118 protein-coding genes, 1 tRNA gene and 1 pseudogene (2 of these 120 only partly in view) are annotated in these 113569 nt (G+C 59.6%); 52 read left to right on the top strand and 68 right to left on the bottom strand.

All coding sequences use genetic code 11. The annotated features are described in order from the left end of the window. The 7 genes from FB593_RS13200 to FB593_RS13170 form a co-directional block, all read left to right on the top strand. On the top strand, positions 1–514 hold the 3' portion of the coding sequence (locus FB593_RS13200) for a circularly permuted type 2 ATP-grasp protein (protein ID WP_003513699.1). Its footprint begins 896 nt before the window's first position; 514 of the gene's 1410 nt are visible here — the last part of the coding sequence; the start codon falls outside the window, past its left edge; the stop codon is at positions 512–514. A 3-nt stretch (positions 515–517) separates the two neighbouring features. Beyond that, positions 518–1459, top strand: coding sequence for an alpha-E domain-containing protein (locus FB593_RS13195; protein WP_003513700.1), 942 nt, complete (start codon positions 518–520; stop codon positions 1457–1459). Between the two features lie 21 nt (positions 1460–1480). Continuing rightward, complete coding sequence (locus tag FB593_RS13190) at positions 1481–2296, top strand: transglutaminase family protein (RefSeq protein ID WP_003513702.1); 816 nt, start codon at positions 1481–1483, stop codon at positions 2294–2296. Positions 2297–2300: 4 nt separating this feature from the next. Then, a complete protein-coding gene (locus tag FB593_RS13185) occupies positions 2301–2897 on the top strand; it encodes a class I SAM-dependent methyltransferase (protein WP_145166664.1) in 597 nt (198 codons plus the stop codon). Between the two features lie 82 nt (positions 2898–2979). Then, positions 2980–3444: a GNAT family N-acetyltransferase gene (locus FB593_RS13180; RefSeq protein WP_145166663.1), complete on the top strand. Its 465-nt coding sequence runs from the start codon at positions 2980–2982 to the stop codon at positions 3442–3444. Positions 3445–3484: 40 nt separating this feature from the next. Continuing rightward, positions 3485–3895 carry a VOC family protein gene (locus FB593_RS13175; protein ID WP_019565146.1) on the top strand — a complete coding sequence of 137 codons (411 nt, stop codon included), beginning with the start codon at positions 3485–3487 and terminating at the stop codon, positions 3893–3895. Further along, on the top strand, positions 3880–4551 hold the full coding sequence (locus FB593_RS13170; protein WP_145166662.1) for a histidine phosphatase family protein: 672 nt from the start codon (positions 3880–3882) through the stop codon (positions 4549–4551). Before FB593_RS13175 ends, FB593_RS13170 begins: the two co-directional genes overlap by 16 nt. Positions 4552–4613: 62 nt before the next feature. Here the strand turns inward: FB593_RS13170 and araD1 are convergent, their stop codons facing one another. The 4 genes from araD1 to chvE form a co-directional block, all read right to left on the bottom strand. Beyond that, entirely contained in the window at positions 4614–5609 is a 996-nt protein-coding gene (araD1, locus tag FB593_RS13165) for a 2-keto-3-deoxy-L-arabinonate dehydratase AraD1 (protein ID WP_013636674.1), read from the bottom strand. 115 nt (positions 5610–5724) lie between these two features. Continuing rightward, positions 5725–6921: a sugar ABC transporter permease GguB gene (gguB, locus tag FB593_RS13160; protein ID WP_003513714.1), complete on the bottom strand. Its 1197-nt coding sequence runs from the start codon at positions 6919–6921 to the stop codon at positions 5725–5727. Further along, a complete protein-coding gene (gene gguA / locus FB593_RS13155) occupies positions 6918–8456 on the bottom strand; it encodes a sugar ABC transporter ATP-binding protein GguA (RefSeq protein WP_003513716.1) in 1539 nt (512 codons plus the stop codon). The genes gguB and gguA overlap by 4 nt, the downstream gene beginning before the upstream one ends. A gap of 90 nt (positions 8457–8546) precedes the next feature. Next, a complete protein-coding gene (gene chvE / locus FB593_RS13150; RefSeq protein ID WP_003513717.1) occupies positions 8547–9611 on the bottom strand; it encodes a sugar ABC transporter substrate-binding protein ChvE in 1065 nt (354 codons plus the stop codon). Between the two features lie 254 nt (positions 9612–9865). Here chvE and FB593_RS13140 point away from each other — a divergent pair, with 254 nt between their 5' ends. Together FB593_RS13140 and FB593_RS13135 are read left to right on the top strand one after the other, a co-directional pair. After that, entirely contained in the window at positions 9866–10870 is a 1005-nt protein-coding gene (locus FB593_RS13140) for a LysR family transcriptional regulator (RefSeq protein ID WP_003513718.1), read from the top strand. Positions 10871–10944: 74 nt separating this feature from the next. Next, a complete protein-coding gene (locus tag FB593_RS13135) occupies positions 10945–11421 on the top strand; it encodes a hypothetical protein (protein WP_065702267.1) in 477 nt (158 codons plus the stop codon). 35 nt (positions 11422–11456) lie between these two features. Here the strand turns inward: FB593_RS13135 and FB593_RS13130 are convergent, their stop codons facing one another. Then, entirely contained in the window at positions 11457–11735 is a 279-nt protein-coding gene (locus FB593_RS13130; RefSeq protein WP_013636677.1) for a hypothetical protein, read from the bottom strand. Positions 11736–11923: 188 nt separating this feature from the next. Then, positions 11924–12430: a MarR family winged helix-turn-helix transcriptional regulator gene (locus FB593_RS13125; protein WP_003513721.1), complete on the bottom strand. Its 507-nt coding sequence runs from the start codon at positions 12428–12430 to the stop codon at positions 11924–11926. A gap of 522 nt (positions 12431–12952) precedes the next feature. On the opposite strand from FB593_RS13125, the gene FB593_RS13120 reads away from it, so the two are divergent. Further along, positions 12953–13029: transfer RNA gene (locus FB593_RS13120), tRNA-Arg, on the top strand. A gap of 249 nt (positions 13030–13278) precedes the next feature. On the opposite strand, the gene FB593_RS13115 is transcribed toward FB593_RS13120, so the two are convergent. The 8 genes from FB593_RS13115 to uppW form a co-directional block, all read right to left on the bottom strand. Continuing rightward, complete coding sequence (locus FB593_RS13115) at positions 13279–14481, bottom strand: MFS transporter (protein ID WP_145166661.1); 1203 nt, start codon at positions 14479–14481, stop codon at positions 13279–13281. Between the two features lie 2 nt (positions 14482–14483). Next, positions 14484–15056: an NADPH-dependent FMN reductase gene (locus tag FB593_RS13110; protein ID WP_080797881.1), complete on the bottom strand. Its 573-nt coding sequence runs from the start codon at positions 15054–15056 to the stop codon at positions 14484–14486. A gap of 136 nt (positions 15057–15192) precedes the next feature. Beyond that, positions 15193–16107: a homocysteine S-methyltransferase family protein gene (locus FB593_RS13105; protein WP_080797879.1), complete on the bottom strand. Its 915-nt coding sequence runs from the start codon at positions 16105–16107 to the stop codon at positions 15193–15195. A gap of 20 nt (positions 16108–16127) precedes the next feature. Further along, the gene (locus FB593_RS13100; protein ID WP_013636681.1) at positions 16128–16817 is read right to left on the bottom strand and encodes an ABC transporter permease; all 690 of its coding nucleotides are present in this window, start codon (positions 16815–16817) and stop codon (positions 16128–16130) included. A 12-nt stretch (positions 16818–16829) separates the two neighbouring features. Beyond that, positions 16830–17552 (bottom strand): ABC transporter permease, encoded by a 723-nt coding sequence (locus FB593_RS13095; RefSeq protein ID WP_013636682.1) that lies wholly within the window; start codon positions 17550–17552, stop codon positions 16830–16832. Positions 17553–17574: 22 nt separating this feature from the next. Further along, positions 17575–18345, bottom strand: coding sequence for a transporter substrate-binding domain-containing protein (locus FB593_RS13090; protein ID WP_003513835.1), 771 nt, complete (start codon positions 18343–18345; stop codon positions 17575–17577). Between the two features lie 44 nt (positions 18346–18389). Next, a complete protein-coding gene (locus FB593_RS13085) occupies positions 18390–19166 on the bottom strand; it encodes an ABC transporter ATP-binding protein (protein ID WP_013636684.1) in 777 nt (258 codons plus the stop codon). A gap of 161 nt (positions 19167–19327) precedes the next feature. After that, positions 19328–20743: a Wzy-type polysaccharide biosynthesis protein UppW gene (gene uppW, locus FB593_RS13080; RefSeq protein WP_145166660.1), complete on the bottom strand. Its 1416-nt coding sequence runs from the start codon at positions 20741–20743 to the stop codon at positions 19328–19330. A gap of 500 nt (positions 20744–21243) precedes the next feature. On the opposite strand from uppW, the gene FB593_RS13075 reads away from it, so the two are divergent. Beyond that, a complete protein-coding gene (locus FB593_RS13075; RefSeq protein WP_186447924.1) occupies positions 21244–22314 on the top strand; it encodes a GNAT family N-acetyltransferase in 1071 nt (356 codons plus the stop codon). Positions 22315–22351: 37 nt separating this feature from the next. On the opposite strand, the gene uppG is transcribed toward FB593_RS13075, so the two are convergent. Both uppG and uppI read right to left on the bottom strand, forming a co-directional pair. Beyond that, entirely contained in the window at positions 22352–23431 is a 1080-nt protein-coding gene (uppG, locus tag FB593_RS13070; protein ID WP_013636687.1) for a polysaccharide biosynthesis glycosyltransferase UppG, read from the bottom strand. Positions 23432–23433: 2 nt separating this feature from the next. Continuing rightward, the gene (uppI, locus tag FB593_RS13065; RefSeq protein WP_003513843.1) at positions 23434–24504 is read right to left on the bottom strand and encodes a polysaccharide biosynthesis UDP-hexose transferase UppI; all 1071 of its coding nucleotides are present in this window, start codon (positions 24502–24504) and stop codon (positions 23434–23436) included. 280 nt (positions 24505–24784) lie between these two features. Here uppI and uppH point away from each other — a divergent pair, with 280 nt between their 5' ends. Further along, positions 24785–25696, top strand: coding sequence for a polysaccharide biosynthesis endo-1,4-beta-xylanase UppH (uppH, locus tag FB593_RS13060; protein ID WP_013636689.1), 912 nt, complete (start codon positions 24785–24787; stop codon positions 25694–25696). 8 nt (positions 25697–25704) lie between these two features. Continuing rightward, a complete protein-coding gene (gene uppJ, locus FB593_RS13055; RefSeq protein WP_111798643.1) occupies positions 25705–26649 on the top strand; it encodes a polysaccharide biosynthesis UDP-hexose transferase UppJ in 945 nt (314 codons plus the stop codon). A gap of 530 nt (positions 26650–27179) precedes the next feature. On the opposite strand, the gene uppL is transcribed toward uppJ, so the two are convergent. Beyond that, entirely contained in the window at positions 27180–27995 is an 816-nt protein-coding gene (uppL, locus tag FB593_RS13045) for a polysaccharide biosynthesis UDP-hexose transferase UppL (protein WP_034502051.1), read from the bottom strand. Positions 27996–28235: 240 nt separating this feature from the next. On the opposite strand from uppL, the gene FB593_RS27535 reads away from it, so the two are divergent. Continuing rightward, entirely contained in the window at positions 28236–28445 is a 210-nt protein-coding gene (locus FB593_RS27535; protein ID WP_003513853.1) for a hypothetical protein, read from the top strand. A gap of 19 nt (positions 28446–28464) precedes the next feature. On the opposite strand, the gene uppM is transcribed toward FB593_RS27535, so the two are convergent. Next, the gene (uppM, locus tag FB593_RS13035) at positions 28465–30084 is read right to left on the bottom strand and encodes a polysaccharide biosynthesis protein UppM (RefSeq protein WP_038491979.1); all 1620 of its coding nucleotides are present in this window, start codon (positions 30082–30084) and stop codon (positions 28465–28467) included. A 259-nt stretch (positions 30085–30343) separates the two neighbouring features. Between uppM and uppO the strand changes: the two genes are divergently transcribed. The 3 genes from uppO (at position 30344) to FB593_RS13015 (ending at position 32658) form a co-directional block, all read left to right on the top strand. Then, on the top strand, positions 30344–31759 hold the full coding sequence (gene uppO, locus FB593_RS13025; RefSeq protein ID WP_145166659.1) for a polysaccharide biosynthesis phosphomannomutase UppO: 1416 nt from the start codon (positions 30344–30346) through the stop codon (positions 31757–31759). A gap of 135 nt (positions 31760–31894) precedes the next feature. Next, on the top strand, positions 31895–32296 hold the full coding sequence (locus FB593_RS13020; protein ID WP_013636696.1) for a group II truncated hemoglobin: 402 nt from the start codon (positions 31895–31897) through the stop codon (positions 32294–32296). Further along, a complete protein-coding gene (locus FB593_RS13015) occupies positions 32293–32658 on the top strand; it encodes a DUF423 domain-containing protein (protein WP_019565130.1) in 366 nt (121 codons plus the stop codon). The genes FB593_RS13020 and FB593_RS13015 overlap by 4 nt, the downstream gene beginning before the upstream one ends. Positions 32659–32665: 7 nt before the next feature. Here the strand turns inward: FB593_RS13015 and FB593_RS13010 are convergent, their stop codons facing one another. From FB593_RS13010 to FB593_RS13000, 3 genes and pseudogenes are all read right to left on the bottom strand, one after another. Next, positions 32666–32953, bottom strand: coding sequence for a hypothetical protein (locus FB593_RS13010; RefSeq protein ID WP_111798644.1), 288 nt, complete (start codon positions 32951–32953; stop codon positions 32666–32668). After that, positions 32934–33257 (bottom strand): annotated as a pseudogene (locus FB593_RS13005) (DUF2325 domain-containing protein); the annotation flags it as partial. The pseudogene FB593_RS13005 and the gene FB593_RS13010, both read right to left, overlap by 20 nt. A 254-nt stretch (positions 33258–33511) precedes the next feature. Then, positions 33512–34153: a TetR family transcriptional regulator C-terminal domain-containing protein gene (locus tag FB593_RS13000; RefSeq protein WP_003513869.1), complete on the bottom strand. Its 642-nt coding sequence runs from the start codon at positions 34151–34153 to the stop codon at positions 33512–33514. Between the two features lie 262 nt (positions 34154–34415). Between FB593_RS13000 and FB593_RS12995 the strand changes: the two genes are divergently transcribed. From FB593_RS12995 to FB593_RS12950, 10 genes are all read left to right on the top strand, one after another. Continuing rightward, positions 34416–35663, top strand: a complete 1248-nt coding sequence (locus FB593_RS12995; protein ID WP_112497133.1) for a Zn-dependent hydrolase — start codon at positions 34416–34418, stop codon at positions 35661–35663. Next, the gene (gene hydA, locus FB593_RS12990) at positions 35660–37117 is read left to right on the top strand and encodes a dihydropyrimidinase (protein WP_145166658.1); all 1458 of its coding nucleotides are present in this window, start codon (positions 35660–35662) and stop codon (positions 37115–37117) included. Before FB593_RS12995 ends, hydA begins: the two co-directional genes overlap by 4 nt. Further along, positions 37114–37557, top strand: coding sequence for an NUDIX hydrolase (locus FB593_RS12985; RefSeq protein WP_162760780.1), 444 nt, complete (start codon positions 37114–37116; stop codon positions 37555–37557). The genes hydA and FB593_RS12985 overlap by 4 nt, the downstream gene beginning before the upstream one ends. Next, positions 37554–38348, top strand: coding sequence for an ABC transporter ATP-binding protein (locus FB593_RS12980; RefSeq protein ID WP_113472916.1), 795 nt, complete (start codon positions 37554–37556; stop codon positions 38346–38348). The genes FB593_RS12985 and FB593_RS12980 overlap by 4 nt, the downstream gene beginning before the upstream one ends. A gap of 42 nt (positions 38349–38390) precedes the next feature. Beyond that, positions 38391–39266, top strand: a complete 876-nt coding sequence (locus tag FB593_RS12975; protein ID WP_038491990.1) for an ABC transporter permease — start codon at positions 38391–38393, stop codon at positions 39264–39266. Further along, positions 39263–40135 (top strand): ABC transporter permease, encoded by an 873-nt coding sequence (locus FB593_RS12970; RefSeq protein WP_113472915.1) that lies wholly within the window; start codon positions 39263–39265, stop codon positions 40133–40135. Before FB593_RS12975 ends, FB593_RS12970 begins: the two co-directional genes overlap by 4 nt. 21 nt (positions 40136–40156) lie before the next feature. Further along, positions 40157–41149: an ABC transporter substrate-binding protein gene (locus tag FB593_RS12965; RefSeq protein ID WP_003513879.1), complete on the top strand. Its 993-nt coding sequence runs from the start codon at positions 40157–40159 to the stop codon at positions 41147–41149. Between the two features lie 365 nt (positions 41150–41514). After that, positions 41515–42708: an efflux RND transporter periplasmic adaptor subunit gene (locus tag FB593_RS12960; RefSeq protein WP_113472914.1), complete on the top strand. Its 1194-nt coding sequence runs from the start codon at positions 41515–41517 to the stop codon at positions 42706–42708. A 13-nt stretch (positions 42709–42721) separates the two neighbouring features. Next, positions 42722–46042 carry an efflux RND transporter permease subunit gene (locus FB593_RS12955; RefSeq protein WP_111784097.1) on the top strand — a complete coding sequence of 1107 codons (3321 nt, stop codon included), beginning with the start codon at positions 42722–42724 and terminating at the stop codon, positions 46040–46042. 334 nt (positions 46043–46376) lie between these two features. Next, positions 46377–47066, top strand: coding sequence for a Crp/Fnr family transcriptional regulator (locus FB593_RS12950; RefSeq protein ID WP_019565122.1), 690 nt, complete (start codon positions 46377–46379; stop codon positions 47064–47066). Between the two features lie 74 nt (positions 47067–47140). On the opposite strand, the gene aidB is transcribed toward FB593_RS12950, so the two are convergent. The 21 genes from aidB to FB593_RS12835 form a co-directional block, all read right to left on the bottom strand. Further along, positions 47141–47965: an AidB family quorum-quenching N-acyl homoserine lactonase gene (gene aidB / locus FB593_RS12945; RefSeq protein WP_145166657.1), complete on the bottom strand. Its 825-nt coding sequence runs from the start codon at positions 47963–47965 to the stop codon at positions 47141–47143. Between the two features lie 3 nt (positions 47966–47968). After that, a complete protein-coding gene (gene ureG, locus FB593_RS12940) occupies positions 47969–48580 on the bottom strand; it encodes an urease accessory protein UreG (protein ID WP_013636707.1) in 612 nt (203 codons plus the stop codon). A 106-nt stretch (positions 48581–48686) separates the two neighbouring features. After that, entirely contained in the window at positions 48687–49358 is a 672-nt protein-coding gene (locus FB593_RS12935; RefSeq protein ID WP_186447918.1) for an urease accessory protein UreF, read from the bottom strand. A 3-nt stretch (positions 49359–49361) separates the two neighbouring features. Then, complete coding sequence (gene ureE, locus FB593_RS12930) at positions 49362–49856, bottom strand: urease accessory protein UreE (protein ID WP_003513892.1); 495 nt, start codon at positions 49854–49856, stop codon at positions 49362–49364. Positions 49857–50006: 150 nt separating this feature from the next. Then, complete coding sequence (locus tag FB593_RS12925; RefSeq protein WP_145166655.1) at positions 50007–50543, bottom strand: peroxiredoxin; 537 nt, start codon at positions 50541–50543, stop codon at positions 50007–50009. 168 nt (positions 50544–50711) lie between these two features. Further along, positions 50712–51380, bottom strand: coding sequence for a TIGR02117 family protein (locus FB593_RS12920; protein ID WP_162696504.1), 669 nt, complete (start codon positions 51378–51380; stop codon positions 50712–50714). A 9-nt stretch (positions 51381–51389) separates the two neighbouring features. Next, the gene (gene ureC / locus FB593_RS12915; protein ID WP_013636712.1) at positions 51390–53099 is read right to left on the bottom strand and encodes an urease subunit alpha; all 1710 of its coding nucleotides are present in this window, start codon (positions 53097–53099) and stop codon (positions 51390–51392) included. A 4-nt stretch (positions 53100–53103) separates the two neighbouring features. Then, entirely contained in the window at positions 53104–53748 is a 645-nt protein-coding gene (locus FB593_RS12910; protein ID WP_162705249.1) for a Urease operon accessory protein, read from the bottom strand. 5 nt (positions 53749–53753) lie between these two features. Next, positions 53754–54164 (bottom strand): lysozyme inhibitor LprI family protein, encoded by a 411-nt coding sequence (locus tag FB593_RS12905; RefSeq protein ID WP_025594323.1) that lies wholly within the window; start codon positions 54162–54164, stop codon positions 53754–53756. A 9-nt stretch (positions 54165–54173) separates the two neighbouring features. Further along, positions 54174–54530: a GFA family protein gene (locus FB593_RS12900; protein ID WP_003513905.1), complete on the bottom strand. Its 357-nt coding sequence runs from the start codon at positions 54528–54530 to the stop codon at positions 54174–54176. Between the two features lies 1 nt (position 54531). Then, entirely contained in the window at positions 54532–54837 is a 306-nt protein-coding gene (locus FB593_RS12895; protein WP_003491734.1) for an urease subunit beta, read from the bottom strand. A gap of 20 nt (positions 54838–54857) precedes the next feature. Beyond that, on the bottom strand, positions 54858–55115 hold the full coding sequence (locus tag FB593_RS12890) for a DUF1272 domain-containing protein (protein WP_112497129.1): 258 nt from the start codon (positions 55113–55115) through the stop codon (positions 54858–54860). 10 nt (positions 55116–55125) lie between these two features. Continuing rightward, entirely contained in the window at positions 55126–55428 is a 303-nt protein-coding gene (locus FB593_RS12885) for an urease subunit gamma (RefSeq protein WP_003513909.1), read from the bottom strand. A gap of 109 nt (positions 55429–55537) precedes the next feature. Continuing rightward, positions 55538–56389: an urease accessory protein UreD gene (locus FB593_RS12880; protein ID WP_003513912.1), complete on the bottom strand. Its 852-nt coding sequence runs from the start codon at positions 56387–56389 to the stop codon at positions 55538–55540. Beyond that, a complete protein-coding gene (locus FB593_RS12875; RefSeq protein ID WP_019565111.1) occupies positions 56296–57549 on the bottom strand; it encodes an alpha/beta hydrolase family esterase in 1254 nt (417 codons plus the stop codon). The genes FB593_RS12880 and FB593_RS12875 overlap by 94 nt, the downstream gene beginning before the upstream one ends. 255 nt (positions 57550–57804) lie before the next feature. Further along, the gene (gene urtE, locus FB593_RS12870; protein WP_038492022.1) at positions 57805–58500 is read right to left on the bottom strand and encodes an urea ABC transporter ATP-binding subunit UrtE; all 696 of its coding nucleotides are present in this window, start codon (positions 58498–58500) and stop codon (positions 57805–57807) included. A 208-nt stretch (positions 58501–58708) separates the two neighbouring features. Next, a complete protein-coding gene (gene urtD, locus FB593_RS12860) occupies positions 58709–59470 on the bottom strand; it encodes an urea ABC transporter ATP-binding protein UrtD (RefSeq protein WP_003513917.1) in 762 nt (253 codons plus the stop codon). Positions 59471–59477: 7 nt separating this feature from the next. Next, positions 59478–60656, bottom strand: coding sequence for an urea ABC transporter permease subunit UrtC (urtC, locus tag FB593_RS12855; RefSeq protein ID WP_145166654.1), 1179 nt, complete (start codon positions 60654–60656; stop codon positions 59478–59480). Further along, positions 60653–62266, bottom strand: coding sequence for an urea ABC transporter permease subunit UrtB (gene urtB, locus FB593_RS12850; RefSeq protein WP_112290314.1), 1614 nt, complete (start codon positions 62264–62266; stop codon positions 60653–60655). Before urtB ends, urtC begins: the two co-directional genes overlap by 4 nt. Before the next feature lie 273 nt (positions 62267–62539). After that, the gene (gene urtA, locus FB593_RS12840) at positions 62540–63829 is read right to left on the bottom strand and encodes an urea ABC transporter substrate-binding protein (RefSeq protein WP_003513924.1); all 1290 of its coding nucleotides are present in this window, start codon (positions 63827–63829) and stop codon (positions 62540–62542) included. Positions 63830–64172: 343 nt separating this feature from the next. Beyond that, positions 64173–64379 carry a DUF2735 domain-containing protein gene (locus FB593_RS12835; RefSeq protein WP_186447917.1) on the bottom strand — a complete coding sequence of 69 codons (207 nt, stop codon included), beginning with the start codon at positions 64377–64379 and terminating at the stop codon, positions 64173–64175. A 481-nt stretch (positions 64380–64860) separates the two neighbouring features. Here FB593_RS12835 and FB593_RS12830 point away from each other — a divergent pair, with 481 nt between their 5' ends. The 5 genes from FB593_RS12830 (at position 64861) to FB593_RS12810 (ending at position 71982) form a co-directional block, all read left to right on the top strand. After that, on the top strand, positions 64861–65895 hold the full coding sequence (locus FB593_RS12830) for a glutamine synthetase beta-grasp domain-containing protein (protein ID WP_003510168.1): 1035 nt from the start codon (positions 64861–64863) through the stop codon (positions 65893–65895). A gap of 218 nt (positions 65896–66113) precedes the next feature. Beyond that, positions 66114–66884, top strand: a complete 771-nt coding sequence (locus FB593_RS12825; protein WP_003510171.1) for an SDR family oxidoreductase — start codon at positions 66114–66116, stop codon at positions 66882–66884. A 43-nt stretch (positions 66885–66927) separates the two neighbouring features. Then, positions 66928–70323: an ATP-binding protein gene (locus FB593_RS12820; protein WP_065658671.1), complete on the top strand. Its 3396-nt coding sequence runs from the start codon at positions 66928–66930 to the stop codon at positions 70321–70323. After that, complete coding sequence (locus tag FB593_RS12815) at positions 70320–71249, top strand: response regulator (protein WP_013636721.1); 930 nt, start codon at positions 70320–70322, stop codon at positions 71247–71249. Before FB593_RS12820 ends, FB593_RS12815 begins: the two co-directional genes overlap by 4 nt. 196 nt (positions 71250–71445) lie before the next feature. After that, complete coding sequence (locus FB593_RS12810; RefSeq protein ID WP_065702615.1) at positions 71446–71982, top strand: AAA family ATPase; 537 nt, start codon at positions 71446–71448, stop codon at positions 71980–71982. A gap of 204 nt (positions 71983–72186) precedes the next feature. Here FB593_RS12810 and FB593_RS12805 read toward each other — a convergent pair whose 3' ends face one another. From FB593_RS12805 to FB593_RS12780, 6 genes are all read right to left on the bottom strand, one after another. Then, on the bottom strand, positions 72187–73305 hold the full coding sequence (locus FB593_RS12805; RefSeq protein WP_003513936.1) for a branched-chain amino acid ABC transporter substrate-binding protein: 1119 nt from the start codon (positions 73303–73305) through the stop codon (positions 72187–72189). A 118-nt stretch (positions 73306–73423) separates the two neighbouring features. Then, positions 73424–73777 carry a DUF6867 family protein gene (locus FB593_RS12800; protein WP_003513938.1) on the bottom strand — a complete coding sequence of 118 codons (354 nt, stop codon included), beginning with the start codon at positions 73775–73777 and terminating at the stop codon, positions 73424–73426. Positions 73778–73948: 171 nt separating this feature from the next. Beyond that, entirely contained in the window at positions 73949–74677 is a 729-nt protein-coding gene (locus tag FB593_RS12795; protein ID WP_013636723.1) for an ABC transporter ATP-binding protein, read from the bottom strand. Beyond that, positions 74677–75555 (bottom strand): ABC transporter ATP-binding protein, encoded by an 879-nt coding sequence (locus FB593_RS12790; protein ID WP_019565106.1) that lies wholly within the window; start codon positions 75553–75555, stop codon positions 74677–74679. The genes FB593_RS12795 and FB593_RS12790 overlap by 1 nt, the downstream gene beginning before the upstream one ends. After that, positions 75555–76907 carry a high-affinity branched-chain amino acid ABC transporter permease LivM gene (livM, locus tag FB593_RS12785; protein ID WP_370647612.1) on the bottom strand — a complete coding sequence of 451 codons (1353 nt, stop codon included), beginning with the start codon at positions 76905–76907 and terminating at the stop codon, positions 75555–75557. Before livM ends, FB593_RS12790 begins: the two co-directional genes overlap by 1 nt. A 49-nt stretch (positions 76908–76956) precedes the next feature. Then, positions 76957–77859, bottom strand: coding sequence for a branched-chain amino acid ABC transporter permease (locus FB593_RS12780; protein ID WP_003513958.1), 903 nt, complete (start codon positions 77857–77859; stop codon positions 76957–76959). A 335-nt stretch (positions 77860–78194) separates the two neighbouring features. On the opposite strand from FB593_RS12780, the gene cysQ reads away from it, so the two are divergent. From cysQ to FB593_RS12760, 4 genes are all read left to right on the top strand, one after another. After that, positions 78195–78989: a 3'(2'),5'-bisphosphate nucleotidase CysQ gene (gene cysQ / locus FB593_RS12775; RefSeq protein ID WP_145166652.1), complete on the top strand. Its 795-nt coding sequence runs from the start codon at positions 78195–78197 to the stop codon at positions 78987–78989. A 424-nt stretch (positions 78990–79413) separates the two neighbouring features. Continuing rightward, complete coding sequence (locus FB593_RS12770; RefSeq protein ID WP_145166651.1) at positions 79414–80457, top strand: DUF2793 domain-containing protein; 1044 nt, start codon at positions 79414–79416, stop codon at positions 80455–80457. A 191-nt stretch (positions 80458–80648) separates the two neighbouring features. After that, a complete protein-coding gene (locus FB593_RS12765) occupies positions 80649–80924 on the top strand; it encodes a DUF1153 domain-containing protein (RefSeq protein ID WP_003513963.1) in 276 nt (91 codons plus the stop codon). 220 nt (positions 80925–81144) lie between these two features. Further along, the gene (locus FB593_RS12760) at positions 81145–81426 is read left to right on the top strand and encodes a GNAT family N-acetyltransferase (RefSeq protein ID WP_145166650.1); all 282 of its coding nucleotides are present in this window, start codon (positions 81145–81147) and stop codon (positions 81424–81426) included. Between the two features lie 210 nt (positions 81427–81636). Here the strand turns inward: FB593_RS12760 and FB593_RS12755 are convergent, their stop codons facing one another. Beyond that, entirely contained in the window at positions 81637–81840 is a 204-nt protein-coding gene (locus FB593_RS12755) for a DUF1059 domain-containing protein (RefSeq protein WP_003513967.1), read from the bottom strand. Between the two features lie 312 nt (positions 81841–82152). Further along, complete coding sequence (locus FB593_RS12750) at positions 82153–82503, bottom strand: flagellar export protein FliJ (RefSeq protein ID WP_013636730.1); 351 nt, start codon at positions 82501–82503, stop codon at positions 82153–82155. 481 nt (positions 82504–82984) lie between these two features. Between FB593_RS12750 and ctrA the strand changes: the two genes are divergently transcribed. Next, entirely contained in the window at positions 82985–83689 is a 705-nt protein-coding gene (gene ctrA / locus FB593_RS12745; RefSeq protein WP_003491823.1) for a response regulator transcription factor CtrA, read from the top strand. 82 nt (positions 83690–83771) lie between these two features. Next, the gene (locus FB593_RS12740) at positions 83772–84287 is read left to right on the top strand and encodes a GNAT family N-acetyltransferase (RefSeq protein ID WP_019565101.1); all 516 of its coding nucleotides are present in this window, start codon (positions 83772–83774) and stop codon (positions 84285–84287) included. Between the two features lie 50 nt (positions 84288–84337). Here FB593_RS12740 and FB593_RS12735 read toward each other — a convergent pair whose 3' ends face one another. From FB593_RS12735 to chpT, 3 genes are all read right to left on the bottom strand, one after another. Next, entirely contained in the window at positions 84338–85384 is a 1047-nt protein-coding gene (locus tag FB593_RS12735) for an alpha/beta hydrolase family protein (protein ID WP_186447916.1), read from the bottom strand. A 122-nt stretch (positions 85385–85506) separates the two neighbouring features. Continuing rightward, positions 85507–86034, bottom strand: a complete 528-nt coding sequence (locus tag FB593_RS12730; protein ID WP_003513972.1) for a GNAT family N-acetyltransferase — start codon at positions 86032–86034, stop codon at positions 85507–85509. A gap of 86 nt (positions 86035–86120) precedes the next feature. Next, positions 86121–86768, bottom strand: coding sequence for a histidine phosphotransferase ChpT (gene chpT / locus FB593_RS12725; protein ID WP_003513974.1), 648 nt, complete (start codon positions 86766–86768; stop codon positions 86121–86123). A 250-nt stretch (positions 86769–87018) separates the two neighbouring features. Here chpT and FB593_RS12720 point away from each other — a divergent pair, with 250 nt between their 5' ends. Continuing rightward, complete coding sequence (locus FB593_RS12720) at positions 87019–87615, top strand: DUF1134 domain-containing protein (protein ID WP_003513975.1); 597 nt, start codon at positions 87019–87021, stop codon at positions 87613–87615. 143 nt (positions 87616–87758) lie between these two features. Further along, positions 87759–88958 carry a hypothetical protein gene (locus tag FB593_RS12715; RefSeq protein WP_145166649.1) on the top strand — a complete coding sequence of 400 codons (1200 nt, stop codon included), beginning with the start codon at positions 87759–87761 and terminating at the stop codon, positions 88956–88958. Positions 88959–89165: 207 nt separating this feature from the next. Here the strand turns inward: FB593_RS12715 and FB593_RS12705 are convergent, their stop codons facing one another. Both FB593_RS12705 and FB593_RS12700 read right to left on the bottom strand, forming a co-directional pair. Next, positions 89166–90038, bottom strand: a complete 873-nt coding sequence (locus FB593_RS12705) for a TrmH family RNA methyltransferase (protein WP_113472906.1) — start codon at positions 90036–90038, stop codon at positions 89166–89168. Continuing rightward, a complete protein-coding gene (locus FB593_RS12700) occupies positions 90028–90420 on the bottom strand; it encodes a hypothetical protein (RefSeq protein ID WP_003513978.1) in 393 nt (130 codons plus the stop codon). The genes FB593_RS12705 and FB593_RS12700 overlap by 11 nt, the downstream gene beginning before the upstream one ends. A gap of 38 nt (positions 90421–90458) precedes the next feature. Here FB593_RS12700 and FB593_RS12695 point away from each other — a divergent pair, with 38 nt between their 5' ends. From FB593_RS12695 to rpoH, 4 genes are all read left to right on the top strand, one after another. Further along, positions 90459–91481: an RluA family pseudouridine synthase gene (locus FB593_RS12695; protein ID WP_080797816.1), complete on the top strand. Its 1023-nt coding sequence runs from the start codon at positions 90459–90461 to the stop codon at positions 91479–91481. 2 nt (positions 91482–91483) lie between these two features. Continuing rightward, positions 91484–91732: a hypothetical protein gene (locus FB593_RS12690; protein ID WP_003513980.1), complete on the top strand. Its 249-nt coding sequence runs from the start codon at positions 91484–91486 to the stop codon at positions 91730–91732. 33 nt (positions 91733–91765) lie between these two features. Further along, the gene (locus tag FB593_RS12685; protein ID WP_112402913.1) at positions 91766–92590 is read left to right on the top strand and encodes a class I SAM-dependent methyltransferase; all 825 of its coding nucleotides are present in this window, start codon (positions 91766–91768) and stop codon (positions 92588–92590) included. A gap of 165 nt (positions 92591–92755) precedes the next feature. Further along, positions 92756–93658 (top strand): RNA polymerase sigma factor RpoH, encoded by a 903-nt coding sequence (rpoH, locus tag FB593_RS12680; RefSeq protein WP_003491840.1) that lies wholly within the window; start codon positions 92756–92758, stop codon positions 93656–93658. A 251-nt stretch (positions 93659–93909) separates the two neighbouring features. Here rpoH and FB593_RS12675 read toward each other — a convergent pair whose 3' ends face one another. Both FB593_RS12675 and FB593_RS12670 read right to left on the bottom strand, forming a co-directional pair. Continuing rightward, complete coding sequence (locus FB593_RS12675) at positions 93910–96213, bottom strand: hypothetical protein (protein WP_186447915.1); 2304 nt, start codon at positions 96211–96213, stop codon at positions 93910–93912. Between the two features lie 70 nt (positions 96214–96283). Further along, entirely contained in the window at positions 96284–97582 is a 1299-nt protein-coding gene (locus tag FB593_RS12670) for an adenylosuccinate synthase (RefSeq protein ID WP_003513983.1), read from the bottom strand. A 240-nt stretch (positions 97583–97822) separates the two neighbouring features. Between FB593_RS12670 and FB593_RS12665 the strand changes: the two genes are divergently transcribed. Continuing rightward, positions 97823–98710, top strand: coding sequence for a DMT family transporter (locus FB593_RS12665; RefSeq protein ID WP_186447923.1), 888 nt, complete (start codon positions 97823–97825; stop codon positions 98708–98710). A 53-nt stretch (positions 98711–98763) separates the two neighbouring features. Here the strand turns inward: FB593_RS12665 and FB593_RS12660 are convergent, their stop codons facing one another. After that, the gene (locus FB593_RS12660; protein ID WP_013636741.1) at positions 98764–99297 is read right to left on the bottom strand and encodes a transglutaminase-like cysteine peptidase; all 534 of its coding nucleotides are present in this window, start codon (positions 99295–99297) and stop codon (positions 98764–98766) included. Positions 99298–99979: 682 nt separating this feature from the next. Between FB593_RS12660 and FB593_RS12650 the strand changes: the two genes are divergently transcribed. Then, positions 99980–100564, top strand: a complete 585-nt coding sequence (locus FB593_RS12650) for a transglycosylase SLT domain-containing protein (RefSeq protein WP_013636743.1) — start codon at positions 99980–99982, stop codon at positions 100562–100564. Positions 100565–100681: 117 nt separating this feature from the next. Here the strand turns inward: FB593_RS12650 and FB593_RS12645 are convergent, their stop codons facing one another. From FB593_RS12645 to FB593_RS12625, 5 genes are all read right to left on the bottom strand, one after another. Next, positions 100682–101296: an alpha/beta hydrolase gene (locus tag FB593_RS12645; RefSeq protein ID WP_065658661.1), complete on the bottom strand. Its 615-nt coding sequence runs from the start codon at positions 101294–101296 to the stop codon at positions 100682–100684. 169 nt (positions 101297–101465) lie between these two features. After that, positions 101466–102410, bottom strand: a complete 945-nt coding sequence (locus tag FB593_RS12640; protein ID WP_003513996.1) for a VOC family protein — start codon at positions 102408–102410, stop codon at positions 101466–101468. A 165-nt stretch (positions 102411–102575) separates the two neighbouring features. Further along, complete coding sequence (locus FB593_RS12635) at positions 102576–103652, bottom strand: siderophore-interacting protein (protein ID WP_145166647.1); 1077 nt, start codon at positions 103650–103652, stop codon at positions 102576–102578. A 121-nt stretch (positions 103653–103773) separates the two neighbouring features. Then, positions 103774–104466: a uracil-DNA glycosylase gene (ung, locus tag FB593_RS12630; protein ID WP_025594362.1), complete on the bottom strand. Its 693-nt coding sequence runs from the start codon at positions 104464–104466 to the stop codon at positions 103774–103776. Between the two features lie 14 nt (positions 104467–104480). After that, complete coding sequence (locus FB593_RS12625; protein ID WP_003514001.1) at positions 104481–104876, bottom strand: VOC family protein; 396 nt, start codon at positions 104874–104876, stop codon at positions 104481–104483. A gap of 259 nt (positions 104877–105135) precedes the next feature. Here FB593_RS12625 and FB593_RS12620 point away from each other — a divergent pair, with 259 nt between their 5' ends. Continuing rightward, a complete protein-coding gene (locus tag FB593_RS12620) occupies positions 105136–105492 on the top strand; it encodes a YbaN family protein (RefSeq protein WP_003514002.1) in 357 nt (118 codons plus the stop codon). Between the two features lie 71 nt (positions 105493–105563). On the opposite strand, the gene FB593_RS12615 is transcribed toward FB593_RS12620, so the two are convergent. The 3 genes from FB593_RS12615 to FB593_RS12605 are packed head-to-tail and all read right to left on the bottom strand — an operon-like array spanning position 105564 to position 108321. Then, positions 105564–106346 (bottom strand): heme ABC transporter ATP-binding protein, encoded by a 783-nt coding sequence (locus tag FB593_RS12615; protein ID WP_019565087.1) that lies wholly within the window; start codon positions 106344–106346, stop codon positions 105564–105566. Next, positions 106343–107431 (bottom strand): FecCD family ABC transporter permease, encoded by a 1089-nt coding sequence (locus tag FB593_RS12610; RefSeq protein WP_112290296.1) that lies wholly within the window; start codon positions 107429–107431, stop codon positions 106343–106345. The genes FB593_RS12615 and FB593_RS12610 overlap by 4 nt, the downstream gene beginning before the upstream one ends. Further along, on the bottom strand, positions 107428–108321 hold the full coding sequence (locus FB593_RS12605; protein ID WP_038492086.1) for a heme/hemin ABC transporter substrate-binding protein: 894 nt from the start codon (positions 108319–108321) through the stop codon (positions 107428–107430). The genes FB593_RS12610 and FB593_RS12605 overlap by 4 nt, the downstream gene beginning before the upstream one ends. Before the next feature lie 196 nt (positions 108322–108517). On the opposite strand from FB593_RS12605, the gene FB593_RS12600 reads away from it, so the two are divergent. The 5 genes from FB593_RS12600 (at position 108518) to FB593_RS12580 (ending at position 111835) form a co-directional block, all read left to right on the top strand. Beyond that, positions 108518–108865 (top strand): antibiotic biosynthesis monooxygenase family protein, encoded by a 348-nt coding sequence (locus tag FB593_RS12600; RefSeq protein ID WP_003514016.1) that lies wholly within the window; start codon positions 108518–108520, stop codon positions 108863–108865. Positions 108866–108874: 9 nt separating this feature from the next. Further along, positions 108875–109396 (top strand): heme utilization cystosolic carrier protein HutX, encoded by a 522-nt coding sequence (gene hutX / locus FB593_RS12595; RefSeq protein ID WP_013636749.1) that lies wholly within the window; start codon positions 108875–108877, stop codon positions 109394–109396. Positions 109397–109551: 155 nt separating this feature from the next. Then, positions 109552–110328, top strand: coding sequence for a YbaY family lipoprotein (locus tag FB593_RS12590; protein WP_145166646.1), 777 nt, complete (start codon positions 109552–109554; stop codon positions 110326–110328). Positions 110329–110522: 194 nt separating this feature from the next. Then, entirely contained in the window at positions 110523–111407 is an 885-nt protein-coding gene (gene purU / locus FB593_RS12585; RefSeq protein ID WP_003514019.1) for a formyltetrahydrofolate deformylase, read from the top strand. Positions 111408–111505: 98 nt separating this feature from the next. Beyond that, positions 111506–111835, top strand: coding sequence for a hypothetical protein (locus FB593_RS12580; RefSeq protein WP_003514020.1), 330 nt, complete (start codon positions 111506–111508; stop codon positions 111833–111835). A gap of 42 nt (positions 111836–111877) precedes the next feature. Here FB593_RS12580 and FB593_RS12575 read toward each other — a convergent pair whose 3' ends face one another. Then, positions 111878–113254 (bottom strand): sensor histidine kinase, encoded by a 1377-nt coding sequence (locus FB593_RS12575; protein WP_065702599.1) that lies wholly within the window; start codon positions 113252–113254, stop codon positions 111878–111880. Further along, positions 113251–113569: the final stretch of a response regulator transcription factor gene (locus FB593_RS12570; protein ID WP_025594373.1), read on the bottom strand. 362 nt of this gene lie beyond the right edge of the window; 319 of the gene's 681 nt are visible here — the last part of the coding sequence; the start codon falls outside the window, past its right edge — the gene reads right to left on this strand; it ends in the stop codon at positions 113251–113253. Before FB593_RS12570 ends, FB593_RS12575 begins: the two co-directional genes overlap by 4 nt.

Raw genomic sequence — 113569 nt, 5'->3', positions numbered from 1 at the left:
CGGCAACATCACCATCGCCAATGCGCCGGGCACCGGCATTTCCGACGACAAGGCAATCTATTCCTACATGCCTGAGATCGTCGAGTTCTACACCGGCCGCAAGCCGCTTCTGGAAAACGTGCCGACATGGCGCTGTTCGGAGCCGGACAGCCTGAAATACGTTCTCGACAACCTTGCCGAACTGGTTGTCAAGGAAGTTCACGGTTCGGGCGGTTACGGCATGCTGGTCGGCCCCACCGCGTCGAAAAAGGAACGGGCGCTTTTTGCCGAAAAGCTGAAAGCCCGCCCCTCCAATTACATCGCGCAGCCCACGCTGTCGCTTTCCACCGTGCCGATCATGGTGAAAAACGGCATCGCGCCGCGCCATGTCGATCTGCGTCCTTATGTGCTGGTTTCAGACAAGGTGAAGATCATTCCCGGCGGACTGACCCGTGTTGCCCTCAAGCAGGGCTCCCTGGTGGTCAATTCCAGCCAGGGCGGCGGCACCAAGGATACATGGGTACTGGAGGACTAAGCCATGCTGGGCAGAACGGCAAACGGGCTCTACTGGATGTTCCGGTATATTGAGCGCGCTGAAAACATCGCCCGGCTTATCGATGCGGGCCTGCGCGTTTCCCTGACGCGCAGCGGCAGCGGCGATGAGGACTGGGACGGCGTGTTGCAGAGTGCCGGCGTGCACGAAGCCTTTCTCGAAACGCGCGAGAAGGTGACGGCGGCCAATGCGATCGATTATCTCCTGCGGGACAAGGCAAACCCTTCCAGCGTCATGTCCTGCATCGAGGCAGGCCGCAATAATGCCCGCATGGTGCGCACCGCGCTGACGCGCGAGACATGGGAAGCCACCAACGAATTCTGGATCGAGCTGAAGAACATCCTCGGCCGCAAGCTCAGCCATGCCGAACTGCCGCAGACCATCGATGTCATCAAGCATCGCGCCGGTCTGGTGCGCGGCGCCTTCCACGGCTCGATGCTGCGCAACGATCTCTATAATTTCTCCCGCATCGGCACCTTCATCGAGCGCGCCGACAACACCGCCCGCATTCTCGACGTAAAATATTACGTGCTGCTGCCGGCCGTGGCGCATGTCGGCTCCTCGCTCGACAATGCCCAATGGGAATCCATCCTGCGCTCGGTCTCGGCGCACCGCTCCTATGGCTGGGTCTACGATGCGGAATACAAGCCCGCCAACATTGCCGACTTCCTCATTCTCAACGGCCGCATGCCGCGCTCGCTCGCCTATTGCTATGAGAAGATCACCAGCAACCTCAATTACATAGCTGAGGATTACGGCGAAAAGCACAAGGCGCATGAAACGGCGGAAAGCATTCGCGACAGTCTGCGCAAGACGACGATCGATCGCGTCATGGATGAAGGCCTGCACGAGTTTCTGGAGAGATTTGTCAACCGGAACGGGCAGCTGGGGCAGGAAATCATGGAAGGCTACCGCTTTTATCTGTAAGCGCGTGGACGGGGACAGCTTATGCGTCTGAAAATCACCCATACGACCGAATATGTCTATGACGAGCCGATGCCCTATGCATTGCAGCGGCTGCGCCTGACGCCACAGACCGGCCCGTGCCAGACGGTGGAGGACTGGGATGTATCGGTCGACGGCGCCACCGTCGAAGTGAGCTATGACGACCATTTCGGCAACCGTGTCGCATTGGTCGAGACCGAAGGCCCGCAACGCAGGGTCAAGGTCGTGGCTGGTGGCCTCGTCATAACCGAAGACAGGGCCGGCATGGTCGGCCCCCACACCGGCAGTGCGCCGCTATGGCTGTTCCTGCGCGAGACGCCGCTGACGAAGCCCGGCAAACTCGTGCGCGAACTGGCGAAGGCCAGCACCGGCAACAGCGAGCTAGAGCGCCTGCACGACCTGATGGAGAAGATCAACAGCAAGGTGGAATATGTGCCGGGTTCGACCGACACCGAAACCACCGCCGAACTCGCACTCGAAGCCGGCAAGGGCGTCTGCCAGGACCATGCCCATATCCTCATTTCCGCCGCCCGGCTGATGGGCCTGCCCGCCCGCTATGTTTCCGGTTATCTGATGATGGAAGACGTGGCGGAGCAGACGGCAACCCATGCCTGGGCCGAGGTGCATCTGCAGGGGCTCGGCTGGGTTGGCTTTGACGCCGCCAACAATATCTGCCCTGACGATCGCTACGTGCGCATTGCCCTTGGCCTCTGCTACCGCGACTGCGCGCCGATATCGGGCATGCGGATCGGCCCGGCCGGCGAAACGCTGAACGTTTCGGTGACCGTGCAGCAATCGCAGAGCCAATCGCAAAGCTGAGACAATGGCCGGCAAAGACGACGAAACGATCGGCTTTTATACGGATAATGCCGGAGCCTATACGTCGAGAGGGCAGACGGCGGACCTTCCCCATCTGGAAAAATTCCTCACGCGCCTGCCCAAAGGCGCGACCATCCTCGAACTGGGGTGTGGTGGCGGGCAGGACAGTGAATTCATGCTCGCTGCAGGCTTCGACGTGCGCCCGACGGACGGCACACCCGAAATCGCCAAGGCGGCCGAAACGCGGCTCGGCATTCCCGTCGCAACATTGCTGTTCGAAGATATCGGCGACGTGGAGACTTATGACGGCGTGTGGGCCAATGCCTGCCTGTTGCATGTCCCCCGCCCCGCTCTTTCCGGCATCATCCGCCGCATCCATACGGCGCTGAAACAGGGCGGTGTTTTTTACGCCAGCTTCAAGGCCGGGGAAGCGGAAGGCCGCGACACGTTCGGCCGCTATTACAACTATCCTTCGAAAACCTGGCTTGAGGACCTGTACGGGCATTTCGCCTGGGCAGGGGTGGAAATAGAAGCACGGCAAGGCAGCGGTTACGACAAGCTGCCAACCGACTGGCTGCATGTGACGGCAACGAAACCCTGATCCGCTTTCAACAACCTGTGGGTTGCGAAAGCCCGCCGTGACCGGTTAAATCGCCGCAGCAACCGATCAGGGAGAGGGCTTTTTGTACAGTATTTCCGACTATCGCGACTGCCAGTCCCATGGACCCATCATTGCGGAACGGGTCTGGACGGCATGGTGGCAGGATAGTGGCCTCCAGGTCGGCGATGTGGCTGAACATCTGAAGGATATGGTGAACCCCCATGCCCTGCCGACCGGCTTCGTCGCCCATGACGACAAGGGTTACGTCGGCTCCGCCTTTCTTATCCATTGCGATCTGGAGGAGCGGCCACAATATCTGCCATGGGTTGCCGCACTCTGGGTGGAGGAAAACAGCAGACGTTCAGGTGTCGCCCGGGCGCTCATGCAGGCCGCAACACAACGGGCCGCCGAACTTGGTCACGACACCAGCTACCTGTGCTGCCGGCGCCGTCTCGAAATCTATTATACGAACTGCGGCTGGACCGTTCTGGAACGTGGTGTTGGCAAGCACGACCTGACGGTGCTGACCTACAGCACGAAAACATAGACTGTCCGCTATATCCGTTGCCAGACATCGGGGAGGAACCATGAAACCGCCAGCCGCCCTTATGGAAACGGCGATCTACGCCAACGATCTCGACGCCGCCGAGGCCTTTTATCGCGATGTCTTCGGGCTGGAGGTGGTGCGCAGGCTGCCGGGCCAGTTCGTGTTCTTCAAATGTGGCCGGCAGATGCTGCTGGTCTTCGATCCGCAACAATCGCGCACGGCCACCCCCGACAATCCGATCCCGCGCCACGGCGCCACCGGACAAGGCCATTTCTGTTTTTATGCGAAAGACAAGTCGGAAGTGGACGACTGGAAAGCACGCTTCGAGGAGCTTGGAATTCCCATCGAACACTATCACCGCTGGCCGAACGACAGCTATTCCGTCTACATCCGCGACCCGGCCGGCAATTCCGTGGAGGTGGGCGAAGGCAGGCTGTGGGGGTTCGAGTAAGCCCCAGCTACCCGGAAGAACACTATGAGAACATTTTTGTCGTCACGCACACCCAGTCCGTCCATCATGTCGAGAACAAGGTTGGTGGCTGGTATGATACCGAACTGACACCCAAGGGAAAAGCCGATGCGCAGGCGACGGCCGAGAAACTTGTGGCCTTGATCGGCAACGCATCAGTCGAAATCTTCAGTTCCGATCTTCTGCGGGCCTCCCAGACTGCGGCAATCATTGCTGAACACCTCAAGTGCCCTTTTGAAACCACGGATGGCCTGCGGGAAATCAGCTACGGTTCGGCGGGTGGTATGCCGCAGGAATGGCTCGACGCCCGTCAGATACCGGCCCCCCATCACGACCGGATGGATCATCGTGGCGGAATTGCTGATGGCGAAACAAGACGAGAGTTGGCCGAAAGAGTGTACCGCGCTGTGGACACGATTATATCGCGTCCTTGCCCCACGCAGATCATCGTTACCCATGGCTTCGCTCTTACCTTCGTCATCGCGGCATGGATCAAAATGCCGATCGACAGCGTCGGTTATGTCAGCTTTCCCGCGTCTTCCGGCAGCATTACGTACCTAAGACAAGACGATTACTGGCAAAACCGCGGCGTTATCGCTTTGGCGGATGTGTCCCACCTGAAGACAAGCCGGGGATGACGTCGAGAGGGGGACGCTGAGCGACCCCCTCCCTCAACCGTTTAACGTGCAGCCCCGGTAGATCAGATCTGCCGAACCGTGATTTCTTCTTCCGCATTAACCGCAAGCGGGTTCCTCAGCGGCAGGCCGAAACCAGCGGCCTCGATCTCGAACACGTCACCCGCTTCCGGCTTGATGCCCTCCGCAAAGGAGAGCGTCGCGGTACCGAACATGTGCACATGGACGTCACCAGGTGCGCGGAACAGGCCGTATTTGAAGTGGTGATATTCGAGGTTCGCGAAGGTGTGGGACATGTTGTCCTCACCCGAAACAAACGGCTTTTCGAAGATGACCTTGTCGCCACGACGGATGCGCGAGGTGCCGCGAATATCCGACGGCGCAACGCCGACGCGGATTTCCGGGCCGAAGCTTGCCGGGCGCAACTTCGAATGGGCGAGGTAGAGATAGTTGATCCGCTCGGTGACGTGATCGGAAAATTCGTTCGACACGGCAAAGCCGATGCGCACGGGTTCGCCCTTGTCGGAGATCACGTAGATGCCGGCCATTTCCGGCTCTTCGCCGCCATCAAGCGCGAAGGACGGAGAGGTGAGAGCAGCACCGGGTGCCGCTGCGACATAGCCGTTGCCCTTGTAGAACCACTCGGGTTGAACGCCCTTTTCGCCAGCCTTCGGCTTGCCATTTTCCAGACCCATGCGGAACATCTTCATGGAATCCGTCAGGCTTTCCTCGGCGGCTTCCGTGGTCTTCTTGTGCATGCTGTCGCGGGTAGCAGCAGAGCCGAGATGGGTCAGGCCCGTGCCTGTCAGATGCAGATGCGCCGGATCGGGATGGGTGATCGGCGGCAGAAAGCGACCTTCAGCGTAAGCCTTTTCAAGATCGACGGCATCGCCGAGACCATGGGCGGACACAACATCGGCAAGGCTCTTGCCACCATTGGCAGCTTCCATGGCCAGCGCGTAAACCGATTGAGCGCCGTTGACGGCGTGCGCCTGTCCGCCTTCTTCGCGAACGGCGACGGTGATTTTGCCACTGGCATCCTTGATCTGTGAAATGAGCACGGGATTTCCTTCCTGCGGCGCAACGCGCCTTATCTTCTTCGGCGCGTTGCGCCTTCACCTTATGAAAGTGGCCGGAAACCGGCCACTTTTTTGACTTGCTATATTGGCTGGGCAATCAGCCCTTGTTCTTGTTGTAGACGTCGAAGAACACGGCAGCGAGCAGCACGAGGCCCTTGACCATCTGCTGGAAGTCGATGCCGAGGCCGACGATCGACATGCCGTTGTTCATGACGCCCATGATGAAGGCACCGATAACAGCACCGGTGATCTTGCCAACGCCGCCGGAGGCCGAAGCACCGCCAATGAAGCAGGCCGCGATCACATCAAGCTCGAAGCCAACGCCTGCCTTCGGCGTTGCCGAGTTGAGGCGTGTCGCGATGATCATGCCGGCCAGACCGGCCAGTACGCCCATGTTGACGAAGGTTAGGAAGCTCAGGCGTTCGGTGTTGATACCGGAAAGCTTGGTCGCCTTCTCGTTGCCGCCCATGGCGTAAACGCGGCGGCCAATGGTCGTGCGGCGCGTCACGAAGCTGTAAAGCGCAATCAGAACCAGCATCACGATCAGGACGTTAGGCAGGCCACGATAGGTGGACAGCTGATAGCCAAGGAACAGAATAGCGCCTGAGATGAGCAGGTTCTGCACAATGAAGAAACCGAACGGCTCCACGTCGATGCCGTGCTTCACGTTCACCACGCGACGGCGCCACGCCAGATAGAACAGCACGACCGTAATCACCAATGTCAGGATCATCGACGTCGTGTTCAGACCTTCGATGCCACCGATATCAGGCAGGAAGCCGGTGCTGATGATCTGGAAATCCGTCGGGAACGGGCCGATGTTCTTGCCGCCGAGCACAAAAAGCGTGAGGCCGCGGAACACAAGCATGCCCGCCAGCGTCACGATGAACGACGGGATGCGATGATAGGCGATCCAGTAACCCTGGGCAGCACCGATGATGCCGCCGATGACAAGACAAATCAGCGCCGCGAGAAACGGGTTCATGCCCCACTGCACGGTCAATATGGCCGCAATCGCGCCGACGAAGGCGACGATGGAACCGACCGAAAGGTCGATATGTCCGGCCACGATGACCAGCAGCATGCCAAGCGCCATGATGACGATGAACGAGTTCTGCAGGATGAGGTTGGTCAGGTTCACGGGCCGGAACAGAATGCCGCCGGTATAGAACTGGAAGAAAACCATGATAGCGACGAGCGCGATCAGCATGCCATATTCGCGGATATTGGAGCGAATATACGACCCGACCGAGATGACGTTGCTTTCTTCGTTTGTGGTGTTTGCCGAACTCATGAGTTCTTCTCCCCTGAGCGCATGATAGCGCGCATGATGCTTTCCTGGCTCGCCTCTCCCTTCGGCAATTCAGCGACGATGCGGCCTTCGTTCATGACGTAGATGCGGTCGCAATTGCCGAGCAATTCAGGCATTTCCGATGAGATCATCAGAACGCCTTTGCCGTCGGCAGCGAGCTGGTTGATGATGGTGTAGATTTCGTATTTCGCGCCAACGTCGATACCGCGTGTCGGCTCGTCGAGGATCAGGACATCAGGATTGGAGAATAGCCACTTGGAAAGCACGACCTTCTGCTGGTTGCCGCCCGAAAGATTGACCGTTTCCTGAAAGATGCCTGAAGAGCGGATGCGAAGGCGTGTGCGGAAATCGCTCGCCACCTTCATTTCCTTGATGTCGTCGATGACGCTGGCCTTCGACACGCCGGCCAGATTGGCAAGCGTGGTGTTGTGCAGAATGTTGTCGTTGAGCACCAGACCGAGATGTTTGCGGTCTTCGGTCACATAGGCAAGACCGGCATCGATTGCCTTGCGCACGGTGCTGACATCCACGGGCTTGCCGTCGATCAGAACGTCGCCGGTGATCTTGTGGCCGTAGGACTTGCCGAACACGCTCATGGCGAATTCCGTGCGCCCTGCCCCCATCAGCCCGGCAATGCCGACGACTTCGCCCTTGCGCACAGTGACGTTGATGTCGTGCAGGACCTTCCGGTCGCGGTGCTGCTGGTGATAGGCGTTCCAGTTCTTCACTTCGAGAATGGTCTCGCCGATCGGCACGTCGCGCGGCGGATAACGATCTTCTAGATCGCGTCCCACCATGTTGCGAATGATGACGTCCTCGCTGATTTCTTCCTGATGACAGTCGAGCGTCTTCACCGTCATGCCGTCGCGCAGCACGGTGATCTGGTCGGCCACCTTGCGCACTTCGTTGAGCTTGTGGGTGATGATGATCGACGTCATGCCCTGCTTGCGGAACTCGATCAAAAGGTTGAGCAGAGCCTCGGAATCGCTCTCGTTGAGCGAGGCGGTCGGCTCATCAAGGATGAGAAGCTTCACGCTCTTCGACAACGCCTTGGCGATTTCGACCAGCTGCTGCTTGCCGACGCCGATATCCGTAATCAGCGTCTCCGGCGATTCCTTCAGGCCCACCTTCTTCAGAAGTTCGCGGGTACGGTTGAAGGTCTGCTGCCAGTTGATGACGCCGCCCGAAGCGACCTCGTTGCCAAGGAAAATATTTTCGGCAATCGACAGGAGCGGCACAAGCGCAAGCTCCTGGTGAATGATGATGATACCAATATCTTCGCTGTCGTTGATGGCGCGAAAATTTCGCACAGCACCTTCATAGTGGATCTCGCCCTCATAGGTGCCAGCGGGATAAACACCGGAAAGGACCTTCATCAAGGTCGACTTTCCAGCGCCGTTCTCGCCAACGAGCGCGTGGATCTCACCTTCCTTTACCTTAAGGTTGACGTTCTCAAGCGCTTTTACGCCCGGAAACGTCTTGGTGATGTTCCGCATTTCGAGAATGGTATTGGCCATATCGCAATCCAGCGCCCGATTAATTCAGGCGTTTTTATTTTTATGGAAAAACGGGGACGGCGCCAAGCCATCCCCGCATGTGTTGCAGGCTTATTTCAGCTGGTCTGCGGTGTAGTAACCACCGTCGACGAGAACCTGCTTGTAGTTGTCCTTGGTCACGGCAACCGGCTTGAGCAGGTAGGACGGAACAACCTTGACGCCATTTTCATAGGTCTTGGTGTCGTTCACCTCAGGCTCTTTGCCCTGCAGAACGGCGTTGACCATGCCAACAGTAACCTTCGCGAGTTCGCGAGTGTCCTTGAAGATGGTCGAATACTGTTCGCCAGCAATGATCGACTTGACCGACGGAACTTCAGCGTCCTGACCGGAAACGACCGGCAGCGGCTGGTCCTTCGTGCCATAACCAACGCCCTTCAGCGAGGAGATGATGCCGATGGACAGACCGTCATAGGGCGACAGAACAGCGTCAACCTTTGCGTCCGTGTAATAAGCCGACAAGAGGTTATCCATGCGAGCCTGGGCCGTTGCCGGATCCCAACGCAGCGTACCGACCTTGTCCATTCCCATCTGGCCCGACTTTACGACCAGCTTGCCGCTGTCGATGTAGGGCTTCAGAACCGACATCGCGCCATCGTAGAAGAAGAAGGCGTTGTTGTCGTCAGGAGAACCGCCGAACAGCTCGATGTTGAACGGACCCTTGCCGTCCTTCAGGCCAAGCTTGTCGACGATCGAAGTTGCCTGCAGAACGCCAACCTGGAAGTTGTCGAAAGTGGCGTAGTAGCTGACGTCGCCGCTGTTGCGGATGAGACGGTCATAAGCGATGACCTTGATGCCCTGCTGACCAGCCTGCTTCAGAACGTCCGACAGGGTCGTGCCGTCGATCGAAGCAATCACGAGGACCTTAACGCCCTTGGTGACCATGTTTTCGATCTGGGAAAGCTGATTCGGAATATCGTCGTCGGCGTATTGCAGATCGGTCGTGTAACCGGCTTCCTGCAGCTGCTTGACGATATTGTTGCCGTCATCGATCCAGCGCGCGGAAGACTTTGTCGGCATGGCGATACCGACAGAACCCTTGTCCTGCGCGAAAGCCGGCGCTGCAAAGGAAGCAGCACCGATGGCACAAGCCGCCATCAGCGAAATAATGGACTTCATTAACTCTCTCCCTTGAACCCTCTTTGGTACCCGCTTGTTGCGTTGCACCATAAAATTCATGCCATCAGAGGAAGAAGCCGCATTGCGCCCGTTCCGATCTCGCAACTGCGAAATGGAACAGATGCCGCTCCTCCCCGGCATTCCGCAAATTGTTCTGAATCCATATAACTGTCAAATAGAATAAATCAGTTTACGTATATCAATTATGATATATTAAATCGATACAATAACCATTGAGGGGTATAAACCGGCGAATGAGCAACCAAAAAGTGTATGAGCAGACGCAAACAGCGGATGCGCTCTTCGTCTTCGAAGACAACCCTTTGCTGCGCGCCGGCTTGAAGATGAGCCACCTGCGCATGCTGGTCATGATCGAGGAGCACGGGCAGGTCAGCGCCGCCGCCGCCGCCATGAACATGACGCAGCCGGCGGCATCGCGCATGCTCTCGGAAATGGAAGCAATCGTCAAAAGCCCGCTCTGTCAGAGAGCGTCGCGCGGTGTGGTGCTGACCAAGTTCGGCGAGGCGCTGGCGCGGCGCGCCCGCACCATATTGCTGGAGCTGCGTGAGGCGAGCCGCGAACTCAACCAGATGAAATCCGGCAGCGGCGGATCGGTTTATATCGGCGCCGTCACCGCACCGGCCATCAGCCTGGTCGTGCCCGCCATAAGACGGGCGATGGACACCTATCCCGGTATCGAGATCAACGTGCAGGTGGAAAGTAGCAACGTGCTGGCGCGGGAACTTCTGGCCGCACGTCACGATTTCATCATCGGCCGCATCCCCGATGATTTCGACCCCGGCCTGTTCTCCATCCATGAAATTGGCATCGAGCGCGCCTGTCTGGTGGTTCGCGAGGGCCATCCCCTGCTCCACGGCGAGCCCGTGACATTGCAGGATCTGTCCGGTTACGACTGGGTCTTCCAGCCGCCCGGCGCGCTTTTGCGCAGAACGATGGAAGACGTGTTCCTCACTCACGGCGTCGCCATGCCGCGCAACGTCATCAACACGCCATCCGTGGTGCTGACGCTTGCCCTTATCTGCAACACGGATGCAATTGCGCCAATCGCGCAGGACATGGCCGAGTTCGTGGCCGGCCAGCAGGCCGATATCGGCCGCACCCGCATCCTGCCGACGGATTTCGAGCTTGTCGTCAAGCCATACAGCATCATCACCACCAAAGGCCGCGTTTTGCCGCCCAGCGCCCGGCTGCTCTACGATCTGGTTCTGGATGAAAGCCGCAAACTGACGGGCTTTTGAGGAAGGCAAGCCAGACGCCAACTTCATTGTATATAGAGGCCGGATTTATCGGGACCTGCCCAGGGAATAGCCGCATGCTTTTCGGACAATCCGTCTTCGAGTCGGTCGTTGAAAGACTGAGACAGGAAAAAGAAGACGAAAGCGCCGAGCCGACGCCGCCCACCGGTCATCGTATTGTGGGTTTCAGTTCTGGCTTCGTCGTGGATACCTATCCGGATGCACCGCAACCGGGTAACGCCAGTCTCGACGCCTATCTGGCCTTTCTGCCGGAGCCCGTTGCGCTTGCCGAGCCCCAGCCGGAACCCCAACCCGAACCTATGCCGGCCCATCTCGAAAAGACCTCGCTCGCGGATGTTTCAGCAGAGCTGGCCATCCATGAAACCGACACCGCCGTAACGCTTGCGGAAAAGCGCCGCGCCTTCGCAAGGCTCAATCATCCCGACGGAGTGAGACCGGAATTCCGGCACAATGCGACGCTGCGCATGACAGCGGCAAATCTCCTGATTGACCAGGCGATCCGGATGCTGCGAACCCGTGAACATTTCCAGTAGAGGCAGGTAGCGGTTTTACGCCCGGAAAGCTCGCCTCAGCCGGCGTCGTTTCTATCCGTGGGTGCGCTTTCCACTGGCTCGTCTGAATCGTCCCTGGTCGCGTCAGCCTTGCCTGCAGCGTTCTCCTCGCTGGCGGGCTTGAACTTCAGCAACAACTCATAGGCCGCATAGACCGCCACGCCGCCGACAACCGTGCCCCAGAAAAATTCGCGATTGACGAATTCGATGACGGACCAGGCGGCGCAAAAGCCGACGATGAGCAATCTGACCCACAAGCGGCGATAAAGCGGATGGCTCGTGTCGATAATCAGCATGGCGTTCCCGTTTCGGGCCTTTCCAGAACATTGCGCAGTTGCGGCATGACGAGCGCCAAAGGCGTACGCACGTCCACGGCGTCTTGGCCGTTTCGCAGGAAAATTGCAACGCAAATCGACCCGCTACCAATCAGACCCTCGTGAAAGGGAGAGGCAGGGGGATTGCCGACGGGCTTGACCGATACCGCTCAGTCCCGCAGGCGTCCAAGCAGGGCCAGCAGCTGGTCACGGGCTTTTTTGCCGCCGATCCGGTCGATCAGCTTTTCCTCGCGGTCACGCCATGCATCGGAAAGGCGCTCAAGAAGGCTGCTGCCCTCATCCGTCATGTCGAGGAAATGAACGCGCCTGTCCTCTTCCGACCTGCGGCGGACAAGCAATCCCTTGCTTTCCATGCTATCGACGATCGCGACGAAATTGGCACGCTGTATGCCAAGTGCCTCGGCCACATCGCTCTGCTTGAGGCCCGGATTGCCGCCGACTATGACGAGAACGGAAAAATCGGCCGGCCGCAATCCCATCTCCGCCAGCACGTCGGAAAAGCCGTTTGCCACGGCAAGTTGCGAGTGCCTCAAATGATAACCGATCGCGGTCGTCAACAATCCATAGTCGATAGCGTTTAAATGTTCCGCCTGCGTGCCCCCGCTTTCGGCCTTTTCCGCACGTGGCCCGTTGCTATGTGCCAATTGCAAAGCCATCCGATCCCCCGCCTGATTCGTTCCTTAACCCTGCCGGAATGATAACCGACAACAGGACTAAACTGTATCCCAAATAAATGTAGATGATACTAATATTGTATAATAATTTGACAGTTAATACCCATTGCGACAACCCCTGTCTCGTAATCACCATCGGGCGCAAAAGAAAAGTATGATTATTTACCCACCGATTTTTAGGGTCAAAAACCATCTCCCCCGCCTAGTTTGAAAGGCAATACGACAATCAACCCGCCTGTGTACAAAAGTGCCAGGACAGCCGCTGGATGCAGACGTAAAATACTACTTAAAAGGGAAACGTCTTATCAGGAAGAAACGCAATACCGCAAACAACATACCGCCCTGCTATCGCAAACATGCAGACAGCAGCCCTCACAGCAACCCACGCTCTCCCCCTCACCGGAAAACAGGCCCCATTTCGTAAATCTTTGATTTTTAGACATTGATGCGGAAAGAAAGCTGGGGTATGAACCAACCGCTGCACGCGATTCAAGCGTGACCGCTGCACCCGTAGCTCAGCTGGATAGAGTGTTGGATTCCGATTCCAAAGGTCACAGGTTCGAATCCTGTCGGGTGCGCCATTTTACGCATTTAACGCGCAAATGCACACAGGTCACCATTATGCGGGCGGCACACGTCCGCCAGCAAGCGGAAACCCCGGGCCACATTTCGAGGGAAAAGAACGGAAAACGGCTGATCGTCTCACAGCCGCGCTTCGTTGGTTTTCTTACAATATTCATGCCGGCTACAGGAAATGTCAGTGGGCAAAACATTGACGAGGGCTGTTGCCCCCGTCCCCATCGATCAGTGACAACGTCAAAGAGAGCGTTTCATCCACCCCGGGCAAAAGACCGTGGCTTTCGCACCGCCGCCCATCGCTGAATTATGGAAGCCATGACGGCAAGACCGGCCATGACGGTGAACGCCGTGGAAATATCGCGATAGGTCACGGCAAAACCGAACCGGGCGATCCAAGGCTGGCTTGCCAGCGGCGATATGAAATGCCCGAGAAACATCGATGCCGTAACGACGCCGGCAATACGCCCGCGCAACCGCAGCGGCGCAAGCATGATCGTCGTGGACATGATAGCCGGCATCACAGCACCGAGGCCAAGGCCCACCACCGCAAGCGCCGAAAGCATGGAAACCAACCCGTCTGCCGCGGCAAGCAGCGCAAAACCCGTTGCCATCAACACCAGCCCGACCGCCAGAATAACGGTCACGCCAATCCGCGCCCCCAACCGACCGAAGTTGAGCGCCATCAGCGCGCCCGCCAGATTGAAGATGCCGATGGCGTATCCGGCAACGCTGCCGGAAAACAGCCCAAGCTCCCGCAGGAAAAACGGCAATTGCGAGGGGATGGTGTAAAACAGGGCGTTGACGAGAAATGCCGCCAGTGCCAGCACGGCCACCAGAAACCAGTTGACCGCAAAAGCCTGTTCGCCGCCGTTTTTAACGTGGCTATTGTTTCTTGCCGGCTCCCGCAAAAACAACAGTGCCGCCGGCAGAATGAGCAGCGCCACGGCATAGACCGCGAAGGGCGCGCGCCAGTGAACATCCGCAAGCAAGCAGCCCGCCACCACGAAAACGACACCGCCAAGCTGGGTGAAGGCCTGTTGCAGGCCGAGATAACGCTCCCGCGCCGGGCCTTCGAAATAATCGCCCACCAGCGCCGTGCCGATCGTCATGATGCCGCCGATCGCAAACCCCAGAAAGGCCCGGCCAACGAGCAGGCCCGCAAGACTATCGGCAAAAAGCCCGGACATGCCGGAAAGGCTGTAAAGCAGGATCGCGCCGAGCAGCAGCCGCTTGCGGCCGAACCGATCCGCCAGCACGCCGGCGACCGGCGCGCAAAGAGCCACGAAAACCGATGGTAACGTCAGCACCATGCGGCTCATGATCTCGACATTCGGCGTCGACAGGAAGCTCTGTTCGATGGCGGGCAGCGAGGGCGCAACCGTGGTTCCGGCCATGATGGTGAGTGTGGCGACGAACAGAAGCGTGAGTTTCAGCGCCGGGGAATTGTCAGTCATTCTCAAGCCCCTTTGTAGGGCGTTGCGGAACGCGCCTTATTCAACGCATGCGCCCACCAGCCCAGCTTGCCCATCATCGTTTCCAGCGCGCTTGCCGCTGGCGCTCCGGGGTCGAACTGCCCGGCGGCATCGACACGGTCCCAGGGATTTGCAAAGCTGACGACATCGCGGATCGTCGTGGCATGCAGTTCCGCAAACACGGGGCGAAGCTGCTCGACAGCGCGCAGGCCGCCGGAAATCCCGCCATAGGAAACGAAGGCCACCGGCTTGGCGCCCCATTCGTCATAGGCGGAATCGATCAGGACCTTCAGCGCGCCGGGGTAGCTGCGATTATATTCCGGTGTGACGACGATGAAGGCATCGGCGGCATCAAGGCTTTCACGAAGTTGCCGCACGGAGGCGCGGTCGGGCGTGTGGCTCTGCGGCAGATCAAGTTCGCGCGGGTCGAGCACCGCAAACTCGATCCCCGGCAATGCGCCGAGCCGGTCCTGCAGCCATTTGCCGATGACATCGCAGAACCGCGGATTGCGGGCACTGCCAAAAATGATCCGGATGGAGAGTGTATTATCGCTCATGGAACGTCCTTCAGTAATGTTCCACTCCCTGATAATTCCTCAACTATAGTTGAGGTCAATGGCCGCAACGAAAAAAAGCGGCAGGCGTTGAGCCTGCCGCTTTCAACTCAATGTCGCTGGGAGCCTGTCGAAGACTTCAGGCGGCTGCGCGCCGCAATGCCGTTGCAACCGTGTGGATATGGGCAGCGCCAATGCCGCAGCAGCCGCCGATCATGGTTGCGCCGGCATCCGCCCAGGAGCAGGCGAACCGCGAATAGACATCGTCGGTCAGGTCGGTGCGCGTGCCGTGCAGACCTTCATTGGCGGCGGAATCGCCCTGTTCACCTTCGAAGGCATTGGCATAAACGCCGATCTCAAGCGAAACGCCCTTTTCCGCGAAGACGGCGGACGCCGTTTCCACGGCGGCTTTCATGATTTCCGGCTTGCTGCAATTGAACAGCAGGGCGGCAGCGCCAGATTGCGCGGCCCATTCGGCCGCCGCCTTTACCGTTTCACCAGAGCGCAGCGCAGGCTCGCCACCGCCTGTCGCAGCCGCATCGTCGTTCAACGTGAAGGAAATCCAGAACGGTTTGCCGGTTGCGGCCACGGCTTCCCGCACCGCTTCGCCTTCGGCGATCAGGCTCAGCGTCTCACCCAGCCAGACATCTACAGAAGGAGCGAGATTGTCGACCAGCACCTTCAGATAGTCCTGTACCCGCGTTGCATCGAAATTCTGCGGCTCATAGGAGCCGAAGATCGGCGGCAGCGAACCGGCCACCAGCACGTCGCGGCCGGAGGCATCCGCAGCCTCTCGTGCCAGCCTGCCGGAAAGGGCGATCAGCGATGCGCCATCCTTCTGGAAACGCTCCTCGCCGATATGGAACGGCACCAGCGCATAGGAATTGGTGGTGACGACATCGGCACCGGCCTCGATGAATTCCTGATGCACCTGCCGCACGATATCAGGTGAATTGATGAGCGCCAGCGCCGACCATTCCGGTTGTTTCAGCTCGGCGCCGAGCCGCTGCAATTCGCGGCTCATGCCGCCGTCGAGAATACGGATAGTGCCCATGTTCATGCTCCTTGAACGGTTTACCGCCGGACCGGCACCTGCTGTTCGATGAGACCGAAACAGCGGGCAATTATGGCGGTGAGAATGAGATAAAAGACGGTGACGACGATCAGCGGCTCATAGACGAGCAGCGTGTCCTGCCGCACCTTGTAGGCGACGGCGTAGAGGTCCATCACCGTCACGGTAAAGGCAAGCGGCGTGGCTTTGAGCTGCATCACCACCTCGCCCGCAATTGTCGGCAGCGCGATGCGGATGGCGCGCGGCAGCCAGATGCGGCGAATAAGGGTGAAACGGCCCATGCCGAAAGCCCGGCCCGCCTCCAGCTCACCCTTTGGCACAGCCAGCAACGCGCCGCGCAGAACCTCGGCCTCATAGGCCGCGTAATTCAGTGTGAAGCTGACGGCGGCGAAAAAGAAGCCCTCGCGCAGCACCGGCCACATGAAACTCTGACGCAAGCCGGGGATCATCGGCAGAAACGAGCCGACGCCATAATAGAGCAACCAGAGCTGGATCAGAAGCGGTGTGCCGCGAAAGAAGGTGCAATAGGCGCGCGCCAGAATTTTTGTCACCCGCCCGCCGCTGACCTGCGCGAAGGCAAGCCCTATAGCGAGAAGAAAACCAATGCTGACGGAGATCACGAGCAGCGCCAGCGTTTGCCAGGCACCGGACAGAAGCAGCGGCCAATATTTGGCGATCCATGAAAAATCCATGCCGCTTGCCCTTTATGCCAACGCCGGCTGGCCGCGCCGCACGCGGCGCTCCAGCAGCGAAAAGACGAGGTTGGAAACCAGCGTAATGGCAAGGTAAAGCAGGGCTGCGGCAAGAAAGAACAGGAAATATTGCTTGGTGCTGGCGCCCGCCAGCCGTGTCGCAAGCGCCAGCTCCTGATAACCGACAACCGCCACCAGCGCGCTATCCTTCGTTACCGCAAGCCAGAGATTGGCAAGGCCCGGCAGGGCGTTCGGCAACAGTGCCGGCAAGACCACACGGCGGAAACGCAAGGCCGGCGACATGCCGAAGGCGCGCGCCGCCTCGATCTGCCCGTTCGGAATGGCAAGGATCGCACCGCGCAGCACCTCGGTCATATAGGCACCCTGGACGAAACCCAGAACCGCAACAGCGGCAACGAAACCGTTGACTTCCAGAGGCGGCAGGCCTGCCAGTTGTAGCAGCCGGTTCAGGCCATCAGTGCCGGCGTAATAAAGCCCGACGATGAGGATCAGTTCGGGAACGGCGCGGATTGCCGTCGTGTAGAGATTGAGCAGAAGGCCAAGCGGCCTGTTGCCGGAGAGCTTGCCAAGTGCACCGGCAAGCCCGATGACGATGCCGATCAGATAGGCACCGGCGGAAATGGCAAGCGTCGACGCCGCACCCTTCAAAAGGGTGCCGCCCCATCCCGGAGGATAGGGTGACAGCAGTTGCAGCGTGGTTTCAAGGCTTGCCATTTATGTGACCGGTCAGGAGAAATTACTTACCGTAGATATCGAAGCTGAAGTATTTCTTGGTGATCTCGTCATACTTCCCGCTGGCGCGAACGGCGGCGAGAGCAGCGTTCAGCTTGTTCTTGAGTTCGGTGTCGTCCTTGCGCAGGCCGCCGGAAACGCCAAGGCCGAGGATTTCCTTGTCATCCGCAACGTTGCCCATGTCGGCGCAGCAATCCTTGCCGGCATCGCTCTTCACGAAGGCATCGAGAACGAGCGAGTCGCCGAACACGTAGTCGATACGGCCGGCTGCGAGATCCTGAAACGCCTCGTCCAGCGTCTGATAGGTCTTTTCGTCTGCGACAGCAGCGAAATATTTCTTGTAATATTCGGACTGGATGGTCGCGACCTGAATACCGATGGTCTTGCCCTTGACGTCTTCCGGCGCCGCACCCGGCTTGCCATCCTTGGCGCCGATCAGCTTGCTCGGCGTGTTGTAATATTTGTTGGTGAAATCGATGACCTTCTCGCGTTCTTCCGTGTTGGACATGGACGACCAGATAACATCGAACTTCTTCGTCTGCAGCGCCGGGATGAGGCCATCCCAGGAAAGCTCGACGATCGAGCATTTTTCCTTCATTTCCGCGCAGACGGCGTCCATGAGATCGATTTCCCAGCCCTGCCACTTGCCGCTGGCATCCTTGGCGAAGAAAGGTGGGTAGGATTCGTTCATGATGCCGAACCGGACATCGGCGCTGGCGGTGAAGGCGGAAACCGCAAATGCCGTTCCGGCAAGCAGCGTGGCGAAGAATTTCATTTAAAGTCTCTCCTGTTAAAACAAACGGCTAAGCGAAACGGCCATCACGCCAGCGCGCCGGTAAATTCCCTGCAACGGGCGCTTACGGGATTGCCGAACACCTGCGCCGGTGGCCCCGCTTCCTCCACACGGCCCTGATGCAGAAACATCACCTCGGTGGAAACATCGCGCGCAAAGCGCATCTCGTGAGTAACGAGCAACATTGTGCGGCCTTCCTCGGCCAGATCGCGGATGACCTTCAGCACCTCGCCCACAAGTTCCGGATCGAGCGCCGAGGTGGGTTCGTCGAACAGCATCACCGCCGGCTCCACGCAGAGCGCGCGCGCAATCGCGGCGCGCTGCTGCTGCCCGCCGGAGAGGAACGCCGGATAGGCATTTTTCTTGTCGTAAAGGCCAACCTTGTTCAGCAGGGCTTCGGCCTTTTCCACCGCCTCCTGCCGCTTGACGCCGAGAACGTGAACAGGCGCTTCGATGACATTTTCCAGAACGGTGCGGTGGGCCCAGAGATTGAAATTCTGGAACACCATGCCAAGCCCTGTCCGCAGCTTTTCCACTTGCCGCCAGCTTTTCGGCACAGCCTTGCCGTCCCTGCCAATCTTCATGGCGATCTCCTCGCCATTGACGATGACCCGGCCGCGATCCGGCGTTTCGAGAAAGTTGATGCAGCGCAGGAAGGTACTCTTGCCGGAACCGGACGAGCCGATGATCGATATGACATCGCCTTTGTGGGCCTTCAGCGAAACGCCCTTCAAAACTTCGTGTGTGCCGAAGCTCTTGTGGATGTCATCCGCTTCGAGCGCACAGGCGCCTGTATCTGCCATTTATTGACCTTGCCGATCCGGTTCATTGCGTGTCGAGCAAAATGCGGAGCGGTTTTGCGACAGGACATGCATAACAACAAAGACTTAAGCCACGCATGTTTAGCAAAACCCGCTGCAAACGCGCGCAATATCAGGCTCTTTTACACATTTGAAACGAAAAATCATTTCAAAATATCATCTGCGAGCAACGATCTGCGCGATTTGCCCCTGATGTGCCTCGCCACGCTGGCCGCGTTACTGCCAGTCAGGGCCAATTGCGGTTCCGCCTGCGCCTCATCCTCGACAAGGCTGGCATTCGCCTGCAAACGCAGGCCCATCACGGCAACGACGAGGAAAAACCAGACGAAACCGGTACTGAGGAAGAACATCGTTTCGAGAAAGCCGTAGAGCAGGACATAAAGCCAGACGCCGACATAGAGCTTCGTCAGCGGGCTTTTGCGCGTGGCCTCATCCATCTTGCCGAGATCGCGAAGCGGCATCAGACAAATCCACGTCAGCACCAGAATAAGACCTGGCACGCCGCCGCCAAGCACAAGGTCGAAATAGCCATTGTGGGAATCCGGCGCCGTCGTTGCCCAGGTATTGTTCTCGGTGAAGCTCGTCATCAGGGTGTCGCTGCGCCAGAAGGCCTGGTAGCCGTATCCGACGATCGGGCTTTGGCGGATATAATCTATGGAGACGGTCCAGATATCGGTTCTGCCGGTGAAACTGGCGTCGATCCCCAGTTTCGTCAGCATCTGTGAAAAGACCGGATCAACGGTCGTGCCGACGATCACCACGGCGAAGGTTCCCAGAAGCAGGGTCACGACCGCGTAACGCCATCTTGGCCAGCCCACGATGAACCAGCCCGTGGCGATGATGATCGGCATCAGGCCGAGCGCGGTCTTGCCACCCGACTTGACGAGAAAGATCAACGACAGCAACAGAACCGCCAGGCCGCCGATAAGGGACCAGCGCTTGCACAGATAAATCCCGACGATCATCAGCACCGCCATGATCGAGGCTGCCTCGTTCTTGTGGCGGAAGACCCCACGCCAGTTGCCTGCGAGGAGCGGCTCCAGCGCATCGCTTGCCTGATGGATCGACCGCGACGGCAGGACAGCAACGCCGAAATAACAGAGGAACAGGATGATCAGCACGCATGTGGCAAGCAGCGTGGTGAAATGCCGCTCGGTGCGCGGCAATTGCAGGAAGCAGCTGGCGAGCACGCAGATGATGGCGCACATGGCAAGCCGCCGCAGCGAAAACACCGGCGCGCCGCCCACCACCGAGGTAAAAATATACCAGCCGAAGATCGCGAGCATCAGCAAACGCGGCGTAAAGACGATGGAAGACGACCGCTCCTTTGCCATGAACGCCACGAAACTGATGAGCAGGATGATCGCGGTGAGCTGGTTGAGGAGGTTGGACCCGGCCGCCATGGCGGACCCCAGATAGGTCGAGGAAAGCGAGATATAGGGCGAGAAGCCGACCGTGAAATAAAAGAACGTCACATAAAACAGTGCATTCCGCCAGGCGACACTCGCCTGCTCATCATGCGCTGCATCCATCAGGTAATTTTCTCTACCTTTTTCCATACGTTCTCACATCGTACCCGATGCTTCGTCTCGGTAACATGAATATCCCGTCAAAACCCTATTTTTTAGTTATCCATAATACACGGAGGAATAGTAATTCCATCATATAGGAATGAAACCCGGAAAAATGAAACGGAACCTGATTTTCGAAGTCAACATATGGATAAGGGTAGAATCTTGACCATATCAAACTTCATCTGTCAAATTTAAGTTGCTGATTTCCCTATTATTGGCTAGACATACGCCCTTGTTAAGGTTGCTTATATTTATTTTAAGACAGAGATATTTCGCTACGTTAAGAATATACTGGGGTGATGATCCGAAATTCTGTTTAACGTATATTAACAACTCTGGATATATCTTTGGCTTGTTGATTTCATAAACGCGTAAATAGCTGGAAACCGACGGTGGACGTTCCGATACACACCAATATGGACGATAGCAACAACGAAGGGGCGACACAACGCCCGGTTCAGCCAGCTGCGCCCGGCCTTCGACCCATGCGCAGGGACGATCTTCCGGCTGTCGAGGTTGTGCTCAACAGCGCGTTCAAAAAGACCGGGCTTGATAGAAACTTCGACTTCGGCGCTTACGTCGAAACATTGTTTTTCAGCAGTCCAGTGTTTGATCCCGAATATGGCAGCGTTGTCTACGATGCTGGAGAGAGCGGCGTTACCAGCGTTATCCTTGCCGTCCCCATGCGGTTTGTTGCGAACGGAAAACCCATTACCGCAAGGTTGTTATGTGCTTTCGCGTCGAAAGGAAAACTCGGCGCACTCGGCGCCGCGCGCCTGTCCCGCGGCATGCGCGCGACGAAACACGATATGCTGTTTTCGGACACGGCCTCCCCCGTCAGCGCCGATCATTGGCTTGCGATCGGCGGCAGCATGTTGCCGATGGAAAGCCTGCAATGGCACAAGGCGCTCAAGCCTTTCAGCGCGATTGCCCTGCGCATGCCGCGCCGTTCGCAAGTAGTCAAATCCAAGCCCGGACTTATGGCGCTTGGATTTGTCGACCGTATCCTGCGATCGTGGAAAAAGGGCATAAGGCCCAATGAAGTTGCCGGCACCACGGTCAGACCGGTGGATTTCGAAACGTTCCGACGCAACGCGCTGACAATGATCGAGCGTTTTTCCGTCCGCCCGGAATGGTCCCACGAGGAATTCCACTGGCTGATCGAAATGAGTAAAACCAACGGCACCCTTGGTGAATTGAGCAGCCTGGCGATCGAAAATGCCGAAGGCCGCATCATCGGCGCTGCCCTGTATTTCGGACAGGCGGGACGGACCGCCTATGTGCTGAACCTCGTCTGCGATGCCGGTCGCGAAAACGACGTGCTCGGTGCGCTGTTCCGCCATTTCGATGATGAGAACTATGCCCATGTCACCGGCATGTCGCAACCGTTTCTCATGAACGCGCTCTACCGTCAGAACCACGTGACCTTCCATCATCGCGGTTATTTCTGCATGGCCACCCGGGATGAAGCCCTCCGGGATCGGGCGCTTGCCGGCGATATATATATTGGCGGGCTAAGCTCGGAAAGCTGGAGCAAGCTCATCACAGATTTCTAAGGCACTTGCGCCGGTTTTGAAGAAAGTGCCGAGCCTTCTATGCCCCAGTGAAGCGCTGGACATTCGCTGAAATCAGGTGACGCAGCGCCTTCGCGTAACGTTTGGAGCGCGTCTTGGCCGCAAGGGCGCTCGACCAGTCCACCATCGATCCGTTGATATCGAAATCTCCGAGCTGGCCTTCGGGAACGTCACCCTTTTCGATGCGCTCGACGATGGAGCCCAGCGCCGCGTAAAACTCGGGCGAGCGATAGGGCGGATGCAGCGAATACATGCCCTTGCCCGTGCCGAGGAAATCAAGCCGGTATACGCCGATGCGCATCATATTGTCGCTCAGCACCTCTTCGGCAGGCATCGAGACCGGTTGCTGATTATAGGCATAGGAACGGATGCGCCGTTTGACGTCGGGTCTCAGCAGTTCGAGCGAGCCGATACGCTTGGCGAAACGGTCCATGTCGATCATGAACAGGCGGGTGGAAACGGTCGCGAACCGCCATGTGGGAACGCGGCTCGGCAGCTTGCGCGGTTCGGGAATGTTCTTCACCCCCGGCATGCCGACATGGCGGGAGATATCGAGATCGCCGCGCACGGTGGGCGGCCCGGAAAACGGCGTGATGCAGAGCGCGTCCGGGTTGGCCTTCTGCAGCGCAATGGCTTCGTTGAACCAGCTCTGGCTGCCGCCGCCAAACATCATGTCGCTGTCCATATGCAGCACATAACGGGCGTTGGCACGTTTCAACCCGTGGAAATAAACATGGAAAGGCCCGCCGTCGAATGCCTTGGCGGGATAAGGAACCGGCGAGCGCGAAAAGAACGTCTCCGCCACCGCACTGCGCGCCGCATCGCTATAGTCGGCAATATCCACATACAGATGCGGATAGTTGGCCTGCATTTCCTCCAGCATGTCAAACAGGCGTTTGCTGGCGGCCTCGAAACCGTTGCCCTTGTAGCGGCCGGCTCCAACCTGGCCGGTATCCACCGTCAGGAGAATGCGGTCCACCTGCCCGCCCCAGACCCGCAGCTGATGCGGAACGGTCAGGGCCGCATGCGGTGCGTCGAAGGGATGCAGATTGATTTGCAGCGCCTTTTGTACGGGAGGAAGCGGCATTTCAGCAGTCATAATTACGCACCACGGTTCCGGAATTCATTGATGACAGCCATCATGGGTTTTTCGTTGAAGCTCCAGTCGAGCGGCAGCGGCCGGTTCGCGGTGCCATCCCGGCGGGGATAGGCCCAGCGGATCCAGGTATATTGGTCCGAAATGCCCCATGTGGTGATGGAGGAAAGCGGGCCGCCTTCGCACGCCGCTTCGAGAAAATCGCGGACCTGACCGTTTATCAGCATGTCGCGCTCGGCTTCCGGGGCGGGAAGCGTCTGGTCCATCGCATCCAGTTCCGTCACCAGAACGGCAAGACCATAACTGCGCATTTCCTTGGTAAAGGCGGCAAGCTCGTCTTTCGCAATGGGCCAGCCACCGCGCAGATGCCCCTGCAGGCCGATAGCGTTGATCGGAGCGCCTTTCTCTAGCAACTCGAGAATGAGATTGCGGAAGGCCGCGCGCTTGGCCGGCGATTTCTCGACCGCAAATTCCACATCATATTCGTTGAGGACAAGCTGGGCCTTCGGATCGACGGAATGGGCGATGTCAAAGGCCTTTTTGATGGCGTCCGGGCCTGCGCCATAATACCAGGCGTCGCGGCGCGAGCGCACATTGCCGGGCACGTCGGGGATAGGCTCATTGACCACATCCCAGCTGTGTATCACGTCCTTGTACCGTTCCATCACCTTGACGATGTGGGTTTCCATCAACTTCTCGACCTTCGCGCCGCTGCCGATGCTGGCAAGCCAGGGCGCGTTGGAAGCGTACCAGATAAGCGGATGACCATGCATGGTGAGTTTGTTCTGGCGCGCGAAGTTCGCAAGCGCATCGGCAGCGGCAAAATCGAAAACGTCTGCCGAAGGCCGCATGACCTCCCATTTCATTTCAGTAACGGGTGTGATGCGCGAGCAATATTTGACCACCGCTTCGCCGATGCGGCTATCGGCGGTAAGGTCCGGCAGATAGATGGCCGCACCGTAAGGGGCAATCTTTGTCGACGTTTTCCTGGTCGCGGCAACGCCCTGCCCGGCCATGGCATGCAACAGGCCCGCGCTTGCAGCGCCACCCAGAAAATTCCGCCGCCCGATCCGCATTCGCCCGCCTCCACAACCCCGGCGCATCGGCCTGAAAATCGAAAGCGATTTTCGAAAGGGACGATGCGCATATCACAACTGTCAGAACGTCATTGATGCGTCCCAATGGCCGCACGACGCTCTAATTCTCAAAACATAACATCTTGATCATGCCAAAAGGATATTAAAGATTTGCAAGGTTAACTGACGCTATACCACGTCACAATTGGCGCAAGTCGGCTTAATCCGGTAGTAACTTCAGTGTGAGAATTGTTGACCCGCCCCTGATGGAGTAAAAATATTGGTTTCCGTCTCGATTGTCATTCCCGTTCGCAACGGCGAGCGTTACATCGTGGAAGCGATCGAAAGCGTGTTGTCTCAGGGGAAAACCGTTTGCGAAGTGCTCGTCGTCGATGACGGCTCCACCGACACAACGGCGCAAAAGGTGCAAAGTTTCGCCGATCCCCGCGTAAAACTGCTGGCCCGGCCGCAGGGACGGCAGGGCGTTTCCGCCGTGCGCAATTTCGGCCTGTCGCAGGCGCGCGGTGAATGGACGATGTTTCTCGATGCCGACGACCGCGTGAAGCCGGGGGCGATCGCCGCCCTATGCGCCGGCATCTCCGGACCGGACGTCGTTGCTGTCTACGGTGATTATGAGCGCATTGACGAGAATGGCGCCAAGATCGGGCGGCGCAACCTCATCAGACGGCGGGAAAAACCTGATGGTTTCATCCTTCAGCCGCTTTTGGGCGGAAACTTCATCGTCAATGGCGGCATCATGCTGGTTAAAACCCGCATCTTTCAGGATTTTGGCGGTTTCGACGAGACATTGCGTTATGCGGAAGACTGGTATGGCTGGTGCCGGCTGGCTGCCTCCGGCCGTTTCGCCTATCTGCCCGGCCGCCACGTGCTGGATTACCGGGTGCACCGGACAAGCGTGATGATGAACCGCCTTCTGACCTTCCGGGATTGCGAACCGGCGATCGAAGCGGTGTTTTCCGATCCCGCCATCGTCGCCGCCATTGCGCCGCAGGAATTGCGCCGGCTTCGCCGAAAATCCGAAAATCACATGAATGCCTATACCGTGGCGCAGGCCTTTCGCGCCCGGCGCTATCGCGAGGCCTTTTCGGCGCTTGCCGATACATTTGTCAATCGCCCGCGCCAAAGCCTGCGCGCCGTCGTGTTTTCCGCCGCAGCCCTTGCCGGAATTTAGGAGTGTCCATGTCCGAAATCATGCCGGAAGCGGTGGTGTGCATTCCGAGTTTCCGCAGGCCTGCAGGTTTGCAGAAGACGCTGAACTCGCTGGCAGCCCAGAAGGTCGATTTCCCCTTCGCCATCGTCGTCGTCGATAATGACGGGGTGGGCCAGGCGGGCCTGGCCGTCGCGCGCGCTTTTTTTGCCGAGAGCGGAATGATGGGCCAGACGCTGGTTGAGCCGACGCAGGGCAATTGTTACGCCATCAACACGGCATTCCGCACGGCGCGGCAGAGCTATCCATCCGCGCAGTGGTTTCTGATGATCGATGACGACGAAGCGGCCTCGCCCGTCTGGCTCGCTGAAATGGTCTCTGCCGCAAAATCCTTCGGCGTCGATATCGTCGGCGGGCCGGTCGATCGCGAATTCGATGCGCCCGCACCCAAGGCGGTTCTGGCACACCCGCTGTTCGGCTCCATCGAGGCGCCCACCGGCGTAGTCGATCAAATCCATGGGTCTGGCAATTGCCTGATCTCGAGGCGGGTTTTCGAAACGCTGGAAAAGCCGGAATTCGATGTACGGTTCAACTTCCTCGGCGGCGGCGACATGGATTTCTTCACCCGTTGCCGAAAGGCGGGTTTCAAATTCGCCTGGAACGCTCAAGCCCTCATCATCGAATATGTGCCGGAAAACCGCATGGCGCCGCGCTGGATCATGGAGCGCTCGCTCCGAACCGGGATCATTAATTACAGCATCGACCGCGCCCGACGCCCCGGCCTGAAGGGCGGGCTGCTGCTTGCCGCCAAAAACGTTGTCAGCCTGTGCCTGTCGCTGGTCCGCGCCGTTTCCGCATTCCTGAAAACCGGTGCGCTGCTGCCCGCCACGCATCCACCGCTGATGTCCATCGGCCGCGTCATGGCGAGCCTCGGTATTACGCTCACGCCCTATAAGGCGCCGGCGAAAAAGGCCTGAACGCGGGCTCGTCCGGCAGTTAATCTAAGCTTTTCAGCTCAGGGTTTTTTCCCTGCGCAAAGAGATCCCATTCACATGCCGTTTCTGGGAAGCGAATGACGAAAAAACGGCTGCAAGAATGAGAAGCGGCACAAGAACCGGCCAGAAGAAACAAAGGATGATACCGGTCACCCGGTAAAAGTCCCAATCCTTGTCGCGGCGGGCGCCTTCTATATAGGTCATGGCAAGAGAAGTAACGGTGCCAATCCCATATACGAAAAGAGAAATGGACGTAATTACCATCGCTGTCCTCAATATATTTCTGATTCGAATAAATATGTAATATCCGCTCAGTGTACCGCCGTTACGCCCACTTGCAACGATTTTCCGCGGAAAGACACCTCCACCCCGATACGTTAGAGCGACCTCATATAGCGCGACTCCATATGATGATTGCATGCGCCGGCAGATGCCGCTCAAATGAGCTCAGTCCTGAACCGACCGGACGGTCAGGGGAAATTCGGTAAAAAATTAACGAGAATGCGCAGATTTCAGACCTTGCCGGCCCCGAACCCGTAGCGATGCTTCAGCAGCGAATATATGGCGATGGGATTGGTCAGCAGGTAGCGCTTGCCGAGACGCCTCGGCTCAAGCATGGCCCTGTAGAGCCATTCGAGCCCCATATCCTGCATCCATTGTGGCGCCCTGCTGTTCTTGCCCGCAAGAAAATCGAACAGACCGCCGCAGGTCTTGATCACCGCAATGTCGGAAAGCCTGTCGAGATTGCGCGCGACGAAACGTTGCTCCAGCGGTATGCCGAAGCCCACCCAGAGAATATCAGTCTGCGATGCGACGATATCGGCAAGGATCGCCTCCTCGTCGCCGGGTCTGAAATAACCATTGCGCCGACCGGCAAAAACAAGCCGTGGATAGAGCTTCTGCATTTCCTCGACTGCCGCGCGGTTCACCTCTTCGGAACCGCCGAGAAAATAGAACCGCGTGCCGGTCGCCTCAGCCCTCCGGGCCACCGCATGAACGAGATCCGTCGTCGCCACACGTTCCCGCAGCGCCCTCACGCAGAACTGGCGGGAAAAGATCACCAGCGACATGCCGTCGGCATGAATCTGGTCCGCCTGCCGCAGCAGGGCTTCGAATTCCTTGTCTTGGTGACAGAGTGCGATGACCTGACCGTTCGCCGATGTCGAATAGAACGGCTTTGCGCCGGCCGCGCGTTCACGTTCCGCCCGCAGGATAAAATCCTGCGCCGTCTCTTCGATGGTCGCATCGGTGATGGGCAAAGCCGCAAGCGGAACAACCGGCCAGTGTGTGCCAGGCCCTTCCGCATGCGGGACATCTCTCCCTGTCATATTCTGTCCGGTGTCCAAGATAGGCATCGTTTCACTGTTATATTCACGCATAGGATTAAGGTATAAGGCTTCAAACACTACGAATAACTATCATTAATATTCTTATAAATCTGACGCTTGAATCAAACAATTATACGCCCGAGGGTTGAGTGACCACCCCAACCTCTCCTCCCCCTATTCCGGTTTTGCGGCTGATGGGTTAAGGGACGACGAAACCACACCACAGAAAAGGTCCCGGCCATGGAAACCATATCGATCGACAACCGCGGCGATTTCGGCCTTTGGGCCATCGAACGGGCAAAGGAAATCGTCGCCAACGAGGCGTCCGATCTTGCCGTTTCGGTCCGTGACGGCGACGAGACAGGCATTCGCGATGCGGGGAATGCGCTGGGTGCCGCCATCGCCGCCGCCCTGCTCGAAGTCTATGACGGCCTGATGTCCGAGGAATAAGCGCGCGCGGTCGCAGCCCTCAGGCGTAGCGTTCCGCGTGATCTGTCCGGCGCAGAAAACCCAAAAGCCCAAGTGCGATGGCAATTCCGAGACCAAGGAACAGACCGCCCACGCCACCGGCGATCAGGAAGATCAGCTTGCCGGGCGGCCAGCTTCTGGAATTGGGCGCTACCGGCTGCGAAATCACCCGCACATTGGTGGAATCGATTGTCTGCTGCTCGGCGATCTGGCGTGATCGGTTGAGATAGGTCTCGTAGATCGCGGCAGCTGAGTTGGCGTCTCGCTCCAGATCGCGCAGCCGCACCTGCGCCTCATTGTCGGTGAAGACGTTGGCGCGTTCCGCAACCGCCTTCAGCCGCAGGGCATCAAGCGAGGAGCGGGCCTCGGCGACATTGGTCTTGGCCGCCAGCAAAATCCGCTGCGCCTCATCCGCAATGCCGCGTTCCAGCATGTCGCGTTCCGCCCCGGCAGTCGCCAGACGCGGATGGCGGGCGCCATAGGTCAGCGTCATCGCCCCAATCTGCTGCTGCAAGGTGCTGTATTGCGCACGAATGGTGTTCATGGTCTGGCTGTCGAAGATCGCGTCGCTCTGGGTGCGGTTCTGGGCAATCGCCGCCTGCATCTGCTTGAGGCGCGACTCCTCCTGAATGACGCGCTGCTGCGCGGCAAGAACCTGCGCATTCAGCTCGCCGGACGCCAGATTGCTGACCAGCTGGCCGTTATTCTCCTGCAGGCCGTTTTCGCGGCGGAAGTCGGCGACGCGCTTTTCGGCAACCGTCACGTTCTGGCGCATTTCCTCAAGCCGCTTCTTGAGATCATCGACAATACGCAGGCTGCTGTCGGAGGTCGTCTGGAACAACTCGCTTTCGAAAGCCTTCACCATCGCCTTCGAGACTGTCACGGATTTGTCCGGATCATTGGTCCAGACCGCAAGCGTCACCACGAAGGAACGCGGATCCCGTTCCGCCGCAACCCGTTCGCCCAGCGAACGAAGCGCGCCGACCTTGTTGTCACCATCTTCCGGCTTGGGTGAAAAAAATGCTTTCAGCCGCGCAAGAGGCGGTGGGGATATGAATTCCGGGTCCTCATCCAGTTTCAGCTCGTCCACCACCCGAGCCAGCACGTTGCGCGACGTGACGGTGCGCAGTTTGCTCTCCACTTCAAGAATCTGGGTGTCGCGCTGCTGGTTGGGCGAAAACACCCCGTCATTGACGACATTCAGGTTGGAGGGATTGACGACGATATCCGTATAGGCGGTGTAACGCGGCGGCGTCATATAGGCGTAGGCGAGTGCAGCGGCGACGCAGAGAATGATCGCAAGCACAATCCAGACGATCCCGGCACGCAGCCAGCCGAGTACCTCGTCCACACCGATCCGGTCGATATATTTCAGGCCCGGCAGCGTGGCCGCGAGACTGTTGCTTGGCGAGGCCGGCCTTGTGGGCTTTTCAGCCGGAGCGGGTTCGGCAACGGCAGCTGCCGGCTTCGGCTCAAGATGCTCTTTCAGCACCGTGCGCTCGAAAACCTCATCCTCATCCACCAGATCGTCCAGCAGGGAACCGTGGGGTCTGGCGGCGGGCGCCGCTTTTTCATCCAGCGGACGTGCCTGCTTATGTCCCGCCTTTTGAAGCCTGTACATCAGCCAATCCAACTTGAACGAACCACAAAAAAGGCCTGCAACAGATGGTTTTCATCGTCGCCAGAACCACTATTAACCGGCAAGTCTAGATATAACGGGTGAATTTTAGGTTACCCGCATCAATCCCCGCCATCATCACCTATTCGCCGCGTCCATGAAAGAGATGATTGACTTGAATGGATCGATACGGTTCTTTCTGGCGTTATATTTTTGTATTATCCATTTGAACCTCAAAGATTTTATCGAAACGGAGTTTGGCATGAGCCTGAAATTTGGGACGAGCGGCCTTCGCGGCCTGTCTGTCGATCTGAAAGGAAAGGCCTCGGCCGTCTACGCAACGGCATTTGCAAGGCACCTTCTCACATCGGGTCAGGCAAAGGCGGGCGACCCCATTCTCGTGGCCCGCGATTTCCGCGATTCGAGCCCGGATGTTTCCGCAACCTGTATCGCCGCGCTGAAAAAGGCCGGCCTCATACCGCTCGATTGCGGCACCGTGCCGACACCGGCACTGGCGCTTTACGGACTTTCCCTCAAGGCCGGCGCGCTGATGATAACGGGTTCGCATATTCCGGCCGACCGCAACGGCATCAAGTTCTACCGCCCGGACGGCGAAATCGACAAACAGGACGAAACGGCGATCGCCGCACTCGCAGCCGAAGTCGAGGCTGAAGGGATTAACGACGAGGCCGCAACGGCGGACGACCATTCCGCAATTGCAGCCGAGCTCTTTTATGAGCGCAATGCCGCACTCCTGCCGGAAAAGGCGCTGTCGGGCCTGAAGATCGGCGTTTACCAGCACAGCACGGTGGCGCGCGATCTGTTCGTCGACGTTCTCGCCCACTATGGCGCCGAAGTTGTGTCGCTCGGCCGTTCCGAGACCTTCATTCCGGTCGATACCGAGGCGGTCTCCCCTGAAACGCTGGAGCTTCTCAAAAAATGGGCGCCGGAACACGGCCTCGATGCCATCGTTTCCGCCGATGGTGACGGCGACCGGCCCCTGCTTGCCGATGAAAACGGCGTGCCGCTGCGCGGCGACCTGATCGGATTGATTACGGCGAATTTTCTCGATGCCGGCGTGGTCGTCACCCCCGTCACCTCCAATTCCGGCATTGAGGCGAGCGGTTCGTTCAAGGTTATCCGCACCAGGGTCGGTTCGCCTTTCGTGATCGCCGGCATGGCACAGGCCCTTGCCGAAGGAAACAACGGCGTCATGGGTTTCGAGGCCAATGGCGGCCTTCTGACAGCCTCCACCTTCACATTGAACGGCAAACCGCTATCGCCCCTGCCGACGCGGGACAGCTTCCTGCCCATCCTCGCCGTATTGCTTCTCTCCGCCGAGCAGAAAAAGCCGCTATCGCAGATTGCCGCCGCCTATAACCTGCCGGTCGCGGCTGCGGATCGTCTGGAAAACTTCGCACAGGAAAAAAGCGCTGCCCTGATGACGCATCTGCGCGCCTCGCGGGATAATCTCGAAACCTTCCTAGCCCCCGTGGGCACGGTCAAGGCGCTGAGCGACATTGACGGCCTGCGCGTGGCGCTGACAGACGGCAGCACCATCCATTTCCGCCCGTCCGGCAATGCTCCGGAAATGCGCTGCTACGTCGAGGCCGCCAATCAGGACGAAGCCGAAACGCTGCTCAGCAAGGGCCTCGATCTCATCCGCAACTTTGGATGAGTGGATGGCGCCGAACGCTTGAAGCGGACGGCCACCATGAATGTCCCAGTGTCGCAAATGTCGCATCCCGTCTTTGCCTGTTGCTCTTCCCGCTCCGGAAAGCGATAAGGGCCGCAGGGTTCAAGGAGGCGGGATGTGAGCGGCGAGACCATTACCCTTTATGAAGCGATCGGCGGCGATGCCACAGTCAGAGCACTGACCCGGCGCTTCTACGAATTGATGGACACCCTGCCAGAGGCGGCGCATTGCCGCGCCATCCATCCAGCCGATCTTTCCGGCAGCGAAAGCAAGTTCTACGATTATCTGACCGGATATCTTGGCGGACCGCCGGTCTATGTCGAAAAACACGGCCACCCGATGTTGCGCAGGCGTCATTTCGTGGCCCCTATCGGACCCGCCGAGCGGGACGAATGGCTGCTCTGCTTTCGCCGCGCGATGGACGAGACCATCGAGAACGCAAAGCTCCGGGACATCATCTGGGGACCGGTGGAGCGGCTGGCCTTTCACATGCAAAATCAGGAAGCGAATAACCCATGACGACGGAAAGATTGCGCGCCTTGATTTTGCTGCTGGGCAGCCTTTTGGGTGCTGCCGGCGTCATGCTTGCCGCCGCCGCCACCCATACCGGCGAAACCTATATGCTTGGCAACGCCTCGACCATGGCGCTCGCCCATGCGCCAGTGCTTGTGGCACTGCATATCGGCGCGGACCGCATCAGAACCGCCATTCCGGCAGGGCTGATTCTTGGCTTCGGCACGGCGGTTTTTGTTGGTGATCTCGTCACCAGACATTTTTCCGGTCACAGCCTGTTTCCCTACGCGGCCCCCTTGGGTGGCCTCGGCATGATCGCGGGATGGCTGGTGCTTTGCGCCGGTGCATTTTTGAAGCCGAGGGGCTAAATCGGCATCAACACCGTTTCCAGTGAAACGACAGGATGTTGCCGCCACGTTGAGCCGCGTCACCGATTTCGAAGAACGGCTTTTCGCCCGGCTGGCGGGTGCGCAGATAGGGAAAAGCCAGCACATTGCCGCCGTCAGCTGCGGCGCGGTTGCGCCGCTCGCGTTCGCCGACGACTTCATACATCTCCGTCAGGGCCGGATCGGCGCCCTGATCGGCCATCTTGTGCAGCTCCACGCGGCAGGCCTCAGCCACCGCCTGCTCTGCATCCTTGAAATTATTGCGCTCGTCGCTCATCGTTTAAGGTCCGTTCATTCATCGTCTGCAGCGCTCGCTCCAGACTGGATTTGCTGCCATTGCGCAGCGGAATGAACGTCTTGCCGAATTTCTTGCAACCGGACTTTACCCGCAGACACGCATCGTGGCTGATACAGTCGATCGGGCAGAAAACGCAGTCGACGGAGGGAAGAACAGTGTCGATACGCGAGACCGCCTCACGCAATCCGCCATCGTGATGGATAAGCTCGGCGCCGAAATTGCTGGCGATCTGGCGAAGATGGGCAACCTGACAGTCACGGCCGCCAACATAAAGAAAGCTCTTCGGACCGGAAAGCTGCTGTTCGGCCACATCCTTTTCAGGTTGAGGCGCGCCCTTGCCCTGCTTGCCGCCGCGTTCGGCTTTCTTCTTTTCCTTGCGTGCCATTCCCTCACCTGCCGGTTGATTTTTTCATGCCCCGACGTTCGGGATGCCGGCACCATAATAAAGATGAGTTTTGGAGTAAAGTATAAAGGTGATAATTTTCCTCATGTTTTGACATAAAGAATCGATCACATATTCGCGATAACCTCACCAGATCAGTTGTTGATCTTCAATCCACCCATGAAAAGCTGCTCCAGGTGCCGGGCTGCATCCTCAAACCGGCCTTCGCCACCGTTCTTGTCGCCCAGCACGGCCCGCACCTGCACGTCGAAATCCGCATAGTGCTGCGTGGTCGACCAGATCGAGAAAATCAGGTGATAGGGATCGCATTTCGCCATCCGCCCGGCCTTGATCCAGACGCGGATTACCTCCGCCTTTTCATCCACCAGTTGCTTCAGCGGACCCTTCAGCTCATCCTCGATATGGGGCGCGCCCTGGAGGATTTCATTGGCAAACAGGCGGCTCTCGCGCGGAAAATCGCGCGACATTTCCAGCTTGCGGCGAATATAGGAGCGGATTTCGCTTTCAGGATTGCCCTCGGCATCGAAAGCCCTGAGCGGATCCAGCCAGGTATCCAGCACCCGCTCGATCAACGCGCGATGCATCGCCTCCTTGGTGCGGAAATAATAAAGTACGTTCGGTTTCGACATGCCGGCCGCCTCGGCAATCTGGTCGATGGTGGAACCGCGAAAGCCGTTGGTGGAAAACACACTCAGCGCGGCCTCAAGAATCGCTTCCTGCTTTTCTTCCTGAATGCGGGTCCGCTTCTGTGTTTTCGCTGCGCGCGGTATGGCCATACTCTACTCTCTGTGTTTCTTTTCGATGCAATTGCCGCTACAGTATGCTTAAAAAATAATCGCCGCGTACAGTTTAGGCAAAATTAGTGCGATTCGTCACGAAAATCCCTTGCTGACGTCATGGCGAATTTGCAATGTTTACCAGCCGGTCAATTTATCCACCATCGCCATCACAAGGCAATGGCTGTTATCTTAACCGGCAAAAACGGGAACGGCACAAGCTTTGCTTCGATAAAAACAAAACAGGTGAGGACGACACTTCATGGCAGCGGGTAAGAACTTGACGGTCAATGGCGACCGTCTGTGGGACAGTCTGATGGACATGGCGAAAATCGGCCCCGGCATTGCCGGCGGCAATAATCGCCGCACGCTGACGGATGAAGATGCTGAAGGCCGCAGCCTGTTCAAGAGCTGGTGCGAAGCGGCCGGCCTCACGATGGGCGTCGACAAGATGGGCACGATGTTCGCCACCCGCCCCGGCGAGGACCCGGATGCACTGCCGGTCTACATCGGCAGCCATCTCGACACCCAGCCAACCGGCGGCAAGTTCGATGGCGTTCTCGGTGTGCTGGCTGGACTGGAAGTCGTGCGAAGCCTGAACGATCTCAACATAAAAACGAAACACCCTGTTGTCGTTACCAACTGGTCCAATGAGGAAGGCGCGCGCTTTGCCCCGGCCATGCTGGCTTCCGGCGTCTTCGCCGGCATTCACGATCTCGATTACGCCTATAGCCGCACCGATACCGACGGCAAGACCTATGGCGACGAGCTGAAGCGCATCGGCTGGCTGGGTGAGGAAGAGGTGGGCGCCCGCAAGATGCACGCCTATTTCGAATATCATATCGAACAGGGGCCTATCCTCGAGGCGGAAGGCAAGCAGATCGGCGTCGTTACCCATGGTCAGGGCCTGTGGTGGCTGGAAGTGACGCTGACAGGCAAGGAGGCGCATACCGGCTCGACGCCGATGGCCATGCGCGTCAATGCTGGCCTCGCCGCCGCCCGCATCCTCGAAAAGGTGCAGGAAGTGGCGATGGCCCACCAGCCGGGCGCCGTCGCCGGCGTCGGCCAGATGATCTTCACGCCCAATTCCCGCAATGTGCTGCCCGGCAAGGTGGTTTTCACCATCGACCTCAGAACCCCCTCGCAGGCGAAACTCGACAACATGCGCGCCATCTTCGAACGCGAGGTGCCAGTTATCGCCGAAGAACTCGGCGTCGGCTGCTCAATCGAGGCCATCGGCCATTTCGATCCCGTCACGTTCGATCCAGTGCTGGTGGGCCGCGTGCGCGCTGCTGCCGAAAAGCTGGGCTACAGCCATATGGACATCATTTCCGGCGCTGGCCATGATGCTTGCTGGACGGCAAGGGTTGCCCCCTCCACCATGATCTTCTGCCCCTGCGTGGACGGTCTTTCCCACAATGAAGCCGAAGACATCTCCTCCGAATGGGCCGCCGCGGGCTGCGACGTGCTGCTGCATGCGGTGCTGGAAACTGCGGAGATCGTGCAATGACCGCCACCATTATCAAGAACGGCACCATCGTCACCGCCGACCTGACCTACAAGGCCGATGTTAAAATCGAAGGCGGCAAGATCACAGAGATCGGACCCGATCTGACCGGCGGCACAGTGCTCGATGCCACGGGATGTTACGTCATGCCCGGCGGCATCGATCCGCATGTGCATCTGGAAATGCCCTTCATGGGCACTTATTCCGCCGATGATTTCGAGAGTGGCACGCGTGCCGCCCTTGCCGGGGGCACGACCATGGTGGTGGATTTTTGTCTGCCCGATCCCGGCCAGTCGCTGCTCGATGCCCTGCAAAGATGGGACAACAAGGCAACGCGAGCCAACTGCGATTATTCCTTCCACATGGCCGTTACCTGGTGGGGCGAGCAGGTCTTCAGCGAGATGAAGACTGTGGTTCAGGAAAAGGGCATCAATTCGTTCAAGCACTTCATGGCCTACAAGGGCGCGTTGATGGTGAATGACGACGAGATGTTCGCCTCCTTCTCGCGCTGCGCCGAGCTTGGCGCCATTCCCTTCGTGCATGCGGAAAACGGCGATATCGTTGCGCAGATGCAGGAAAAGCTGATGGCGGAAGGCAATGTCGGGCCGGAAGCGCATGCCTATTCACGGCCGCCCTCCGTCGAAGGTGAGGCCACCAACCGCGCCATCATCATTGCCGATATGGCCGGTGCGCCGCTTTATGTCGTTCATACATCCTGCGAGCAGGCACATGAAGCCATCCGCCGTGCGCGTCAGAACGGCATGCGCGTTTATGGCGAACCGCTGATCCAGCATCTCATCCTCGACGAAAGCGAATATGCCAATGCCGACTGGGACCATGCTGCCCGCCGGGTCATGTCGCCACCCTTCCGCAACCGCCAGCATCAGGATAGCCTCTGGGCGGGTCTCGCCTCCGGCTCGCTGCAATGCGTGGCGACCGACCATTGCGCCTTCACCACCGACCAGAAACGCTTTGGCCTCGGTGATTTCCGCAAGATCCCCAATGGCACCGGCGGGCTGGAAGATCGCATGCCGCTGCTCTGGACCCATGGCGTGGCGACCGGCCGGCTGACGATGAACGAATTCGTCGCCGTGACCTCCACCAATATTGCAAAAATCCTCAACATCTATCCGAAAAAGGGCGCGATCCTCGTCGGCAGCGATGCCGATATCGTCGTCTGGGACCCGGCGCGGGAAAAGACCATCCGCGCGGAAAACCAGCAATCGGCCATCGATTACAACGTGTTCGAAGGACAGAAGGTCAAGGGCCTACCGCGCTTCACCCTGTCGCGCGGCATCGTCAGCATCGAGGAAAGCACGGTGAAGACGCAGGAAGGTCACGGCACGTTCGTCGCCCGTGATCCCTATCCCGCCGTCAGCAAGGCGCTGTCCACATGGAAAGAGCTCGTCGCGCCACGCAAGGTGGAACGCAGCGGCATCCCGGCATCGGGTGTATGACCTTGAGCACCGATCCGAAACGCGAAATCGTCATCGCTGCCGCCGTTCTCCTGAATGCGCGGCGGCAAATGCTTGTCGTGCGCAAGCGCGGCACCACGCAATTCATGCAGCCGGGCGGCAAGATCGATCCGGGTGAAACGCCTGAGCAGGCGCTTCACCGTGAACTTGCCGAGGAAATCGGCCTCACGCTTCCTGAAAATGCCGCGCGATATGAGGGCATCTTTCGGGAGGAGGCCGCCAATGAGACAGGGGCGGAGGTCGTGGCCCATGCCTTCGTCGCCCAACTGAATATCGACGTTATCCCACAGGCCGAGATAGAGGAGGTGCGCTGGCTCGATCTGGATGCGGCCTCCAATCTGCCGATCGCCAAACTCACGGAAACACGTATGCTGCCGCTGGCACGCGCAGCCCTGACGGAAAGTGGAAAAAAGCCACGATGAACCAAGCCTCGTCCTATTCCGTCGTTTCCGCCAGAAATCTCGGCCTCACCTTCGAAACCGGCGATGGCCCGGTGCACGCGCTTTCCAATGTCGATCTGGAGGTCGGCAAGGGCGAGTTCGTCTCCTTCATCGGCCCTTCCGGCTGCGGTAAGACCACGTTCCTGCGGGTGATTGCCGATCTAGAAAAGCACACATCCGGCAATATCACCGTCAATGGCACCACGCCGGAAAACGCCCGCAAGGACCGATCTTACGGTTATGTCTTTCAGGCCGCCGCACTCTATCCGTGGCGGACCATCGAAAAGAACATTGCGCTGCCGCTCGAAATCATGGGCTATACGAAGGCCGAACAGAGGGAGCGCATCGACCGCACGCTCGATCTCGTCAATCTCAGCGGTTTCAGCAAGAAATACCCATGGCAGCTTTCCGGCGGCATGCAGCAGCGCGCCTCCATCGCCCGAGCGCTGGCCTTTGATGCCGACCTGCTGTTGATGGACGAACCCTTCGGCGCATTGGACGAGATCGTCCGCGACCATCTGAACGAACAGCTGCTGAAACTGTGGGATACGACCGGCAAGACCATCTGCTTCGTCACCCACTCCATCCCGGAAGCCGTTTATCTCTCGACCAAGATCGTCGTGATGTCACCACGGCCCGGCCGGGTAACGGATATCATCGAATCCACGCTGCCAAGGGAAAGGCCGCTTGAGATCAGGGAGACGCCGGAATTTCTGGCAATTGCGCATCGCGTGCGTGAGGGATTGAAGGCGGGGCATAGCTATGAGGGATGAGGTCAGCGCCAGCATTACCCCCCATCAACCGAGGGCAACCCGATGACCCTCCTCCGCCACCGCGTCCTCCCCATCCTCACCGTCCTCCTCGCCATCCTCATCGTCTGGCACCTTTCCGTCATCTACCTCAACATGCCCTTCGTCCGCGATCAGGCAAACCGCGCCGGCCAGACGCCGAGCTTCATGGAGCTTCTGCCGCAAACCTTCGCACAGGAGCGCCCGGTTCTCCCCGCCCCGCACCAGATCATCGCGGAACTGTGGGACACCACCGTCAACAAGGCGATCACCTCGAAGCGCAGCCTCGTTTATCACGCGGGCGTCACGCTTTCGGCCACGCTCCTCGGTTTCGCCATCGGCGCGGTGCTCGGCATCCTGCTCGCCGTCGCCATCATCCACAACCGCGCCATGGACCGCTCGGTCATGCCGTGGATCATCGCCAGCCAGACCATCCCCATCCTTGCCGTCGCGCCGATGATCATCGTCGTCCTGAATTCCATCGGCATTTCCGGGCTGTTGCCCAAGGCGCTGATTTCCACCTATCTCTCGTTCTTCCCGATTGTCGTCGGCATGGTGAAGGGCCTCAGAAGCCCCGAAACCATCCAGCTGGACCTGATGCACACCTATAATGCCTCGCCCGCACAAATCTTCTGGAAGCTGCGCTGGCCGTCTGCCCTGCCCTATCTCTTCACCTCTCTGAAGATCGCCATCGCGATTGCGCTGGTCGGGGCCATCGTCGGCGAATTGCCAACGGGCGCTGTCGCCGGTCTCGGCGCGCGTCTGCTCTCCGGCTCCTATTACGGCCAGACCGTGCAGATATGGGCAGCGCTGTTCATGGCCGCCGGTGTGGCCGCCATTCTGGTCTCGATCATCGGCATCGCTCACGCAGCCGTCCTCAAGAGAATGGGAGCGCGGCCATGACAAATCCCGTCTGGTTTATTGGCGCAATCCTGTTCTGGCTTGCCACCTGGGCCTGCAACGAATGGCTGGTGCGCCACATCTTCGCATCACAGTTGGCAAAGCAAATGAGCCGCATGGCAGTACCGCTTCTCTTCGGGCTGGCTATTCTCGCGCTTTGGGAAGGTGTGGTGCGCGGCTTCTCCGTCCCCCCCATCTTGCTGCCTGCCCCGAGCGCCATCCTCGCCCGCCTTCTCGGCTCGCTACCGATCCTCTGGGCGGATTTCCGCCAGACCTTCCTCAAATCGGTGCTGACAGGTTATGTGCTCGGCTGCGGCCTCGGTTTCATCGTCGCCATCCTCATCGATCGTTCACCCTTCCTCCAGCGCGGGCTGCTGCCCATCGGCAATTTCGTCTCCGCTTTGCCAGTGGTCGGCATCGCGCCGATCATGGTCATGTGGTTCGGCTTCGACTGGCAGTCGAAAGTGGCTGTCGTCGTCATCATGACGTTTTTCCCGATGCTGGTGAACACGGTTCAAGGGCTTGCTGCCTCCAGCCACATGGAACGCGACCTGATGCGCACCTATGCCGCAGGCTGGGGGCAGACATTGCTGAAACTGCGCCTGCCCGCCGCCTGGCCCTTCATCTTCAACGCCCTGAAGATCAATTCCACACTGGCGCTGATCGGCGCCATCGTCGCGGAATTCTTCGGCACGCCCATCGTCGGCATGGGTTTTCGCATCTCGGCGGAAACGGGCCGCAGCAATGTCGATATGGTCTGGGCAGAAATTGCCGTGGCGGCGCTCGCAGGCTCAGGATTTTACGGTCTGGTGGCGCTCATCGAGCGCGCCGTCACCTTCTGGCATCCGTCCGTCCGTGGGGGACGAACGTAAATAACGAAAAAGGGAACAGCGATGAAAATGAAACTTGCCTCCATGCTTCTTGCCGGCGCGTCACTTCTGAGCGCATTTGAGGCTCAGGCCGCCGACAAGATCACCCTGCAGCTGAAATGGGTCACCCAGGCGCAGTTCGCCGGTTATTACGTCGCCAAGGACAAGGGCTTTTATGAAGCCGAAGGCCTCGATGTCGATATCAAGCCGGGCGGACCGGATATTGCGCCTGCGCAGGTTCTGGCCGGCGGTGGCGCGGATGTGATCGTCGACTGGATGCCATCGGCACTCGCCACCCGCGAAAAGGGCGTGCCGCTCGTCAACATCGCCCAGCCGTTCAAAACGTCAGGCATGATGCTGACCTGCCTCAAGGAAACCGGCATTACCAAGCCGGAAGATTTCAAGGGCAAGACGCTCGGCGTCTGGTTCTTCGGCAATGAATATCCGTTCCTCTCGTGGATGGCGCACCTGAAAATTCCGACCACCGGCGGCGCGGATGGCGTCACCGTCCTCAAGCAGGGTTTCAACGTCGATCCGCTGCTGCAAAAGCAGGCCGCATGCATTTCCACCATGACCTATAATGAATACTGGCAGGTCATTGATGCCGGCATCAAGCCGGAGGAACTCGTCACCTTCAAATATGAGGACGAAGGCGTGGCAACGCTGGAGGACGGGCTCTACGTTCTCGAAGACAAGCTGAAGGACGCCAAGTTCAAGCAAGACATGGTCAAATTTGTCCGCGCTTCCATGAAGGGCTGGAAGTGGGCGGAAGAACACCCTGACGATGCAGCAGGTATCGTTCTTGAAAATGACGCCTCCGGCGCCCAGACCGAAAAGCACCAGAAGCGCATGATGGGCGAAGTCGCCAAGCTGACAGCCGGCTCGAAGGGCGCGCTGGACAAGGCGGATTACGAGCGCACCGTCAAGACGCTGCTCGGCGGCGGTTCCGATCCCGTCATCACCAAGGAGCCGACAGGCGCCTACACCACTGAAATCACCGATGCGGCGCTGAAATAGTCACGTCGAAGCCGAAAACATGGAAACGCGCGGCCATCACCGCGCGTTTTTTTGCGCGCTGGTGACCCGTTTGATGAATTACAACACTCGGCCATATACAAAAATGTATATCAACCCTCGAGGCTATGCGGATTGATTTGTATAGCAACAACAATTAGAGTCCCCGCCAACAAGACTGCCGAATTTGATCTTGTAAAAAAGCACGAGGCAAAGGTGCTTAAGATTCGCGTTGAGGGGCGTTTGAATCGGGAGGATCGAGAAGGAAGTATTGTGATCCCTTGTTTCACATTCGTTGCCGCATGACCTTTTAAAACACGCCTTCAGGCTGAAGGACATGCGATCGAATATTGCGCGAGCCAAGACACATGCAGCATAAAGTCAAGTTTAACCGCTTTGTTTTCCTTCTTCTTTCCGCAACGGCCCTGCCATTTTCGGCCGTGGCCGAGGGAGAAGTGCCGGAACCGGTCAAACAGCAGAACCTGCCTTCCATCATCGTCGCGCACGCCGCAACACGCGATCTCGTGGACCGCATCATCGCCACCGGCACCATCAGGCCCGTGGACGAAATTTATGTACAGCCGCTGGTCGACGGCCTGTCGATCGACGAACTGAACGTCGATATCGGCGACAGGGTCGAGGCGAATGCGGTTCTGGCCGTGCTTTCCTCGGATAGTCTTCTCCTGCAAAAAAGCCAGCTTGAGGCCAACAGGGCCAAGGCGCAGGCCGCCGTTGCGCAATCCAAGGCGCAGGTTCTGGAGGCTGAGGCCAACAAGGCCGATGCCCTTCGCCAGCGCGACCGCGCCGCCAAGCTCGGCCAGAGCGGTTCCGGTTCCGTCTCCGAGACGGAAAAAACCGAGGCCGCTGCCCAGGTTGCGCAGGCACGCCTTGATGCCGCCAAGCAGACCGTTTCCGCCGGAGAGGCAGACATCAAGGTCGTGGACGCGCAGATTGACGACATCAATCTGAAACTGACGCGCACGGGCGTGAAGACCCCCGTCACCGGCATCGTTTCCGCCAAGAATGCCAAGGTCGGCGCCATCGCCAGCGGCGCGGGAAACCCGCTTTTCACGATCATCAAGGACGGCGCGATCGAGCTTGTCGCCGATCTTTCCGAGACCGACATCCAGCGGGTGAAGGCCGGCCAGAAAGCTTTCTTGACGGTTGCCGGCGGAGCCCAAAAAATTGAGGGCAAGGTGCGTCTCGTTTCGCCGACCGTCGATCCGGCAACGCGCCTTGGTTCCGTGCATGTGGTGCTGCCGACGGACAGCCCGGCACGGTCGGGCATGTATGCCAGCGCGGAGATCATCGTAAAAGAGACGAACGCGCTTGCCCTGCCGCTTTCGGCCGTCACCTCCGGGCGTGAAGGCTCGACCACCCGCAAGGTGGAAGGCGACATCGTCAAGCAGGTGAAGATCGAGACCGGCATTGAAGACAGCGGTTTCATCGAGATTGTCAGCGGACTTGCCGCTGGTGACAAGGTTGTCGAGAAAGCTGGAGCATTCGTGCGTGATGGTGACCGGATAAGACCGGTGGAAGCCCAGACGGCTGCGTCCAACTGACTGAGGGAATGAAATGAACTTCTCCGCATGGTCAATCCGTAACCCGATTGCGCCGCTTCTCGGCTTCGCGCTTTTGATGTTCCTCGGCATCCAGGCCTTCAACGCCCTGCCGATCACCCGTTTTCCGAATATCGACGTTCCCGTCGTTGCCGTCACCGTGACCCAGAGCGGCGCTTCGCCGTCCGAGCTGGAAATGCAGGTGACGAAGGAGATCGAAGATGCCGTCGCTGCCATTAGCGGCGTCGACGAAATCCAGTCGACCGTCACCGACGGACAATCCCTGACAACCGTCGTCTTCCGCATCGAAAAGCCGACGGAAGAGGCGGTTCAGGACGTCAAGGACGCTATCGACAAGATCCGCAGCGATCTGCCATCCGACATCGAAGTGCCTGTTGTCAGCAAGATCGACGTGGAAGGCCAGGCAATCCAGACCTTTGCCGTCTCCTCGCCGAACATGACGCTGGAAGAACTGTCCTGGTTCGTGGATGACACCATCAAGCGTTCGCTGCAGGGCAAGTCCGGCATCGGCAAGGTCGACCGTTACGGCGGCGCCGACCGCGAAGTGCGCGTTTCGCTCAGCCCCGAAAAGCTCGACGCCTACGGCATCACCGCAAGCGAAGTGAACGGCCAGCTGCGCGGCACCAATATCGACCTCGGCTCCGGCCGCGGCCAGGTTGGCGGCAACGAACAGACGATCCGCACGCTCGGCGACACCCGCGACGTCACCCAGCTTGCCAACACCACCATCGCGCTCTCCAATGGCCGTTTCGTAAAGCTCGCCGAACTTGGCACCGTCACGGACACCTATGAGGAGCAGAAGTCCTTCTCGCGCTTCAACGGCAACCCCGCTGTCACCTTTGCGGTGTTCCGCTCCAAGGGCGCCAGCGAGGTTTCGGTCGCCAAAACCGTGGCCGAAAGCCTCGATCAGGTCCGCAAGGACCATCCCGACGTCGCGATCCAGATGGTCGATGACGCCGTCTACTTCACCTATGGCAACTATACGGCAGCGCTCGATACGCTGATCGAAGGCGCGGTCCTCGCCGTCATCGTGGTTCTGCTGTTCCTCAGGAACTGGCGCGCTACCCTGATTGCCGCCGTGGCCCTGCCGCTCTCCGCGATCCCGACATTCTGGATCATGGACATCATGGGCTTCTCGCTCAACCTCGTCAGCTTCCTCGCATTGACGCTCGCCACGGGTATTCTCGTGGACGACGCCATCGTGGAAATCGAGAACATCGCCCGCCACATCAAGATGGGCAAGACGCCGTATCGCGCCTCGCTGGAAGCCGCAGACGAAATCGGCCTTGCCGTCATCGCCACCAGCTTCACCATCATCGCCGTCTTCGTACCCGTGTCGTTCATGCCAGGCATTCCCGGCCAGTACTTCATCCAGTTCGGTCTGACGGTCGCCTTCTCGGTGTTCTTCTCGCTGGCGGTCGCCCGCCTCATCACGCCCTTGATGGCCGCCTACCTGATGCGCGCCGAAGACGCGATGGACGACCATGCCGACAATGACGGCTGGCTGATGAAAGCCTATACGCGCATGGTTTCCGCCACCACCTCCAAATGGTGGGCGCGTTACCTGACGCTGGTCGGCGCCATCGGCTTCCTCATTGCTTCCGTCATGCTTCTTAGCCAGGTGCCGGGCAGCTTCCTGCCGCCGGACGACGCCTCGCGCGTAACGCTTTCGGTGGAACTGCCGCCGAATGCGACGCTGGACGAGACAGACCGGACGACGACCGAAATCTTCCACGCCATCCGCGATATCAACGGTGTGGAAAGCGTCTTCATCCTCGGCGGCGCCTCGCCCAAGGGCGATCTGGAGCTTCGCCGCGCCACCGTCAACGTCATTCTCCAGCATATCGACCATTCGCTGCTGAAAACCCTTGTCAACAAGGGTCTCGGCTCGCTTCCGCTTGTCGGCCAATATCTTCCGAAGATCGAGGAAAAGGGCCGTGTCCGTCCGCAGTGGGATGTGGAGCGGGATATCTTCGCCAAGGTCCACAGCATTCCGGATGTACGCATCATCAAGCTGAACGACCGCGCGGAACGCGAACTGAGCTTCAACTTCCTCTCGTCCAACGAGAAGGATCTGAACGACGCCGTCGGCATTCTCGAAAGCCGCCTGCGCGCCTCGCCCATCCTTGCCAATGTCAGCTCGGAGGGAGCGCTTCCCCGTCCTGAACTGCAAATCCGCCCGCGCAAGGACGAGATCGCCCGCCTCGGAATCACGCCGCAGCAGATTTCGCAGACGGTGCGTGTCGCCACCATCGGTGACATCGACGCACAGTTGACGAAAATCTCGCTGGACGACCGGCAGATCCCGATCCGCGTGCAGGCATCCATCGATACCCGCCGTGACCTCGCCACCATCCGCGCGCTGAAGGTCAAGACCGCATCCGGTTCGCTGGTGCCGCTCTACAGTGTTGCCGATATCGACTATTCGGAAGGTCCAAGCTCGATCAAGCGCAACGACCGCAACCGCGTCGTCTCCATCGGCTCCGATGTACCGTTCGGCACAGCGCTCGATACGTCTACGGCGGAGTTCAAGCGGATCGTTTCGGAAACCGAACTGCCGGTAAGCGTTCGCCTTGCCGAAAGCGGCGATGCCAAGGTGCAGGGCGAAATGCAACAGGGCTTCGTCAACGCCATGCTGCTCGGCCTGCTTCTGGTGCTGGTGGTGCTTATCCTTCTGTTCAAGGATATCATCCAGCCCTTCACCATCCTGTTCTCACTGCCGCTCGCCATTGGCGGCGTGGCTGTGGCGCTCATCATCACGCAGAACGCGCTTTCCATGCCCGTTCTCATCGGCATTCTGATGCTGATGGGTATCGTGACGAAAAACGCCATCCTTCTGGTGGACTTCGCCATTGAAATGCGCCGGCACGGCATGGAACGGGTGCATGCCATGGTCGAGGCCGGCCGCAAGCGCGCCCGCCCGATCATCATGACCTCCATCGCCATGTCGGCGGGCATGTTGCCCTCGGCACTTGGCGTCGGCGAAGGCGGCTCCTTCCGCGCGCCGATGGCGATTGCGGTGATCGGTGGCATCATCGTCTCCACGGTGCTGTCCCTGATCGTGGTCCCCGCCTTCTTCCTGATCATGGATGACCTGTCGCGCCTGCTCGCCCACCTCTTCGGCCGCTTTGTCGGCAAGAAGGAAGAGGAGGAAGAGTCGCTCTCCAACGAAAAACTCTCGGAGATCGCCCGCGAAAACAGCCTGGCGCTCTCCTCGCTGGAAGCGCGCGTTGCCGGCATGGAAAAAGGCTCCGGTGAAAAATCCGGTGACAAGGGCAGCAATATATTGCGGTTGCCGCCGCTCGCTGCCGAGTGAAAGTTGAAACGCCGGGTCCAGTGCCCGGCGTTTCCTTTTGTGGTGCGTTTGCTTGGTCGCGACTGCGTTGTGGCTAGCTTCTTCTCCACGTAGGGGAGAAGAGATAGGTCGCACCCACTCGCTCCACATTTCCCTGCTCCACGCACACCAACGCCAAACCCATTTGATCGAAATCAATTCGCTTTTCAGGTGAACTGCTAATCTCCCTCGCATCGGGAATTGCCGGTCGAAGGATAATGCGATGAGCTCTTTTCAGATAGGCGTGAGGGAAAAGGAACATCCCCGGTTTCGTATCGCTTCGGACAACCCGGCAAAAGGTTTGAGCGGGAGCCGGATGGACGTGAACAAGACCGTAAAGCTGAGCAACAGGGACAGGAACATTCTGCTGCGCGTGCCCCTGATAGGGATTGCGGATGAAGCGGCGGCGTTGAAACTGATGGAGGCGGCAACCGTCACCAATCTCAATGCCCGCCATGTGCTCTTCAAGGAGGGCGAGGCAGCGCAATATTTCTACTGTGTGCTGTCGGGCTATGTCCGCCTTTACCGGCTGGACAGGCACGGGCGCGAGGCGGATGTGCGTGTCAGCGGTCCGGGCGATACCTTCAACGAATGCCTGATCTTCGGCAGCGACAGCTATCGTTACAGCGCGCAGGCGGCGGAAAGCTGCACCGTGGCGCGTTTCGAACTGGCAAGAATCCGCAGCCTTGTGGATCAGGAACCGGCAATCGCCAAGGCCGTGATGCGCTGCCTCTCCAACAGCCTGCTCGGCACCATGGATTGCATTGCCAACGACCGGCTGCAAACCGCGCCGCAACGCGTTGCCCATTATCTGATCAATCAGGGGCCGCGCGACGCTACGTCCTTTTCGCTGCGTCTGCCGTTCCAGAAAAGCCTGCTCGCCGGCAAGCTCGGCCTTGCACCGGAAGCGCTGTCGCGCGCTTTCTCCGCACTGAAAAAGGCGGGCGTCACCGTTCGAGGCCGCATCGTGCAGGTCAATGATGTCGCGGCGCTGAAGCAGATTTGAAGAAGTACCGGGGAGAGGAAGAGGACGGGACGCCTACGGGTATCCCGTCCTCTAATTTTTTGTCGAGCAGGATATCAGACCGGCTGCGGCACGAAGCGGAAGCGATCGCCCTCTCGCTCGACGCGGAAAAACCCGCCAAGATGGCCGCCGGAAACCAGCCAGCCGTGATCGGCAACCTGGGTCAGCGCATCGAGACGTGTCGAGTATGCGGTTTCGGAATCGATATCATAGACGAAACCGATACCCGGATCGTCCGCCTGCAACGCGCTCACATGCAGCACATCGCCCCACAATAACAGCCGGTCATCGCCGTTACCGATGAGATAGCCGGTATGGCCAGGCGTATGGCCGGGCATGGCGATGGCCTCCATACCCTCGGCAATCCTGCCAGTTGGGATTGGCCGCAGCATGGCCCCACAAATGTCGAGCAGCCGGGCGGCAATATCGAAGGCGCCCTGCCTCGCAGGCGGCAATGTCTTGCGTGCATCCTCGCTGGTGAAAAAGGCAAGATCGGCCTCGGGCACCCATATGTCCGCATTGGGAAAATAAGGCTGGTCGCCGTCGATAAGTCCCAGCGCATGGTCGCCGTGAATATGGGTGAGGATAACACGGCGGACATCATCAGGCTGGATCCCAGCGGCAATCATCCCCGCACGGGCATGGCCGTAGGTCGGCCCCCAGGCCGTGCCGCAACCGGTGTCTATCAGCGAAATACCATCAGGCCCTGACAGCACAAAACAGTTGACGTCCATATCCACCGTTTCGCCCTCATGCCCGGCAAGCGCCGCCGCCAGCGCATCCGCGCCCTGCCGGTGGATGAGGTGGCCGACAGGCGCCTTGTAGACACCATCGACAAAACGGGAAACGTCATAGGGACCAAAACGGAGGGGCGTGGTCATGTCTCAGAGACCGCCCTGCTCTTTCAGGAAACCGACGATGCGATCGACACCCTCGCCGCGCTTCATGTCGGTAAAGACGAAAGGCATGGCATTGCGCATGCGGGTGGCATCACTGTCCATCACCGTCAGATCAGCGCCGACGTAAGGGGCAAGGTCTTTCTTGTTGATGACCAGCAGGTCCGAGCGGGTGATGCCCGGCCCGCCCTTGCGTGGAATTTCCTCGCCCTGACAGACGGAGATCACATAGATGGTGATATCGGCAAGATCGGGCGAGAAAGTCGCCGCAAGATTGTCGCCACCGGATTCGATGAAGACAACATCGAGATCGGGAAAGCGCGCATTGAGACCGGCAATCGCCTGCAGATTGATCGTCGCATCCTCACGGATGGCGGTATGCGGACATCCGCCCGTCTCCACTCCAACGATACGCTCGGACGGCAGCGCCTGCATGCGCACCAGCGCTTCCGCATCCTCCTTGGTGTAGATATCGTTGGTAACGACGGCGACGGAGTAATCGGCGCTCATAGCCTTGCAAAGCTTTTCCGTCAGCGCGGTCTTGCCGGAACCGACCGGCCCGCCAATGCCGACGCGCAGCGGACCGTTGCCCGATTTCATGCCCGATGTCACAACCATGTTCCCTTCAATATGCTTTGATGTTGTCCCACCATAACGCTTCGCACGACCGCTTCAAGGGCGGCAATGCTGCATTGCGGCGAGATATTCAGGAGCGGAAAAGCCGCGTTCCCTGCATCTCGTGCCGCATGGTCGCGGTGTCGGCGATAACAGTTGCGCTGCCGAGATCGTCGAGCGTGGATTGCAAGGCCCGTGCCGCCATTTCGCCGATCGACGCCTCGCTTGCAGCGAGAATGGCAACGCCGACCTTCTGCCCCGCGACGCCGAGGCGGATACCGGCGGAGACGATCTGCGAGACACCGGCATGCAGGAATGCGGCAACCGTTTCCCGAAGCGGCACGCCATGCCCTGCCGCCACCGCACCTATGGCAACAGGATAAGGAACCTCTTTCGGCAACAGCTCAAGAACCGCGTGCGGCCAGGCGCCGGCGGCGGAAACGAAGGCATCGCCGAGGAGCACCGTCTCGCGGTAGCGCTCCGCAGAACCGGCGAGCGCGCGAGCCAGATCCGCTGCTTCCTTCAGGGCGACGGCGTCCGTTCCATTACGCCAGGCATCAGCCAGAAATACCGCATCGTTCCACAGACTGCCGGAACGCAGAAGCACCTCCACCCAGCCGTAAAGACCGGCGGCATCACTGACGCGCCGGTCCTCCACCGCCTTTTCAAGTCCGCCAGAATAGGAAAAGCCGCCGACAGGAAAGGCCGGCGACATCCAGGCCATGAGCCGCAGCAGCGCGGCAACGCCGCGATCTTCGCTCATGCCTCAGCCATGGTCGTGATGGTGACCATGGTCATGCCCGTGACCGTGACCGTGGGAATGGCCGCCATGGGCGTGGTAAGCACCGCGCGCCGGCTGGAAAGGTTCTTCCACATCACGCACTGTGGCGCCAAGGCCTTCCAGCATGGCGCGGATCACGTGGTCACGCAGGATGAGAATACGCTCCTCCTCGATCTGCGCCGAAAGGTGCCGGTTGCCCAGATGCCAGGCAAGCTCGATCAGCTGAAGACGGTCCTTCGCCTTGATTTCGAACAGCTTTTCATCCGCAGCGCGAACCTCCACCAGATCACCGTTCTCCACCACCAGCAGGTCGCCATGGGCAAACAGCACAGCTTCCTTCAAATCCAACATCACCATCTCGTCATTCTGCAAATGCAGAAGTTTGCGGCGCAGATGCCGCTGGTCATGCGCGAGAGTGACATAACCGGAAGGTTCGTCGGCTGGAGTTCCGGCGGGGTGATAGGACGTGACGCGCAGCATGGGATGATCCATTTCAGAAACAGTCTTGGGGTTCCGATTGTTGACGGATAGCCTGGCCGATTTCAAGGCGTGTTTTCAGGTCGAACGCGTCTCGGAAAACGAAAAAGCCCGGCATCGCTGCCGGGCCTTGTCAAAAAAAGCAAACCGCAATCAGGCCGCAGCGCGGCTCTTCAGGTTTTCCAGAATGTTCTGCGGCGAGGAAACGCCGTAAGGGTCGGTATCGCTATTGTCGCAATAGCCCTCTTCCTCGAACCACTGCTCCACCAGACCGTCGTTGATGACGGCGGCGTAACGCCAGGAGCGCATGCCGAAACCGAGATTGTCCTTGGCGACCAGCATGCCCATCTTGCGGGTGAACTCGCCCGAACCGTCAGGAATGACCTTGACGTTTTCGAGGTTCTGGCCTTTTGCCCAGGCGTTCATCACGAAGGCATCGTTGACCGACAGGCAATAGATTTCATCGACGCCGAGCGCGCGGAATTCGCCCGCGAGCTTTTCGAAATCGGGAAGCTGGTAGGTCGAGCAAGTCGGCGTGAAAGCGCCGGGCAGCGAGAAAAGAACGACCTTTTTGCCCTTGAAGTAGTCGTCGGAGGTCATGTCCTGCCAACGGAAAGGGTTGGGGCCACCAACGGCCTCGTCGCGAACACGCGTGCGGAAGGCAACGGCGGGCACTTTTTTGCCGAGCATGTCTTGTCTCCTGATCTGTCTTCAATTTTCTGGCGTTTTGCACGGATCGCTTGGGACCGATCCGCACGGAATTCTTTTGCCGTTTCTTTAGCGCAAGATGCGCTGCGGTGCAGCATAAAAATCGGATTACCAGACGTCAAATTAACGAAACGTCGCACCGCGGGAAGATCAATTGTGCAGCGCTACCGACCAGCGCAACAGTGGCGGCAACGGTGTCCACCAGCCGGTGCGAATGCCGGCTTGCCGCAGCATGGCGGCAGACCACGTGTTGCAGCCGGCCAGCGCATTGAACCAGCCATTCGCCTCGAAAAATCCATCCGTCAGGCTGTAGGAAGCACCGGGTATAAGCTGAACTTTGCCATTGTCCCGCAGGAAGCTCGCACGAATGCCCGCCACAAGTCGCTGATATCCCGCTTCGGAAATGCGAAGGCGCTTCACCCCGGCAAGGTCGGCGGGAAAATCCCCCGTCACATCCACATGCATCACCGACTGGTCGAGTGTCAGAGAGCGCACGACCGGCATCGGCTTCAGGTCGGCCCAAGTCGGCGTCTGTATGTAAAACGACCGGCCACCCCACCCGAACACCAGATAGGCAGCAGCCGGATGGTTGACCGCGATACCGCCCTCCTGCAATTCGGAAAAGACCCGCCGCAGATCGTCATCGACAGGCAGGGCGATATCGGTATGGATCGGATTGGATAACAGCAATATCTCGCGATCCCTCACGCCGCTTGTTTCATCGGCAAAAAAGGGTCGCGGCACGACGGTGCCGAGCACAAGAAGCAGGATGATCAGCAGCAGGCCACCGCCGATCCACCTTGTGATAAATCTCACCACGAAACGCCGTTAAAACAGGAAATAACGCTGCGCCATCGGCAGCACCGTCGCCGGTTCACAGGTCAGAAGCTCGCCATCGGCGCGCACCTCATACGTTTCCGGGTCAACCTCGATATGCGGGGTCAGCGAATTGTGGATCATCGAGGCCTTGGAAATGCCGCCGCGCACGTTCTTCACCGCCATCAGTTTCTTGGCAACACCAAGACGCCCTGCAAGGCCGGCATCCAGCGACGCCTGACTGACAAATGTAACCGAGGAATTGGTGCGCAGCTTGCCATAGGCGGCAAACATCGGGCGGTAATGCATCGGCTGCGGCGTGGGAATGGAGGCATTCGGATCGCCCATCGGTGCCGCGGCGATGGAACCGCCGAGCAACACCATTTCAGGCTTCACGCCGAAGAATGCCGGGTTCCACAACACCAGATCGGCACGCTTGCCGACTTCGATGGAGCCGATCTCATGGCTGACGCCCTGCGCGATGGCCGGGTTGATGGTATATTTGGCGATGTAACGGCGGACGCGGAAATTGTCGTTTTCGCCGGTCTCTTCCTTCAGACGGCCGCGCTGGCGCTTCATCTTGTCAGCCGTCTGCCAGGTGCGAATTGCCACTTCGCCGACACGGCCCATGGCCTGGCTGTCGGAGGAAATGATCGAGAACGCGCCGATATCGTGGAGAATATCCTCCGCCGCGATGGTTTCCTTGCGGATGCGGCTTTCGGCGAACGCGATATCCTCAGGGATGGACGACGACAGGTGGTGGCACACCATCAGCATATCCAGATGTTCGGCCAGCGTATTGATGGTGTAGGGCCGCGTCGGATTGGTGGAAGACGGGATGACGTTCGGATTGCCGCAGACCTTGATGATATCAGGCGCATGGCCACCGCCTGCCCCTTCGGTGTGGAAGGCATGGATGGTGCGGCCCTTGATGGCGGCAACCGTGTCCTCCACGAAACCGCTCTCGTTCAGCGTATCGGTGTGGATCATCACCTGCACGTCATATTCGTCAGCCACCGTCAGGCAATTGTCGATGGCGGCGGGCGTCGTGCCCCAGTCCTCGTGCAACTTCAGCGATGAGGCACCGGCAAGGATCATCTCTTCCAGCGGCGCGGGCAACGAAGCATTGCCCTTGCCCGCCAATGCGAGGTTCATCGGGAAAGCATCGAAGCTCTCGATCATCCGCTCGATGTGCCACGCGCCGGTGCAGGTGGTGGCAAGCGTGCCATGCGCGGGGCCGGAACCGCCGCCCAGCATGCAGGTAACGCCGCTCATCAGCGCTTCTTCGATCTGCTGCGGGCAGATGAAGTGGATATGTGCATCCATGCCACCGGCAGTCAGAATCTTGCCTTCGCCGGCAATCGCCTCTGTCGAAGGGCCGACAATGATTGTCACGCCCGGCTGCGTATCGGGGTTGCCCGCCTTGCCGATGGCGTGGATGCGCCCGTTCTTCAGGCCCACATCCGCTTTGTAGATGCCGCTATGGTCGACGATGACGACGTTGGTGATGACGGTGTCGACAGCGCCTTCGGCCCGCGTCGCCTGGCTCTGGCCCATGCCGTCGCGAATGACCTTGCCACCGCCGAATTTCACTTCCTCGCCATAGGTCGTGTAGTCCTTCTCGATCTCGATGAAGAGTTCGGTATCGGCAAGACGCACCTTGTCGCCGACGGTCGGGCCGAACATGCCGGCATAGGCGGCGCGGGAAATCTTGTAAGGCATGGGTTCAGGCTCCTTCGGACGCGGAGAAAATCGATATGGGAGAAATTCGTGTCAGCCGGCCCTCGTGTGTGAGGGCCTCTACAAGCTGTTTTTCGGCGGCAAACGGATGCCCGTTCCAGCCGTGATGACCAAAGCCCGCAATCGACACCTCGTCATCGCCGCCGCTCACGGTCTCCAGAACATGGGCAATGGCCAAAAGCCCGGTGCTCGGGCAGACGTAAGGGGCCGGCGCATAGACCTGCAATGCGTGATCAAGCCGCTCATGCACCCCACGCGGAATGACGATGTGGCTCTTGCCGGTCTCTTCGGCTAATGCTGCGAAACCGGAGGTATAATCGGCGCAAAAATCGGTCAGTTCGGGCCAGCGAGCGCGGATATCCGGCTCCATCTGCGAAAATTTCGCGGGATCGCGCACCGACCAGATAGCGGAAGCCTGCTGCACCCCCTCATTGTCGCGCCACGCGGCCCCTTCGCTCATCTCGCGGCCGGGCCGGCCGGTGTTGCAAACGGCCACCACATCCGTGCGGCTGCCGCCAGCGCCCAGCGAACGGCAATCGTTGAAGCGGATGACAATGTCGGAAAGGTCGATGAGATCAGCCAAGCCCTGCGGCATTTCTCCGTTTCCGACAATCATGATCCGCCGCCCCATACCGTTCAGAAACCTTCGGACAACTGGCGCAGTTCGTCAGCGCGCTTGTTGCTCATATCGGCCAGGCATGAGGAAACCAGCATCGGCTCCATCGTGCCGCCACGCGCCTGAAACCCGAAGGCATCACAATTGGCATCGCGAAACGCCACCCAGGCACGCTGGGCGGCAACCAATGCATCCACGGCACCCTTGCCGCTTTCGTCTGCCGTCTTGTCACGCTCGGCAAGCTGCTTGCGGACCTTCTGGTAGGCGGCGTTCAACTGCTTGTCGGCCTTTTCGTAATCCTTGCCGGCGCAGATGGTCATATCGGCCTGCGTTTGCGGCGAGGTGCAATCGGGCGCGTCATCGGCAAATGCGGGAGACGCCGCAAGAGACAGCAGGACAGCCGCACCGAAACAGAATTTTTTCAAAGTCATGGCCATCACTCAGGCAGCCGCGCCATCGAAAGCCTGCGGCTTCAGCGCACGCGGATCGACACCATCAAGGCAATTGGTATTCACCGCCACCATCGGCGTCCCATCCGGCCCATCGGCATAGGCAAAACTCTCAATGCCGCAGGTGGAGCAGAACAGATGATGGATCTTGTGCTTGTTGAAGAGATATTCCGTCAGCTTGTCGTCGCCGGAAAGCAGGGTGAATTTTTCGCGCGGCGCAAAGGCAAGCGTCGAGCCCAAGCGCTTGCAGCGCGAGCAATTGCACACGACCGTGTGGTCGAGATCGGCGTCGACCTCGAAGCTCACGTCGCCGCATTGGCAACTTCCGTGATAATGTGCCGTCGCCATCTCATAACCTCCCCATGATCTGTTGACGAAACCCGTAAACCTCACGCTTGCCGGAAAGCGGCACCAGCGTCACTTCCCGCTTCTGGCCGGGTTCAAAACGAACCGCAGTGCCAGCCGGAATGTCGAGGCGCATGCCGCGCACCTTATCGCGGTCGAAGACAAGACCCGCATTGGTCTCGAAGAAATGGTAATGGCTGCCCACCTGAACCGGCCGGTCACCGGTATTGGCCACCTCGATCGTCACCGTCGGCTGGCCGGCATTGAGTTCGATGGTGCCCTCTGCGGCAATGATTTCGCCTGGTTTCATGGTGCTCCCCTTTGTCTCTCTCAAGCAGCGGTGGCTGCCGCGCAGCCTTCAGCCTTCAGCACCCGTGTCGTCGATGCCGGATTGTTGACGAGTTTGGCCGCCGGGCGGATGGGCCTGCGAACCAGCTCGCCGCCGCAATTCGGGCAGGCGCCTTTGAGCACATCGGCCGCGCAATCGGCGCAAAAGGTGCATTCGAACGAGCAGATCATCGCATCCCGGCTGTCGGGGGCAAGATCACGGTCGCAGCATTCGCAATTGGGCCGAAGCTCCAGCGCCATATCGTCCCCCTCAGCGTATCGGTTCGTGAACGGTCACAAGCTTGGTGCCGTCGGGAAATGTTGCTTCCACCTGCACATCATGGATCATGTCGGCGATGCCTTCCATAACCTGATCGCGGGAAATGACATGCGCGCCGGCTTCCATCAGGTCGGCCACCGCGCGACCATCGCGGGCGCCCTCGACAACGAAATCGGTAATCAGCGCAATCGCTTCCGGGTAATTCAGCTTCACGCCACGCTCCAGCCGGCGGCGCGCCACCATGGCGGCCATGGAAATCAGCAGCTTGTCTTTTTCTCTCGGAGTAAGGTTCATCGTCGTCCCGCAGCTTTCGCACCTGCCCCGCAAAACACAGTGTTTCAGGGGCTGATCCGACTTGTTTGACAGACCCCGGAAGGTCGCCTGTCGCGGGCGATCCGGAGCTTTACAGATTCCAGACTTTCGGCACTGGCGCGCCGTTTCGCAAGAGCGAAATGATCGGAAAAAGTATTTTTCTAAGGGAGAAACCGTCGGCGGCGGACACGCGCACGACAAGCTTGCCCTGCCATTCGCTGGCGCCGCCGCTTTCCCCGGCAATAGCCCGGATTTTAGGCAAAAGCGCCTCGGCCAGAGGCCCGATATAAAGAAGCGTGGCAAAGGCCACCTGCCCGGCAAGCACCGCCGGTTTTGCAGTCAGCTCCGCCACTTCTCCCGCAAGCAACAGCTCTTCGGCATGTACCAGCCGGCCGCCATGGCGAATGCGCCATCGATCCCGGAACAGGCCATGCTGCATCGCTTCGCCCATGGCCTGACGCCCGAGCAGCACGGCTTCGACGGCGATGAATTCGGAGGTTGCGTCGAGATCGGCTTCCAGCCTGCGGGTCAGCGACGCGCGGTCGAAAAGAATGGTTTCCTGCGGCAGCCAGTGCAACCGGGCGCCCGGCCCTGCGGAAACGCGGGCGGTGACGGTGGCGGTTCCGGAGGATGCCTTGTAGACCTTCTCGCAGGCCTGCGTCGTCACCACCAGCGAGGTGCCGGCTCCGGCAACAGCCTGCCATTCCATTTCATCTCCGCCGGTCAATCCGCCGGAGGAGTTGATGAGGATGGCCTCGATCTCGTTGGAAAACGTATCCGGCAGGCGGATCTTGGCGCAACCTTCCTGGAACAATTGGTCCAGCCGGCTGCGCCCTTCGACAGCCTTGGTTACAATGCGTCCTCTGCCACGGGCGCGCTGCTGCCGGGCAGGTTCGCCGTCTTCGAGACCGGAAGGGCGGATGGCTTGCTGTTCTGGCTGCACGCGGTCTCCGAAACGGTTGCGGAAGCGGACCCGGCCTTGGCGCCGCAATCTTTTTTGACGACGGCATCCACCACCATCTGTCCTTCCGTGTTGCGGAAGAAATCCCACATTCTTTCCGCCGCATCAACCGTGCGCGTCACTTCGCCTGTGGGCATCTTGCGCTCCACGGCAGGTTCCGCCTTCGGCGTCTGCTCGCCACCCGGCTTGCGGGTAAGGACCGCCGACGCTGCCAGCACTTCCGCCTTCATGGTGGCGCGCGGCCAGGCATGGTCCCAATTGTCAATGACGTAGGACTGGATACGTGCCCCGCCCTTGCAAACGTCATAGGAATTGACGGTGAAGCTCTCGCCCGGTCTGGTTTTCGCGCCGCCCTTGCAGCCGTCCATTTCCGCCCAGCGTTTCAGCGCCGTCTCGCCGCCATATTGCCAGTAGGACTTGCCACCACCCTGATAGGGATTGGCCGGATCCTTCAGACCCGCAAAGGCGATGATCGACATTGGCCGCGCCGGCTTGCAGCTTGCCGCATCCGGTCCCCATTTGCCCTCTGTCTCCAGCGGATAACCCGCGCGCAACGATGCAACGAAGCCGGCAGCGGTGAAATCCGCGCTGCCATTGCAGATGAATTGCGACAGCATGCGCCCGCCGCCGGAATAACCGGAACCGTAAAAGCGCTCCTCATCCACGCAGAACTTGCCTTTCACCATGGCAATTGCATCGCGAATGAAGCTCACCTCATCCAGCCCGCCGGGACGGGTGGTAACACCAGGAACATTCCAGGCATGGGTGCCGGGCAATTCGCCATTGAGGCTGCCCGCCAGCGCCACCACCATCAGGCCGTCGCGCTCGGCAAGCTTGTCCCAGCCGCTGCGGTTCAACTGGCCGTGCGGATTGCTGTTGGAGCCGTGGAAATCGAACACGACAGGCACCGGTTTTTTTCCGTCATAGGCCGATGGAACGAAATAAACGCCTTCGCGTTTCTGACCACTGGAGAGAATGGAAAAATCATGCCTGCCCGGTTCCACGCCGGGTTGAGCAAGCTGACCGCAGGTCGAGGCCGACGCTGCGACACTCGCGCTCGCGCAGATCGCAAGACCCAGAAACAGGGTACGGGCGGAGCGGAACAGCCGGGCAGCCCGGCCAAGGGCAAAGTCTTGATGCATTGACACGCCTTTATTGGGCACGGTTTCCCCGACGATACGTCGGACGCGCGTGGAATGTAAGGGATCAACTGTCGCGGCGTGCGAATAGACTTCGTCTGTGTCTCGCATGCAGCATTTCCGCTGCCAATATCACAGGCGTTTATTCAATGAAATGCTAAAATTGCGCATAAAAGCCATGCAGACACGCATAGACTTTCAAAATATTAATCGGCCGTTTGCACGCCGTGATCGGCGTGCGTGGCTACTAGTCTCGATTTATACTGTCAGATGGCGACGCGCCTCGGGCGTATCCAGCGTTTCGGCAAACCCCTCATGCACAATTTCGCCCCGGTCCATGATGTAGACATAGTCGGCAAGCTCACGGCAGAAATCCAGATATTGCTCGACCAGCAGGATCGCCATACCGGTGGAATCCCTGAGATATTTGATTGCGCGGCCGATATCCTTGATGATCGACGGCTGAATGCCTTCGGTCGGCTCGTCGAGAACGAGGATTTTCGGCCGCGTCACCAGCGCCCGGCCGATGGCGAGCTGCTGCTGCTGGCCACCGGACAGGTCGCCGCCGCGTCTGCCCAGCATGGATTGCAGCACCGGAAACAGGCTGAAAATATCGTCGGGAATGAAACGCTCCTTGCGCGGCAGCGGCGCATACCCGCTTTCAAGGTTTTCCTGCACGCTGAGCAGCGGAAAGATTTCACGCCCCTGTGGCACGTAGCCGACACCGCGCTTGGCCCGGTGGTAAGGCGCAAGCCCATCCAGTGCCGCCCCTTCAAAGCTGATCGACCCGCCACTGATGGCATGCTGGCCGGTGACCGCGCGCAACAACGAGCTTTTGCCCACGCCGTTTCGGCCGAGAACACAGGTGATCTTGCCCATCTCCGCTTTCAGCGACACGCCCCGCAGAGCCTGTGCTGCGCCATAGTGGAGGTTGATGTTTTCGACGTTCAGCATGGTGCAACTCCATTGATGCTTTGGTGGGCGGCGCTACCCCCCTCTGCCCTGCCGGGCATCTCCCCCACAAGGAGGGAAATCAGATGCCGTTCCCGCTCGTCCCATCGCCTACTGGTCTTGGGGCAGGGTGTTAGCCGCTTGCCGATCTCCCCCCTTGTGGGGGAGATGCCCGGCAGGGCAGAGGGGGGTAAAGCCGCAGACGCTTCCATCACCGCCCCAGATAATTCTCGATCACCTTCGGATCGCTGGACACAAAATCGATCGACCCTTCGGCCAGCACCGAGCCCTCGGCAAGACACGTCACCTTCACGCCCAGCTCGCGGATGAAGCCCATGTCGTGCTCCACCACCACGACCGAGCGGGTCTTGGCGATTTCCTTCAGAAGCACGGCGGTTTCGGCTGTCTCCGCATCCGTCATGCCAGCCACCGGCTCGTCCACCAGAAGCAGCTTCGGCTCCTGCGCGAGCAGCATGCCGATTTCCAGCCACTGTTTCTGGCCGTGCGAGAGGTTGGCCGCGAGATCGCCGCGGCGGTGGCTGAGACGCACGGTGGCGAGGATTTCCTCGATACGCGCCTTGTCCTCCGCTGTCAGCCTGTAGAACAGCGTGGCGAAGACGCCGCGTTTGCGGTTCAACGCCAGTTCCAGATTGTCCCAGACGGTATGGCTTTCAAACACCGTTGGCTTCTGGAATTTACGCCCGATGCCCAGCTGGGCAATATCCGCCTCGTCCTTTTTCGTGAGGTCGATGCTGTCTTCGAACAGCACCGTGCCGGTATCCGGCCGGGTCTTGCCGGTGATGATATCCATCATCGTGGTCTTGCCGGCACCATTCGGACCGATGATGGCCCGCAGCTCGCCCGGCTCAACCACGAAGGACAGGGAATTGAGCGCCCTGAACCCGTCGAAGGAAACGGAAACACCGTCGAGATAAAGCAGGCTTTTGGTTCTGTTTTCGGAAACCGTGTTCATATCAGCCTCACTCCGCCGCCTGTTGCGCCGCTGTTGCAGCACTGTCATTGCCCGGTTGTCCGGCCGCACTTGCCGCCCGCGCAACACGCTTTTCGCGCCGGCCGACCAGATAATGCTGCACGGTGCCGACGATGCCCTTGGGGAAGAACAGCGTCACCGCGATGAACAGCCCACCCAGTGCAAACAGCCAGAATTCGGGGAAAGCGCCAGTGAAATAGCTCTTGCCGCCATTGACCAGCAGCGCGCCGATGATCGGCCCGATCAGCGTGCCGCGCCCGCCGACTGCGGTCCAAACCACCACCTCGATGGAGTTGGCGGGGGAGAATTCGCCAGGATTGATGATGCCCACCTGCGGCACGAACAGCGCACCGGCAATGCCCGCCATCATGGCCGAGACGACGAAGGTAAAGAGCTTGATGTTTTCCATCCGGAAACCGAGGAAGCGCACCCGGCTTTCGGCATCGCGCACGCCCACCAGCACCTTGCCGAATTTGGAATTGACGATGCCGGATGCAATCAGCAGTGAAAGCGCCAGCATCACGGCCGTCATCGCAAACAGCACGGCACGGGTGCCATCCGCCTGCACGGAAAAGCCGAGAATATCCTTGAAATCGGTGAGACCATTATTGCCGCCGAAACCCATGTCGTTGCGGAAGAAGGCAAGCAGCAGGGCGTAGGTCATGGCCTGCGTGATGATGGAGAGGTAAACGCCGTTGACGCGCGAGCGGAAGGCGAACCAGCCAAACACGAAGGCGAGCAGGCCGGGCACCACCAGCACCATCAGTGCTGCAAACCAGAACATGTCGAAGCCGTGCCAGAACCACGGCAGTTCCTTCCAGTTGAGGAACACCATGAAGTCAGGCAGCACGGGATGGCCGTAAACACCGCGCGTGCCGATCTGCCGCATCAGATACATGCCCATGGCGTAACCGCCAAGAGCGAAGAAGGCGGCGTGGCCGAGCGAGAGAATGCCGCAATATCCCCAGACCAGATCAAGCGCCAGCGCCAGCAGCGCATAGGCCAGATATTTGCCGAGCATCGACATGATGTAGGTCGGGATGCGGAACGCGCTGTCAGCCGGCAACAGCAGGTTGGAGGCGGGCACCAGCACGGCGATGGCCAGGATGATGCCGATGGCGATGGAAATGCGGCGATCGAGCGCGCGCAGGAGGAAGCCGGTAATCATGCTTCGATCGCCCTTCCCTTGAGTGCGAAGAGACCACGCGGCCGCTTCTGGATGAACAGGATGATGAGAACGAGAACGAGGATCTTGCCGAGCACGGCGCCCACCGTCGGCTCAAGGAACTTGTTGAGCACGCCGAGCGACAGCGCACCCACGAGCGTTCCCCAGAGATTGCCGACCCCGCCGAACACCACCACCATGAAACTGTCGATGATGTAGCTCTGGCCGAGATTGGGCGAGACATTGTCGATCTGCGACAGCGCTACCCCGGCAAGGCCGGCAACGCCGGAACCAAGCGCGAAGGTGAAGGCATCCACCCAGGGCGTGCGGATGCCCATGGAAGAGGCCATGCGGCGGTTCTGGGTCACAGCGCGCATCTGCAAGCCGAAGGCGGAGCGCTTCAAAAGCACCAGCAGCGCGAAGAAGACGGAAAGCGAGAAGCAGACGATCCACACGCGGTTCCAGGTGAAATTGAGGTAACCGACGCTGAAGGAGCCGGACATCCAGCTCGGGCTGCCGACCTCACGGTTGGTCGGGCCGAAGATGGAACGCACGCCCTGTTGCAGGATCAGCGAGATACCCCAGGTGGCGAGCAGCGTTTCCAGCGGTCGCCCGTAGAGATAGCGGATGACGCCGCGCTCCATGATGAGGCCGACGCAGGCTGTGACCAGAAAGGCGGCCGGCAGGGCAATCGCCAGTGACCAGTCGAACAGGCCGGGGAAATGGCTGCGGATCAACTCCTGCACCATGAAGGTGGAGTAAGCGCCGATCATCACCATCTCGCCATGCGCCATATTGATGATGCCCATGACGCCGAAGGTGATGGCAAGACCGATGGCGGCGAGCAGCAGCACCGAGCCGAGCGACAGGCCGTACCAGACATTCTGTGCGTAATCCCAGAAGGCAAGGGAACTCTCGATGCTCGAAATCGCCTCGTCCACATCCGGCTTCAGGCTCGGATCAACCGTGGGCGTCGCCGCCATCAGAATGCTGATCGCATCGCGCCCGCCAAGCGCCTTGATGGTGGCGATCGCTTCTTTCTTCACCTCGAGGGGGCGGTCGGAAGAGAGCAGCGAGACAGCCCGCGCCTCCTCCATCCGCGTCCGCACCTCTTTGTCGGTTTCCTTGGATATGGCCGCTTCCAGCAATTCCAGATTTTCGGCACTGGGGGCTTTCAGAACCGCATCGGCGGCGGAAAGCCGCACCGAGCGTTCCGGACTGAGCAACGTCAGGCCGCCCATCGCGGCGCGGATGACGCGACGCAGATTGTTGTTGACCCTGATCTTGGTAACCGCCGCCTTCGGCGCTTCGCCAGCGCTTTCGCCAGTCAGCGGATCGATTAGTGTGAAATTGGAACCCGACGGCTTGGTCATGAACACCAGATTGTCGGCCTTGCGCACGTAAAGATCGCCTGATGCAAAAGCCTCAAGCGCCGGCACCACCCGCGCGTCGCCGGTGGCAGCAATCTGGCCGATCAATGTTTCGGCCTGCTTGAAGTCAGCCGTGCCGAGCTGGTCTATCAGCGACTTCGGATCGCTCTGCGCGAGGGACTGGGCGGCGATCCCCAGGGTGAGCCAGAGGAAGATGGCTCCGAGAAAAGATCGGATCGTCATGTCGGGTTCCTTGGAGCGGCGGTGTATTTTATCTGGCGATGAGTAAGTGGCTTACCCCCCTCTTCCCTGCCGGGCATCTCCCCCACAAGGAGGGAGATCGGCAAGACGCGCCTGCGTCGCTCTGTCTCTACAGATGAGAAAGGGCGGAGCCTTGCCGCGAGTCGATCTCCCCACCTGTGGGGGAGATGCCCGGCAGGGCAGAGGGGGGCATGCTTGTTCAGTTTCGAATGATAAAACCGCCCCCAACGAGGGGGCGGAAACCACTAGTCCCTATCAGCTACCCTTGCCGCCGCACTTGCCCGTGGCCACGTTGAAGTTGCCGCAGGACATCGGCTTGCGCCAATCCGAAATCAGATCCTTCGAGTCAGGCAGATAATCCGACCATTCGTCACCCACGACCTGTGGCGTCTGCTGCACGATTTCGAACTGACCATCGGCCTGGATTTCACCGATCAGCACCGGCTTGGTGATGTGGTGGTTCGGCATGACGGTGGAGTAACCGCCAGAAAGGTTCGGCACGGAAACGCCGATGATGCTGTCAAGAACCGCGTCCGTATCGGTCGTGCCTGCGGTTTCGACGGCCTTAACCCAGGCGTTGAAACCGATATAGGCGGCTTCCATCGGGTCGTTCGTCACGCGCTTGTCGTTCTTGGTAAACGCATGCCAGGTCTTGATGAATTCGGCGTTGACCTCGGTATCGACAGACTGGAAGTAGTTCCAGGCGGCAAGGTGGCCGACCAGCGGCGCGGTATCGAGACCGGCAAGCTCTTCTTCACCGACCGAGAAGGCGACGACCGGAATGTCCTCGGCCTTGATGCCCTGGTTCGCCAGCTCCTTGTAGAAGGGCACGTTGGCATCGCCGTTGATGGTGGAGACAACGGCGGTCTTCTTGCCGGCCGAGCCGAACTTCTTGATGTCGGACACGATCGTCTGCCAGTCGGACTGGCCGAACGGCGTGTAGTTGATCATGATGTCCTCTTCCTTGACGCCCTTCGACATCAGGTAGGCCTTCAGGATCTTGTTTGTGGTCTGCGGGTAGACATAGTCGGTACCGGCCAGAACCCAGCGCTCGACGCCTTCGGTCTTGGCGAGATAATCGACGGCCGGAATGGCCTGCTGGTTGGGTGCTGCACCCGTGTAGACGATGTTGCGGGAGGATTCTTCACCCTCATACTGCACCGGGTAGAACAGCAGGGAATTCAGCTCTTCGAAAACCGGCAGCACGGATTTGCGCGACGAAGATGTCCAGCAACCGAAAACGGCCGCGACCTTGTCCTGCGAAATCAGCTGGCGGGCCTTTTCGGCAAACAGCGGCCAGTCGGAGGCCGGGTCGACCACGACGGCTTCGAGCTTCTTGCCGAGAACGCCGCCCTTCTTGTTCTGCTCGTCGATGAGCATCAGCATGGCGTCCTTCAGCGTCGTCTCTGAAATCGCCATGGTGCCGGAAAGAGAATGCAGCACGCCTACCTTGATCGTATCGTCGGCGGCAAACGCGCCATGGAAGGCGGTGGTGGACATGATTGCGCCGAGCAGCGCGGCGCTAAGCGTCTTGCGGAATGTCATCGGAAGAACCCCTCTCCTTGTTTAGCCCTCACGGGGCTTCAGCGGCATCGTTGACCGCTGCTGGAAGGGACTATCGATCTCGCGGGCGAGAAACCGTATACGTCAATTGACGTAGGCGGGGTGGCGAAAGCTGCAGGGGGTGTTGGGGAGAGGGAAATCCTGGCCGGGGCAACCGATGTGAAACCTGGCGTTTCAACTTGCTTCTTCTCCGGCAGGGAAGACGAGAGCAGCAGCGGGTCGAGGGTGCGAGGTCGGAGACAGACTGAGATGTCGTCCCTTCATCCAGCGCTTCGCGCCACCTTCTCCCCGGCAGGGGAGAAGAAACGATCAGCGACGCTTCACATCAGGCGTGCGGCTTGTCGTCCCGCTCTTCGTCGCGGATCGCATCGTCATGATACCAGGAGCCGAAATCGACATGCGGCAGACGTGCCTCGCGCTCCAGATCGCTCAGCCCGATGTTACGGAACTTTGAGAGCCCCGCGCGTCCGCCGACCGGAAATTGAAAGATCGTTGCCGTTTCACGATGAAAGCCAGTTGCCATATCGAACATCTCACTTTGTTTGCATCGAAGCACTTTGGTTGTGAAGCAAACCCGTTAGCTCTGGTTTAGCTCCATCTGATTAAAAAAAAATCACGCTGCGAAAAATATAGGCATTAAATGGTCATTCAGCAAGAAAAACCATTCCGGAAGCGCCGGTTTTTGGGGCAAATGCCGATCCGTCGCTCGCAATCGAAAACATTGCACCGCAACAGGGCATTTTGAGCGATGCCACCCGCTATCTGTTAGGAATCACTGACGAAACATTAGGGTTCGATTTATCTGCCGCAGTGCAGCATGAGCGGTTAATGGCCATATCGGCCCCCTCGGCCCTGAGCATGCCTGAAAGATTTTTCGAAGAATTCGCAAAACATCGCCAATCTGGCACGCGGCATGCATCTATATGGCCAGCCCTTGAACGCGAATGTGCTTCCGGTGGCGAAAGCCACGGCAAGCCTCAAGGCTTCGCATTGTTACCTATGAGAGGTTCGTAATGACTAAGTTCAAACTCGAGTACATCTGGCTTGACGGTTATAAGCCGGTCCCCAACCTGCGCGGCAAGACACAGGTCAAGGAATTCGATGAATTCCCGACGCTCGAGCAGCTGCCGCTTTGGGGTTTTGATGGCTCGTCCACACAGCAGGCCGAAGGCCACTCTTCGGATTGCGTGCTGAAGCCCGTCGCGATCTATCCCGATCCGGCCCGCACCAACGGCGTACTGGTCATGTGCGAAGTCATGATGCCTGACGGCGTCACCCCGCATGCATCGAACAGCCGCGCGACCATCCTCGACGACGAGGACGCATGGTTCGGCTTCGAACAGGAATATTTCTTCTACCAGGACGGCCGCCCGCTCGGCTTCCCCGAGCAGGGTTATCCGGCTCCGCAGGGTCCGTATTACACCGGCGTCGGCTTCAAGAACGTCGGCTCGGTTGCCCGCGAAATCGTTGAAGAACATCTCGACCTCTGCCTCGAAGCCGGCATCAACCACGAAGGCATCAATGCCGAAGTGGCCAAGGGCCAGTGGGAATTCCAGGTATTCGGCAAGGGCTCCAAGCGCGCCGCCGACCAGATCTGGATCGCCCGTTACCTGCTGCTGCGTCTTTGCGAACAGTACGGCATCGACGTCGAATTCCATTGCAAGCCGCTCGGCGATACCGACTGGAACGGTTCGGGCATGCATTGCAACTTCTCCACCAAGTTCATGCGTGAAGTTGGCGGCAAGGAGTATTTCGAAGCCCTCATGGCCGCTTTCGCCAAGAACTGGCAGGAGCACATCGACGTTTACGGTCCGGACAACCACCTGCGCCTGACCGGCAAGCACGAAACCGCTCCGTGGAACAAGTTCTCCTACGGCGTTGCCGACCGTGGCGCCTCGATCCGCGTTCCGCACTCCTTCGTCAACAACGGTTACCGTGGTTACCTCGAAGACCGTCGTCCGAACTCGCAGGGCTGCCCTTATCAGATCGCTTCCGTTGTTCTGAAGACGATTGCAGAAGTGCCGCTCGCAAAGTCGGCTGCTGCCTGATAACCCAAGACATGGCGTCGCCCGCAACTGGGCGACGCCATTTTTATGTCCACCGAACGGCCGGACCGGACAGGCGACCTTTCGCCCTCTGCCCTGCGTGGAATATTCTTGCCTATGCGCAAACTCGAAGACGTTGCGTGGCTTTGACCAACCGCATCGGCTTTTCCGAAACCGCGACACGGTTTTCGGTCCGATGCTCTAAAGCAAGAAGGTGAGCGATGGGCATTCTCAAAAAATTCTCTCTCGAAAACCGCATCGCCATCATCACAGGCAGCGGCCGCGGCCTCGGTTTCGAAATCGCCAGGGCCTTTGCCGAGGCTGGCGCCCATGTGTGGCTGACCGGCCGTAACGCCGAGGCGCTGGAACAGGCAGCAGGCACACTTCGGCAAGCCGGCGGAAAAGCCGATTATGCCGCTTTCGACATTGCCGATACCGCCGCCGGAACTGCCCTCGTCCACCGCATCATGGACGAATTCGGCCATCTCGATATCCTCGTCAACAATGTCGGCGCACGCGACCGCCGCCCGCTTTCCGAATTCAGCGACGAGGACGTGCTGGAGCTTATCCGCACCGACCTCACCTCCTCCGTCTCGCTGTCGCGAGATGCCGCGCAAGCCATGAATACCAATGGTTATGGCCGCATCATCACCATCACCTCCATTCTCGGCCACATCGTCAGGCCGGGCGATGCGATCTATCCCGTTGCCAAGCAGGGGCTGACAGGGCTGATGCGCGCAATCGCTGTCGAATATGGTGCGCGCGGCATCACCAGCAACGCCATTGCACCCGGCATGTTCGCCACGGAAACCAATGCGGCCCTTGCCGAAAACCCTGACATGGTCGCCTTTGCCAAACTGCGCGTGCCGCTTGAACGCTGGGGCAGGCCGGATGAAATCGCCGGTGCAGCCCTGTTTCTGGCCAGCGACGCGTCCTCCTTCGTCAACGGCCATGTGCTGACGGTGGATGGCGGCATGTCGGTGCGGCTGTGAGAATGGCAAAACACCTTTTGCGGAAAGGGGCTGGATCCTAGGCATGGCCGCACGGCAACGCATCATCCCCGTCAGGCGCGAATATAACCGCTGGGTCGCCAACCAGACGCTGGAAGATTATGCGCTGCGCTTCACCGCCAAAAGCGCCCGGCAATTTTCGTCCAACCGCATCTCCCACACCGCCATCGGCGCGATTTCCTTTCTGGCACTGGAAGCCATCGGCGGCGCGATCACGCTGTCATACGGCACCACCAACGCCTTTTACGCCATCATCGTCGCGGCCATTGCCATGCTTGCCGTCGGCCTGCCGATCAGCCGTTACGCCATCCGCCATGGCGTCGATATCGACCTCCTGACACGCGGCGCGAGCTTCGGTTACATCGGCTCCACCATCACCTCGCTGATCTACGCCGCCTTCACCTTCATGCTCTTCGCCATAGAGGCGTCGATCATGTCCGGCGCGCTGGAGCTGGCGCTCGGCATTCCGCTCTGGATCGGCTACATCATCTCCGCCGTCATGGTCATTCCGCTCGTCACGCATGGCGTGCGCCTCATCAGCCGTTTCCAGATCATCACCCAGCCCTTCTGGATCGTGCTGAACGTATTGCCCTTCATCTTCATCGCTTTGATGGACTGGGAAAAATACGATCTGTGGCGAGCCTTTTCCGGCATTCATCACGCCTCCGGTCCGCCGGGCACCGTGGCCCATTTCAATCTGGTGGAATTCGGCGCGGCGTCTGCCGTCATCCTCGCGCTGATGTCGCAGATCGGCGAACAGGTGGATTTCCTGCGCTTCCTGCCCGCCGAGGGCCAGAGCCGTCTGCGCCATCGCATCGCGGTCTTTCTGGCCGGTGCTGGCTGGGTCGTCGTGGGCGTGCCGAAGCTGCTGGCCGGTTCCTTCCTCGTGGTCTTGACCTTCAGTTCCGGCGTCTCGGTGGACCGCGCCGCCGATCCGGCCCAGATGTACCTGACCGCCTTCGGCTACATGATCCCCAACCATACGGCGGCCATGCTGCTGATGGTCGCCTTCGTGGTGGTCTCGCAGCTGAAGATCAACGTCATGAACGCCTATGCGGGCTCGCTCGCCTGGTCCAACTTCTTTTCCCGCCTCACCCACAGCCACCCCGGCCGCGTCGTCTGGCTGGTCTTCAACGTGGTGATCGCGCTGCTGTTGATGGAACTCGGCATCTATCGCCTGCTGGAAGAAACACTCGGCATTTTTTCCATCGTCGCCATGGCCTGGCTCTGCACCATCTCGGCCGATCTGTTCATCAACAAGCCACTCGGCCTTGCCCCACCGGGCATCGAGTTCAAGCGCGCCCATCTCTACGATATCAATCCCGTCGGCGTCGGCTCCATGGCGCTTTCGGCCACGATTGCGCTGATGGCGCATTTCGGCACCTTCGGCGCACTCGCTGCCTCGCTTGCGCCCTATCTCACCCTCATCGTCGCCTTCATCGCCTCGCCGCTGATCGCCTGGGGCACGAAGGGCAAATTCTATCTCGCCCGCAAGCCGCGCCAGAAATGGCGCGAGCTGAGCGCCATCACCTGCTCCATCTGCGAACACCCGTTCGAGCCGGAAGACATGGCATGGTGTCCAGCCTATGCGGCGCCGATCTGTTCGCTCTGCTGCTCGCTGGACAGCCGCTGCCATGACATGTGCAAGCCGAAGGCCAAACTCAACTATCAGGTAGCGACGGTCGCAAAATCTTTCCTGCCCCACCAACTGGTGGCAAAACTCGCCACACGGCTCGGACGTTATGGCATGGCGGCGGCCATCGCCGTCACCGCCATTGGCGGCATATTGGCGCTCATCGCCCATCAGGTCGGCACCGCCTCGCCGGCAACGGCTGACGTGGTCAACCGCACCATCCTCATCGTGTTTTTCGTCTTTGCCGTCATTGCCGGCATCGTCTGCTGGTTTCTGGTTCTTGCCCATGACAGCCGGGTGGTTGCGGAAGAGGAATCCTCACGCCAGAACACGCTGCTGTTGAAGGAAATCGCCGCACACAAGAAGACTGACGCCGCCCTTCAGGACGCCAAGGAAACGGCTGAGGCCGCCAACCGCGCCAAGAGCCGCTACGTGGTCGGACTCAGCCACGAATTGCGCACGCCGCTCAACGCTGTTTTAGGCTACGCCCAGATCCTCGAACGCGATGAGACCATTCCCGCGCCGCGGCAATCGGCCATCAAGGTCATTCGCCGTTCCGCCGACCATCTCTCCGGCCTGATCGACGGGCTTCTGGATATTTCCAAGATCGAGGCTGGCCGCCTGCAGGTCTATTCCAACGAGATCAATATTCAGGATTTCCTCGACCAGATCGTTGATATGTTCCGCCCGCAGGCGCAGGCCAAGGGTCTGGAATTCCGGCATGAACGCGCCCATTCCCTGCCGCAATATGTCCGCACGGATGAAAAGCGTCTGCGCCAGATCCTCGTCAACCTGCTCTCCAACGCCATCAAGTTCACCGACGAGGGCAGCGTCACCTTCGATGTCGCCTATCGCAGCCAGGTGGCGAGCTTCACGGTGTCGGATACCGGGCGCGGCATTGCCGAAAAAGATCTTGCCCGCATCTACGAGCCTTTCCAGCGCGGCGAGGCCGAAAGCGTGCGCCCCATGCCGGGCCTTGGCCTCGGCCTCACCATCACGAGGCTTCTGACCAACACACTGGGCGGCGAGATTTCCGTCTCCAGCGAAAAGGACAACGGCTCCACCTTCCGCGTCCGTCTCATGCTGTCGGCTGTGCACCGGCCAAGTACCGCACCTGCGCCGGAAAAAACCATTCGCTCCTATTCGGGCCCACGCCGCACCATCGTGGTGGTTGATGATAACGAGGATCACCGCGAGCTGATGCGGCAGGTGCTTTCGCCGCTCGATTTCGTGGTGCTGACCGCCCAGAGCGGACCGGAATGCCTGACACTCATCGAAGGCGTGCAGCCCGACCTCTTCCTCATCGATATCTCCATGCCCGGAATGTCCGGCTGGCAGCTTGTGACGAAGTTGCGTGAAGCAGGGCAGACAGCTCCGCTCATCATGCTCTCGGCCAATATCGGTGACGGCACCGTAGCGGGTGCCGGAGAAGACAATCACAACGACGCCATCGCCAAGCCGGTCGACATCCGCCACCTGTGCGACAGGCTTGCGGTGCATCTCGGCCTGAAATGGATTTACGATACCGACCTTCCCCCGGCACCCATCCCCCAGCCGCCGGCGCAGATCGTTCATCCCGGCGCGATTCATATCAAGGATTTGCAGAGGCTCGGCGAAATAGGCTACATACGCGGCATAGAGGCAAAACTCGCAGATCTCGCCCGCAACACCAACAACCTGCCCTTCACGCAAGAGCTTGGCACCTATGTGCAGGCCTTCGATCTGGCCGGTTACGCCCATTTTCTAAAGCGGTTTGAAGAGAGCGACAGGGGAGACGGCAAGGCATGAGCGGGCAAGGCGCAGCACTGCCGAGAGACATTGTATTGCTGGTGGATGACAGCCCGGAAGCGCTGGGGTTCCTCACCGATGCGCTGGAACAGTCAGGCTTTTCGGCGCTGATCGCCACATCCGGTCAGGCCGCGCTCAACATTGCCGAACGCATCACGCCCGATATCATCCTGCTCGATGCGGTCATGCCGGCCATGGACGGTTTCGAAACCTGCCGCCGCCTGAAGGCCAACGCCGCCGTGGCCCAAGTGCCCGTCATCTTCATGACCGGGCTGACGGAGACCGAACATGTGGTGCGGGCGCTCGAATCCGGCGGTGTCGACTATCTGACCAAGCCGATCAACATCGATGAGCTGCGCGCCCGTATCCGTGTGCATCTCTCCAATGCCCGCTCGGCGCAGAGCGCCCGCGTGGCGCTTGATGCCGCCGGACGCCACCTGCTTGCCGTGCGCGCCAACGGCGCGATCCACTGGTCCACACCACAGGCAACCCGGCTGGTCAACGCCGCCACCGGCCGTGATGATGGGCTGGAGATCGTCGTTGCCCATATTTCCGGCTGGCTGGCCGACAGGACAACAGTGGATTCCGCCCGCGATGCACCGCTGACGATCACCGAGGCCGGGCGGCCCGCTTTGCAGCTCTCCTTCCTCGGCGCAATGGGACCGGACGAATATCTCTTCCGTCTGACAGCCGCCAATGAGAAATCCGACGACCACCTGCTGAAGGACCACTTCGCCCTGACAACGCGGGAATCGGAAGTTCTGCTGTGGATTGCCAAAGGCAAATCCAACCGCGATATCGGCGATATTCTCGGCCTTTCCGCCAGAACCGTAAACAAACATCTGGAACAGATCTACGTCAAACTCGGTGTCGAAAACCGCGCCTCCGCCGCCGTCAAGGCCGCGCATATTTTGCATCAGGGGTGACGGCTGCATCTGATGTGACACGGTTGGAAAAACATATATTTTCCGCTTAAGCGTAGAGCATCAACTTATTCGCCGAGCGAGTGCAGCGTATTTCTTCTCCCCTCGAGGAAAAGAAACAAGCGGCAACGCCGCAATCCAAGTCCCTCCAAAAAACATCACCTTCCATCCAACCCAAACCCCGCGCAGGGAGGTTCCCATGCACCATTTCATTATTCTTTCCGGCTGCTCCGGCGGCGGCAAATCAACCCTGCTTGCCGAGCTTGCTCACCGTGGTTTCGCGACCGTCGAGGAACCGGGGCGGCGCATCGTGATTGAGGAAACGAGAAATAACGGCACCGCCCTCCCCTGGATCGACCTGGAAGCCTTTGCCCGCCGGGCGATCGCCATGGCGCTGGAGGACCGGCAAAAGGCGCCAGCGGAAGACTTCGTCTTCTTCGACCGCGGCCTGATCGACGCCGCCTCAGCACTTCACCATATAAGCGGCGATGGCTTCATCGAAACGCTGCGGCACGCGCACCGCTATAACCCGCTGGTTTTCCTCACCCCGCCCTGGCCGGAGATCTACCGAGGCGACAGCGAGCGCAAGCATGGTTTCGAGGTGGCAGTGGAGGAATATCAACGCCTGCTGCACGACTATGCCCGTCTGGGTTATGAGACGATTGTGCTGCCGAAAGCCCCCGTCACGGAACGTGCCGATATTGTGCTGGAGAGGCTGGCGGCTGAAGCTGGCTGAAGGCGCGATCATAGCCGAGTTGTCTCGAGCCTTTCCCACCACCCTCATTTCGTCTTTGAGACGGAATCCGTCTGACGCACGGCTCGTAAACTGTTTTAGCCCAAGGACTTGGGCTGGCTGGGTGCTGACGCCGGAAATGCCCCGCACCAGAAAGCAGAAAGCCCGGTCTTGCGACCGGGCCTCCATATTGCAGTCCAGTAAGACTTACGTCCCCTGCTGGATGTAGGTGAACTTGCCGTCCGGGCCCTTCTTCCACTCGTACATGACGTAACCGGGAAGCTTCGGGTCGCCCTTCTCGTCGAAGGAGATATCGCCGAGTGCGGTCGGGAAGGTGCCCTTCTTCAGAGCTTCGGCAACCTTTTCCGGCTCAACGGAACCGGCAGCCTTGGCAGCACCGGCAATCGCCTGCAGGGCGGCGTAGGAGTAGAGCGTGTAGGCTTCCGGGTTGAAGCCGGCGGCCTTGAACTTCTCTACCAGTTCCTTGTTTTCAGGACGCAGCGTCGGATCGGGACCGAAGGTGTTCAGCGTGCCTTCGACGGCGTCGCCGGCGATGGAGGCAAGTTCGTTCGAGACGATACCGTCGCCCGAGATGAGCTTCGCCTTCAGACCCTGGTCAGCCGACTGGCGGATGATCAGACCGGCTTCGGTGTGCAGGCCACCCCAGTAGATAACGGAAACGCCGGCTTCCTTCATCTTGGAGATCAGTGCGGAGAAGTCCTTGTCGCCGACATTGACGCCTTCATACATGGCTTCCGTCAGGCCGGCCGCATTGGCTGCCTTCTTGGTTTCGTCGGCAAGGCCCTGACCATAGGGGGTCTTGTCGTGAATGATGGCGATCTTGGCGTCCTTGTAGTGGTCGGCCAGATATTTGCCGGCAATGCCACCCTGCTGGTCGTCACGACCGCAGGTACGGAAGGTGTTCCACAGGCCACGCTCGGTGAAAACAGGGTTGGTCGCAGCAGGCGTTACTTCGAGAATGCCGTTTTCGGCATAAACTTCGGAAGCCGGAATGGAAACGCCGGAGTTGAAGTGACCAACGACGAACTTCACGCCATCAGCAACGAATTTGTTGGCAACCGAGATACCCTGCTTCGGGTCGGAAACGTCATCGCCGAGAACGATCTTGATCTGCTCGCCGTTGATGCCGCCTGCAGCATTGATATCCTTCGCAGCCTGTTCAGCACCCTTCTGAAGCTGAGCGCCAAATGCGGCGTTCGGGCCTGTCAGCGGGCCGCCGACAGCGATCACGATATCGGCCCAGGCCGAACCGCTGAAGGCGACCATGGCGGTCAGCGCAACGGCGGAAAGAAGAGACTTCTTCATTACTATACTCCCAGTTCCTTTGGATGGGTTGACTACCAGGACCTGTTCAGTACCCACCTTAACCGAACAGGAAACGTTCCACTCACGCGAGTATCGTGCAGCCGGAGGAATCCGGCTGTCAATCTTTCTTTTTATATGAAAATGCCGACGTCCGATCGTAGAGCCAATAGTAGTTATTGACCATCTGGCTCGTCCTGCGCATGCGGAAACCGATGCTGGAAAAAGCCAGAAGAAGAACGACGTCAAACACGTAGTAGAAGCCGTTGATGAACGGCCCGTTGAAAAGGGCGAAATGCAGAAACCGCATCACGAGCCCCAAAGCCAGCGTATAGATCACCACACGCGGGAAATCGCCCCAGCCATCGGCGACGGATCTGCCCGTGCGCCACGCCGTCCAGAAACCAAGAAGAACAACCAGTGCGCGCAGAATATAACGCACGCCGCTATCGGTCTCGAATAAAAGGCCCTGCATCTTCTTTCCCCATCAGCGCCGGGATGCAAATGTCCGGCCCTGCCTTGTTTGTCGTCCCGCCGTTTTTCCGGCAGGCATTTTATTGTTTGTCACCGGCCATTTCCCCTTCGAAAACGGCCGGCGGCGGTTCGTTATCTTGCGCCGCAAAATTTCCGGCGCAAGTAAAATCTTTCAGTGCCGGCCGCCTTCGAGATAGGCCGCGCGTACCTGCGGATCAGCCAGCAATTCCCTGCCCGAACCGCTCATCGTCACCTTGCCGTTGACCATCACATAGGCGCGGTCGGAAAGCTTCAGTGCCGCAAAGGCGTTCTGTTCAACGAGGAAGACGGTCAGGCCCTCTTCCTGGTTGAGCTTCTTGATGGCCTCGAAGATGCCCTTGACGATCAGCGGGGCAAGGCCCAGCGACGGCTCGTCGAGAAGCAGCAGTTTCGGCCGTGCCATCAGCGCGCGGCCGATGGAGAGCATCTGCTGCTCGCCGCCGGAAAGCGTACCGCCACGCTGGCTCTGACGTTCTTTCAGCCGCGGGAACATGACGAAAATCTTCTCGACGTCCTCTTTGAAATATTTGAGGTTGTCGAGATTGGCGCCCATCTGCAGGTTTTCCAGCACCGTCATGCGCGGGAAAATCCGGCGGCCCTCGGGTGACTGGGCAATGCGCCTGCGGGCGATGAGGTGCGTCGGCAGGCGGGTAATGTCTTCGCCGTCGAACGTCACTTGGCCAGTGCGCGCCTGCGGGCTGCCGCAGATGGTCATCATCAGTGTCGATTTGCCGGCGCCGTTGGCGCCGATAAGGCTGACGATCTCGCCCTTGTTGACCTCGACATCGACACCGGCCAAGGCCCGGATGTTACCGTAGTAGGTTTCGACACCCTGTACTTTGAGAAGCGGTTCACCGGACATCAGGCCACTCCTCCGTCGAGTTCTTCCGCAATCACGTCTTCCACTTCATCATCCTCGACACCCAGATAGGCGGCGATGACCTTCGGGTCGTTCTTCACATGGTCCGGCGAACCGTCGGAAATCTTCTGGCCGTATTCGAGAACCACGACGTGATCGGAAATCTGCATCACCACCGACATGTCGTGCTCGATCAGAAGCAGCGACGTGCCTTCGTCGCGGATACCGCGCAGCAGCGCATTGAGCGCCAGCGATTCCTTCGGGTTGAGACCGGCCGCCGGTTCATCGAGGCAGAGAAGTTCCGGCCCCGTGCACATGGCGCGGGCAATTTCCAGACGGCGCTGCGCGCCATAGGGCAGATCGCCGGCCGGGTCGTCGGCGCGGTCGGTCAGATCGGCCTTGTCCAGCCAGTATTTGGCCTTATCGATCGAACTGTTGACCGCCCTCTTGTAGGCGGGCAGGCCGAGAAGACCGAGAATGGTGTAGCCCGATGCCTTCATCAGCGCATTGTGCTGCGCCACCAGCAGGTTTTCCAGAACCGTCAGACCCGAAAACAGGCGGATGTTCTGGAAGGTACGCGCCACCTTCGCCTTCTTGGTGATCTCGAAATCCGGCAGGCGCTCCAGAAGATGCGCCTCGCCGTTTTGCTGACGCATGGTGATCATGCCCATCGTCGGCTTGTAGAAGCCGGTGATGCAGTTGAAAACCGTGGTCTTTCCAGCACCGTTCGGACCGATCAGCGCCGTGATCTCGCCGCGCTTCGCCTCAAAGGAGAAGTCATTGATGGCCATCAGGCCGCCAAACCGCATCGAGAGATGTTCGACCTTGAGGATCGTATCGCCAGTTAGATTGGGTGTCATGTTTGTCGTTCCGGAAGCCATCAACCGTGACCTTCCTTGGTAAAGCTGCCGGAGACGGCCTTGCGTTCCCTGAGGAAGGCCGTCGGTTCTCGTGAGCCGACAAAGCCGCGCGGCTTGAACAGCATGACGATGACCATGGCGAGACCGAACAGCAGCATGCGGTAGAGTTCCGGCGTGAAATCAGGCCCGAAGACATGCTTCAGGAATTCCATTTCGCGCAGCAGCTCCGTGCCGCCGACCATGACGAGGGCGGCAATGGCGATGCCCGTGAGCGAACCCATGCCGCCGAGAACGACAATGGCGAGGATGACGGCCGATTCCAGGAAGACGAAGCTTTCCGGCGATACGAAACCCTGACGGGCGGCGAAGAACGAGCCAGCGAAACCGCCAAACATCGCGCCTGTCGCAAAAGCGGTAAGCTTGGTGATGACGGTATCGATGCCGAGCGAGCGGCAGGCGATTTCGTCTTCACGCAGAGCTTCCCACGCCCGGCCGATCGGCATGCGGCGCAGCTTGATGGTGACGTAAGCCGTCAGCATGCACAGAAGCAGGATCACGTAGAACAGGAAAATCTTGTAATAGGCCGACGACATCGTCAGGCCGAAGGCCTTGGCGAAATTGTTCGGCGCGCCGACATCGAAGGACCAGATGCCGAAGATAGACGCCTTGGCGATGCCGGAAATGCCGAAGGTGCCCTTGGTCACATCCGTCCAGTTCAACAGCACGAGACGGATGATTTCACCGAAGGCGAGCGTGACGATGGCAAGATAGTCGCCACGAAGTCTGAGCACCGGGAAGCCGAGAATGATGCCCCAGAAGCCCGCGAGAATGCCGGCCACCGGCAGAAGCACCCAGAAGGAAAGGCCGAGATGGCTTGACAGCAGCGCGTAGGAATAGGCGCCCACCGCATAGAATGCCACATAACCGAGATCGAGCAGGCCCGCGAGGCCAACGACGATGTTGAGGCCCCACGCCAGCATCACATAGATCAGGATCTGGATGCCGAAATTGTCGACGAATTTCAGCGAGCCCTGAAAACCGAACAGCTGCACGGCGACGACGGGATAAAGCAGCAGCAGGACAAGCGCGAGCTTCAGGAAGTGTTTGTGGAAAAAGCCTTTTTCCTCGGAGATTTCCAGAATGCCGCTTTTGGCCTTGGCAAGCTTGCGGCGATCCATCGACGGCCGGATGAAGCCGACCATCAGGAAACGGCCGATGGCGGCGACGCCGACGAAGATCGACAGAAGCCCCCAGCGGGTGCCCCAGATAAGCTGGTTGTTGATGTCCTGATAGGTGACGATACCGACGTAAAGAATGAACATGCCGAGCGAGACGATGCCCGCAAAGATGCCTTCCTTCACCGCCGTTGCCATCAGGCTCGGGCTGGAAGTGTCGTTTTCGGAAGCGATATTGGTCATGGGATCACACCTTCTCGACTTCCGGACGACCGAGAATACCGGTCGGCTTGAAGATCAGCACGAAAGCCAGGATGCCGAATGCCGCGACGTCCTTGTATGCAATGGAGAAATAGGCGGACCAGAGAGATTCGATGAGGCCGATCAGGAGACCGCCGAGAACGGCGCCCGGAAGCGAACCGATACCGCCGAGAACCGCTGCGGTGAACGCCTTGACGCCCGGAATGAAGCCATCGTTGAAGGATGCGACACCGTAATACATCAGATACATCGTACCGGCGACCGCCGCGAGTGCGGCACCCATGATGAAGGTGATCGAGATCGTCTTGTCGACATCCACACCCAGAAGGGCCGCCATCTTGCGGTCCTGTTCCGTGGCGCGCTGCGCCCGGCCGAGCGGAGTCTTGTTGACGATGTACCAGAAGGCGAACAGCAGCACCGACGTCACCGCCATGATGATGAACTGCTTCAGCGAGACGGTGATGGAGCCGAAATGGTAGCTGTCCGTCACCATTGACGGGATCGGCTTGTTACGCGGACCCTGTGTCACCTGGATGAAGTTGGACAGTGCGATCGACATGCCGATGGCGGTGATCAGCGGCGCAAGGCGGAACGAGCCCCTGAGCGGACGGTAGGCCACGCGCTCGATCACCCAGTTCCACAGGCCGGTCATCAGCATGGCGACGACCATCATCAAAATCAGAAGAAGCGCCACCGGAATACCGGCAAAAAACGATGTTGCGATCAGAAAAACGATCAGCGCGGCGAAACCGCCAAGCATGAAAATATCGCCATGGGCGAAGTTGATCATGCCGATGATGCCGTAGACCATCGTATAGCCAATTGCGATGAGGCCGTAGATCGATCCAAGAGTCAGCCCGTTGATGAGCTGCTGGATAAAATACTCCATGTCTTTCCCCTGGGCATGACCTCTAATGAGCCACGCCTCGTTTATGTTAATTATAGGGAGAACCTTTTCGATTAGCCCCCACCTGCAAAATGCATATCGTGTTCGCTAAAAATGTGAAGTCAAAAACGGGCGATCCTGCACAAAATTTGGAATTTCCACATTCGTTGCCGTTTTCCCGATCAGAATAGCCAGGATTTCGGCAGTAAGTGCTAAAAAATTGGCGTTCGAATGCTTATTTCAGTGTTGCCTGACGCATTGTTTGACGGGTGGCGGGCAAAAGAGTAGCGAAATAGAGGGGTAAAGGATCCCCGGCACGAAATGGCAACGGCAACAAGATGATCGACATATTGACGAAAGCGGCGCTGGACGCCGGGCAGGCAATCATGGCGGTCCATCGCGCCGGGCCACACGTATCGTACAAGGACGATTGCTCACCCGTGACCGAGGCAGACCAGCGGGCGGAGGTGATCATTCTGCAGGCACTGGCTGCGCATTTTCCCCAAATCCCGGTCATTGCCGAAGAAGCGGTCTCGAACGGCATTCTGCCGGAGACAGGCACGGAATTTTTTCTGGTCGATCCGCTGGATGGGACCAAGGAATTCATTTCCGGCAAGGATGATTTCACCGTCAATATCGCCCTGATCAGAAACGGCGTGCCGGTTGCAGGCGTGGTTTACGCCCCCTGCCGCGGCCAGGCCTGGACCGGCAAAGACGACAGCGCCGAAAAGCTCGCAATATCAGGCGAAGGAGCGATCCTCGCGCGCCACCCCATCCGGGCACGCCAGCGCGGCGCCTCCCCCGTGGCGCTGATCAGCCGCTCGCACTGTACCGCGAAAACGGAAGCCTTCGTGGCCGAACACGGCCTGAAAGACTGCATTTCCGTTGGTTCCTCACTGAAATTCTGCATACTGGCGGAAGGTGCTGCCGATATCTATCCCCGCTTCAGCCGCACCATGATGTGGGATACGGCGGCAGGCGACGCCGTACTGCGCGCCGCCGGTGGCAGAACGCTGGATTGCGAGGGGCGGCTGCTTGCCTATGAGGTGAGAGGCGATGGTGAAGATGCACTCGCCAACCCGGATTTCATTGCCGAGGGCGCAATGGCGCTTGCGGCGGATATCGCGCGATAGGACGGCGGCGACGGTGAAAATTGCGACATAAGCCTGCGAGGAGACCGCTAGACCTCCTTCGGTGATCAGGCGTTTTTAGGCGTTCGCTTGGTGTCTGCGGCTTACCCCCCTCTGCCCTGCCGGGCATCTCCCCCACAGGTGGGGAGATCGACTCGTGGCAAGGTCTCGCAGATCTCAATGTTTGAGAATGAAGCGACGGTAAAGCCGCTTGCCGATCTCCCTCCTTGTGGGGGAGATGCCCGGCAGGGCAGAAGGGGGTGAAGCCGCAGGCACCTGAGGCCCCTTGCCAACTCATGCCATCTCCGCAACCACGGAACGCACTCCCCACCGAAGCCGCAAAAATAATTTCATCCCCGCTCATCCCCGCCCCGCCCCGCCGCATCACAATCGCCGGCGAACAGCCACGGAGCGCGGAAGAGACATCATGACTGAACAGACGGCGAGACTTAGACTTCCTTATATCCTGCCCTCGCAGGCACAGAAACACGTCACCCACAATGAGGCGCTGCAGCGGCTGGACGCGATCGTCCAGCTGGTCGTCAAGGACGTGGTCGCCGCCCCGCCCGACAATGCGCCGGAGGGAGACTGCTTCCTGCTCTCGCTTGACGCCGCTGGCGACTGGGCGGGCAAGGGCGGGAAGCTTGCCTTCCGGCAGGACGGTGCATGGCTGCTGATAGCGCCGCAACCCGGCTGGACGGCATGGTTTGCCAGCGAGGGTAAACATCGCGTCCTGCGGGACAGCGCATGGCGGGACATGCCGCTGCCTGCCGCAGCGACCCTCGAAAGGCTTGGCATTGGCACACAGGCCGATGTCACCAACCGTCTGGCGCTTGCCGCCCCCGCCAGCCTTTTCACCCACACAGAAGAGAACGGCAACCACCGCATGGCGATCAACAAGGCGGCAAAGGCCGATACCGCCTCGCTGCTGTTCCAGTCCGGCTGGAGCGGCCGGGCGGAAATGGGCCTTGCAGGCAATGACGGTTTTTCGATCAAGACCAGCGCCGACGGCATTTCCTGGCAAACGGCCCTTTTGTGCAGCGGCGACGGCAGGGTCACGATGCCGAACCGGCCCGTGGTTCTGGCCAGCCTGCCTTCGGGCACGACGAGGCCGGCCAACGGCTCGGCTTCGGGGTTTTCAATGCTCTTCATCGATGAGGGTGGTTTCGTTCTCGGCGACGCGGTCGGCACAGGCGGCGGAAGGGAACTCGTCGTTCCCGTGAAAGGTCTCTATCTGGCCACCCTGTCGCTTGCCGTGGTGTCCTCATCCGGGCACCGGGTTTTGCTTGCCGTCAACGGCGCGGCTGGCGGCCTCACTGTAGCGGGCAACGCCTCCAATGCCGGCACCTCGCAGTCGACGACCCTTATCCTGCCCCTCAATGCCGGCGATCGCCTGCGGCTGGTGCATGAGGGAACCGCGGAATTCGCCCACGGCAGCGGGAAAACGTGCCTTTCGCTTGCGGCGTTGTGAGGAAAACAACCGATGGACGATAAAAAACACGATTTTTGGAAAAATTTTTTCCCGACAAAATAAGGCGACTCGAACAGATCGGGCGAAACCGTTCAAATTCTTAATAAATTGTCACGAACTGCTTAGGCAATTTTTAAAGGTACGGGGCTAAAGTTCCCGTCATATGGTCTTGAGTTTGTATAGAGTGTCCAATGACCGAAATGATACGCCCACGAGTTAAATATGTCATCGGCCCCGATGGCAGCCCTCTGACGATTGCGGATCTTCCGCCGTCAAATACCCGTCGATGGGTTATTCGCAGAAAGGCAGAGGTCGTCGCCGCCGTGCGCGGAGGACTTCTGAGCCTTGAGGAAGCCTGCGAGCGTTATACGCTCACCGTCGAAGAATTCCTGTCCTGGCAGTCGTCGATTGCCGATCATGGCCTTGCAGGCCTGCGCACCACGCGCATTCAGCAATATCGCCACTAAACCAGTGCGCCGGCGCGGCAACGCGCCCAAACCGAACTTCCAAAACGCCCCGTCGCATCGACGGGGCTTTCGGTTTGATTTTGGATTTCCCCTGAAAATTGCCAGACACAGCCGGTGACTGTCACCGGTTTGTGTCCACTGCGTTCGCTATCCCGCTGTTTCAATTCAGGCACAGGCCGTTACAGTGGAAAAAACGAAGAGCAATGCGAAGGCAGAGATCATGGATATCAAGACAACCGAAACCGGATCGCACGGCGAATATTCGGCAACCATCGACGGCCACAAGGCCGAGATGACCTATTCGCGCACCTCCCCTTCCCTCATCATCATCGACCATACAGGCGTGCCGGATGCACTGCGCGGCAAAGGTGTCGGCCAGGCGCTCGCGGCCCACACGATCGATGAAGCGCGCAAGGGCGGCTGGAAAATCATTCCGCTCTGCCCTTTCTTCAAGGCTCAGACGCTACGCCACCCTGACTGGGCAGATGTCATTCAGGGGTAACTAGCCAGACGGGCTGAGGCTCGGGACAAAACCTCAAATTTGTTTTTTAGCGAAAGCGGAGCCCACACGCTCCGTCACCCCGGCCAAGAGCCGGGGTCCAGCCAGCTCAAATCCTTGAGCTTAAGGGAATCTTCCGCCGCGCAGACGCGCGTCGGCTGGATGCCGGATCAGGCCCGGCATGTCGACGGATAATTTTCAGGCTGCCAGCAATCACGCCACCTTCAGCGGCGGTGTTCCTGCATGTATGCTCCTTCGAACTTCGGCCCGAAATTCCGGCGTATCCTCGGCGCCATGCACTGCCACGGCATGCTGAACCGCCGCTTCCATGAGCTCCTCCGGCGTATCGGCTGAGATGGCGATCGAGCATTTGCTGTCGCTCGGGAATTCGCGGCAATCGATATATTGGCGGGCCATTTGTTTCCTCCCCGCTTCTGGCCCACCCGCGTCCGCGCTGGGCGCGCGTGGGACAAGCCTCCGGCTCTTGGTCGGAACTTCACCAAATTACGCCTTTCCCCGGCCCCGGACAATCGAAAACGCAGGGATTCCCTGCGTCCCTGCCCCGCAAGAAACCAGCAGGGCAAGACGCTACGGTGCGCCAAAGCAAAAGGCCGCCAACGAGGGGCGGCCTTCCAGAAAAAAGCATGGGCATCCCGTCATTGAAAGCCGCCTCCTGATCCACCGGCAGCCGTCAATGAGGACGATCCTTATATGATCTTGCGCCAATACCTAGGCGCGGGCGCGGATCGCTCCGTCGCGGTTTTCCAGTGCCGCCGCCTTTTCATATTCGGCCTGCACCTCTTCCAGAGAAGCCTCTGCGGCTTCCTGCTGGGTCTTCAGCTCCCGGATCGAGACCTGAAGATTGTCCGCACGCTGACGCGCGGCCTTGGCGAAGGTCGGATATGCGAAGTGGGTCGGATCGGTAATGCCGGACTTGCTCTCTTCCAGCGATATCTGATGCACCAGTTCCTTTGCCATCCGCTCAAACTCGGACATCATCTGCTGCAACTGGCTAAGTTGCCGGCGTTTTTCATTAACCTGAAATTCTTTCAGGCGAACCAGGCTGTCACGCGACTTCATACGCAATACTCCATGGATAGCGAGACCCGGATCAAAAAGGCACTATGCCCCCTCGATCGGCCCGTTTAACCCGCCCGCTCAACCGGCCCGGTTAACCCGTTGTGCCGGAATGATTCCCAAAAGTTACCCGGCGTTAATAAAAAAACGCCGCCGTTAACCTTTCGTTTACGGGCATCGTTAATGATAAACACGATCATTTAAGGGTCGGTAAATGCCAGGTCCAAAAAAACGGGCCCGACGATGTAAGAGTCGATTGAATCACTTAGCGAGATATCCTCACGTTAAGCTTCAATTTTGGCGATGGTGGATTCACGTGCAAAAACAGCGAAATGCCAACTTTGCTTAATAAATTCGATACACCTTGCCAAAGGCAATTAGAATTTGTTAACCATTTGGTGGCAGCCTGCAAATCAGGCAACGTCTGGATCCGCATCGCGCGAGGCAATGATTTACCAATCTGCGGGCGGCAAAGGGGATAATTATGCGGGTTCTACTTATTGAAGACGACAGCGCAACAGCGCAGAGCATCGAACTGATGCTCAAGTCGGAAAGTTTTAACGTCTACACGACCGACCTCGGCGAGGAAGGCGTGGACCTCGGTAAACTCTACGATTACGACATTATTCTTCTCGATCTCAACCTGCCCGATATGTCGGGTTACGAGGTCTTGAGAACCTTGCGCCTTTCCAAGGTCAAGACACCCATCCTCATCCTCTCCGGCATGGCCGGCATCGAGGACAAGGTTCGTGGTCTCGGCTTCGGCGCAGACGACTACATGACGAAGCCGTTCCACAAGGACGAGCTTGTTGCCCGTATTCACGCAATCGTCCGCCGTTCCAAGGGCCATGCGCAATCGGTCATCTCCACCGGCGAGCTGATCGTCAATCTCGATGCCAAGACGGTTGAAGTGGGCGGCCAGCGCGTTCACCTGACCGGCAAGGAATATCAGATGCTTGAGCTGCTTTCGCTGCGCAAGGGCACGACGCTGACCAAGGAAATGTTCCTGAACCACCTTTATGGCGGCATGGACGAACCGGAACTGAAGATCATCGACGTCTTCATCTGCAAGCTGCGCAAGAAGCTCGCAAATGCCGCAGGCGGCGCAAACTACATCGAAACCGTCTGGGGCCGCGGTTATGTCCTGCGCGAGCCTGATGGAGCCACGGAATTTCTCGAAACCGCCTGATCCCCTTCAGGATATGGCAGTTTTTAAAAGACCCGCTGGCGACAGCGGGTTTTTTGTTGCGATTTCATGATTGGATAGTGCCATGGACCATTCTATCCCCACCCTCAGAACGGAACGCCTGATTTTGCGCCCGCAGATCATGGCGGATTTCCCCGCCTATAGAGACTTTATGGCGTCAACCCGCTCCATCGGCGTCGGCGGACCATATGACCTGCCGTCAACCTGGGGCGTTTTTTGTCACGATCTCGCCAACTGGCATTTTTTCGGCCACGGGGCGCTGATGATCGAACTTGGCGAAACTGGGCAATGTATCGGCCAGGTCGGCATCAATCACGGCCCGCTATTTCCCGAAAAGGAACTGGGCTGGCTGCTTTATGGCGGCCAGGAAGGCCACGGTTATGCTGCGGAAGCGGCCTCTGCACTGCGCGACTGGGCATTCGAGACCCTGAAATTGCAGACGCTGGTCAGCTATGTCTCGCCGCGCAACAGCAAATCCGCAGCAGTTGCACAGCGCCTCGGCGGTGTTATCGACCCATTGGCACCACGGTCTGATCCCGAAGACCTTGCCTATCGGTATCATCCGCAAAAAGTGACCTGAAGGATCGGGACGTCGCGCAACGGTTCATCGAGACGTTCCGAACACCTGTCTTAATGCATTTCCACGTTCAGGAAGCCGACAATCGCCTCCGCGATCTGCCGGTGGATTGCCAGGCGGTCCCTGCCACCGCCGTCACGGCAGACGAAACCTTCCCCCGGTGAAAGCTCCTCGACGATTTTTTCGCCGTTTGGCTTGCATATCTGCATGAAGCTGAAATGGCTGGCATCCGGTATCTCGCGATAAACCGTGGTCGCCTTTGGCAGATTGCGGGCGATATATTCCGAATCAGCCTTGATGGCGGCAATCTCGGGCGTTTCCACACCGGCGGCCAGAACCAGAACCGGTACATCGACACGTTTCAGCGTTTCCGGCAGGAAACCGGCAGCCGGGCCAGCGTCGAGCGCAATCACCGCGCGGATGCGAGCATCGCGCAAATCCATAGAAAGGCGTGGATCGGCCTTGCCACCGTTAACGATTCCGACCTTGGCCAGCAACCGTGGCGCCTTGCATTGCGGCAGAACCTCCTCCGCATTGCAGTCTTTTAGCGCGAGATCGGCGCTGTAGCGGGCGCCAGTCAGCTCCATAGCGGTCCAGCCTCCGAGAGAATGGCCGATGACCGCGATGCGTGCCCTGTCGATTTTTCCAGCGAGTTGATCGTTATCGAGCAACGCCGTCAACGTTCGGCTGATGTCGCGCGGGCGTTCCCATAACGGCACGATCTCCATCGCATTCTCTTCAGTGAATGATTCGCCCGCGTGATCCGGCGCGGCCACGATATAACCCTGCTGAACAAGCTCACCGGCGATCCAGTTCAGATTGCGCCAGCTTCCGCCAAATCCGTGTGACAGCAACACCAAAGGACGGGAACCGGCCAGAAACGACGCATCAGGTTGAACCTCGAGACCATAAAAGGCAGCGTTTTCGCCCACCGTCTCAGTTTTTCCCGATGGTGCGGACGGATACCACAATGACAGGTTCAGCATTCGCGTGCCCGAATCATCGGGCAATTCCAGCTGTCTGAAACCAATCGCGTTCTCCGCCATCACGGGCGCAGCGGTGGAGAGGATGGCGATGGCGACCACAAGAAAATAGCGCATGTGAAGCTCCAAAAATTGATCTTGGATCAACCCTTGGTTCAAACCGCCACCGTCCGAGACCTCGAACAGGTTTCAGGACGCCCTGAAACGCGATTGAGACGGCCCGGTGGGAATGCGCAGTACTAAACCCCCACCACCCGCTCGAAAAGCCGGATGGGATTGCCCCGGAATGTCGAATCTCGAAACAGGCGGAAGCCGAAACGGGCGGCGATGACGAGCGAGGGGGTGTTGAGTGGATCAATCATGCAGACGGTCCGCTGCGAAATTCCGCTGCGATCAAACCACCCTGTTGCCGCCGCCACCGCCTCGGTCGCGACGCCCTTGCCGTTCAGATCAGCATCGATTTTCCACATCGCTTCTGGCACGCCATCGAAATCGGTGCCGTTTCCACGGCGCATATGGGCAAAGCCCACCTCGCCGACGATACGCCCGGAGCTTGCCTCCTCCACGACAAAGGGACCGAAGCCGAAGACCGACCAATGGCCGATGAAGCGCAAAAGACGGGCAAAGGAGATTTCGGGGTCCAGCGGCGTAATCGATGTGACCCCTTCGATGGGCCGGACATCCGCGCTCCAGAACGCACAATAAAGCGCTTCATCCGTGATGGCGTGCGGCCGCAGGACGAGGCGCGCGGTTGTCAGACGTGTCATGAACCTCTTCCCCAAAAGCAAAAAAGGCCGGCGCGTCGGAAAACGCTAACCGGCCCTTTCGCAAAACTACCTCTGCAACTGAACGATCACGCGGCAACCGTCTTTGCGGTAAACACGATGCGATCCTCATGCACCTTGTATTCCACGGCCATATCGGCCTCCTCCGCCAGAAGCAGCGTGTAATAGGGCTGCACGGAATGGGCGTCGACCGCCTCTTCCAGCCTGCCTTCGTAGATCTCGGCGAATTTGGCCGGAATGCGCATCATCTTGCCCTTGACGGTGATTTCGAATTTCGCGTCACCTTCCGGATCTTCCAGCACCACATCCACATTACCACCGCGCGGGATCGCGCTGTAGGACACGAGAAAGAGGTTGAGCAAAAGTTTGACACGATTTTTCGCGACGATGGCGCGTGGGCCGTTCCAGGTCACTTCGGCCTTCTTTTCGGCGGCAGCGAAATCCTTGGCGGCTTTTTCAGCCTCGCCGGTATCGATCGAAGCACCGGCGGAGCCGGACGCGCCGAAAGCAAGGCGGGCGAACTTCAGCCGCACGGATGCGTTAAGAGCGGATGTGCGGATGAGATCCAGCGCATCGTCATCGGTGCCGCCCTCGTCCAGCAACTCGAGGCCGTTATTGATGGCGCCGACAGGAGAGATCACGTCATGGCACACACGACTGCACAGAAGAGCTGCCAGATCTGGACCGGACAGCGTGATATTGAGTTTGCTCGTCATAAAATTCTCTCCTGCGCAAGGGAGGCGCGGACGGTGTGGAAATTGTTAAGCCATAATGACACCATATTTGGTAAACCGATTGTTAATAGGATGGTTTCAAAATGCCAAATGCCTTAACAGGCCACCCTGGAGCGCCCTGCGTCCGTTCGGACGTATAAAGGATGCTCTGGAACTTTGAATCTTCGCATGGGCCCTGCCGAAAATCGATTCGGATTTTCGGGCTGATGCACCAACGAACAGACGGACGGACATGACGATGCGCCTTACGAAAACCCGCACCATTGCACGCCTCGGACTGGGAAAGATTTTTGCGCTCCTTGCCAGCCTTTTGATGTGGGCCGCACCGGCCTCGGCCCAGAACAGCGATCAATATTCTTTTCAGGAAGTCGTGGATGCAGGCCACGGATTCTTCGGTGAAACCACCGGCGGCCTCGCCAAGGTGGTGGAACGCGCCTTCCAGCAATACGGTCTTCCGAACGGTTATATTCTGGGGCAGGAAGGTTCCGGCGCTTTCGTCGCGGGCCTCACCTATGGCGAAGGCACGCTTTATACCAAGAATGCCGGCCAGCATCCCGTCTTCTGGCAAGGCCCCTCGCTCGGCCTCGATTACGGCGGCCAGGGCACCCGCGCCATGATGCTGGTCTACAACCTGCCTTCGGTCGATTCGCTTTATCGCCGTTACGGCGGCGTCAGCGGCTCGGCCTTCATCGTCGCCGGCGTCGGCATGACCTATCTGAAAAGCAGCGATGTCACGCTGGCACCCATTCGCACCGGCATCGGCGCGCGCCTCGGCATCAATGTCGGCTACCTGAAGCTTACCCAGGAACCGACCTGGAACCCCTTCTGACGCTGAGATGGGGAGGCACTCTTGCGGCTCCCCGCGCAATTGCCTTGGCGATACCCCTCCCAACGGTTGCAATAATAGCGTAACGTGCTCTCGCGCTCCTCTTTCCGAATGCGCGCGTATCTGAGTTTCGGAGACTGTCTCGCGTGATTGAATATGCCATTCTTTTCGGATTGGGTTTTCTCACCGCAACCCTGCTGGCCTTGCTGATCGCGCCCGCGATCCATCGCCGCATCGTTGCCTATACGGAAAACCGGCTGCGCGCGACAATGCCCATCAGTCCCCAGGAAGTTCGTGCCCAGAAGGACATGGCACGCGCGCTCTACGCCGCCGAAAACGCCAAGGTTCGTCAGGAACTGGACACCGAAAGGGAAAAGAACACCTCGCTCCGCCTCGCCAACGAGGCAGCATCCAGCGACGCCTATCGCCTCGGCGAGCAGAACCGCGGCCTTTTGCTGAAAATCGAGGAATTGACGCTGGAAATCGGCGAATTGCGAGGCGCACTCGACGCCAGCGAGGAACGCGCGAGCGCAATACAGGCAAACCTTCTGGAGCAGGAACAGGCCGCAAATGCGCGTGCCGGCCAGATGTCTGAGATCACCGCTCGCCTCACCAATCTGACCCGCGAGCTGGATGATTCGAAAATCCTCGCCGCCACCCGCGATCTGGAGGCCGAGCAGGCAAAACAGACCGCCTCGCGTTTCCGCAAGGAGGGCGAAACGGCGACCCGCGAATTGCAGGATGTCGCTGCCCGCAACAAGGAGGCCATGACAGCGGTTGCGCGCGAAAGCCGCAAGGTCACCCGGCTGGAAGAACAGATCGCCAGTGTCATGGCAAAAAATGCCGATCTCGACACCATGCTGACCCTGCGCAATCAGGAGGTTGCCCGCCTGAAGGAACAGCTTGCCGCGACCGGCGGCCGCGCCGACGACATGATCATCCGTCTGCCCAACCCCGCCGTACTGAACGGGGAAACCGCAAGCCAGCCGCAAAAGGCACCCGTCCTGCCCGAAATCGCGCCCGTGGTCGCGGCAGACATTCCACCGGTCTCAACCGCCCTCGAACCGGCAGTGCCGCCGCCGGAAGGTCTTGAGCAGGAGATCGAGGATATCCGCAATCAGGGAACGGCACTCACCGAACGCCTGCTGAATGTGCGCGGCACCGGCAACGACGAACCGATCCGTCGCGAAATCGCCCGCATCGCCGCCCAGATGATCGCGCTCACCGCAGCGCAGGAGGGCGAGAAATCGCCGATCCCGGGGCTGCTTGCGAAAGCCACCGCCTCGACCGGCCGTGAGAGCCTTGCGAAGCGGGCGAGTGTGTTGATGGAGAAGCGGAAGGGTTGATACCTCTACGCCTTTGCGTATGCGGCTCACCCCCTCTGCCCTGCGGGCATCTCCCCCCACAAGGAGGGAGATTAGCAAGAAGCGCTACCGCCACTTTATTCTTAAATGTTGAGATGGCCGAGACCTCGCCTCAGGTCGATCTCCCTCCTTGTGGGGGAGATGCCCGGCAGGGCAGAGGGGGGTAAGCCCCACGCGCAAAGGGGAAACCTAAACCCGCCCTATCGCCCCGGCCATCTGATAAAGCGCCAGCCCCGAAGCCGTCCCCGCATTCAAACTGTCCAATTGCGGCGACTGCGCAATCCGGGCGGTATGGAACCGAGACAGTACCGATTGCGGCAACCCCTCGCCTTCCGTGCCGATGACCAGCGCCATGCGCTCCGAACGTGGAATATCGCGAATCTCGGTCTCGCCATTCGGCGAAAGGCTCCAGATCGCAAAACCGGCCTGCGAAAGCCGCTCCAGCATCTGCACCGCACCACCGCCGCGATGATAGGGAACTGAGAGAACAGAACCGACGGACACCCGGAGCGCCTTGCGATAGAGCGGATCGCATGAAGTCTCGTCCAGAAACACCGCATCGGCATAAAAGGCCGCGGCGTTGCGGAACATCGCACCCAGATTGTCGTGGTTGGAAATGCCGCAGCCCACCAGCACCAGCGACGAGGCGGGGAGCGCGTCCGTCAACCCGTCCAGCGTAATGTCACGCACCCGGCGGCCGAGCGCCAGAATGCCGCGATGCAGGTGAAAACCGACAATGCCATCCAGCACCGGCGCTTCCGCCACATAGACCGGCACATCGGGCGGAAAATCGGCAAGGATATCCGCGACGCCGGAAAGCCGGTTCTTGAGGATGAGAATGCTTTCCGCCGCAAAGGCACCACCCGCCTTGTGGGCGGCGGCCAGCATGCGCAACACAACCGTGCCTTCCGCGATGAAACGGCCCTGGCGACCGGTGAGATCACGCTCGCGAATATCGCGAAAGGCGGCAATGCGCGGATCGGCCGGGTCTTCGACCGGGATCAGAGCCCGACCGTCCAGGAGCGCTTGCGCGCCCGCCGGATCAATATCCTCACTGGGCATCGACCGTCACATCGGCGAGAAACCGGCCGGCCGCGACGTTGAAGACCAGCGCCTTGCGGGTGCCGTTGGCAAGCTTGCCGTAAAACAGCATGTCACCGCCGGAATAGCTGACATTGTCGATTGTAAAGCCCTGCGGCAGGCTGGCGGTCACGGCAAGCGGTCCGTTGCCGGTGGGAACCGCCAGATTTTGCGGTACGCTCTGCGTTACAACGGTTTTCGATGGTCCTACCGCCTTGTAGACAACCGCGCCGAACACAGCCATAAGGCTGATGAACATCACGGAGCCCGACACGATCTGCAAACGGATCATCTTGCGGCGAACTTTATCCATGGCCGGATCAAGCGGCTTGTCTTCCTGTTCGTCTTGCTCGATGTGCGTCATCGGGTTCCCTAGAATGCTGATTGATCGGAAAAATAAGAATGAACGACCCCTTTAAACAAGGCGGAGACGCAAGGAAAGTCCTGATTGCCGGCGAAGACGCCGAAGGCCGCATCGATGTGTGGCTGGCGGGCGAAGTTGGCGGCGATCTGTCGCGCAGCCGCCTGAAAGCCCTGATCGAGCAGGGTGCCGTTTTATTGAACGGCACGCCGGTGACCGAGCCGAAAAAGAAGGTGCACCCGCACGACCGCGTCGAGATCGTCATGCCGGAGCCGGAAGACCCCGAACCCAAGGGCGAGGATATCCCGCTCGATGTGGAATATGAGGACGACGACCTGATCGTGCTCGTCAAACCCGCCGGTCTCGTCGTGCATCCCGGCGCCGGAAACTGGACCGGAACGCTGGTCAACGCCCTCATCTATCATTGCGGCGACAGCCTCTCCGGCATTGGCGGCGTGAAGCGCCCCGGCATCGTGCATCGGCTGGACAAGGAAACCTCCGGCGTCATGGTCGTGGCGAAAAACGACAATGCACACCGCCATCTCGCCGCGCAATTTGCCGATCACGGCCGCACCGGCCCGCTGGAACGCGCCTACAAGGCCGTCGTCTGGGGCCGACCGCGCACGCTGCGCGGCACCATTGACGCCGCACTCGGCCGCGGCGCCGACCGCACCAAACGCGCCGTCAAGCGCGAGGACACGGACGATGCCCGCGAGGCGATCACCCATTACGAGGTTATGGAACGTTTCCATGAAAAGGCGGATGCGTCCTGCCTCGCCTCGATGGTGGAGTGCCGCCTGGAAACCGGCCGCACCCATCAGATCCGCGTGCACATGGCCCATATCGGCCATCCGCTGATCGGCGACCCCGAATATGGCGCGGCCTTTCGCACCAAGGCGAACCTGCTTGAGGAACCGGCAAGAAGCACCGTCAACCGCTTTCCGCGACAGGCGCTGCATGCCTATCTCCTGGCCTTCGAACACCCCCGCACCGGCGAGGTGATGGAATTCGAAACAGACATGCCTGATGATATGGAAGAACTGCTCGTCGCCCTGCGGAGCTGAAAATGCCGCACGGCGAGGTCAAAAAAACCACGCCGTGCATCTTGCCGGAAGCCACGGAAAATAAAAAGAGATTAGCGGATAGCGATATTCCCCACATGGTCTTTCTTGTAGACCGCCCCAATTCCGCTTCAATCGTCGCACCTCTTCGAACCCCGGAAAGCTTGAAATCGTCACCGCGAATGCCGTGGCCGGACCTCTGGCTTGCCGAAAGACAGACGTTGCAAGGAACGCCGTTTTATCCGCAGAGCTGAACGGAACCGGCATGACGACGGGATCTATCGCGCATGAACACCGATGAACGCCAGTTTATCTTTCAGGAATTACGAAGCGTCGAAGGCTATATCGACCCACCCGACGCGCTTGTCTTCAAGGCGCTGCTGCAGGCGCAGACAAGGGACGGCCTGAAGGGCGGCATGGCGGAGATCGGCGTCTATTATGGCCGCTCCTATTTTCTGCTGCGCAAATTTGCGCAGCCGCAGGAAAAGGTTCTGGGCGTCGACCTGTTCGAACTCGACCCACCCTCGGACGGAAGCCTCGACCAATATGACCGCCTGATGGAAAACGGCAGGCGGTTGGGTTTTGCGATGGATGAGGACTTGATCATCAAGGGCGACAGCACCCGGCTCGCACCCACCGATATTACGTCGCGGACCGGTCCCGTCAGGTTCTTCAGCATCGACGGCGGGCACCACCTGCACCATGTGCTGGCGGACGCGAAACTGGCGCTGGAGGTGATCGCCCCGTACGGCGTCATCGTCTTCGACGATACCTTCAACCCCGCATGGCCGGAAGTGACCGTTGGCGTCGCCGATTTTCTGCGCACCCACGGCCACAGCCTCGCCTGCTTCGCCATGACGAAATACAAGACCTATGTCTGCCGCCGGGAATTTCACGCTGTCTACGCGGACGCGATTGCCTCTGGCCCCGACTTGCAGACACTCGATCATGTCGAAACGGAGTTTCTCGGCTCCCGGGTCGTTCGCCTGCACAACCCCACCCGCCGGCGGGTCATGTATGAGTTGATGGTGCGCTCCGGTCTCGGTGGTTTTTCGGAACGAATTTACCGTTCGAAAGTTAAACAGGTCAAAGAAGGTGTCGCCGGGACATAACGCATGTGTGAACGCTGTGTTCGCTTGAAACGCGGCGGGTGCATACATATTTGTTACGTGGGTTCGTGCGGGGTCGGTAACGACCCGCCACTAGCGGTGTGCCTTGGGCGAGTAATCGCCAATCGATGAGGGTGCCGTTCCAGACCATAGATAAGGGGGTGCTTTATGGCCCGCAATAGTTTGCCTACAATTACGGCCGGCGAAGCCGGTCTCAATAGATATCTCGACGAAATCCGTAAATTCCCGATGCTGGAGCCGCAGGAAGAGTACATGCTTGGCAAGCGTTACGCCGAGCATGGCGACCGCGACGCCGCTCACAAGCTCGTCACCAGCCACCTGCGCCTTGTTGCCAAGATTGCCATGGGTTACCGCGGTTACGGCCTGCCGATTGGCGAAGTCGTGTCCGAAGGCAATGTCGGCCTGATGCAGGCGGTGAAGAAGTTTGATCCGGAACGCGGTTTCCGTCTGGCCACCTACGCCATGTGGTGGATCAAGGCTTCGATCCAGGAATATATCCTGCGTTCGTGGTCGCTGGTGAAGATGGGTACGACTGCCAACCAGAAACGCCTGTTCTTCAACCTGCGCCGGCTGAAAGGCCGTATCCAGGCGATCGACGATGGCGATCTGAAGCCGGAACACGTCAAGGAAATTGCCACCAAGCTGCAGGTTTCCGAGGAAGAAGTGATCTCGATGAACCGCCGCCTGCATGGCGACGCATCGCTGAATGCGCCCATCAAGGCATCCGAAGGCGAATCCGGCCAATGGCAGGACTGGCTGGTGGACGACCATGAAAGCCAGGAAGCCGTGCTGATCGAGCAGGACGAGCTGGAAACCCGCCGCCGCATGCTGGCCAAGGCCATGGGCGTGCTGAACGATCGTGAACGCCGCATCTTCGAGGCCCGCCGCCTTGCCGAAGATCCGGTGACGCTGGAAGAACTCTCATCCGAGTTCGATATCAGCCGCGAACGCGTGCGCCAGATCGAGGTTCGCGCCTTCGAGAAGGTTCAGGAAGCGGTGCAGAAGGAAGCCCTCGAAGCCGCCCGCGCATTGCGCGTTGTGGATGCGTAAGGCTCGGTCTTTTTGAGAGGGTGGGGCTGAACTTATCGGCTACGTCATCTTCGGGCCTGTGCCGAGGATGACTGCGGAGTAATTGGCTCGACTGCCATCCCCTCTCACTCCCCTTCGTGTCCGGCGTGACGAAAGAGTGAGATTCTTTGCCAGTAAATTTCTCAGCCCGCAGATCGCGAGATCTGCGGGCTTTTTATTTGCAAGACATAAAGAAGAAATGAGGGACCGGCTTTAGCCGATCCCCAAGATCATCACTGACCGGTCGCGGGCTTTGCAGCCGCCCATTCGCGCAGCGCCGTGTCGAAGGCGGCGATGCCGTCATTGCCCTTTTGCAAGGTCAAAAGCGCACGGCGGCCGTTACGGTAGGAAACCGGGATGTCGATCCAGTTGCGGCTCTTCAGCAGCTCCAGATTGGTCTTCATCGCATCCGGGAAGTCGTTAAGCGCGATCATGTGGAAATCGTCGGTGATCTTGGCCGGAACCGCGATCAGGGCGTTACCACGATCCTGCTCCGTGCTCTTCATCGCGATACGCTGGACGCTGTCGATCGCGCCGCCTTCGAAGCCGGGCGAAACCGAGAAGACGATCTCGATCAGATGGCTTGCCGGAAGCGAAGGATCGGTGTTGCGCTTGAAGGTGATGAGCGCGCTGAGGCCACGGCCGGGAACCGTGATCTGGCCCTGCACCGTTGCGGACGGACGACCCTCATTGTCGTTCTCCTGCTGCAAGGACCAGGAAACGCTGCCCTGAATGGCGGTCGGAACCGTCTGGCCCAGCACTTCCTCGTAGAGGAACATGCGGTCGCCCGTGGCGGCAGCGACCGCAGCAGGCGGCTGTGCCGGCGGCGTACCAGCCGGAGTACCCGCAGCCGTATTGGCCGGAGCCTCGCCTGCAGGCGGCGGCGCAACATTCTGCTCATAGACCGACTGGCCTTCCGCCGTGACGGGCTGGCCATTGGCGCCCGGCGCCGGCCCCTCGTCGCGCTCGGTCCCGTCGGCCAGAAGCCGCTGGGTGAACTTCGTGCCGGTGACGGACCCGTCATCGGCATGCGGCTGCGCCTGATGATTGGTGGGGCTTGTCGTCGGCTGCTGCCCGCTGGCGGGCGGCTGCTGGGCAACTGGCGGTGTGGATGTCGGCGTCTGCGCCGTATTGGCTGGAGGCGTCTGGGTGCCGCCATCCTTCTGTGCCGATTGCACCAGGCCACCGACCATGTCGTTCAGCGCATCACGGTTCAACCAGAGCGCATAACCACCACCGGCAAGAAGCCCGGCGCCCACAAGCGCAAGCACCAGCGAGGCATAATTCCGGCGCGGCTTCTTCTTGACCATGTAAGCGGGCGTCGCGGCACCAGCACCGAGAGCGGGCATTTCGTTCGTCGTTGCCCGGCTGGAAGATGACGCGCCGTCATAACCGATCAGCTCGTCCAGATCGTCCCAGGGCGTGCGCTCCTTGTTGTCCTTGGAGGCACGGTCATCGAAGGGATCGTTATCGGCGCGCGGCAACGCAGGCGTGGCCTTCGGCGGGATCGCGAGATCCGTATCCTCGAAATAGGACGAGAAGTCCTCGACGACAGCAGCCTTTTTCGGGGCTGTGTCTTCGGTCTGCCGGGGTTCGGAAAAATCGTCGTGCCCGCCAAAAATCGGATCGTGATCGGCAGCAGCGCGGTAACCGGCAGGCTCGTTCCCGTCGCGCAGCTCAGGCTCGAAGCTGACATCCGGGGCCTGATAGTGCTGCGCGGAATAACCGGCGACGACGGAATGGTCGTCCCTATCGTGGCGCACTTCGGCCTCGGCAGCCGGGCGAACATCCTCGTCCTGCGCTTCTTCGAGCTTGCGCCAGTCATCCTCGTCAACCGGCTGCGCCCAATGGGGCGGCACGGAATCATCGGCATGGGGGGCCGCCGCTTCAGGCGCGATATCGTCAACGCGCTCGTCCTCCGGCTGATAGGCCGGCTCTTCATGCGCGCGGGTGAAATAGGTACCGGCTTCCTCGTGAGGACCGGCTTCATGAACCGGCGCGACACGGGCCGGTTCGGGTGCGTCGTAAAGCTCCTCCGGCTCACGCGCGCCGTAATGCTGCTCCTCATGCGGGATCAAAGCGGCGACGGGTTCCTCGGGGAGAGGCTCCTCTTCGCGGGCCGGTTCTTCATAAACCGGCTCTGGCTGGACAGGATAAACCGGCTCCGAATGTGCGGGCACAACCGGAGCAGGCTCTTCCTCCACCGGCTCGTACCGCTCGGCGGCATGAACCGCAGGCTCTTCGGCAACGTCCTGCGGATGATAGACAGCATCCACCTCTTCCGCCACGGGGGAGAAAGCATCATCCTCCTCCAGTGCCGGCAAGGCCTCGGCATATTCACTGTCCACCTCGGCTATGGCGGCGTCCAGCTTGGCGATCTGCCGGCGCAACAATTCTTCCGGCGGACGTGGCTTCATATTCTCGAGCTGGCGCACAACCGCACTGCGCGCCTTGTCGTAAACCTTCGCCCGGTTTTCGGGAGTATTGTTCGCCAAGCCATCCACGGCCTTGCGAATGACTGCTACAAAATCCGCCATAAGCACTTTCTCGTCGTGACCGGCGACGTACCGGCCCGATATGGTTTATGAATCTAGATCGCCGAGGACATTAGTCCTCAAACGGATCAGTCACAAGTATGGTGTCGTCACGCTCCGGACTTGTCGACAGAAGCGCGACAGGCGCCCCGATCAGTTCTTCCACCTGACGGACATATTTAATTGCCTGAGCAGGCAAATCCGCCCATTTTCGGGCGCCGACGGTAGATTCTTTCCAGCCTTCCAGCGTGACATAGATCGGCTCGACACGAGCCTGCGCACCCTGGCTTGCGGGAAGATGATCGATTTCCTGCCCGTCGAGCTTGTAGCCGACGCAGATTTTCAGCTCGTCCAGACCGTCGAGAACGTCAAGCTTGGTAAGCGCGATGCCGGTTATGCCGTTGGTGGCGACCGACTGGCGCACCAGCGCTGCGTCAAACCAGCCACAACGACGCTTGCGGCCGGTGACAGTGCCGAACTCATGGCCCTTTTCGCCCAGGAACTGGCCGATTTCGTCATGCAGCTCGGTCGGGAAAGGACCTTCGCCAACGCGGGTCGTATAGGCCTTGGTGATGCCGAGAATATAACCCAGCGAACCCGGACCCATGCCCGAACCGGCAGCGGCCTGACCGGCAACCGTGTTGGAAGAGGTGACATAGGGGTATGTGCCGTGGTCGATATCGAGCAGCGAGCCCTGCGCGCCTTCGAACAGGATGCGCGCACCGGCGCGGCGCTTCTTGTCGAGCAGCAGCCATACGGTTTCGCTGAACGGCAGGATGCGTTCTGCAACCGAGCTCAACTCTTCCATGATGGTTTCATGCGAAACTTCAGCAGCGCCGAAGCCGCGACGCAGCGCATTGTGATGCGTCAGGATGCGATCGACCTTGGCGGACAGCGCCTCCATGTCGGCCAGATCCATGACGCGGATGGCGCGGCGGCCGACCTTGTCTTCGTAGGCCGGGCCGATGCCGCGGCGCGTGGTGCCGATCTTGGTGCCGCTGTTGGAGGCGGCGTCTTCGCGCATGCCATCAAGTTCGCGGTGCAGGGAAAGAATGAGCGTGGCATTGTCTGCAATGCGCAGGTTTTCCGGCGTGACCTTCACGCCCTGCACTTCCAGACGGCCGATTTCAGCGATCAGCGCATGTGGATCGACCACGACGCCGTTGCCGATGACGGCGAGCTTGCCGGGTCGCACGACGCCGGAAGGAAGAAGCGAAAGCTTGTAGCTGATGCCATCGATGACAAGAGTATGGCCGGCATTGTGGCCGCCCTGATACCGCACGACGACATCTGCCCGCTCGGACAGCCAGTCGACAATCTTGCCTTTGCCTTCGTCGCCCCACTGCGAGCCGACCACCACAACATTCGTCATTTCTTGCTTTCCTGCTCATGGCGCTTGCGCGCCCGATAACCCGATGGGAAACCCAAACCCGCGAATGTATACTGCGTTGTTTTACGGAAAGCGACCCTGTTTCTTATGGTGAATTTTGCTTTTTCCGTGACAAAACGTCGAATTCCGCATTATCTCGCCCCGTGGGGGGACAAGCGCGGACACAAGGCCGCTATTCACCCCTTAGCCTTTTCCCGCCCCTTGAAGAAGCGAAACATCAGCGTGCCTTCGAAAGCCTATCTCGCCCTCATCATCGCCACGCTCTGCTGGGGTGGCAATACCGTTGCCGGAAAGCTCGCCGTCGGCCACATCAGCCCCATGGCGTTTACCTTCCTGCGCTGGGTTTTGGCCGTCGCCATCATCTTCGCCATTTCCGTGCCGCAGCTCATCAAGGACTGGCCGGTGGTGAAAAAACGCCTGCCTTACTTCTTCGTGCTCGGCAGTATCGGTTACACCGCCTTCAACGTCTTTCTTTATACCGCGCTTCAGCACACCTCCGCCATCAATGCCGCCGTCATCCAGGCGGGCATTCCCATGGTCATATTCGTGCTGAACTTCATCCTGTTCCGCACTCGCGTGCTGTTCGGCCAGATCGCCGGTTTCTGTCTTACCATTGCCGGCGTGGCGCTTCTCGCCTCGCATGGCGATTCGGTCTCGCTGCTGCAACTGGAGATGAATGCCGGCGACGCCATCATGCTGCTGGCGGTGCTGGTCTATGCCATCTACACCGTTATCCTGCGCTGGAAACCAATCGTGGACTGGCGCACGCTGATGGCGATCCCAGCCTTTTTCGCCCTCCTCACCTCAGTCCCGCTGGTCTTTTGGGAAATCTCACGCGACAACGTCGTCTGGCCCGATCAGAAGGGTTGGGTGCTGGTGGTCTATGCCGCCATCTTCGCGTCGCTCATAGCCCAGATCCTGTACATCAAGGGCGTGGAGCAGATCGGCGCCAACCGCGCCGGCCTTTTCATCAACCTCGTCCCCGTCTTCGGCACGCTTCTCTCCGTCATCGTCCTCAGCGAAACCCTGCATCCCTACCAGATCGCGGCGCTTGTGATGGCACTGGCCGGCATTGCCGTGGCGGAACGAAAAAAATCGCCGGCTTCCTGATCCCGTAAGGGTCTGGAAAACCGGCGCAGTCTGGCAGGCATGAAAAGTTAGGGTTAGAGCGCGGTTTCGCGCTCAACCGGAGAGAAAGCGGCGTTGCCGAGCACGATATCGCCCTTGTCGGTGGTGACAACAAGCACCTTTTCGAGCGATCCGTCATCATCAAGCAAAAAGGCAAGGCGCAGTGCTGCGGAAGACCAGCCGGCACCGGCCAGTGCCGTGCGCTTGATCGCGGCACAATCGCCACAATCATTGGCGCTTACCGAAGGCGTTGCCGGAACATCGGCTGAAAAGCCGGAGAAATAATCATCGAGTGCGCCCATGGTGGCGTTCACATCGCGGTTGACGCGCAGCAGTTCATCGCGGCGTTCGCCGGTCAGCGGCGCGGCAATCGTCGAAACGCACTGGCCGGCGGACAGAACGCAGCCATCAAAACCGCCGGGCGCCGAAATACCGATCTGTGTTACGGCGCTCTTTTCGGCTGCGGCAAAGCTGCGGGCAAAACCGGCGGCACCAGCCGCATCGGCATGAGTGGACATGGAAGCAATGGCAATTCCGCAGATGGCGGCAGCAATAATCTTCTTCAGCATTTTCATACCCCGTTTGACGATCCGCCGGCTTGTGCCGGTCTCGATTTCTGTTTTCCGCAGCGGCCCCGTCCTTGCAGGTTGTCCGCTCCTTGTCTGTGATCCCACAATGGCACAGCACTGTTTTCAGCCGCTTTAAGCCGATTGCTACAATTTTATCGGTTTTCATTTTTGTACAGGGGGCAGGCTCTCCGGAAACATAGCCCGCGCCCGTCGCCCCGAAACCGAGGCAACGCTTAGAAGCGATAAAGGGGCCGCATCGCTGCGGGAGTATCAAATGGTGTAGTAGGGTTTTGCAGACGATGCGGCCCCGGCTTCAACATGTGACCCGCCCGCCAAACCGGTTCCTGTTTGGAGGATGAGCACATGCCGGCCGCCTCAACCGTGACATCGGGAAACTCCCCGGTTTTGGCCGCCTGCCCCGCCCACCTTGCGCCGCGCGCACGCTGGATGACCGGGATGGGATAAGCATAAGCGGCTTTGTGAGACCGGGGATGTGCGGGGATGCCGGCAATGCCATTTCCGGAAAAAAACGCCACTTACCCCATGGTTTTGCCGCATCCCGGACACAGGAATTTTCAGCGGGTTAACAAGCGCTTGATCGGCGGCATTTGAATTAACCTTGTCTTAAAACCCGACGTTAATGGTTAGCAATTTAAGAATAGCGGAACGAAAGGGTTCCGCGATGCGTGGCGTATTTGCCGTTGTTTTACTGATGACTGTTCTGGCCGGTTGCGCAACCGCACCGTCGCAGGTCACCAATGCCTGTGCGATTTTCGAGCAGCGGAACGGCCTCTTCAACAACTGGCGACGTGACGCGAGGGCAGCCGAACGGGAGTTCGGCGTGCCGGTGCCGGTGATGATGGCAACGATCTACACCGAATCCGCCTTCCGCCCCTATGCCCGCCCGCCGCGCACCAAACTCTTCGGCTTCATTCCCTGGACGCGCCAGTCCACCGCTTACGGTTATGCCCAGGCGCTGGACGGTACATGGGAAGTCTACAAGCGCGAAACCGGCCGCTGGTCGGCAAGCCGCACGGATTTCACCGACGCGATCCATTTCGTCGGCTGGTATCACGCCAAGAGCCGCCGCGAAAACGGCATTGCGCTGAACGATCCCTATAACCTCTACCTCGCCTATTATTCCGGCCATGCCGGTTACGCCAAGGGAAGCTGGCGCAACAATTCCGCCGTTCAGAAAGCCGCCCGCCGCTCCGCCAACATGGCGCTGCGTTACGAGGCGCAGTTGCAGCAATGCGGATATCGCTAAGGCGGGTGTAGCAGGATCGTTCTGCATGGATGCGATGCGGAAAGGCGGATCACCTACCTTCACCGTCACCCCGGACTAGATCCGGCATGACGGTGAGGAAGGAGGCCGGGCAGAAAGCTACCCTCCATAAGGCGCCAGAAACTCCCGCACCGCCTCGATCTCGTTCGAACGGATTTCATGCCCGCCCGGATGCCACACCGTTTTCACCGTGCCGCCCTGCGCTTCCAGGCTCTTTTCCAGCGCCTTCGTCAGCGGCACCGGGCAGATGGGATCGCGTTCTCCGGCCGTGATCAGCACCCGGCGCGAGGATTTGGCCGCAGCCGCCTGCGGCTCGAACGGGATGAGCGGATGCATCAGCACGGCGGCATCAAAAAGCTCCGGCTGTTCGATCAGCACATTTGCGAGAATATTCGCGCCGTTGGAAAAACCGAGACCGATAACCGGACCAGCCTGATAGTGCTCCCGGTTGGCTTTGACGAAATCCGCCAGCTTGGCTGTTGCCCGCTCTAGATCGGCCATGTCGTAAACGCCCTCACCCGTGCGCCGGAAAAACCGCGCAGCGCCATGTTCGGCGACATCGCCGAGCGGCGAGACAATCGTGGCATTCGGCAACAGGCCCGAGCCGAAATCGAAGAACTGGTTTTCATCACCGCCGGTGCCGTGCAGCACGACGAAAAGCGGTGCACCCGCAACGCCGGCACGGGATTTGTGGAAATATGTGTCTTTGGTCATTGGATAATCCTTTCTGAAAGGAGAAATGCAGCGATACCGAACTCACTCTGCCGCAAGGCATTGGGCATCACATGTCGAGCGAGAGGTTTCAGCGTGTCGTCTTCTCCCCGGACGGGGAGAAGAAAAGAGTGGCTAACGTTTCGCCAAAGGATGGCCAGGTCCGATAGGGTTAAACCGCCTTCTCGTCACCCAGCGGCTCCAGCTGCTTTTCCAGCTGGGCGCGCAGATGCGCGTGCTGGGTCGGCAGCTTCAGCGCCTCGCCGAGATGCGCCGTGTCCTCGTCGCGGTCGAAACCGGGCTCATTGGTGGCCACTTCGAACAGCACGCCGCCGGGCGTGCGGAAATAGATCGCCCAGAAATAATCGCGGTCGATCACCGGGGTCACCTGATAGCCCGTATCCATCAGCGCCTTGCGGACTTCGAGCTGCTTTTCGCGGTTTTCGACCGCAAAGGCGATGTGGTGCACCGAACCCGCGCCGAGGCGCGCGCCGGAGATGTTCGGCATGGTTTCGATGTCGATGACATCAGCACCGTTGCCGCCGGGCATGCCGAGACGCAGCACGCCATCCTGGCGGTCCACTTCCTCATAACCCATGAACTTCAAAAGCTCGGCGGTTGCCCCTTCGTCACGAAGGCGCAAGGAGGCGCCCTGAAAACCGTGGATCGCCTGATCCGCACTGACCCCATTGCCGGTCCACTGCGAACGGGCATCATCCTTGATCTCGACCAGCGCAAAACCATCACCATCGGGACCTGCAAAATGCAGGCGCTTGTTGCCGAATGCCTCGTCAGCCTTCAGACCGTCCACGCCCGCCTTGGAAAGACGATCCTGCCAGTAGCCGAGCGAGCCTTCCGGGACGGAAAACAGCGTTGTGCCCACTTCGCCGGTGCCGGGACGACCACGGGCAATGTGCGGGAACGGAAAATAGGTCATGACGGAGCCGGGCGTGCCGACCTCATCGCCATAATAGAGATGGTAGACATCCGGCGCATCGAAATTGACCGTCTTCTTCACCCGGCGCAGGCCGAGCGTATCGGTGAAAAAGCCGTTGTTCTGGCGCGCACTACCGGCCATGGAGGTGACGTGGTGCAGGCCCTTAATCTGGTTCAACATGATAAACCCCTTTTCGCCTTGGCGGCCCGTCAATCGGGCCAGCCGTGTTCATGGCGTGAAGATGGGGTAAGAAGTGCTGCGGGCATAGACCGGCAACAGGAACGGATTGTTCCCGATTGGTGAACGATAAAACCTACTGTTCAACTCAGTCGATAGAGGCATGCCTCAATGATCGTCGGCGAGGCCCATGCTCCAGTAACCGACGGCGCGCAGCGACGCTTTCGGGAAGGAAATCTCATCGGTGAGGAAGGATTTCGCCGCCCTCGCCTCGGACTTCTCGCAGGCGACGAAAACATGCAGGCCGTCATGCTCGCCCGTCCAGGCATGGCCGCGCAACGCCTGTTCGATAAGGCCCGATGTGCCGGCGGGCTTGCCGCGACGATAAAGCCATGTCCATTCGACATTGGCGGCGCAGACGATCTCCTGCCGTTCCGCCTCGTTGTCGATCTCGGCATAGACGCTGAGCGTCTTGCCAACAGGCATTTCCGCCGCCATGCGCAGCATCACCGGCAGCGCGGTCTCGTCGCCGGCAAAGACGTAACGCTCCGCTTCCGGGCAAGTGCCGCTCGGACCGATGATGCCGAGAACGTCGCCCGGCTTTGCCGTCGCGCCGAAATTTGCGCCCGGCATGTCATCGCCCTCATGCATGACGAAATCGATATCCACCTCACCGCGGCCAACATCGCCGGAGCGGATGGTATAGACGCGCCGCGTCAGAAGATCGTCGCCCGACGGCCAGACGATCGCGCCGGTGGGCGCGAGGTAAGGCCAGACCGCAGCGCGCGCCTGATCGGGAACGAGCAGCAGGCGAACATGCATGCCGCCGGTGACAAGCCTTTCAATACCGCTTTCGACGGACACCACGAGACGGCGCATATGCGGCGTCAGATTATAGGCGCGGGCAACCTTGCCGACGAAGAGATTGGGTAGCTCGCGCTGATAGGCGCCGTGTCCGCTCCAACGGAAATCGAGTCCCGTCTTGCCGGAAAACTCAACGATATGCTCAGCCACCATGGCCTTGACCGACGTCAATATATGTTCCGAAACGCAGCTTACCCGGGCGGCGAACCGGCCACCGTCGGCGCTGAAGCTGCCATGGCCATATTCCGCCTTGAAACGCACCGTCGTCCCTTCCCGCTCCATCTCCATATGCTCCGAAAAATGATCCTCGAAAGCATCGACGATCGATGCGGGATCGGGCAGCGAGACAGAGGTTTCTGCAGACAGGAGAGACACGGGCACAAATCCTTCACTTTGTAGTCGAGTATTCTTAAACCGGACCCGACTGCGCTGTAAAGATGTTTGCTGCACTCCCCGTCATGCCCGTCTTGAGCCGGCATGACGGAGGAGGCTGGAAGGTTGCTTAAGCAGTTTCCGGCAACTGCCAGTCGATAGGCTCGCGGCCATGGGATACCAGGAAGGCGTTTGCCTTGGAAAAATGGCCATTGCCGAAAAAGCCGTTATGGGCCGAAAGCGGCGAAGGGTGCGGCGAGCGCAGCACGAGGTGTTTTTTCTGGTCCACGAAAGCCGCCTTCTTCTGGGCATAGGAACCCCAGAGCAGGAACACCACATGCTCGCATTCGTCATTGACGGCGCGGATGACGGCATCGGTGAACTTTTCCCAGCCCTGTCCCTGATGCGAGGCAGCGCGCGATTCTTCCACCGTCAGCACGCTGTTGAGCAAAAGCACGCCCTGTTTCGCCCAGCTTTCCAGAAAACCGTGACTGACGGGGCGGATGCCCAGATCGCTCTGCAATTCCTTGTAGATATTGACGAGCGAGGGGGGAATGCGCACGCCGGGCTGCACCGAAAAGCAAAGCCCATGTGCCTGGCCAACCCCATGATAGGGGTCCTGCCCCAGAATGACGACCTTGACCCTGTCGAGCGGGGTCAGATCCAGCGCCCGGAAATATTCGGCACCCTTGGGAAAGATGTGCTTGCCAGCAGTTTTTTCGGCAAGCAGGAAATCTTTGAGCTTCTGCATGTAGGGGCTGGCGAATTCGGTGGAAAGAACACGTTTCCAGCTGTCTTCGAGTTTGACGCCTGCCTCTGCCATGTTGTGCCTCTTTGTTACTTGAACCGGTTGCCGCGCTGCAGCACTTCGATCTTGTAGCCATCCGGATCGCAAATGAAGAAATATTTCGCGAAAGGCTGACCTTTATGGTCGGCTTCGATGATCTTGCCCGGAGACAGGCCAAGCTCGATGAAACGCTGATGTTCGGCATCCACATCGGCAACGCTGACCGCGAGATGGCCGTAGCCGTCACCCAGCGCATAGGGCACTTCGCGACCCCGGTTGACAGTCAGCTCCAGCTCGAAATCGCCTTCGGCATTGCTGAGATAGATCAGCGTGAAATTTTCGAACTCGGCACGTTCCGCAATCTCAAGCCCGAAAGCCTGCTTGTAAAACTCCACCGAACGCTTTTCTTCCAGCACCCGGACCATCGAGTGGATCAGCTTGGCCATGGTGTTTTCCTTCTGCTTCTTATCTCGTCGTCGTCCGGTTGTGCTCCGGACATTGCGGACCAAGGGGATAAAGACAGAGTGCCGTGCTTTCAACCCTAAAGACGGATTAAGGAGCAGGGGAAACCGCCCGATCACGGCAAATGTGATGGCGAAACAGTTGGCGCATGACCTGGACATGCGGGCTTTCCGGTCAAAATGGCCCTTACATTTCGCCCCGCCGCTCTATCCTGAGTAGAGAACTCATGATACCGGCATATCCATGCGCCTTCTGTACCTCTGTCTTGGCTGGCTTATGGTCGCGACCGGCATCGTCGGCGCGTTTCTTCCCGTTTTGCCCACCACGCCATTTCTGCTGCTGGCGCTTTGGTGCTTTTCCCGCTCCTCACCGAAACTCGAGGCGTGGCTTCTGACCCACCCCCGATTCGGCCCGTCGCTTCGGCAATGGCGCGAACGCGGCGCAATTGCCCGCAAGGCAAAGATTGCGGCCCTGTCGGCCATGTGTGCGAGTTATGCCGCCTTCTGGTTCCTGAGCGACCCGCCGGCTCTGCGCGCGGCAATCGTTGCCGCCGTCATGCTCGGCTCTGCACTCTTCATCGTCACCCGGCCGGAAAGCTGAGGCGACATCACCTTTAGAGCCTTGTCGCATTTCCTGACGGAAAACCGGGTTCCACTTTTCCTGGAAATGCTCTAGCGATGCCTCGACTGCGGCAGCACATAAGGAATATGCCGCGCCGGCAGCCGTCCGACGACGCCGCCAATGCCATAGACCCTTGCAATCGTCTCGTCGCTGATCGTATCCAGCGATGGACCGCTCGCCGTTACCCGGCCGCCATGCATGACGATAAGTTGATCGGCAAATTCTGCCGCAAGGTTGAGATCGTGCAGGATGGCAAGCACGAGACCGCCGCCAATAGCGAAATCCCGCGCCGTTTCCAGCACCGCGATCTGGTGGCCTATATCGAGACTGGCCGTCGGCTCGTCGAGAAAGAGAGCCCGCACCTCGCCGTTTTCCACGGGATGCGGCACCTGGGCGAGAGCGCGGGCAAATTGCACGCGCTGCTGCTCGCCGCCAGACAGCATGTTGTAGGAGCGCTGCTCGAACCCGCGAAGCCCGGCCCTGGCGAGCGCCCGGCGGGCCTGCTCTTCCGGCGCGCGCGACCCTTGCGCGACAGCGCCCATTCGCACGATTTCGAGCGCGGTGAAAGGAAAGGCAAGCTGGGTATTCTGCGGCAGCACGGCACGGATGCGCGCAAGCTGAACCGGCGTAAACAACGGCAGGGCAACATCATTATAGGTCACTGAACCGGCCTCGGCACGCATCTCGCCGGACAGAACTTTCATCAGCGTCGATTTGCCGGCACCGTTCGGACCGATAATGACATTGACCTTGCCGGGCTTCAGATCGACGCAGACCTCGTCGAGCAGGCGGCGGCCGGAGCGGATGAGGGTGAGGTTTTCGGCCTGGATCATGACATGTTCCGCATGGAAAATCCGCCGCGGCCAAGCAGCAGGAACAGGAAGACCGGCGCGCCGATCAGCGCGGTGACCACACCGATGGGCAATTCCGCCGGTGCCGCAACCGTGCGGGCAAAACTGTCGGCGAGAAGCAGAAGTGCGGCCCCGCCAAGTGCAGAGGCCGGCAGCAGGAAGCGGTGCGATGGGCCAATGGCAAGCCGCAGCAGATGCGGCACGACGATCCCGACAAAACCGATGGAGCCGGCAGCCGCCACGCTTGCCCCGCAGGCAGCGGCAACGGCCAGAATGACGACTCGCTTCAGCCGCTGCACGGGAATGCCCATGTGAAAGGCCGCCGCATCGCCAAGGATCAGCGCATCCAGCCCCCTTGCGACAAAGGGAATGATGGCAAGTACGACGACGATGAAGGGCAAGGTGGCGAGAACCTTGGCAGGGGTGGCCCCACCAAGCGAACCGAGAGACCAGAAGGTGATGTCGCGGAGCGCCCGGTCATCGGCCACAAAAATCATCAGGCCGGTCAGCGCACCGCTGATCGCCGCAACCGCAATACCGGCCAGAATAAGCGTTGTCGTGGAGGTGGCGCCATCCCTTGTGGCAATGACGTAAAGCAGCCAGGTGTTCAAAAGCCCGCCGAAAAACGCCATCAGCGGCAGAAAATGCGGGCCGAAAAATACGGCGACCGTTGCGAGCGCACCTTCCCCAAGAGAGATTGCCGCAACCGCAAAAAGTGCTGCACCCGAGGTGACACCGACAATGCCGGGATCGGCCAGCGGATTGCGGAAAAGACCCTGCATCATGGCGCCCGAGACGCCAAGCCCGGCACCGATCAACATGCCGAGCGCCGTGCGCGGCAGTCGCACCGCCTCGAGAATGACTTTATCACGCGCATCGAGTTGATCCGCGCTGCCAGTCAGATAGGCCCAGAGTTCGGAAATGCCGACACCCGTGGGCCCGCTGACGAGCGACACGCCGCAGGCAAACAGCAGGATGCAAACGAGCACGGCAAGGGTAGCGACCCCCTGACGGGATCTGTCACCGGCAACCCTGCCCTCCGTGGAACTCAAGGCAGCAAGGCTCACGGCTTCACCACATCAGGGTAGAGCTTGTGCGCCAGTTCACGACCGGCGGCGGGCGTGCGCGGGCCAAAACCGATGAGGTAAAGCCCGTCCATGCTGATCAGCGCCTTCTCCGCAGCAGCCGGCGTGGACTGAAACGCGGGCAGCGCGAAAATCTCATCCGCCTTGCCGGCATGGTCGCCGCGCGCCATGGTCAGCACCACATCGGGCGCGGAGGCGATGACCGCCTCATCCGTCAACGGCTTGTACCCGCTGATTTCCTGCGCGGCATTGATGCCGCCGGCCATTTCGATGATCGCCGCCGCTTCGGTGCCCTTGCCCGCCGCCATGATGCGACCGCCGGCGCTGGAGAGCACGAAGAGCACACGCTTCCTGTTCTTTTCCGGCACGGCTGAGACGTCCTTGGCGAGCACATCAAGCCCGGCTTTGGTTTCCGCGGCCAATGCCTTTGCCTTGTCGGCAAGACCAACTGCCGCACCGACATCTTCGATCTTCCTGGGGATGGCGTCGCCGCTCGGCGGGGTATCGACGGTGACGAAAGGCACCGCACTGGCCTTGAGGATGGCAACGACATCCGCCGGGCCGGACCCATCTTCAGACAGGATGAGATCGGGCTTCTGCGACAGAATGCCCTCCGACGAGAGCGCCCGCATATAGCCGATATCGGGCTTTGACAGCACGTCCGCCGGATAGCTGCTGGTGCTGTCACGCGCAACGATGCGGTCGCTCGCGCCAAGCGCATAAAGGATTTCCGTTACCGTACCGCCGACTGCAACGATGCGTTTCGCCTCCGGATTGCCCTTGTCCGAAGCTCTAGCTCCGGGCGCGGTAACGGCGATGACGGCGGGCACGAGGGCGGCGAAAACGAACGAGCGAAGGCTTAAATTCAACATGACGCTATCCTGAAACACAAGCTGGCACGGGCGGATACGGGATTGCCCATCTTATTTAACTTGAGTTATTTGCACATGTTTATAGAAGGCGCAATCGATAAGTGGAGTAAAATTGTTCGCTTTATCGTCAGCCTCTTTCCATCCACGCTTCGGCTGGATATCCTGACTGCAACTGTAAACTTAAAGGGAGACTTCCATGTTTATCGCAATGAACCGTTTTCGCGTCGTACCGGGCTATGAGGATACCTTTGAATCCATCTGGCGCGAGCGTAAATCGCACCTGAGCGAGCTGCCGGGCTATATCGAATTTCACATGCTGAAAGGCCCGAAGGCGGATGACCACACGCTCTATGCATCGCACACCGTCTGGGCCACCAAGGACGATTTCCTGAGCTGGACCAAATCCGAACAGTTCCGCGCCGCCCATGCCAAGGCCGGTGAGAACCGTGGCAAGGTCGAATATCTTTCCGGCCCGCATTTCGAAGGTTTTGACGTCATCATCCACGAAGACAAGAATGGCGAACGCCGTTCGATTGCCGCCTGAGGCTCGCCTATGAGCATTGCAGCACAAAAGACCGATGACCGGCAGGCCCGCGCTGCCGCAGCACTTGCCGAAAAGCCTGACGGCATCGTGGAAGCCATTGCCGCCAAGGCAGAGGTGACATCAGCCGAAATTCTGGCGATCCTGCCGCAAGGTGCGGCCGTTTCGGCTGGTTCCGATCAGTTCGACGCGATCTGGAACGAGATGCGCGGCTGGGGCGAAGTCCTGATGATCGTCCAGACCGGCGATATCGTGCTGGAAGTGCCGGGCGACCTGCCAGAGGGCAGCGAAAGCCACGGCTGGTTCAACATCCACGGGGACAGCCCCATCGGCGGCCACATCAAGAAGGACAATTGCACTGGCATCACCTTCGTCGATCGCGGCTTTCACGGCCGACGCTCCTGTTCCGTCTGGTTCATGAATGCCGCCGGCGGCGCCATGTTCAAGATTTTCGTCCGTCGCGACGAAAACAAGGAACTGCGTGGCGATCAGCTGGCGAAGTTCGAAGCGCTGCGGGACAGTTTCCGTGGCTAAGTGAATGGGAGGCTGCTGGTGGTGGCCTCCCTCCTTCCTCATCAATCCGCGATGGCTCAGCCCCACTCGTGAGGAAACATTCACCGGTTCATCGCCCGTTCAGTGCCGTTTTTTATCATCCGCTGAAATTCGATCAGCAGCACGGAGCAAGCACCATGAACGACCGCCAGCCACTTCTTTCGCGCCGGAATTTCGCAGGGCTCCTCGCGCTTGCACCGCTTTTTGCAGCGGGCGGTGCGGCTGCCGCAACCGCAAGCCTGCGCGGCAGCGTTTCCTATCGCGAGCGGATCGCCCTGCCGCCGGGCGCGACTGTTACGGTGCGCCTCATCGATGTCTCGCTGGCGGACGCGCCTTCGCAGACGATCGCCGAAACAACCATACGCCCGCGTGGGCAGGTGCCGGTACCCTTCGTTTTGCGTTATGACGACCGCGACATCCGTGGCCGCCGCTCCTATGCGCTCAGCGCCGAAATCCGCGAGGGCGACCGGCTGCTCTTCACCACAACGCGCCGTTACTCGGTTCTGGCCGGTGGGCGTGACGACACCGATCTCGTTCTTGAACGGGTGGCGGCGGCTCCAGGCAGGCCGGAGCCGCAGGCTGGCATTGAGGGGCGCTGGCTGGTGCAGGAAATCCGTGGCGAAAGGGTTCGCGGCCGCCGCGAGGCAACGCTGGAAATTTCCCGCGAGGGCCGCGTTTCCGGCAATGCCGGCTGCAACGGCATCGGCGGCGAGGTGAAGATAAGCCGCAACCGCGTCGATTTCGGCCGGATGATTTCCACCCAGATGGCCTGCGCTCCTGACATCATGCGCCAGGAAAGGCAGTTCATCGAAGCGCTGGAAGGCGCCCGCTCCTTCCGGCTCGAGCCGCGCCGCGGCTCGCTGGAGCTGATCGACGGTCGCGGCCGCACGGCCATGCGCCTGCGCCGCGCCTGAGAGCGGTAACGGCAGGCGGCAACGCCTGCCGCCGCCGTGCTGGCCGTGGAACATTCCATGTCGCTTCCGGCACGGCGCGGCCCCTTTTCCCGTCTTATGACTTTGCTGCACTCGTCTTGGCGCTTTGCTCCGCCACAGAGCTGCGCTATGGAACGCGCCAACTGCGCCGGTTCAAAGTCTTTGAGGGAAAACGAATGACAACCTATGTTCTGACAGTAGCCTGCAAATCGACCCGCGGCATCGTCGCCGCGATTTCCGGTTATCTGGCGGAAAAGGGCTGCAACATCGTCGACAGTTCGCAGTTTGACGACCTCGAGACCGGCAAGTTCTTCATGCGCGTTTCCTTCATTTCCGAAGAGGGCGCGACGATGCAGGCCATCACCGAGGGCTTTCAGCCGGTGGCGGAAAAATTCGGCATGGAAGCCCGCATCTATAGCGACGGCCAGCGCATGAAAACACTTCTGATGGTGTCGCGCTTCGGCCATTGCCTCAACGATCTGCTCTACCGCTGGAAGATCGGCGCGCTGCCGATCGATATCGTCGGCGTCGTCTCCAACCATTTCGAATATCAGAAAGTGGTGGTCAACCACGATATTCCCTTCCACCACATCAAGGTAACGAAGGAAAACAAGCCGCAGGCCGAAGCGCAGCTGATGGACCTGATCGAGACCAGCGGCACCGAACTGGTGGTGCTGGCGCGTTACATGCAGGTGCTGTCCGATAACATGTGCCGCAAGATGTCGGGCCGTATCATCAACATCCACCACTCCTTCCTGCCATCCTTCAAGGGCGCCAACCCCTACAAGCAGGCCTATGACCGCGGCGTAAAGCTGATCGGCGCGACAGCCCATTACGTCACCGCCGATCTGGACGAAGGCCCGATCATCGAGCAGGACACGGTGCGCGTCACCCATGCCCAATCTGCCGAAGACTACGTCTCTCTTGGCCGTGATGTGGAAAGCCAGGTACTGGCACGCGCCATCCATGCCCACATCCACCACCGCACTTTCATCAACGGCAACCGCACCGTAGTCTTCCCGCCAAGCCCGGGCAGCTACGCTTCGGAACGGATGGGCTAATACGCCACGAAAACAACGCGGAATTATTTTTACCGACCGGCAACCGAGCATCCCATGTGACCGTTTCTTCACTGTAGCCCAACAGCGAGGTCTCTCACATGAAAAAACTCGTCATTGCCGGCGCCGCGTTTCTCATCGCGGCGGGGTCCAGCTTCGCCCAGCAGCCGCCACCACCGCCGGGACCAGCGGACGCTGGTTCAAGGGCGGATGCGCCGCCGCCACCTCCTCCGCCCGGCCCTGGTGGTCCGAGGGAAGCAGGCTGGCGGGACGGCCCGCATGGCAAGAGAATGCCACCCCCGCCCTCCAAGGCAGCGCATTTCAGGATTGAAGACGGCGAGCGCAAAATCGACGTCAAATGTGCCGATGACGAGCCGATGAAGGCCTGCGCTGACATCATGATGCAGATTATCGACAAGATGAACGAATAGGACCGCGAGTCTCATCCAAGGGGACGGCGCAGCAGTGCCGCCTCAGGAGAACTCCACCCGGGCCCTTAAGCCCCGCCCTCCCGCGCCGTCCTCCAGCATCAGTCGCCCGCCGAACAGCCCGGCGATCTCCTCGATGATCGCAAGGCCGAGGCCGGCGCCGGGGGCGGCGTTGGCTTCGCCGCGGGCGAAGCGCTGGCGCACCATGGCGCGTTTTTCCGTGGGTATGCCGGGGCCGTTATCTTCCACTTCCAGCCACACGGCGCCCGCTTGCCTGCCGACGCGCACGGTAACTTCCGCACCACGCCCCGCGTAGTTGATGGCATTGGAAACGAGATTGCCGATCAGTTCACCGATAAGGAGCGGCTCGGCGAGAATTGTCGCTTCGCCCTCGCCTTCGAAACCGAGATCGATGCCGGCGTCGGCCGCGCGTGGCACGAAATCTGCCGTCACGTTTTGCGCCACCGCCACGAGGTCGATCTCGGAAAAATCATGTTTTTCGCTCGAACCGGCAGCATCGATATTGGCCATGCGCAGCAACTGGGCGAGGATGTGTTCGGCATGGGCCACCGAAGCGCCGCCCTTGCGCGCCGCCGCCTGCGCGTCTTCGAGACTTGCGGCGCGGGCGGAAAGCGCAAGCTGGGTGCTGATGATGGCAAGCGGCGTGCGCAATTGATGGCTGGCATTACCGGTGAAATGCCTGAGCGCATCGAGCGCCGATTGCAGCCGCACCATGAAGGAATTGACCGTTTCCACCAGATTTTCCACCTCCACCGGCACGGATTGCCGGATTGGATGCAGGTCGTTGGGGCTGCGCTCGGCAATCGCTTCGCTGAGCCGGTAAAGCGGCCGGAGCGAAATCGTCACCGCGATCCAGACAATGATCGCCGCGCCCACGATCATGAACAGCAGGCGCAAGGCCGAGCGCAGGATGATGGCCTGCGCAAGCTGGCTGCGGGCGATCGTCGTTTCAGCCACCGTCACGGAAAAGGGCACGGAATTGATGCCGGTGGAGGCAAAACGGCGGATCGCGGCGATGCGGATCGGCTCGTCACGAAACACTGCATCGCGATAGGCAGGCGTTTCTCCGGCCGGATTCTCCACCGTCGGCAGGTTCTGGTAACCGGTGAGAAATTGCCCGTTTGGCCCGTCGACACGATAAAACACCCGGTCCTGCGCCGCCGATGTCAGCATTTCCAGCGCAACATAGGGAATATCGACCTCCAGCGAGCCGTCTTCGGCCACCACCACCCGCTCGGCAATCGCAAGCGCGGAACCTGACAGCACCCGGTCGGAGACGACATTGGCCGTATTGACCGCCTCGCGCCAGGTATCAGTGAGCGCAACGCAGCCGATGATGGCGGTGGAGATGAGAAGCCAACCTAAAAGACGCCGCCTGAGCGAATAGGCGGCCTGTCTCATTCAGCCATCTCCGGCAGCTTTTCCAGATAATAGCCGATGCCACGCGCCGTCTTCACCGTCAGCCCGTGGGGGGCAAGCCGCTTGCGCAGCCGGCTGACATATTGCTCGATGGCGTTGCCTGATATCTCGTCGTCGAAACCGGTCAGCGATTGCACGATCGCCTCCTTGGCAACCACCTTGCCCGCCCGCATGAACAGCACCTCGAGCAGCGCCACTTCACGCGCCGGAATATCGAGCGGGCGCCCATCGGCTGAAAAGGTGCGGGATGTGAGGTCGAACAGGACTTTGCCGAAGCCGAGCGTAGAAGAGCGCAGG

Origin of the sequence: Rhizobium sp. SJZ105 (genome assembly GCF_007828365.1) — a bacterium.
Classification (GTDB): Bacteria; Pseudomonadota; Alphaproteobacteria; order Rhizobiales; family Rhizobiaceae; genus Agrobacterium; species Agrobacterium tumefaciens.
Note: the sequence above shows the minus strand (reverse complement) of the source record. Positions and strands in the feature narration are given on the sequence as shown.

Coding starts and splice junctions, on each gene's coding strand:
- FB593_RS13195 (WP_003513700.1), top strand. CDS start 518: ATGCTGGGCAGAACGGCAAACGGGCTCTACTGGATGTTCCGGTATATT.
- FB593_RS13190 (WP_003513702.1), top strand. CDS start 1,481: ATGCGTCTGAAAATCACCCATACGACCGAATATGTCTATGACGAGCCG.
- FB593_RS13185 (WP_145166664.1), top strand. CDS start 2,301: ATGGCCGGCAAAGACGACGAAACGATCGGCTTTTATACGGATAATGCC.
- FB593_RS13175 (WP_019565146.1), top strand. CDS start 3,485: ATGAAACCGCCAGCCGCCCTTATGGAAACGGCGATCTACGCCAACGAT.
- gguB (WP_003513714.1), bottom strand. CDS start 6,921: ATGAGTTCGGCAAACACCACAAACGAAGAAAGCAACGTCATCTCGGTC.
- gguA (WP_003513716.1), bottom strand. CDS start 8,456: ATGGCCAATACCATTCTCGAAATGCGGAACATCACCAAGACGTTTCCG.
- chvE (WP_003513717.1), bottom strand. CDS start 9,611: ATGAAGTCCATTATTTCGCTGATGGCGGCTTGTGCCATCGGTGCTGCT.
- FB593_RS13140 (WP_003513718.1), top strand. CDS start 9,866: ATGAGCAACCAAAAAGTGTATGAGCAGACGCAAACAGCGGATGCGCTC.
- FB593_RS13135 (WP_065702267.1), top strand. CDS start 10,945: ATGCTTTTCGGACAATCCGTCTTCGAGTCGGTCGTTGAAAGACTGAGA.
- FB593_RS13130 (WP_013636677.1), bottom strand. CDS start 11,735: ATGCTGATTATCGACACGAGCCATCCGCTTTATCGCCGCTTGTGGGTC.
- FB593_RS13125 (WP_003513721.1), bottom strand. CDS start 12,430: ATGGCTTTGCAATTGGCACATAGCAACGGGCCACGTGCGGAAAAGGCC.
- FB593_RS13115 (WP_145166661.1), bottom strand. CDS start 14,481: ATGACTGACAATTCCCCGGCGCTGAAACTCACGCTTCTGTTCGTCGCC.
- FB593_RS13110 (WP_080797881.1), bottom strand. CDS start 15,056: ATGAGCGATAATACACTCTCCATCCGGATCATTTTTGGCAGTGCCCGC.
- FB593_RS13105 (WP_080797879.1), bottom strand. CDS start 16,107: ATGGGCACTATCCGTATTCTCGACGGCGGCATGAGCCGCGAATTGCAG.
- FB593_RS13100 (WP_013636681.1), bottom strand. CDS start 16,817: ATGGATTTTTCATGGATCGCCAAATATTGGCCGCTGCTTCTGTCCGGT.
- FB593_RS13095 (WP_013636682.1), bottom strand. CDS start 17,552: ATGGCAAGCCTTGAAACCACGCTGCAACTGCTGTCACCCTATCCTCCG.
- FB593_RS13090 (WP_003513835.1), bottom strand. CDS start 18,345: ATGAAATTCTTCGCCACGCTGCTTGCCGGAACGGCATTTGCGGTTTCC.
- FB593_RS13085 (WP_013636684.1), bottom strand. CDS start 19,166: ATGGCAGATACAGGCGCCTGTGCGCTCGAAGCGGATGACATCCACAAG.
- uppW (WP_145166660.1), bottom strand. CDS start 20,743: ATGGAAAAAGGTAGAGAAAATTACCTGATGGATGCAGCGCATGATGAG.
- FB593_RS13075 (WP_186447924.1), top strand. CDS start 21,244: ATGCGCAGGGACGATCTTCCGGCTGTCGAGGTTGTGCTCAACAGCGCG.
- uppG (WP_013636687.1), bottom strand. CDS start 23,431: ATGACTGCTGAAATGCCGCTTCCTCCCGTACAAAAGGCGCTGCAAATC.
- uppI (WP_003513843.1), bottom strand. CDS start 24,504: ATGCGGATCGGGCGGCGGAATTTTCTGGGTGGCGCTGCAAGCGCGGGC.
- uppJ (WP_111798643.1), top strand. CDS start 25,705: ATGTCCGAAATCATGCCGGAAGCGGTGGTGTGCATTCCGAGTTTCCGC.
- uppL (WP_034502051.1), bottom strand. CDS start 27,995: ATGACAGGGAGAGATGTCCCGCATGCGGAAGGGCCTGGCACACACTGG.
- FB593_RS27535 (WP_003513853.1), top strand. CDS start 28,236: ATGGAAACCATATCGATCGACAACCGCGGCGATTTCGGCCTTTGGGCC.
- uppM (WP_038491979.1), bottom strand. CDS start 30,084: ATGTACAGGCTTCAAAAGGCGGGACATAAGCAGGCACGTCCGCTGGAT.
- uppO (WP_145166659.1), top strand. CDS start 30,344: ATGAGCCTGAAATTTGGGACGAGCGGCCTTCGCGGCCTGTCTGTCGAT.
- FB593_RS13015 (WP_019565130.1), top strand. CDS start 32,293: ATGACGACGGAAAGATTGCGCGCCTTGATTTTGCTGCTGGGCAGCCTT.
- FB593_RS13010 (WP_111798644.1), bottom strand. CDS start 32,953: ATGAGCGACGAGCGCAATAATTTCAAGGATGCAGAGCAGGCGGTGGCT.
- FB593_RS13000 (WP_003513869.1), bottom strand. CDS start 34,153: ATGGCCATACCGCGCGCAGCGAAAACACAGAAGCGGACCCGCATTCAG.
- FB593_RS12995 (WP_112497133.1), top strand. CDS start 34,416: ATGGCAGCGGGTAAGAACTTGACGGTCAATGGCGACCGTCTGTGGGAC.
- hydA (WP_145166658.1), top strand. CDS start 35,660: ATGACCGCCACCATTATCAAGAACGGCACCATCGTCACCGCCGACCTG.
- FB593_RS12985 (WP_162760780.1), top strand. CDS start 37,114: ATGACCTTGAGCACCGATCCGAAACGCGAAATCGTCATCGCTGCCGCC.
- FB593_RS12980 (WP_113472916.1), top strand. CDS start 37,554: ATGAACCAAGCCTCGTCCTATTCCGTCGTTTCCGCCAGAAATCTCGGC.
- FB593_RS12975 (WP_038491990.1), top strand. CDS start 38,391: ATGACCCTCCTCCGCCACCGCGTCCTCCCCATCCTCACCGTCCTCCTC.
- FB593_RS12970 (WP_113472915.1), top strand. CDS start 39,263: ATGACAAATCCCGTCTGGTTTATTGGCGCAATCCTGTTCTGGCTTGCC.
- FB593_RS12965 (WP_003513879.1), top strand. CDS start 40,157: ATGAAAATGAAACTTGCCTCCATGCTTCTTGCCGGCGCGTCACTTCTG.
- FB593_RS12960 (WP_113472914.1), top strand. CDS start 41,515: ATGCAGCATAAAGTCAAGTTTAACCGCTTTGTTTTCCTTCTTCTTTCC.
- FB593_RS12955 (WP_111784097.1), top strand. CDS start 42,722: ATGAACTTCTCCGCATGGTCAATCCGTAACCCGATTGCGCCGCTTCTC.
- FB593_RS12950 (WP_019565122.1), top strand. CDS start 46,377: ATGGACGTGAACAAGACCGTAAAGCTGAGCAACAGGGACAGGAACATT.
- aidB (WP_145166657.1), bottom strand. CDS start 47,965: ATGACCACGCCCCTCCGTTTTGGTCCCTATGACGTTTCCCGTTTTGTC.
- ureG (WP_013636707.1), bottom strand. CDS start 48,580: ATGAAATCGGGCAACGGTCCGCTGCGCGTCGGCATTGGCGGGCCGGTC.
- FB593_RS12935 (WP_186447918.1), bottom strand. CDS start 49,358: ATGAGCGAAGATCGCGGCGTTGCCGCGCTGCTGCGGCTCATGGCCTGG.
- ureE (WP_003513892.1), bottom strand. CDS start 49,856: ATGCTGCGCGTCACGTCCTATCACCCCGCCGGAACTCCAGCCGACGAA.
- FB593_RS12925 (WP_145166655.1), bottom strand. CDS start 50,543: ATGCTCGGCAAAAAAGTGCCCGCCGTTGCCTTCCGCACGCGTGTTCGC.
- ureC (WP_013636712.1), bottom strand. CDS start 53,099: ATGCCTTACAAGATTTCCCGCGCCGCCTATGCCGGCATGTTCGGCCCG.
- FB593_RS12910 (WP_162705249.1), bottom strand. CDS start 53,748: ATGGGGCGGCGGATCATGATTGTCGGAAACGGAGAAATGCCGCAGGGC.
- FB593_RS12905 (WP_025594323.1), bottom strand. CDS start 54,164: ATGACTTTGAAAAAATTCTGTTTCGGTGCGGCTGTCCTGCTGTCTCTT.
- FB593_RS12900 (WP_003513905.1), bottom strand. CDS start 54,530: ATGGCGACGGCACATTATCACGGAAGTTGCCAATGCGGCGACGTGAGC.
- FB593_RS12895 (WP_003491734.1), bottom strand. CDS start 54,837: ATGAAACCAGGCGAAATCATTGCCGCAGAGGGCACCATCGAACTCAAT.
- FB593_RS12890 (WP_112497129.1), bottom strand. CDS start 55,115: ATGGCGCTGGAGCTTCGGCCCAATTGCGAATGCTGCGACCGTGATCTT.
- FB593_RS12885 (WP_003513909.1), bottom strand. CDS start 55,428: ATGAACCTTACTCCGAGAGAAAAAGACAAGCTGCTGATTTCCATGGCC.
- FB593_RS12875 (WP_019565111.1), bottom strand. CDS start 57,549: ATGCATCAAGACTTTGCCCTTGGCCGGGCTGCCCGGCTGTTCCGCTCC.
- urtE (WP_038492022.1), bottom strand. CDS start 58,500: ATGCTGAACGTCGAAAACATCAACCTCCACTATGGCGCAGCACAGGCT.
- urtD (WP_003513917.1), bottom strand. CDS start 59,470: ATGAACACGGTTTCCGAAAACAGAACCAAAAGCCTGCTTTATCTCGAC.
- urtC (WP_145166654.1), bottom strand. CDS start 60,656: ATGATTACCGGCTTCCTCCTGCGCGCGCTCGATCGCCGCATTTCCATC.
- urtB (WP_112290314.1), bottom strand. CDS start 62,266: ATGACGATCCGATCTTTTCTCGGAGCCATCTTCCTCTGGCTCACCCTG.
- urtA (WP_003513924.1), bottom strand. CDS start 63,829: ATGACATTCCGCAAGACGCTTAGCGCCGCGCTGCTCGGCGCAATCATG.
- FB593_RS12835 (WP_186447917.1), bottom strand. CDS start 64,379: ATGTTCGATATGGCAACTGGCTTTCATCGTGAAACGGCAACGATCTTT.
- FB593_RS12830 (WP_003510168.1), top strand. CDS start 64,861: ATGACTAAGTTCAAACTCGAGTACATCTGGCTTGACGGTTATAAGCCG.
- FB593_RS12825 (WP_003510171.1), top strand. CDS start 66,114: ATGGGCATTCTCAAAAAATTCTCTCTCGAAAACCGCATCGCCATCATC.
- FB593_RS12820 (WP_065658671.1), top strand. CDS start 66,928: ATGGCCGCACGGCAACGCATCATCCCCGTCAGGCGCGAATATAACCGC.
- FB593_RS12815 (WP_013636721.1), top strand. CDS start 70,320: ATGAGCGGGCAAGGCGCAGCACTGCCGAGAGACATTGTATTGCTGGTG.
- FB593_RS12810 (WP_065702615.1), top strand. CDS start 71,446: ATGCACCATTTCATTATTCTTTCCGGCTGCTCCGGCGGCGGCAAATCA.
- FB593_RS12805 (WP_003513936.1), bottom strand. CDS start 73,305: ATGAAGAAGTCTCTTCTTTCCGCCGTTGCGCTGACCGCCATGGTCGCC.
- FB593_RS12800 (WP_003513938.1), bottom strand. CDS start 73,777: ATGCAGGGCCTTTTATTCGAGACCGATAGCGGCGTGCGTTATATTCTG.
- FB593_RS12795 (WP_013636723.1), bottom strand. CDS start 74,677: ATGTCCGGTGAACCGCTTCTCAAAGTACAGGGTGTCGAAACCTACTAC.
- FB593_RS12790 (WP_019565106.1), bottom strand. CDS start 75,555: ATGGCTTCCGGAACGACAAACATGACACCCAATCTAACTGGCGATACG.
- livM (WP_370647612.1), bottom strand. CDS start 76,907: ATGGCAACGGCGGTGAAGGAAGGCATCTTTGCGGGCATCGTCTCGCTC.
- FB593_RS12780 (WP_003513958.1), bottom strand. CDS start 77,859: ATGGAGTATTTTATCCAGCAGCTCATCAACGGGCTGACTCTTGGATCG.
- cysQ (WP_145166652.1), top strand. CDS start 78,195: ATGATCGACATATTGACGAAAGCGGCGCTGGACGCCGGGCAGGCAATC.
- FB593_RS12770 (WP_145166651.1), top strand. CDS start 79,414: ATGACTGAACAGACGGCGAGACTTAGACTTCCTTATATCCTGCCCTCG.
- FB593_RS12765 (WP_003513963.1), top strand. CDS start 80,649: ATGACCGAAATGATACGCCCACGAGTTAAATATGTCATCGGCCCCGAT.
- FB593_RS12760 (WP_145166650.1), top strand. CDS start 81,145: ATGGATATCAAGACAACCGAAACCGGATCGCACGGCGAATATTCGGCA.
- FB593_RS12755 (WP_003513967.1), bottom strand. CDS start 81,840: ATGGCCCGCCAATATATCGATTGCCGCGAATTCCCGAGCGACAGCAAA.
- FB593_RS12750 (WP_013636730.1), bottom strand. CDS start 82,503: ATGAAGTCGCGTGACAGCCTGGTTCGCCTGAAAGAATTTCAGGTTAAT.
- ctrA (WP_003491823.1), top strand. CDS start 82,985: ATGCGGGTTCTACTTATTGAAGACGACAGCGCAACAGCGCAGAGCATC.
- FB593_RS12740 (WP_019565101.1), top strand. CDS start 83,772: ATGGACCATTCTATCCCCACCCTCAGAACGGAACGCCTGATTTTGCGC.
- FB593_RS12735 (WP_186447916.1), bottom strand. CDS start 85,384: ATGCGCTATTTTCTTGTGGTCGCCATCGCCATCCTCTCCACCGCTGCG.
- FB593_RS12730 (WP_003513972.1), bottom strand. CDS start 86,034: ATGACACGTCTGACAACCGCGCGCCTCGTCCTGCGGCCGCACGCCATC.
- chpT (WP_003513974.1), bottom strand. CDS start 86,768: ATGACGAGCAAACTCAATATCACGCTGTCCGGTCCAGATCTGGCAGCT.
- FB593_RS12720 (WP_003513975.1), top strand. CDS start 87,019: ATGACGATGCGCCTTACGAAAACCCGCACCATTGCACGCCTCGGACTG.
- FB593_RS12705 (WP_113472906.1), bottom strand. CDS start 90,038: ATGCCCAGTGAGGATATTGATCCGGCGGGCGCGCAAGCGCTCCTGGAC.
- FB593_RS12700 (WP_003513978.1), bottom strand. CDS start 90,420: ATGACGCACATCGAGCAAGACGAACAGGAAGACAAGCCGCTTGATCCG.
- FB593_RS12695 (WP_080797816.1), top strand. CDS start 90,459: ATGAACGACCCCTTTAAACAAGGCGGAGACGCAAGGAAAGTCCTGATT.
- FB593_RS12690 (WP_003513980.1), top strand. CDS start 91,484: ATGCCGCACGGCGAGGTCAAAAAAACCACGCCGTGCATCTTGCCGGAA.
- FB593_RS12685 (WP_112402913.1), top strand. CDS start 91,766: ATGAACACCGATGAACGCCAGTTTATCTTTCAGGAATTACGAAGCGTC.
- rpoH (WP_003491840.1), top strand. CDS start 92,756: ATGGCCCGCAATAGTTTGCCTACAATTACGGCCGGCGAAGCCGGTCTC.
- FB593_RS12675 (WP_186447915.1), bottom strand. CDS start 96,213: ATGGCGGATTTTGTAGCAGTCATTCGCAAGGCCGTGGATGGCTTGGCG.
- FB593_RS12670 (WP_003513983.1), bottom strand. CDS start 97,582: ATGACGAATGTTGTGGTGGTCGGCTCGCAGTGGGGCGACGAAGGCAAA.
- FB593_RS12660 (WP_013636741.1), bottom strand. CDS start 99,297: ATGCTGAAGAAGATTATTGCTGCCGCCATCTGCGGAATTGCCATTGCT.
- FB593_RS12650 (WP_013636743.1), top strand. CDS start 99,980: ATGCGTGGCGTATTTGCCGTTGTTTTACTGATGACTGTTCTGGCCGGT.
- FB593_RS12645 (WP_065658661.1), bottom strand. CDS start 101,296: ATGACCAAAGACACATATTTCCACAAATCCCGTGCCGGCGTTGCGGGT.
- FB593_RS12640 (WP_003513996.1), bottom strand. CDS start 102,410: ATGTTGAACCAGATTAAGGGCCTGCACCACGTCACCTCCATGGCCGGT.
- ung (WP_025594362.1), bottom strand. CDS start 104,466: ATGGCAGAGGCAGGCGTCAAACTCGAAGACAGCTGGAAACGTGTTCTT.
- FB593_RS12625 (WP_003514001.1), bottom strand. CDS start 104,876: ATGGCCAAGCTGATCCACTCGATGGTCCGGGTGCTGGAAGAAAAGCGT.
- FB593_RS12620 (WP_003514002.1), top strand. CDS start 105,136: ATGCGCCTTCTGTACCTCTGTCTTGGCTGGCTTATGGTCGCGACCGGC.
- FB593_RS12615 (WP_019565087.1), bottom strand. CDS start 106,346: ATGATCCAGGCCGAAAACCTCACCCTCATCCGCTCCGGCCGCCGCCTG.
- FB593_RS12605 (WP_038492086.1), bottom strand. CDS start 108,321: ATGTTGAATTTAAGCCTTCGCTCGTTCGTTTTCGCCGCCCTCGTGCCC.
- FB593_RS12600 (WP_003514016.1), top strand. CDS start 108,518: ATGTTTATCGCAATGAACCGTTTTCGCGTCGTACCGGGCTATGAGGAT.
- hutX (WP_013636749.1), top strand. CDS start 108,875: ATGAGCATTGCAGCACAAAAGACCGATGACCGGCAGGCCCGCGCTGCC.
- FB593_RS12590 (WP_145166646.1), top strand. CDS start 109,552: ATGAACGACCGCCAGCCACTTCTTTCGCGCCGGAATTTCGCAGGGCTC.
- purU (WP_003514019.1), top strand. CDS start 110,523: ATGACAACCTATGTTCTGACAGTAGCCTGCAAATCGACCCGCGGCATC.
- FB593_RS12580 (WP_003514020.1), top strand. CDS start 111,506: ATGAAAAAACTCGTCATTGCCGGCGCCGCGTTTCTCATCGCGGCGGGG.
- FB593_RS12575 (WP_065702599.1), bottom strand. CDS start 113,254: ATGAGACAGGCCGCCTATTCGCTCAGGCGGCGTCTTTTAGGTTGGCTT.